The 110,617-nt window shown below is 71.3% G+C and carries 107 protein-coding genes and 1 tRNA gene (1 of these 108 running past the window's edge); 61 read left to right on the top strand and 47 right to left on the bottom strand.

The annotated features are described in order from the left end of the window. From H9Y04_RS29360 to ygfZ, 4 genes are all read left to right on the top strand, one after another. Window positions 1–726, top strand: the 3' portion of a protein-coding gene (locus tag H9Y04_RS29360; RefSeq protein WP_187817067.1) for a hypothetical protein. It extends 156 nt beyond the left edge of the window; 726 of the gene's 882 nt are visible here — the last part of the coding sequence; its start codon lies off the left edge, out of view; its stop codon occupies window positions 724–726. Window positions 727–971: 245 nt separating this feature from the next. Further along, window positions 972–1,544: a heme-binding beta-barrel domain-containing protein gene (locus H9Y04_RS29355; protein WP_187817066.1), complete on the top strand. Its 573-nt coding sequence runs from the start codon at window positions 972–974 to the stop codon at window positions 1,542–1,544. Window positions 1,545–1,622: 78 nt separating this feature from the next. Then, window positions 1,623–2,066 carry a Fur family transcriptional regulator gene (locus tag H9Y04_RS29350; protein ID WP_187817065.1) on the top strand — a complete coding sequence of 148 codons (444 nt, stop codon included), beginning with the start codon at window positions 1,623–1,625 and terminating at the stop codon, window positions 2,064–2,066. 37 nt (window positions 2,067–2,103) lie between these two features. Continuing rightward, entirely contained in the window at window positions 2,104–3,069 is a 966-nt protein-coding gene (ygfZ, locus tag H9Y04_RS29345) for a CAF17-like 4Fe-4S cluster assembly/insertion protein YgfZ (RefSeq protein WP_187817064.1), read from the top strand. Window position 3,070: 1 nt separating this feature from the next. On the opposite strand, the gene dtd is transcribed toward ygfZ, so the two are convergent. Then, window positions 3,071–3,508, bottom strand: coding sequence for a D-aminoacyl-tRNA deacylase (gene dtd, locus H9Y04_RS29340; protein ID WP_187817112.1), 438 nt, complete (start codon window positions 3,506–3,508; stop codon window positions 3,071–3,073). A 238-nt stretch (window positions 3,509–3,746) separates the two neighbouring features. Between dtd and H9Y04_RS29335 the strand changes: the two genes are divergently transcribed. The 4 genes from H9Y04_RS29335 (at window position 3,747) to H9Y04_RS29320 (ending at window position 7,697) form a co-directional block, all read left to right on the top strand. Further along, entirely contained in the window at window positions 3,747–4,370 is a 624-nt protein-coding gene (locus tag H9Y04_RS29335) for an RsiG family protein (RefSeq protein ID WP_187817063.1), read from the top strand. A gap of 46 nt (window positions 4,371–4,416) precedes the next feature. After that, window positions 4,417–5,379, top strand: coding sequence for an asparaginase (locus H9Y04_RS29330; protein ID WP_187817062.1), 963 nt, complete (start codon window positions 4,417–4,419; stop codon window positions 5,377–5,379). Window positions 5,380–5,742: 363 nt separating this feature from the next. After that, a complete protein-coding gene (locus H9Y04_RS29325) occupies window positions 5,743–6,249 on the top strand; it encodes a GtrA domain-containing protein (protein ID WP_187817061.1) in 507 nt (168 codons plus the stop codon). A gap of 206 nt (window positions 6,250–6,455) precedes the next feature. After that, a complete protein-coding gene (locus H9Y04_RS29320) occupies window positions 6,456–7,697 on the top strand; it encodes a GNAT family N-acetyltransferase (RefSeq protein ID WP_187817060.1) in 1,242 nt (413 codons plus the stop codon). 60 nt (window positions 7,698–7,757) lie between these two features. On the opposite strand, the gene H9Y04_RS29315 is transcribed toward H9Y04_RS29320, so the two are convergent. After that, window positions 7,758–7,943 (bottom strand): hypothetical protein, encoded by a 186-nt coding sequence (locus tag H9Y04_RS29315; RefSeq protein ID WP_187817059.1) that lies wholly within the window; start codon window positions 7,941–7,943, stop codon window positions 7,758–7,760. A gap of 292 nt (window positions 7,944–8,235) precedes the next feature. Between H9Y04_RS29315 and H9Y04_RS29310 the strand changes: the two genes are divergently transcribed. Next, window positions 8,236–9,102 (top strand): winged helix-turn-helix domain-containing protein, encoded by an 867-nt coding sequence (locus H9Y04_RS29310; RefSeq protein ID WP_187817111.1) that lies wholly within the window; start codon window positions 8,236–8,238, stop codon window positions 9,100–9,102. Between the two features lie 40 nt (window positions 9,103–9,142). Here H9Y04_RS29310 and H9Y04_RS29305 read toward each other — a convergent pair whose 3' ends face one another. Beyond that, a complete protein-coding gene (locus H9Y04_RS29305; RefSeq protein WP_187817058.1) occupies window positions 9,143–9,331 on the bottom strand; it encodes a hypothetical protein in 189 nt (62 codons plus the stop codon). 154 nt (window positions 9,332–9,485) lie between these two features. Here H9Y04_RS29305 and H9Y04_RS29300 point away from each other — a divergent pair, with 154 nt between their 5' ends. Together H9Y04_RS29300 and H9Y04_RS29295 are read left to right on the top strand one after the other, a co-directional pair. Next, a complete protein-coding gene (locus H9Y04_RS29300) occupies window positions 9,486–10,391 on the top strand; it encodes a GntR family transcriptional regulator (RefSeq protein ID WP_236071628.1) in 906 nt (301 codons plus the stop codon). A 38-nt stretch (window positions 10,392–10,429) separates the two neighbouring features. After that, the gene (locus tag H9Y04_RS29295) at window positions 10,430–11,128 is read left to right on the top strand and encodes an HAD family hydrolase (RefSeq protein ID WP_308801140.1); all 699 of its coding nucleotides are present in this window, start codon (window positions 10,430–10,432) and stop codon (window positions 11,126–11,128) included. On the opposite strand, the gene H9Y04_RS29290 is transcribed toward H9Y04_RS29295, so the two are convergent. Then, entirely contained in the window at window positions 11,119–11,307 is a 189-nt protein-coding gene (locus tag H9Y04_RS29290) for a hypothetical protein (RefSeq protein ID WP_187817056.1), read from the bottom strand. The genes H9Y04_RS29295 and H9Y04_RS29290 overlap by 10 nt on opposite strands. A 163-nt stretch (window positions 11,308–11,470) precedes the next feature. Between H9Y04_RS29290 and H9Y04_RS29285 the strand changes: the two genes are divergently transcribed. Next, on the top strand, window positions 11,471–12,358 hold the full coding sequence (locus tag H9Y04_RS29285) for a GntR family transcriptional regulator (protein ID WP_308801139.1): 888 nt from the start codon (window positions 11,471–11,473) through the stop codon (window positions 12,356–12,358). Here the strand turns inward: H9Y04_RS29285 and H9Y04_RS29280 are convergent. Then, window positions 12,355–14,493, bottom strand: coding sequence for an aminoglycoside phosphotransferase family protein (locus tag H9Y04_RS29280; protein WP_187817109.1), 2,139 nt, complete (start codon window positions 14,491–14,493; stop codon window positions 12,355–12,357). The two genes, H9Y04_RS29285 and H9Y04_RS29280, sit on opposite strands and share 4 nt — an antisense overlap. Window positions 14,494–15,014: 521 nt before the next feature. On the opposite strand from H9Y04_RS29280, the gene H9Y04_RS29275 reads away from it, so the two are divergent. Further along, the gene (locus H9Y04_RS29275; protein ID WP_308801138.1) at window positions 15,015–15,749 is read left to right on the top strand and encodes a hypothetical protein; all 735 of its coding nucleotides are present in this window, start codon (window positions 15,015–15,017) and stop codon (window positions 15,747–15,749) included. A gap of 16 nt (window positions 15,750–15,765) precedes the next feature. On the opposite strand, the gene H9Y04_RS29270 is transcribed toward H9Y04_RS29275, so the two are convergent. After that, entirely contained in the window at window positions 15,766–16,515 is a 750-nt protein-coding gene (locus H9Y04_RS29270) for an ABC transporter permease (RefSeq protein ID WP_187817053.1), read from the bottom strand. Then, on the bottom strand, window positions 16,508–17,593 hold the full coding sequence (locus H9Y04_RS29265) for an ATP-binding cassette domain-containing protein (protein WP_236071590.1): 1,086 nt from the start codon (window positions 17,591–17,593) through the stop codon (window positions 16,508–16,510). Before H9Y04_RS29265 ends, H9Y04_RS29270 begins: the two co-directional genes overlap by 8 nt. Before the next feature lie 168 nt (window positions 17,594–17,761). Here H9Y04_RS29265 and H9Y04_RS29260 point away from each other — a divergent pair, with 168 nt between their 5' ends. Further along, window positions 17,762–18,517 (top strand): TetR/AcrR family transcriptional regulator, encoded by a 756-nt coding sequence (locus H9Y04_RS29260; RefSeq protein WP_187817051.1) that lies wholly within the window; start codon window positions 17,762–17,764, stop codon window positions 18,515–18,517. Window positions 18,518–18,580: 63 nt separating this feature from the next. Here H9Y04_RS29260 and H9Y04_RS29255 read toward each other — a convergent pair whose 3' ends face one another. Both H9Y04_RS29255 and H9Y04_RS29250 read right to left on the bottom strand, forming a co-directional pair. Further along, a complete protein-coding gene (locus tag H9Y04_RS29255; protein WP_187817050.1) occupies window positions 18,581–19,087 on the bottom strand; it encodes a GNAT family N-acetyltransferase in 507 nt (168 codons plus the stop codon). Window positions 19,088–19,161: 74 nt separating this feature from the next. After that, the gene (locus H9Y04_RS29250) at window positions 19,162–19,794 is read right to left on the bottom strand and encodes a TetR family transcriptional regulator (RefSeq protein WP_187817049.1); all 633 of its coding nucleotides are present in this window, start codon (window positions 19,792–19,794) and stop codon (window positions 19,162–19,164) included. A gap of 64 nt (window positions 19,795–19,858) precedes the next feature. Between H9Y04_RS29250 and H9Y04_RS29245 the strand changes: the two genes are divergently transcribed. Together H9Y04_RS29245 and H9Y04_RS29240 are read left to right on the top strand one after the other, a co-directional pair. Beyond that, window positions 19,859–21,910 carry a HelD family protein gene (locus H9Y04_RS29245; RefSeq protein WP_187817048.1) on the top strand — a complete coding sequence of 684 codons (2,052 nt, stop codon included), beginning with the start codon at window positions 19,859–19,861 and terminating at the stop codon, window positions 21,908–21,910. Window positions 21,911–22,012: 102 nt separating this feature from the next. Then, window positions 22,013–22,930 (top strand): RNA polymerase sigma-70 factor, encoded by a 918-nt coding sequence (locus tag H9Y04_RS29240; protein WP_187817108.1) that lies wholly within the window; start codon window positions 22,013–22,015, stop codon window positions 22,928–22,930. A gap of 13 nt (window positions 22,931–22,943) precedes the next feature. Here the strand turns inward: H9Y04_RS29240 and H9Y04_RS29235 are convergent, their stop codons facing one another. Both H9Y04_RS29235 and H9Y04_RS29230 read right to left on the bottom strand, forming a co-directional pair. Next, window positions 22,944–23,945, bottom strand: a complete 1,002-nt coding sequence (locus H9Y04_RS29235; protein ID WP_187817047.1) for an alpha/beta fold hydrolase — start codon at window positions 23,943–23,945, stop codon at window positions 22,944–22,946. A 240-nt stretch (window positions 23,946–24,185) separates the two neighbouring features. After that, window positions 24,186–25,100, bottom strand: coding sequence for an NAD(P)-dependent oxidoreductase (locus tag H9Y04_RS29230; RefSeq protein ID WP_187817046.1), 915 nt, complete (start codon window positions 25,098–25,100; stop codon window positions 24,186–24,188). Window positions 25,101–25,160: 60 nt separating this feature from the next. On the opposite strand from H9Y04_RS29230, the gene H9Y04_RS29225 reads away from it, so the two are divergent. Then, window positions 25,161–25,517 carry a winged helix-turn-helix transcriptional regulator gene (locus tag H9Y04_RS29225; protein WP_187817045.1) on the top strand — a complete coding sequence of 119 codons (357 nt, stop codon included), beginning with the start codon at window positions 25,161–25,163 and terminating at the stop codon, window positions 25,515–25,517. A 215-nt stretch (window positions 25,518–25,732) separates the two neighbouring features. Here the strand turns inward: H9Y04_RS29225 and H9Y04_RS29220 are convergent, their stop codons facing one another. From H9Y04_RS29220 to H9Y04_RS29205, 4 genes are all read right to left on the bottom strand, one after another. Then, the gene (locus H9Y04_RS29220; RefSeq protein WP_236071587.1) at window positions 25,733–26,719 is read right to left on the bottom strand and encodes a hypothetical protein; all 987 of its coding nucleotides are present in this window, start codon (window positions 26,717–26,719) and stop codon (window positions 25,733–25,735) included. A gap of 69 nt (window positions 26,720–26,788) precedes the next feature. Then, window positions 26,789–27,883: a nitronate monooxygenase gene (locus H9Y04_RS29215; RefSeq protein ID WP_187817044.1), complete on the bottom strand. Its 1,095-nt coding sequence runs from the start codon at window positions 27,881–27,883 to the stop codon at window positions 26,789–26,791. Continuing rightward, complete coding sequence (locus H9Y04_RS29210; protein ID WP_308801137.1) at window positions 27,880–28,332, bottom strand: hypothetical protein; 453 nt, start codon at window positions 28,330–28,332, stop codon at window positions 27,880–27,882. The genes H9Y04_RS29215 and H9Y04_RS29210 overlap by 4 nt, the downstream gene beginning before the upstream one ends. A gap of 404 nt (window positions 28,333–28,736) precedes the next feature. Then, the gene (locus tag H9Y04_RS29205) at window positions 28,737–29,318 is read right to left on the bottom strand and encodes an O-methyltransferase (RefSeq protein ID WP_187817043.1); all 582 of its coding nucleotides are present in this window, start codon (window positions 29,316–29,318) and stop codon (window positions 28,737–28,739) included. Between the two features lie 110 nt (window positions 29,319–29,428). Here H9Y04_RS29205 and H9Y04_RS29200 point away from each other — a divergent pair, with 110 nt between their 5' ends. Next, window positions 29,429–29,959: a DUF2199 domain-containing protein gene (locus H9Y04_RS29200; protein WP_187817042.1), complete on the top strand. Its 531-nt coding sequence runs from the start codon at window positions 29,429–29,431 to the stop codon at window positions 29,957–29,959. A 70-nt stretch (window positions 29,960–30,029) separates the two neighbouring features. Here the strand turns inward: H9Y04_RS29200 and H9Y04_RS29195 are convergent, their stop codons facing one another. The 3 genes from H9Y04_RS29195 to H9Y04_RS29185 form a co-directional block, all read right to left on the bottom strand. Further along, window positions 30,030–30,434, bottom strand: a complete 405-nt coding sequence (locus H9Y04_RS29195) for a hypothetical protein (protein WP_187817113.1) — start codon at window positions 30,432–30,434, stop codon at window positions 30,030–30,032. A gap of 111 nt (window positions 30,435–30,545) precedes the next feature. After that, window positions 30,546–31,007 carry a hypothetical protein gene (locus tag H9Y04_RS29190; protein WP_214661749.1) on the bottom strand — a complete coding sequence of 154 codons (462 nt, stop codon included), beginning with the start codon at window positions 31,005–31,007 and terminating at the stop codon, window positions 30,546–30,548. A 246-nt stretch (window positions 31,008–31,253) separates the two neighbouring features. Beyond that, the gene (locus H9Y04_RS29185) at window positions 31,254–32,333 is read right to left on the bottom strand and encodes a MerR family transcriptional regulator (RefSeq protein ID WP_187817041.1); all 1,080 of its coding nucleotides are present in this window, start codon (window positions 32,331–32,333) and stop codon (window positions 31,254–31,256) included. A 164-nt stretch (window positions 32,334–32,497) separates the two neighbouring features. Between H9Y04_RS29185 and H9Y04_RS29180 the strand changes: the two genes are divergently transcribed. From H9Y04_RS29180 to H9Y04_RS29170, 3 genes are all read left to right on the top strand, one after another. After that, window positions 32,498–32,947 carry a helix-turn-helix domain-containing protein gene (locus tag H9Y04_RS29180; RefSeq protein WP_187817040.1) on the top strand — a complete coding sequence of 150 codons (450 nt, stop codon included), beginning with the start codon at window positions 32,498–32,500 and terminating at the stop codon, window positions 32,945–32,947. 37 nt (window positions 32,948–32,984) lie between these two features. Continuing rightward, a complete protein-coding gene (locus H9Y04_RS29175) occupies window positions 32,985–33,578 on the top strand; it encodes a hypothetical protein (RefSeq protein ID WP_187817039.1) in 594 nt (197 codons plus the stop codon). A gap of 226 nt (window positions 33,579–33,804) precedes the next feature. After that, entirely contained in the window at window positions 33,805–34,134 is a 330-nt protein-coding gene (locus H9Y04_RS29170) for a DUF2516 family protein (RefSeq protein WP_214661743.1), read from the top strand. A 257-nt stretch (window positions 34,135–34,391) separates the two neighbouring features. On the opposite strand, the gene H9Y04_RS29165 is transcribed toward H9Y04_RS29170, so the two are convergent. From H9Y04_RS29165 to H9Y04_RS29155, 3 genes are all read right to left on the bottom strand, one after another. Then, on the bottom strand, window positions 34,392–35,774 hold the full coding sequence (locus H9Y04_RS29165) for a PP2C family protein-serine/threonine phosphatase (RefSeq protein WP_187817038.1): 1,383 nt from the start codon (window positions 35,772–35,774) through the stop codon (window positions 34,392–34,394). Window positions 35,775–36,064: 290 nt separating this feature from the next. After that, the gene (locus H9Y04_RS29160) at window positions 36,065–37,153 is read right to left on the bottom strand and encodes a C40 family peptidase (RefSeq protein WP_187817037.1); all 1,089 of its coding nucleotides are present in this window, start codon (window positions 37,151–37,153) and stop codon (window positions 36,065–36,067) included. A 259-nt stretch (window positions 37,154–37,412) separates the two neighbouring features. Then, a complete protein-coding gene (locus H9Y04_RS29155; protein WP_187817036.1) occupies window positions 37,413–38,213 on the bottom strand; it encodes a class I SAM-dependent methyltransferase in 801 nt (266 codons plus the stop codon). 217 nt (window positions 38,214–38,430) lie between these two features. Here H9Y04_RS29155 and mshA point away from each other — a divergent pair, with 217 nt between their 5' ends. Both mshA and H9Y04_RS29145 read left to right on the top strand, forming a co-directional pair. Continuing rightward, window positions 38,431–39,795: a D-inositol-3-phosphate glycosyltransferase gene (gene mshA, locus H9Y04_RS29150; RefSeq protein ID WP_187817035.1), complete on the top strand. Its 1,365-nt coding sequence runs from the start codon at window positions 38,431–38,433 to the stop codon at window positions 39,793–39,795. Further along, on the top strand, window positions 39,788–40,282 hold the full coding sequence (locus H9Y04_RS29145; RefSeq protein WP_187817034.1) for a type III secretion system chaperone family protein: 495 nt from the start codon (window positions 39,788–39,790) through the stop codon (window positions 40,280–40,282). Before mshA ends, H9Y04_RS29145 begins: the two co-directional genes overlap by 8 nt. Here the strand turns inward: H9Y04_RS29145 and H9Y04_RS29140 are convergent. Continuing rightward, window positions 40,279–40,416, bottom strand: a complete 138-nt coding sequence (locus tag H9Y04_RS29140) for a hypothetical protein (protein WP_187817033.1) — start codon at window positions 40,414–40,416, stop codon at window positions 40,279–40,281. The genes H9Y04_RS29145 and H9Y04_RS29140 overlap by 4 nt on opposite strands. A gap of 43 nt (window positions 40,417–40,459) precedes the next feature. Here H9Y04_RS29140 and H9Y04_RS29135 point away from each other — a divergent pair, with 43 nt between their 5' ends. Beyond that, the gene (locus H9Y04_RS29135) at window positions 40,460–42,118 is read left to right on the top strand and encodes a glycosyl hydrolase family 28-related protein (RefSeq protein WP_187817032.1); all 1,659 of its coding nucleotides are present in this window, start codon (window positions 40,460–40,462) and stop codon (window positions 42,116–42,118) included. On the opposite strand, the gene H9Y04_RS29130 is transcribed toward H9Y04_RS29135, so the two are convergent. Next, window positions 42,108–43,409, bottom strand: coding sequence for an MDR family MFS transporter (locus H9Y04_RS29130; RefSeq protein WP_187817031.1), 1,302 nt, complete (start codon window positions 43,407–43,409; stop codon window positions 42,108–42,110). The genes H9Y04_RS29135 and H9Y04_RS29130 overlap by 11 nt on opposite strands. 184 nt (window positions 43,410–43,593) lie before the next feature. On the opposite strand from H9Y04_RS29130, the gene H9Y04_RS29125 reads away from it, so the two are divergent. Further along, on the top strand, window positions 43,594–44,355 hold the full coding sequence (locus H9Y04_RS29125; protein ID WP_187817030.1) for a phosphoglyceromutase: 762 nt from the start codon (window positions 43,594–43,596) through the stop codon (window positions 44,353–44,355). 106 nt (window positions 44,356–44,461) lie between these two features. Here the strand turns inward: H9Y04_RS29125 and H9Y04_RS29120 are convergent, their stop codons facing one another. Next, complete coding sequence (locus H9Y04_RS29120) at window positions 44,462–45,037, bottom strand: Tat pathway signal protein (protein ID WP_187817029.1); 576 nt, start codon at window positions 45,035–45,037, stop codon at window positions 44,462–44,464. A 147-nt stretch (window positions 45,038–45,184) separates the two neighbouring features. Further along, window positions 45,185–45,784, bottom strand: a complete 600-nt coding sequence (locus tag H9Y04_RS29115) for a hypothetical protein (protein ID WP_187817028.1) — start codon at window positions 45,782–45,784, stop codon at window positions 45,185–45,187. 116 nt (window positions 45,785–45,900) lie between these two features. Between H9Y04_RS29115 and H9Y04_RS29110 the strand changes: the two genes are divergently transcribed. Further along, window positions 45,901–46,785 carry a tetratricopeptide repeat protein gene (locus H9Y04_RS29110; RefSeq protein ID WP_187817027.1) on the top strand — a complete coding sequence of 295 codons (885 nt, stop codon included), beginning with the start codon at window positions 45,901–45,903 and terminating at the stop codon, window positions 46,783–46,785. 111 nt (window positions 46,786–46,896) lie between these two features. Here the strand turns inward: H9Y04_RS29110 and H9Y04_RS29105 are convergent, their stop codons facing one another. Next, a complete protein-coding gene (locus tag H9Y04_RS29105) occupies window positions 46,897–47,055 on the bottom strand; it encodes a hypothetical protein (protein ID WP_187817026.1) in 159 nt (52 codons plus the stop codon). Between the two features lie 164 nt (window positions 47,056–47,219). Continuing rightward, a complete protein-coding gene (gene phoU / locus H9Y04_RS29100; protein WP_187817025.1) occupies window positions 47,220–47,915 on the bottom strand; it encodes a phosphate signaling complex protein PhoU in 696 nt (231 codons plus the stop codon). A gap of 336 nt (window positions 47,916–48,251) precedes the next feature. Here phoU and phoR point away from each other — a divergent pair, with 336 nt between their 5' ends. Together phoR and phoP are read left to right on the top strand one after the other, a co-directional pair. Beyond that, complete coding sequence (gene phoR, locus H9Y04_RS29095) at window positions 48,252–49,595, top strand: two-component system sensor histidine kinase PhoR (RefSeq protein ID WP_187817024.1); 1,344 nt, start codon at window positions 48,252–48,254, stop codon at window positions 49,593–49,595. Then, a complete protein-coding gene (gene phoP, locus H9Y04_RS29090) occupies window positions 49,592–50,272 on the top strand; it encodes a two-component system response regulator PhoP (RefSeq protein WP_187817023.1) in 681 nt (226 codons plus the stop codon). The genes phoR and phoP overlap by 4 nt, the downstream gene beginning before the upstream one ends. Window positions 50,273–50,368: 96 nt before the next feature. Here phoP and H9Y04_RS29085 read toward each other — a convergent pair whose 3' ends face one another. Continuing rightward, a complete protein-coding gene (locus tag H9Y04_RS29085) occupies window positions 50,369–51,061 on the bottom strand; it encodes a copper chaperone PCu(A)C domain-containing protein (RefSeq protein WP_187817022.1) in 693 nt (230 codons plus the stop codon). 607 nt (window positions 51,062–51,668) lie between these two features. Here H9Y04_RS29085 and H9Y04_RS29080 point away from each other — a divergent pair. From H9Y04_RS29080 to rlmB, 6 genes are all read left to right on the top strand, one after another. Then, complete coding sequence (locus H9Y04_RS29080) at window positions 51,669–52,151, top strand: CarD family transcriptional regulator (protein WP_003953493.1); 483 nt, start codon at window positions 51,669–51,671, stop codon at window positions 52,149–52,151. 381 nt (window positions 52,152–52,532) lie between these two features. Continuing rightward, on the top strand, window positions 52,533–53,294 hold the full coding sequence (gene ispD / locus H9Y04_RS29075; protein ID WP_187817021.1) for a 2-C-methyl-D-erythritol 4-phosphate cytidylyltransferase: 762 nt from the start codon (window positions 52,533–52,535) through the stop codon (window positions 53,292–53,294). Further along, window positions 53,284–53,796 (top strand): 2-C-methyl-D-erythritol 2,4-cyclodiphosphate synthase, encoded by a 513-nt coding sequence (gene ispF / locus H9Y04_RS29070; protein WP_187817020.1) that lies wholly within the window; start codon window positions 53,284–53,286, stop codon window positions 53,794–53,796. The genes ispD and ispF overlap by 11 nt, the downstream gene beginning before the upstream one ends. Before the next feature lie 377 nt (window positions 53,797–54,173). Beyond that, window positions 54,174–54,578 (top strand): PPOX class F420-dependent oxidoreductase, encoded by a 405-nt coding sequence (locus H9Y04_RS29065; RefSeq protein WP_187817019.1) that lies wholly within the window; start codon window positions 54,174–54,176, stop codon window positions 54,576–54,578. 79 nt (window positions 54,579–54,657) lie between these two features. Next, the gene (gene cysS / locus H9Y04_RS29060; protein WP_187817018.1) at window positions 54,658–56,058 is read left to right on the top strand and encodes a cysteine--tRNA ligase; all 1,401 of its coding nucleotides are present in this window, start codon (window positions 54,658–54,660) and stop codon (window positions 56,056–56,058) included. A gap of 87 nt (window positions 56,059–56,145) precedes the next feature. Continuing rightward, window positions 56,146–57,096 carry a 23S rRNA (guanosine(2251)-2'-O)-methyltransferase RlmB gene (gene rlmB / locus H9Y04_RS29055; RefSeq protein ID WP_187817017.1) on the top strand — a complete coding sequence of 317 codons (951 nt, stop codon included), beginning with the start codon at window positions 56,146–56,148 and terminating at the stop codon, window positions 57,094–57,096. Window positions 57,097–57,134: 38 nt separating this feature from the next. Here the strand turns inward: rlmB and H9Y04_RS29050 are convergent, their stop codons facing one another. Continuing rightward, window positions 57,135–57,395: a hypothetical protein gene (locus tag H9Y04_RS29050; protein ID WP_187817016.1), complete on the bottom strand. Its 261-nt coding sequence runs from the start codon at window positions 57,393–57,395 to the stop codon at window positions 57,135–57,137. 381 nt (window positions 57,396–57,776) lie between these two features. On the opposite strand from H9Y04_RS29050, the gene H9Y04_RS29045 reads away from it, so the two are divergent. The 9 genes from H9Y04_RS29045 (at window position 57,777) to H9Y04_RS29005 (ending at window position 71,610) form a co-directional block, all read left to right on the top strand. Continuing rightward, entirely contained in the window at window positions 57,777–59,408 is a 1,632-nt protein-coding gene (locus tag H9Y04_RS29045; protein ID WP_187817015.1) for an ABC transporter substrate-binding protein, read from the top strand. After that, on the top strand, window positions 59,405–60,403 hold the full coding sequence (locus H9Y04_RS29040) for an ABC transporter permease (protein ID WP_187817014.1): 999 nt from the start codon (window positions 59,405–59,407) through the stop codon (window positions 60,401–60,403). The genes H9Y04_RS29045 and H9Y04_RS29040 overlap by 4 nt, the downstream gene beginning before the upstream one ends. Beyond that, window positions 60,403–62,406, top strand: coding sequence for a dipeptide/oligopeptide/nickel ABC transporter permease/ATP-binding protein (locus tag H9Y04_RS29035; RefSeq protein WP_187817013.1), 2,004 nt, complete (start codon window positions 60,403–60,405; stop codon window positions 62,404–62,406). Before H9Y04_RS29040 ends, H9Y04_RS29035 begins: the two co-directional genes overlap by 1 nt. Further along, window positions 62,403–63,248, top strand: coding sequence for an ABC transporter ATP-binding protein (locus H9Y04_RS29030; RefSeq protein WP_187817012.1), 846 nt, complete (start codon window positions 62,403–62,405; stop codon window positions 63,246–63,248). The genes H9Y04_RS29035 and H9Y04_RS29030 overlap by 4 nt, the downstream gene beginning before the upstream one ends. After that, a complete protein-coding gene (locus tag H9Y04_RS29025) occupies window positions 63,245–66,568 on the top strand; it encodes a serine hydrolase (RefSeq protein ID WP_187817011.1) in 3,324 nt (1,107 codons plus the stop codon). The genes H9Y04_RS29030 and H9Y04_RS29025 overlap by 4 nt, the downstream gene beginning before the upstream one ends. Window positions 66,569–66,575: 7 nt before the next feature. Next, window positions 66,576–67,808, top strand: coding sequence for a M20 family metallopeptidase (locus tag H9Y04_RS29020; RefSeq protein WP_236071617.1), 1,233 nt, complete (start codon window positions 66,576–66,578; stop codon window positions 67,806–67,808). Then, complete coding sequence (locus tag H9Y04_RS29015) at window positions 67,805–68,722, top strand: GNAT family N-acetyltransferase (protein WP_214661700.1); 918 nt, start codon at window positions 67,805–67,807, stop codon at window positions 68,720–68,722. The genes H9Y04_RS29020 and H9Y04_RS29015 overlap by 4 nt, the downstream gene beginning before the upstream one ends. Before the next feature lie 49 nt (window positions 68,723–68,771). Continuing rightward, window positions 68,772–69,878, top strand: coding sequence for an o-succinylbenzoate synthase (menC, locus tag H9Y04_RS29010; RefSeq protein WP_187817010.1), 1,107 nt, complete (start codon window positions 68,772–68,774; stop codon window positions 69,876–69,878). Window positions 69,879–69,960: 82 nt separating this feature from the next. Next, window positions 69,961–71,610 carry a PucR family transcriptional regulator gene (locus H9Y04_RS29005; protein WP_187817009.1) on the top strand — a complete coding sequence of 550 codons (1,650 nt, stop codon included), beginning with the start codon at window positions 69,961–69,963 and terminating at the stop codon, window positions 71,608–71,610. A 33-nt stretch (window positions 71,611–71,643) separates the two neighbouring features. Here H9Y04_RS29005 and H9Y04_RS29000 read toward each other — a convergent pair whose 3' ends face one another. Further along, complete coding sequence (locus H9Y04_RS29000; RefSeq protein ID WP_187817008.1) at window positions 71,644–72,804, bottom strand: serine hydrolase domain-containing protein; 1,161 nt, start codon at window positions 72,802–72,804, stop codon at window positions 71,644–71,646. Between the two features lie 189 nt (window positions 72,805–72,993). Between H9Y04_RS29000 and H9Y04_RS28995 the strand changes: the two genes are divergently transcribed. Further along, on the top strand, window positions 72,994–74,589 hold the full coding sequence (locus H9Y04_RS28995) for a DoxX family protein (protein ID WP_187817007.1): 1,596 nt from the start codon (window positions 72,994–72,996) through the stop codon (window positions 74,587–74,589). Between the two features lie 214 nt (window positions 74,590–74,803). Here H9Y04_RS28995 and H9Y04_RS28990 read toward each other — a convergent pair whose 3' ends face one another. The 6 genes from H9Y04_RS28990 to H9Y04_RS28965 form a co-directional block, all read right to left on the bottom strand. Continuing rightward, window positions 74,804–75,535, bottom strand: a complete 732-nt coding sequence (locus H9Y04_RS28990) for a nucleotidyltransferase family protein (RefSeq protein WP_187817006.1) — start codon at window positions 75,533–75,535, stop codon at window positions 74,804–74,806. A gap of 70 nt (window positions 75,536–75,605) precedes the next feature. After that, window positions 75,606–76,049, bottom strand: coding sequence for a hypothetical protein (locus H9Y04_RS28985; RefSeq protein WP_187817005.1), 444 nt, complete (start codon window positions 76,047–76,049; stop codon window positions 75,606–75,608). Window positions 76,050–76,321: 272 nt separating this feature from the next. Then, window positions 76,322–77,449, bottom strand: coding sequence for an ABC transporter ATP-binding protein (locus tag H9Y04_RS28980; RefSeq protein WP_187817004.1), 1,128 nt, complete (start codon window positions 77,447–77,449; stop codon window positions 76,322–76,324). A gap of 188 nt (window positions 77,450–77,637) precedes the next feature. Further along, the gene (locus tag H9Y04_RS28975) at window positions 77,638–78,303 is read right to left on the bottom strand and encodes a response regulator (RefSeq protein WP_187817003.1); all 666 of its coding nucleotides are present in this window, start codon (window positions 78,301–78,303) and stop codon (window positions 77,638–77,640) included. Next, window positions 78,300–79,991, bottom strand: a complete 1,692-nt coding sequence (locus H9Y04_RS28970; RefSeq protein ID WP_187817002.1) for a sensor histidine kinase — start codon at window positions 79,989–79,991, stop codon at window positions 78,300–78,302. The genes H9Y04_RS28975 and H9Y04_RS28970 overlap by 4 nt, the downstream gene beginning before the upstream one ends. A gap of 174 nt (window positions 79,992–80,165) precedes the next feature. Further along, window positions 80,166–80,242: transfer RNA gene (locus tag H9Y04_RS28965), tRNA-Thr, on the bottom strand. 261 nt (window positions 80,243–80,503) lie between these two features. Between H9Y04_RS28965 and H9Y04_RS28960 the strand changes: the two genes are divergently transcribed. Together H9Y04_RS28960 and H9Y04_RS28955 are read left to right on the top strand one after the other, a co-directional pair. Next, on the top strand, window positions 80,504–81,274 hold the full coding sequence (locus H9Y04_RS28960; RefSeq protein ID WP_187817001.1) for an ABC transporter ATP-binding protein: 771 nt from the start codon (window positions 80,504–80,506) through the stop codon (window positions 81,272–81,274). A 54-nt stretch (window positions 81,275–81,328) separates the two neighbouring features. Then, on the top strand, window positions 81,329–83,896 hold the full coding sequence (locus tag H9Y04_RS28955; RefSeq protein ID WP_187817000.1) for an ABC transporter permease: 2,568 nt from the start codon (window positions 81,329–81,331) through the stop codon (window positions 83,894–83,896). Between the two features lie 527 nt (window positions 83,897–84,423). Here H9Y04_RS28955 and H9Y04_RS28950 read toward each other — a convergent pair. Continuing rightward, window positions 84,424–85,812, bottom strand: coding sequence for an NAD(P)/FAD-dependent oxidoreductase (locus H9Y04_RS28950; protein ID WP_187817102.1), 1,389 nt, complete (start codon window positions 85,810–85,812; stop codon window positions 84,424–84,426). A 191-nt stretch (window positions 85,813–86,003) separates the two neighbouring features. Here H9Y04_RS28950 and H9Y04_RS28945 point away from each other — a divergent pair, with 191 nt between their 5' ends. From H9Y04_RS28945 to H9Y04_RS28935, 3 genes are read left to right on the top strand one after another with little or no spacing between them, the layout of a single operon-like run. Next, the gene (locus tag H9Y04_RS28945; RefSeq protein ID WP_187816999.1) at window positions 86,004–86,741 is read left to right on the top strand and encodes a DsbA family protein; all 738 of its coding nucleotides are present in this window, start codon (window positions 86,004–86,006) and stop codon (window positions 86,739–86,741) included. 51 nt (window positions 86,742–86,792) lie between these two features. Further along, on the top strand, window positions 86,793–87,713 hold the full coding sequence (locus tag H9Y04_RS28940) for an aminoglycoside phosphotransferase family protein (protein WP_187816998.1): 921 nt from the start codon (window positions 86,793–86,795) through the stop codon (window positions 87,711–87,713). After that, the gene (locus tag H9Y04_RS28935) at window positions 87,710–88,183 is read left to right on the top strand and encodes a GNAT family N-acetyltransferase (protein ID WP_187816997.1); all 474 of its coding nucleotides are present in this window, start codon (window positions 87,710–87,712) and stop codon (window positions 88,181–88,183) included. Before H9Y04_RS28940 ends, H9Y04_RS28935 begins: the two co-directional genes overlap by 4 nt. Before the next feature lie 18 nt (window positions 88,184–88,201). On the opposite strand, the gene H9Y04_RS28930 is transcribed toward H9Y04_RS28935, so the two are convergent. After that, entirely contained in the window at window positions 88,202–89,749 is a 1,548-nt protein-coding gene (locus H9Y04_RS28930) for an MFS transporter (RefSeq protein WP_187816996.1), read from the bottom strand. A gap of 120 nt (window positions 89,750–89,869) precedes the next feature. Here H9Y04_RS28930 and H9Y04_RS28925 point away from each other — a divergent pair, with 120 nt between their 5' ends. The 4 genes from H9Y04_RS28925 (at window position 89,870) to H9Y04_RS28910 (ending at window position 93,870) form a co-directional block, all read left to right on the top strand. Next, window positions 89,870–91,045 carry an FAD-dependent oxidoreductase gene (locus H9Y04_RS28925; protein WP_236071580.1) on the top strand — a complete coding sequence of 392 codons (1,176 nt, stop codon included), beginning with the start codon at window positions 89,870–89,872 and terminating at the stop codon, window positions 91,043–91,045. A 141-nt stretch (window positions 91,046–91,186) separates the two neighbouring features. Continuing rightward, a complete protein-coding gene (locus H9Y04_RS28920; protein WP_187816995.1) occupies window positions 91,187–92,194 on the top strand; it encodes a zinc-binding dehydrogenase in 1,008 nt (335 codons plus the stop codon). A gap of 51 nt (window positions 92,195–92,245) precedes the next feature. Further along, complete coding sequence (locus H9Y04_RS28915) at window positions 92,246–92,908, top strand: pentapeptide repeat-containing protein (protein WP_187816994.1); 663 nt, start codon at window positions 92,246–92,248, stop codon at window positions 92,906–92,908. A gap of 56 nt (window positions 92,909–92,964) precedes the next feature. After that, window positions 92,965–93,870, top strand: coding sequence for a hypothetical protein (locus H9Y04_RS28910; protein ID WP_187816993.1), 906 nt, complete (start codon window positions 92,965–92,967; stop codon window positions 93,868–93,870). A 43-nt stretch (window positions 93,871–93,913) separates the two neighbouring features. Here the strand turns inward: H9Y04_RS28910 and H9Y04_RS28905 are convergent, their stop codons facing one another. From H9Y04_RS28905 to H9Y04_RS28895, 3 genes are all read right to left on the bottom strand, one after another. After that, window positions 93,914–94,411 carry a hypothetical protein gene (locus tag H9Y04_RS28905; protein ID WP_187816992.1) on the bottom strand — a complete coding sequence of 166 codons (498 nt, stop codon included), beginning with the start codon at window positions 94,409–94,411 and terminating at the stop codon, window positions 93,914–93,916. Between the two features lie 90 nt (window positions 94,412–94,501). Continuing rightward, a complete protein-coding gene (locus H9Y04_RS28900) occupies window positions 94,502–95,137 on the bottom strand; it encodes a response regulator (RefSeq protein WP_187816991.1) in 636 nt (211 codons plus the stop codon). Window positions 95,138–95,201: 64 nt separating this feature from the next. Continuing rightward, window positions 95,202–96,389 (bottom strand): sensor histidine kinase, encoded by a 1,188-nt coding sequence (locus H9Y04_RS28895; RefSeq protein WP_438818160.1) that lies wholly within the window; start codon window positions 96,387–96,389, stop codon window positions 95,202–95,204. Window positions 96,390–96,584: 195 nt separating this feature from the next. On the opposite strand from H9Y04_RS28895, the gene H9Y04_RS28890 reads away from it, so the two are divergent. Further along, window positions 96,585–97,118 carry a GlcG/HbpS family heme-binding protein gene (locus H9Y04_RS28890; protein WP_187816990.1) on the top strand — a complete coding sequence of 178 codons (534 nt, stop codon included), beginning with the start codon at window positions 96,585–96,587 and terminating at the stop codon, window positions 97,116–97,118. Between the two features lie 122 nt (window positions 97,119–97,240). Beyond that, window positions 97,241–98,650 carry a M1 family metallopeptidase gene (locus tag H9Y04_RS28885; RefSeq protein WP_438818159.1) on the top strand — a complete coding sequence of 470 codons (1,410 nt, stop codon included), beginning with the start codon at window positions 97,241–97,243 and terminating at the stop codon, window positions 98,648–98,650. Between the two features lie 10 nt (window positions 98,651–98,660). Here H9Y04_RS28885 and H9Y04_RS28880 read toward each other — a convergent pair whose 3' ends face one another. Further along, a complete protein-coding gene (locus H9Y04_RS28880; protein WP_187816989.1) occupies window positions 98,661–99,164 on the bottom strand; it encodes a GNAT family N-acetyltransferase in 504 nt (167 codons plus the stop codon). A 97-nt stretch (window positions 99,165–99,261) separates the two neighbouring features. Here H9Y04_RS28880 and H9Y04_RS28875 point away from each other — a divergent pair, with 97 nt between their 5' ends. After that, complete coding sequence (locus H9Y04_RS28875) at window positions 99,262–99,924, top strand: Uma2 family endonuclease (RefSeq protein WP_187816988.1); 663 nt, start codon at window positions 99,262–99,264, stop codon at window positions 99,922–99,924. An 81-nt stretch (window positions 99,925–100,005) separates the two neighbouring features. On the opposite strand, the gene H9Y04_RS28870 is transcribed toward H9Y04_RS28875, so the two are convergent. After that, window positions 100,006–100,581 carry a TerD family protein gene (locus tag H9Y04_RS28870; RefSeq protein ID WP_187816987.1) on the bottom strand — a complete coding sequence of 192 codons (576 nt, stop codon included), beginning with the start codon at window positions 100,579–100,581 and terminating at the stop codon, window positions 100,006–100,008. A 226-nt stretch (window positions 100,582–100,807) separates the two neighbouring features. On the opposite strand from H9Y04_RS28870, the gene H9Y04_RS28865 reads away from it, so the two are divergent. The 4 genes from H9Y04_RS28865 (at window position 100,808) to H9Y04_RS28850 (ending at window position 105,102) form a co-directional block, all read left to right on the top strand. Next, window positions 100,808–101,806: an ROK family protein gene (locus H9Y04_RS28865; RefSeq protein ID WP_187816986.1), complete on the top strand. Its 999-nt coding sequence runs from the start codon at window positions 100,808–100,810 to the stop codon at window positions 101,804–101,806. Next, a complete protein-coding gene (nagA, locus tag H9Y04_RS28860; protein ID WP_187816985.1) occupies window positions 101,806–102,966 on the top strand; it encodes an N-acetylglucosamine-6-phosphate deacetylase in 1,161 nt (386 codons plus the stop codon). The genes H9Y04_RS28865 and nagA overlap by 1 nt, the downstream gene beginning before the upstream one ends. A 181-nt stretch (window positions 102,967–103,147) precedes the next feature. Beyond that, window positions 103,148–104,068 carry a 1-phosphofructokinase family hexose kinase gene (locus H9Y04_RS28855; protein ID WP_187816984.1) on the top strand — a complete coding sequence of 307 codons (921 nt, stop codon included), beginning with the start codon at window positions 103,148–103,150 and terminating at the stop codon, window positions 104,066–104,068. A 182-nt stretch (window positions 104,069–104,250) separates the two neighbouring features. After that, entirely contained in the window at window positions 104,251–105,102 is an 852-nt protein-coding gene (locus tag H9Y04_RS28850; protein WP_187816983.1) for a class II fructose-bisphosphate aldolase, read from the top strand. Window positions 105,103–105,136: 34 nt separating this feature from the next. On the opposite strand, the gene H9Y04_RS28845 is transcribed toward H9Y04_RS28850, so the two are convergent. Together H9Y04_RS28845 and cdgB are read right to left on the bottom strand one after the other, a co-directional pair. Continuing rightward, a complete protein-coding gene (locus tag H9Y04_RS28845) occupies window positions 105,137–106,090 on the bottom strand; it encodes a carbohydrate-binding protein (RefSeq protein ID WP_187816982.1) in 954 nt (317 codons plus the stop codon). Window positions 106,091–106,262: 172 nt separating this feature from the next. Next, window positions 106,263–108,002: a diguanylate cyclase CdgB gene (gene cdgB, locus H9Y04_RS28840; protein ID WP_187816981.1), complete on the bottom strand. Its 1,740-nt coding sequence runs from the start codon at window positions 108,000–108,002 to the stop codon at window positions 106,263–106,265. A 378-nt stretch (window positions 108,003–108,380) separates the two neighbouring features. Between cdgB and H9Y04_RS28835 the strand changes: the two genes are divergently transcribed. Beyond that, window positions 108,381–108,905 (top strand): flavin reductase family protein, encoded by a 525-nt coding sequence (locus tag H9Y04_RS28835; protein ID WP_187817098.1) that lies wholly within the window; start codon window positions 108,381–108,383, stop codon window positions 108,903–108,905. Between the two features lie 141 nt (window positions 108,906–109,046). On the opposite strand, the gene arfB is transcribed toward H9Y04_RS28835, so the two are convergent. Together arfB and H9Y04_RS28825 are read right to left on the bottom strand one after the other, a co-directional pair. Then, entirely contained in the window at window positions 109,047–109,475 is a 429-nt protein-coding gene (arfB, locus tag H9Y04_RS28830; RefSeq protein ID WP_187816980.1) for an alternative ribosome rescue aminoacyl-tRNA hydrolase ArfB, read from the bottom strand. 65 nt (window positions 109,476–109,540) lie between these two features. After that, window positions 109,541–110,434 (bottom strand): SIS domain-containing protein, encoded by an 894-nt coding sequence (locus H9Y04_RS28825; RefSeq protein WP_187816979.1) that lies wholly within the window; start codon window positions 110,432–110,434, stop codon window positions 109,541–109,543. Between the last annotated feature and the right edge of the window lie 183 nt (window positions 110,435–110,617).

Genomic DNA, 110,617 nt, shown 5'->3' with positions numbered 1-110,617 from the left:
CGCGCCGTGGCCCGCTGGACGCTGGCCGTCCTTGTCTGCGGCGGGCTCGGTGCCGGCTCCGCGTACGCCATCACGTCGATGGAGCGCACCGACGTGCCGGGCCTCGCAACCCAGTCGGACGGCCGCTGGGAGTACCCGGAACTGAAGCTCCCCGCGCTGCCCGCCGGCAAGCCGCGGCCCTTCGGCGAGGCCAACCCGGGCGAGATCCACCACGCCGCGCTCACCGACCTGATGCTGCCCGCGCCGGCCGGTGCGAAGGGCGACACGGGTGCGAAGGCGGTCAAGAGCAGCGAGTTCGCCGAGCAGTACGTGAAGGAGGAGCGCACCGACATCGTGAACGGTCTGCGCGACTTCGGTGCGCGCGAGATCGTGGCCCGCTCCTGGACCGCCCCCAACGGCACCGAGAGCCGCATCTACCTGGCGCGCTTCCCCTCGGTCGGCTACAAGGACGCCTTCATGGACACGATCCTGGCGCCGGCCGGCGATGTGGGCGCGAACCTGGAAGGGGTCGTCTCGACCGCAATCGACGAGCGGTGGGAGAACCCGCGCGAGGGCCGGGACACCGAGCACTACGTGTACGAGACCAATGAGGAGGGCGACGGCCGCGTCGCCTATCTCGCCTCCGGCGACATCCTCGGTCTGGTCGTCCAGTCCCACAAGGACGGCGGCGCCGAGCGCGTCCCCTTCCACCAGACGGTGGTCCTCCAGACCCAGCTCCTGAGCTGAGCCGCGGCCCGAAGGGCCCACCTCACAGCGACCCCCGGGCCCCAGCCGACTAAGCTGGGGCCCGGCCCGTACCTGCCCTCACCGCTCACAAGGAGCACACCCGTGCTTGAGGCATTCTTCTCAGCCCTGCTCGTCCTGGTCTGCGTCGGCGTTCTCGCCTTCGCCGGACTGACCGTGAAGAAGCTGTACCAGGGTCAGCGCTGACCGTCCGTACGTCCCCGTACGCCCCGTACTGAGAGCCATTGATGATCGAGATCCCGTCCGACCTGAACCCCTCCCTCGTGCCCCTCGCCTTCCTGCTCGGCAACTGGGCGGGCGCGGGTGTCTCCGACTTCCCCGGCGCCGAGAAGTGCAACTTCGGGCAGGAGGTCAGCTTCAGCCACGACGGTCGTGACTTCATCGAGTACCACTCGCGTACGTGGGTCCTGGACGCCGAGGGCAACAAGGTCAAGCCGCTCGAGACCGAGTCCGGGTTCTGGCGGATCGACGCCGAGCGCAAGGTCGAGGTCGTGATGGTCCGCGACGACGGTGTCGTCGAGGTCTGGTACGGCGAGCTGGCCGACAAGAAGCCGCAGATCGACCTGGCCACGGACGCGGTCGCCCGCACCGCGGCCTCCGGCCCGTACAGCGGCGGCAAGCGTCTGTACGGCTACGTCAAGGGCGACCTGATGTGGGTCGGCGAGAAGCAGACCCCCGAGGTCCCGCTCCGCCCGTACATGTCGGCGCAGCTCAAGAAGGTCGTCACGCCCGAGGAGGTCGCCGAGATGGCGCGCAACCTCCCGGACATGCCGGACGACGGCATCGCGTTCTTCAAGTAGGACTCCGAGCGGGCCTTTGAGCAGGCCCGCTTTCCGCAAGCGGCCCCGCCCACAGGGCCCACCCATAGACTGGGCCCTGTGGTGAGCACCGACTGGAAGACCGACCTGCGGCAGCGCGGCTACCGGCTGACGCCGCAGCGTCAGCTTGTCCTCGAAGCAGTGGACACCCTGGAGCACGCGACCCCTGACGACATCCTCGCGGAGGTCCGTAGGACCGCGTCCGGGGTGAACATCTCGACGGTCTACCGCACGCTCGAACTCCTGGAGGAGCTGGGCCTGGTCAGCCATGCCCACCTCGGCCACGGCGCGCCCACGTACCACCTCGCGGACCGCCACCACCATCTGCATCTGGTCTGCCGCGACTGTACGAACGTGATCGAGGCGGATCTCTCGGTGGCCGCCGACTTCAAGGCGAAGCTGCAGCGGGAGTTCGGCTTCGACACCGATATGAAGCACTTCGCGATCTTCGGCCGGTGCAAGGACTGCACGGCGAAGGCCGCACAAGCCGGTTCCGGGAAATAAATCCGCTGCCCACCCCGTCGTTACGTGAGTGACCACCATGAAGAGCCCCCTGCTGTCCCTGCCCGGCGCCGTCCCCGCCGAGGGCGCCGATGAAGGCGTCGCCGCGCACTACGGCGAGCTGTACGGCGAGCAGCGCGCCCTCGCCGACGGCAGCGGTGTCGTCGACCTCTCGCACCGCGGGGTGCTCACGGTCACCGGTGACGACCGGCTCAGCTGGCTGCACCTGCTGCTCACCCAGCACGTCAGCGACCTGCCGCCCGGCCAGGCCACCGAGGCGCTGATCCTCTCGGCCAACGGGCACATCGAGCACCACCTCTCCCTGGTCGACGACGGCACCACCACCTGGGCGTACTTCGAGGCGGGCACGGGCGAGGCGCTGCTCGCGTACCTGGAGTCGATGAAGTTCTTCTACCGGGTCGAAGTCACCGATCGCACCGAGGAGTTCGCGGTCGTGCACCTGCCGGCCGGCTCCATCGCCGCGGTGCCCGAGGGCGTGGTCGCCCGCGAGACCCCGTACGGGCGCGATCTCTTCCTGCCGCGCGCTTCCCTGGAGCCGTACGTGGCCGAGAACGGCCCGGCGGCCGGCATCCTCGCGTACGAGGCGCTGCGCGTGGAGGCGCACCGGCCGCGGCTCGGCTTCGAGACCGACCACCGCACCATCCCGCACGAGCTGGGCTGGATCGGCTCGGCCGTCCACCTGCAGAAGGGCTGCTACCGCGGCCAGGAGACGGTCGCGCGCGTACAGAACCTGGGCAAGCCCCCGCGCCGCCTGGTCTTCCTGCACCTGGACGGCAGCGAGGTGCATCTGCCCGGGCACGGCACGGAGGTGCGCCTGGCGTCCGACGGTCCCGAGGGCCGCAAGATCGGCTTCATCACGACCTCGGCCCGCCACCACGAGCTGGGCCCGATCGCGCTCGCGCTGGTGAAGCGGAACATTCCGGTGGACGCCCCGCTGCTCGTCGGCACCACGGCCGCGGCCCAGGAAGTCGTCGTCGAGCCCTGACCTACAGGTCCAGGAGCACCGTGAACGGGCCGTCGTTCGTGAGCGACACCTGCATCGACGCCCCGAACCGTCCCGTGCCCACCGTCGCCCCCAACGCCCGCAGCTGAGCGACCACTTCGTCGACCAGGGGCTCGGCGACATCGCCGGGCGCGGCCGCGTTCCAGGTGGGGCGGCGGCCCTTGCGGGCATCGCCGTACAGCGTGAACTGGGAGATCACCAGCAGCGGCGCGTCGATGTCCGAGCAGGACTTCTCGTCGGCGAGCATCCGCAGCGTCCACAGCTTGCGGGCCAGCTGGGCGGCCTTCTCCTTGGTGTCCTCATGGGTCATGCCCACCAGGACGCACAGGCCCTCGCCGCTGAACTCGCCGGTCGTCTCGGGACCGTTCTCACCCTGGACGACGACGCTCGCCCCGTTCGCTCTCTGCACCACCGCACGCATACGGGACATCATGCCGTGCCCCCGAACGCCGCCACCGAACAGCCCTCCCCGGCAGGTGACGGAAAGCGCCAACTGCCGGGTGAAGTACGGGAGAAGTTCCCCCACGCGCCCCATCCGCCGCGTAATGCCATGCACCTATCCGGGGCCGATCGAGTGCACTCCGCCACATATCCCCCACAGTCAGTGGCACGATGCTCACACGCGGTGCACCGCACCGAGCGAGGGGACGGATCAGCGCATGAGCACATCGAGTACCGGACAGCCTTCCGGGCCCGTGCCGACGGCCCGTACGGGGAGTGCCGAGGCCGCCGTGCCGCGTCCGCCGCAGCAGCGCAGCAACAGCCCGTTGCCCGAGATGCCCGACCACGATCTGCGGGCGCTCAGGCTCCCCGAGCTGCGCCGTCTGCGCCGCACCTCGCAGCAGGACGAGGCGGACCTCAGCTATCTGCGCCGGCTGCTCCAGGGCCGGATCGACATCCTGCGCGCCGAGCTCGCCCGCCGGCTGCACGACCGGGCGCCCGAGGCGCCGGCACCGGACCCGGCCGTCGTGGAGCGGCTCTCCGAGATCCTCGCGGACGCGCCCTCCTCGCACCGCTCGTCGGCCCGTCATGTCACGCTCGGCACCCCGCATGGCGAGGAGTACCGGCTGCTCGCCGCCGAGATGCTCGCCGAGGTGGAGCTGAGCGACCTCGACGCCCGTACGGACGAAGAGCTGCACACCGCGATGGGCCGCCTTGTCCGCTATGAACAGCAGGTGTCCCGGCGCCGTCAGGCACTCCAGCGGACCGCCGACGATTGCAGCGCGGAGATCGCCCGCAGGTACCGTGAGGGCGAAGCACAAGTAGACGACCTGCTCTCCTGAACCGCACGGCTCACGGCGGCGGGTCCGCGCCACCGGAAGGCCGACGATGACCTCCACCGCCCCTGCCCCGATACCTCCGGTCCTCGCCGAGGTCGTACGCTCCGGCTTCGTCGAGGGCCATCACCGCGGCGCCCTCGTCGTGCTCGCCGCGGACGGCTCGGTGGAGCATGCGATCGGCGATGTCATGGCGCCCGTCTTCCCGCGCTCGTCCAACAAGCCCATGCAGGCCGCGGGCATCCTGCGCGCGGGCCTCGACCTCAGCGGCGAGCGGCTCGCGCTCACCGCGGCCAGCCACTCCGGCGAACCCTTCCACCTGGACCTCGTCCGCAAGATGCTCGCCGAGCAGGGCCTGACCGAGGACCAGCTGCAGTGCCCGCCCGACCTGCCGCTCGACCCGGTTGAGGCCGAGACGTATCTGGCCGGCGGGAATGACCGTCAGCGCATCACGATGAACTGCTCCGGCAAGCACACCTCGATGCTGGCGGCCTGTGTGAAGGCGGGCTGGCCGACCGAGAGCTACCTGGACCCGGCCCACCCGCTGCAGCAGCTGATCCGCGAGGTCGTCGAGACGGCCGCGGGCGAACCGGTCGCGTCCATCGGCACGGACGGCTGCGGTGCGCCCCTGATGGCGCTCAGCCTGCCCGGTCTCGCCGGCGCGTTCCGCCACTTCGTTCTCGCCGCCGAGGGCACGCCGGAGCGCCGCGTCGCGGACGCGATGCGTGCCCACCCCGAGTACGTCGCGGGCACCCGGCGCCCGGACACCTGGCTGATGCGCGAGGTGCCCGGCACGCTCTCGAAGATGGGCGCGGAGGCGGTCCAGGCGGTGGCGCTGCCGGACGGCCGTGCGCTGGCGTTCAAGATCGACGACGGGGCGACCCGGGCGCTGGGGCCGGTGCTGGCCCGGGCGCTCGACCTGATGGGCGTCGACGCTTCCGTGGTGGCGCGGATCGGTGAGGCGCCGCTGCTCGGTGGCGGGGTTCCGGTGGGGGAGATACGGGCGGCCTTCTGACGCGGCCTTCTTCCCTGGGGCCTCATCCCGGGGCTTCTGCTACGGCGCCCGCCGACAGGTTCCGACCTGTCGGCGGGCGCTTCTTGCTGCGTGCGGCACGAGGTCTGCCTGCTGCCAAGAAATCTATACGCACGTATTGAACAGCCGTATAGGACGGCCGTATGGTTCCCGTAAGGCGTCGCGGTGTCGATGTGGCGCCATCGGTGGCGCACTTGCTGCCATTAATGGCTCGTCATGGCGCCATGACTGTGCCATAGTGGTGCCACCGGTTAGTTCGGGCCTCCGCCACGGTCTTTGTGGGGGAAGGGCCGGGCGCCGGTGTCACAGAGAAGCCTTCGGTGCCGTCAAAGGGGTGTGGGGACAGTGGAGACAGGACACAGCAGCCAGCAGGCGCCGGGCGCCGTCCTGGCCTTCGCGCGCTTCGTGCTCTGCGGCGGCGGGGTCGGGGTCGCCTCCAGCTTCGCCGTGGCCGGCCTCGCCTCCCTGATGCCCTGGATCCTGGCCAACGCGCTGATCACCGTGGCGTCCACGCTGCTCGCCACCGAGCTGCACGCCCGCTTCACCTTCGGTGCCGGCGGCCGGGCGACCTGGCGCCAGCACTGGCAGTCGGCCGGCTCGGCGGCCGCCGCGTACGCGGTCACCAGCATCGCGATGCTGATCCTTCAGCTGCTGGCGTCTTCGCCGGGTGCGGTCGTCGAGCAGGTCGTCTACCTGTCGGCCTCGGGCCTCGCGGGGATCGGGCGGTTCGTCGTCCTGCGGCTCGTGGTCTTCGCGCGGGGTCGGGCCCAGGCGGCGGCGTCCGTCCCGGTCGCTGCTGTGGTCCCGGCCCAGGCGCGGGTCGGCGCCGAGGCGCTCTGCCCGGCTGCGTGAGGTTGCTGCGTGAGGTGGCTGGGGTGGGTGGCGCCTGCGGCGGGCTTTTCTCCCCCACCCCGCCCCTTCCCGAAACCGGGGCTTCGCCCCGGACCCCGGCATCCGAACTTCGTTCGGATCTGCTCAAGCGCCGCAGGGGCTGGATGGCCGAACCGGCTGGAAAACCCAGATGCATCGACCGTCGGGCCCCGCCTACGGTGACTCGTATGGTCGACATCCGTGCACTCGAAGAAGCCGACGTAGCCGACTGGGCCCGCGCCCTGAACACCGGGTTTCTGCGCAGTCCGGTCAGCACCGAGGAGCAACTGGCCGACCGCCGCGCCTCGATCGACCTCTCCCGTACGCTCGGCGCCTTCGACCAGGGCCGCTGTGTGGCCACCTTCCGGTCCTTCGCGCAGAAGCTCACGGCGGTCGGCGGCGCCGAGGTGCCGGCCGACGCGGTCACCAACGTCACGGTCTCGCCCACCCACCGCCGCCGCGGTCTCCTGAGCCGGATGATGACCCAGGACCTCGACGCGGCGAAGGAGCGCGGTGATGTCGTCGCCACGCTGATCGCCGCCGAGTACCCGATCTACGGACGGTTCGGATTCGGTCCCGCCACCTGGACCACCCAGTGGGAGATCGACGTCCCGCGCGCCGGGCTCGACCCGCGCTGGTCGGGGCCCGGCGACGGCGGCCGGATCGATCTGGTCGACGCCGCGGACGTCCGCAAGCTCGGACCCGAGCTGCATGAACGCCTCCGGCGCCGCCAGCCCGGAGCGGTCGACCGCAGCGAGCGCTGGTGGAAGGTGAGCACCGGTGTGCTCGCGGACCCGTTCCACGGCCGCAGCGATCCCCACTACGCCGTCTACCGCTCGGCGGCCGGCGAGGTCGAAGGGCTCGTCTCGTACGAGCCGGTGGCGGACTGGAGCGACAACAAGCTGCCGCAGAACACGGCGAAGGTGCGCGGACTCGACGCCGTCACGCCCGCAGCCGAGCGCGCGCTGTGGCACTACGTGGCCTCGATCGACTGGATCCTCAAGGTCCGCACGAGCCACCGCGCCCCCGACTCGCTGATCCCCCTCTACTTCCCGGACCCCCGTGCCGCCCGGGTGATCACCCAGGCCGACTTCCTCTGGGTGCGCATCCTCGATGTCGTACGGGCCATGGAAGCCCGTACGTACAACGGCGCCGGGTCCCTCGTCCTGCAGATCGAGGACCCGGCGGGCTACACGGGCGGGCGCTACCGCCTGGAGGCCGGCCCGCAGGGTGCGACCTGCGAGCCGACCACGGAGAGTGCGGAACTCTCCATGGACGTACGGGAGTTGGCGACACTCTGGCTCGGTGACGAGTCGGCCGTACGGCTGGCCGACCTCGGCACCGTCACCGAGGAGCGTCCGGGCGCCGCCGCCGCGGCCGACGCCCTGCTGCGCACGTCCAGGCGCCCGTGGTGCCCAGACATGTTCTAGCCGGCGCATCCGCGTGAGCGGCCGACCGGACTCCCCGCTCCCCTCCGGAGGGGAGCCCGGTCAGCCCGACTGGGAGAGCAGCATGACGAGGATGACCGCGCCGATGCTGCTGAACATGGTGTTCTTGGCCTTGATGCCGATGGTCAGCGCGGCGAACGCGATGAGACCCATCGGGCCGTACTTCCACTGGATCGCCTGCTCGAAGGCAAGGGCCAGGCCGGCGATGACGATGGCGATGAGCGGCATGACGGTCCCTCCTTGGGATGGGGGAGGACCTGGCGGCGGGTCGCGCTCCGTCGGGGACCAACCGTCCAGGGGTCTGACCATGTTGCTCTGGGTGCATCCAGCTTGCCGGAGTTGGTAGCCAACTCTCAACGGGTTATCTGCCCTTGAGACCGATCGATAACCAGGTTTCCCGCAACTCCCCGAAGATGGCGGGAAGTTGTACTATTTGGTTGTGAGCCCGAAGCGTGCTCCTCAGGATGAGGTCCACAGCGGTCCCCGCAGCGCGGAAAGCGCCCGCAGGTCGCACCGCGAGGTGGCCGATGAACTGCGCGACCGTATCCGCAGCGGACGGTTGCAACCAGGCCAACGGATGCCCACACAGGCACAGTTGGCAGTCGAGTTCGGTGTGGAGCGCGGTGCCGTACGGCAGGCGCTCGACATCCTCAAGGCCGAGCGGCTGCTCACCAACGTGACCAAGGGGACCCCCGCGACGGTAGCGGCCGACGCCGCGGAGGTGATGCACTCCTTCGCCGGCGCGGAAGCCGCCCCGATGCCGACCACGGTGGCCCTGGGCCCTCGGATCACCTCGGCTTTCGCGGAGCCGCAGGTGGAGATCGACGCGATCTGCCTGACGTCCGTCTCGCTCACCCTCGCGATCGGCGAACCGCTCCGCCAGATCCACGCAGGGGGGCCGAAACCGGCCAGGGTCACGGTCCGTGTGCTGCTGCCGAGCCGCAATATCGATCTGGCCTTCCCTGTGCCGGTCGAGGGCGTATCGGCAGGTCAGGAGGCGAACAACCCCGTGCGCAGACAGTGGCTGGCCCAGCGCAACGCCCAGGGGCAGGTGCTCAAGCACAACCTGCTCGCGCTGCGGGCCACGCACGGGATCGACGTCTCCGTCTCCTTCCGTGCGCTGCCGTTCACGCCGCCCGTGAAGCTGTATCTGCTCAACGGTTCGGAAGCGCTCTTCGCGTACTACACGCTTACGCAGCGGGGCACCGAGATCAATCACGAGCACGTGGAGATGTACGACGCCCAGGGGACGCAGTCGATGCTCTTCGCGTTCCATCAGGGTGCGGGGCTCAGGGACACGACCTTCGTCGAGCAGTCGCATCTGTGGTTCAACGCGCTGTGGGAGACGATCAGTTCACCGTTGGAGCTGGCGCCGCCCGGGGTCTAGCCGCTTCGGTGATGGGGTGGCCCCGCCGGGCCGTGCGGGCTCAGAAGGCGGGGCCGGCGACCATCACGGCGAGCACGACCGCTCCGATGGAGCTGCAGGTGGGATTCTTCGCCTTGATGCCGATGGTCAGGAGCAGCAGCCCGACGATTCCCATGGGCCCGTACTGCCATTGCACGAGCTGCTCGAAACCGATGACGAAGACTGCACCGAGTAGAGCGATGACCGGCATGGTGGTTCCTCCTTCGGGGTGGGAGGAGCTACTTGGCCTAACTTCCGCCAGCTTTTCGGGACTTGGTGGAAGTTGGCTCCTAGTCTCACCAAGTTTCTTCCCTTGGTTCTTAGGTCGAAACAACTGCCGCCAGCTCAAGGGGAGTTGTAACCTGCTGGTCGTGACCCAGGCCCAGGAGAGCGTGACGGTGAACGGCAGAAAGCCCTCGCACCAGGAGATCGCGGAGATACTCCGCAGCCGGATCAGGAACGGCGAACTGCAGCCCGGCAGCCGCCTGCCGACCCAGGGCCGGCTCGCGGAGGAGTTCGGCGTGGAACGGGGCACGGTCCGCCTCGCCCTGAAGATGCTCCAGGACGACGGCCTGCTCAAGAACGTCACCAAGGGCGCACCGCCGCAGATCGCTCCGCAGACGGCTCCGCCCACGCTCACGGGCCCGCAGCCGACGATGGTCGGCCTCGGCCCCCAACTGGTCCGGGCCTTCGGCCAGCGGCACGTCCGCGTCGACGCGCTCAGCCTCACCTCCGAAACGTTGATGATCGCTCTGGGTGAGCCCTTGCGCCGGGTCCACGAGGGCAGCCTGCGCCCGGAGTCCATCGAGGTACGCCTGCTGCTGCCGAGCCGCGACATCGACCTGGCCTTCCCGGTCCCGGTCGAGGGTGACTCGGAAGCGGTCCACAAGCGCTGGCTCGACCAGCGCAACGCCCAGGGCCAGGTCCTCAAGCACAATCTGCTCGCGCTGCGCTCGACGCACGAGATCGACGTACGCGTCACGTTCAAGGCCCTGCCGTTCACGCCGCCCGTGAAGCTGTATCTGCTCAACGGCACGGAGGCGCTGTTCGCGTACTACATGATCATGCGGCGCGAGGACCACGTGGGCAGCGGCTCCGAGATGACGGAACTCTTCGATGTCCTGGGCGCCAGGTCCCTCCTGTTCTCGTTCGAGAAGCCGGCCGCGGGAGAACCGGGCACGGGGGGCAAGGACTGGTCATTTGTGCAGGAGTCGCAGAGGTGGTTCGACGCACTCTGGAACACGATCGCGGGGGACCTGACACTCTCTTAGTGACCTCTGACACGACACAGACCACTCAGGCGGCCCAAGTGATCGAAAGAGTCGGCGATCTGATCACCGGAAAACAGGCGGTCCTCTTCGACTTCGACGGGCCGATCTGCCGGCTCTTCTACGGGCATCCGGCGCGGGACATCGCCGCCCGGCTGATCGAGCGGATCGAGTCCGGGGAGGGCCCCGCCCCTTCGCGGCACGGCTGGGACGCGGCCGACCCGCATTCGATCCTGCGCGCCGTGCACGACGAGCAGCCAGGGGGTGACCTGATCGCGATGCTGGAGGCGCAGGTCACGGAGGAGGAGCTGAAGGCGACGGAGTCGGCCTACCCCACTCCGTACGCGGACCGCCTCATCCAGACGTGGAACGCGACGGGCGTGCGGCTGGCCGTCACGACCAACAACTCGCCGCAGGCGGTGGAGAAGTACCTGGCCCACCGGCGGCTCACGTACTGCTTCCGGGCCATCCACGGCCGGACTGCCCGCGCGGACCACCTCAAGCCCGACCCCGAGTGCCTGCACCGAGCGCTCGACTCTCTCGATACGGATCCCTCATCGGCGTTGATGATCGGGGACACCCCTGCCGATCTGCTTGCCGCGCGTGCGGCGGGAGTGGACTTTCTGGGATACGGCAGGGACGCGCACCGCCAGGAGCGGCTGCACGCTGCGGGAGCCGACCTCGTTGTCGACTCCCTCGGTCCGGTGCTGGACCTCGTCTGGCAGGCGGCTCAGGCCTGAGCCAGGACCACCAGGGCGGCCATGACGGCCGCATAGGCGACGGTCGCGTTGCGGGTCCGTACGGCAGTCACCAGAAGGGCGATGGTGACGAGCACCGGTCCGCCTTCGATGAGGTGCATCCGGTCGAGCAACTGCCAGAGGATGATGAGCAGTTCTACGGTCTCGGGGAACCTCGCCATGACACCTACCCTTCCTCTTTCAGTCCAACTGGACTGGTTGTTGTCTTGAGGTGGTGCCCTGGACTGGTGATCGACACACCAGGGCCTCACCTCGGTTTCGTTCAGGCATCCAATTTGTCTGAAAGCGGTTTGTAGCCGGTTGTGCGGCGGTACGTTGAAGGGCGTGAGCGAGAGTGGGGGCAGGGCGTACCGGAAGGTGGCAGCCGAGCTGCGGTCCCGCCTGACGGACGGCGTCTACCGAGTCGGCCAACAACTGCCGTCGCAAAGGGAGTTGGCCGACGAGCTGGATGTGTCCAGGGACACCGTGGTGAAGGTGCTGCACGAGCTGGCGGCGGAGGGGCTGATCGAGTCCCGCCGCGGCAGCGGTACGCAGGTGCGCGCGCACCCCGAGACGCTCAAGGCGCAGCAGCAGATCCCGTCCGTGACGCGGGACGGGCGGAGCCGGCGGGTGACGCTCGGGCCGCTGATCGGGGCGGCGTTCGAGGCGGCCGAGGTGACGCTCGACGTGTTCACCCTGACGTCGGAGTCGTTGGATGCGCACATCAGGCTGCAGGCCGAGCGCGTACGAGCGGGGGAGATCTCGCCGCAGTCGGTCCAGGTGCGGATGCTGTTGCCGGACGAGTCCGCGTACCTCCCGTATCCGCGGATGAAGGACGACCCTGCGGATCTGCGCCCTCAGCAGCGGCTGCGGGCCATCAGCGACCTGCATTCACGCTCCCTGAGGAGAGTCCTGCGGGAACTCCAGACGGAGGGGCTGGTCGCGCGTGTGTCCGTCGAGATCCGGACCGTACCGCTGGCTCCGGCCTTCAAGGTCTATGTGCTCAACGGGAGCGAGGCGCTGCTGGGTCCCTATGAGGTACTGGAGCGCAGGATCACCTTGCTGGACGACACCCCGGCGGATGTGATCGACGTGCTCGGCCTCGGATCGACTCTGGCGCATCACGCGGCGGACGATGACGAGAAGTCACCAGGCTCGGTGTTCGTCTCCAGTCTGCAGTCCTGGTTCGAATCCCTGTGGCGGCATTTGTCGACGCCCGAGTCCAAGTCCTAGGAGCCCTTGGGCTCCAGCCCGTCGGCCCGGGTGAGGGAGCCTTCGACCATGGGCAGCGAGGCCACGAGGTAAGGGTTGGCGACCGGGCGGGACGGGAGGCCGAGCGCCGCTGTGGCATCGGCCAGTGTCATGGCGTAACGGTCCACGGCACGACGGACGTTGGGCGCGTCGAGGCCGTCGCCTGTCACGAGCCGGTCGAGGTCGATGTACGCGGAGCGGATGAGCTCGATCCACCGGTAGACGCGCCAGTCGGCCTTCCAGCCGCTCGTGTACTCCTTGCCCAGGTATCGGGACCAGCGGGTGAACATGCGGTCCCTGATCGCCGGCCGGACGGGCGTCAGATGCAGATGCCGTACGAGGTCGTAGAGCGGGTCGCCCACCATGGCCATTTCCCAGTCGATGATGGTGAGTTCACCGTTGGCCCGCACCAGATTCCATGGGTTGAGGTCGCCGTGCAGCAAGGCGAAGCGACGCGCGGTGACCCTGTGGCGGCGAAGGAGGTCCTGGAGCCGGGCTCTGTCGGGCAGACCCAGCGCACGGGCCAGTTTCTTGGACTCGGCAGGGAGGGAGTCGACCAGCTGCACCAGCTGCACGGTCAGCCACTCGTAGAAGTCCACGTCCAGCGCCGTCGGGTCGAGTCCCCCCAGTTGCTCGTAGTCGACCTGCGTGAGCGCGCAGAGCTGGTCCACAAGGTTGTCGGCCTCGTGCGGAAGCAGTCCGTGTTCCGGGTGGTTCGGCGCGAAGTTCTCGTCGGCCGGACCCTCGTAGGAATGGATGGCGAAGGCATCTGCGCCGTGGCTCGTTCCCAGCGCGAGGACCCGTGGTGCCCGGACGACCTTGGAGGCTTCGGACTCCTCGATGGCACGCAGGACGGCGTGCTCGCTCAGGAAGATCCGCTCCCGGCGGCCTGCGGCTGCGATCTTGCGGCGGACAACGACGGGACTGACGTGCCCCGGCACGCGCACCACGGTGTTGAGGTGGGCGGTTCCCTTGAACACACGGTCGGCGGGCGCCGCGCCCTCTGCCTCCAGAGCCGCGAGTACGGCCGCGCGGTTGCATTCCGGACGTTCCTCGAGCCGGTCGTCGAAGCTGAAGGAGATACCGGGTGAGAGGGTGCTGCCGCTGCGCCCCAGGCGAGCGGTCTGCCAGCGGATGAGGATCCGTTGGATGTCCTGATCGGCAAGCTCCGCGAGGCCCAGTGGTTCGGCGGCCAGTGTCAGCGCCCGGGCCACCTGCCGGGTGGCGCGGTGCAGGTCCGCCGGGGCCAGCGAGGCGCCGAGCGACGTGGCGGCACGCATCACATCGGGGAACACCGACTGGGCGTATTCGAAGGCGAGATAGTGCTTCAGATCCCGTGACAGGCCGAAGGTCGCCTCGGGCCTGACGCGCTGCATGTCCGTCGCCCAGGCCTCGATGACTTCGGCCTGCTGGTGCTCCGGGTAGTGCATGCGCACCAGATGGTTGGCCAGGTCGTGGAGTGGATCGCCCCAGGAGGAGAGTTCCCAGTCCACGTAGATGAGAGGTGTGCGCCCGCTGTAGGTGACGATGATGTTGTCGCGGTGCAGATCGGTGTGCAGCAGACTGAACGGTCGCGGTGACATGGCAGGCAGACGCAGAGCGAACTGTGTCAATGCGTCGTCGGATACGCCCAGGGCCGCGAATAACCCACCGAACTGTGCCCAGTTGGGTTTGCGGATCTGTTCGTCCGCCAGCCGTGCGAGTGCGCGCAGGAAGCCGCGGCTGTCCCGATTGCTCCGGGGCCACCCGTCCGGAAGGCGAGGCAGGGTCTCCTTGCGTACCTGCGTCATCTCCGCGAGCACACCTGTCAGGGCGCGCACGAGGAGGCTGTCCACGGGCTTGCCGTTCTCGCAGATGCTGGAGAGCGGAACGCCTTCCACATAGCTGTGGATCGCGGTGTTCTCGTGCGTGGCCAGGCAGCGTGGAACCTGCGGCAGCACGTTCCTGACCGCGTCGAGCACCTCGGCCTCGTTCGGCCACGTCCTGATGACCACTCGCAGGGCATCGCTCAACCGGGTCCGCACCATCACGTCGGTGCCCACCGGCTGTCCCAGGAGAGCCGCCATGTCCTCGGTGAGCGGGACGCGGAAGTTGCGGTTGTGGTGACCGCGGGTCATCGCCCCATGGGTTTGCGCGTACTCCACGAAGGCCGCCCGCTGCTCGTACGGAGTGGGCGCCTTGCCTTGTGGAGGAGCGGGACGAGAGGCGGACACTCCGGCCACTTCAGCTCCTGATTGCTCCTGGCTGCCATGCGAGGCGGCAGAGGTGCTACGCACCTTAGTCGCGGACTCTTGAAACATGCGACCGGGTCAAAGGATTCGTGGCCCGATCGGGTGAGGCGCCCCGACGCCTCGTAGGACATACGCCGCCAACCGGGCCCGCGGTTGCCGCCTGCCGTCTTGCTTCCGTCACAGGCATACGGCGACCATGTCCCAACGGCGATGCGGACGCATTGGAGCGTCGCCTGCGCGGCTGGGGCGGGGGAGGGACGCGGGTGGCGCATGGGGGAAGTGGTGGCCCTGAACCGGACATAGGAACCCGGCTGCGGCGTTTCCAGGAGCGTTTCCAGGCCCCCGTGACCCGGACGATCCTGATCGGAATCTTCGTTACGGGCTTGGTGGCACAGTTCGTGAAGCCTGTGGGCGATGCACTGGAGGACCAGGCCTTCCTCGGCGGCGCGCTGCTCAGCCTGGTGGCGTACGTCTTGTACGACGCGATGCACGAACTGGTGACGTCCGCACGGACTCCGGCGCGCACCCTGATCAGTTCACGCGAGCTGAGCAGCCTGGTCGGTGCTGCCTTCAGGTCCAAAACGGTGGACATCTGCTTCGTCGGCTACACCGGCGAGACCCTCTACAACGAGCTCTACCACCGATTGGAGAAGCTGCTCGACGACCCCGGCCCGACGCGCAGTGTGACGGTGAGGATGCTGATCCCCGACTTCGGCAGGGAGATGTCCGTGCCGGCCAGAGTCGGGCCGGACGATCTGCCGCTTGACGACCCGGAGTTCCGCAGAAGGCTCGAGCGCAAGTGCAAGGACTACGACGAGACCCTGTCGGGCCTGGCGCAGCAGGTGTCCGACCTGGGCAGAGTGCACGTGACGTGCCAGTACCGCGTCTACAACGGCGAGCCGGTGGAGAAGATCTGCCTCTTCAACCAGGAACTCGTCCTGCATGGTCTGTACGACGTGTCGGCGCGCATGCGGACGTCGAATCCGGATCGTGTCGTCTACGACCCCAAGGGTTACAACACGGAGCTCTACGTCTGGTCGGGCAAGGACGGAACGGCCACTGACGTGCGGGCCGTGGGCCAGTGGGTGCGGCACTTCGAAGGACGCTGGCGCGTGGCCGCCCAGCCCTCGTGGCGCCCCTGATCACCCCATACGACGATCACCCCGTACGCCGGCGGAACAGCCAAGCCGAAGCCGCCACCGAAGCCCCCAGAATTCCCGCGCACCAAGCCAGTGCGATCCACGGTGTCCAGCCGACCGGCCGGCCCAGGAGGAGGCCGCGGAGGGATTCGATGACCTGGGTGATCGGCTGGTGTTCGGCGAAGCCCCGGAGCCAGGAGGGCATCGAGTCCGTGGGGACGAACGCCGTGCTGGGATACGGCAGGAAGCTCACGAAGAAGGTGAAGCCGCCCGCGGCTTCGGGGGACTTGGCCAGCAGGCCCACGGCCGCGCTGAGCCAGGACAGGGCCAGGATGAAGGCGAGCAGGACGCCCAGGGCCGCCGGCCAGCCGGCCAGGGTGGCCGCGGGCCGGAAGCCGATGGCGAACGCGAGGGCGAACACCAGGGCGGTGGCGACGAGGTTGCGGGCCGCGGAGGCGGCCACGTGGCCGGCCAGGATGGGAGCGCCGCCGATGTCCAGGGAGCGGAAGCGGTCGATGATCCCGGTCTTGAGGTCCTCGACGACCGCGATGGCCGTGTTGGACGAGCCGAAGCCCGCGCACAGGAGCAGGACGCCCGGCACCACGTAGGTGACGTACTGCTGGTTCGTCCCCGTGTCGATCGCCCCGCCGAAGAAGTAGACGAAGATCAGCAGCAGCATCACCGGCAGGGCGAGTGCCGTGATCAGGGCGTCGACGTTGCGGCGGCTCATGCGCAGGGCGCGGCCGCTCATGATGAGGGCGTCAGACATGGCTGGGGTCCTTGGGGGTCGCGGGGGCGGGCTCGGTGGTGGGCGCGATGGCGGGGGGTGTCCGGGCCGCCGGGTCCGGCGCCGGGGGCCGGCCCGTCAGGGTCAGGAAGACGTCGTCGAGCGTGGCCGAGTGCAGGGTGAAGGCCGTGATGGCGGTGCGGGCCGGGTCCAGCTCGTCGAGCAGCGCGCGTACCTCCGCCGCGCTGCCGTCCGTGGGGATGCCGAGGGTCAGGGACGCCGGGTCGCTGTATGTGGCGCGGGGGGAGAGGCGCAGGTAGGCCGCGGAGTCGGCGAGCGTGATGTCCAGGCGGTGGTCTGACACGCGCTGCTTGAGTTCGGCCGCGGTGCCTTCGGCGACGAGCGAGCCCGCGTCGAGGACGGCGATGCGGTCCGCCAATTGGTCTGCTTCCTCCAGGTACTGGGTGGTGAGGAAGACCGTGGTGCCTTCGGCGCGCAACTCCCGTACCACCGCCCAGAGTTCCTGCCGGCTGCGCGGGTCGAGGCCGGTGGTGGGTTCGTCCAGGAAGATGATCTCGGGGGAGCCGACCAGCGAAGTCGCCAGGTCGAGGCGGCGGCGCATCCCGCCCGAGTACGTCTTGACCAGGCGGTCGGCGGCGTCCGTGAGGCCGAAGCGGGCGAGGAGGCCGGCTGCTTTGGCGCGGGCCTCGGCGCGTGACGGGCGCCCGCCCGTGGCCGAGGGGGCCAGGCGGGCCATCATCCGCAGGTTCTCGGCACCCGTCTGCATCTCGTCGACCGCCGCGAACTGGCCGGTCAGGCTGATGGACCGGCGCACCCGCGCCCGCTCGGTGCGGACGTCGAAACCCGCCACGCGTGCCGTGCCGGCGTCGGCCGTGGCGAGCGTGGCCAGGATGCGCACGGCGGTGGTCTTGCCGGCGCCGTTGGGGCCGAGCAGCGCGTACACCGTGCCGCGCGGCACGGTCAGGTCGAGGCCGCGCAGGACCTCGTGGCTGCCGTAGCTCTTGCACAGTCCGGCGGTCTCGATGGCGGCCGCGGCCTGTTCCCGCGGTGCTCGCTGGTCCCGCAGTTCCGCCTGTTCCCGCTGCTCTCGGATGGTCATGGTCGGTCCGTCCCGTCCCCGTCGTCTCCGCTGCGCCGAAGGACCCGGCGCGGCTTCTGCGTATGGCTTACGCATTACTGTGTAAGGGTTACGCAGAAATAGGATGTGCGTCAAGCTCGGGGCGGAAGCTCAGGGAAACCTCGGGGTCCACGCAGGGAGGCGACGCGGATGGCGCAGGCGGACGACGGTACGGGCCTGCCCGCGAGCCTCGCGACGGCCTGGGGCCTGCGCGAGCGCCCGTCCAGGGGGCCGAAACCCACCCTCTCCCTTGACCGGATCGTCGACGAGGCGGTCGCCATCGCCGCGGCCGACGGGGTCGAGGCGGTCTCGATGCCGCGGGTCGCCAAGGCCCTGGGCGTATCGACGATGTCGCTCTACCGGTACGTGGGCGCCAAGGGCGAGCTCCTGATCCTGATGCAGGAGGCCGCCACACCGCCCGCGCCCGTGCTCGATCCGGCGGCGTCCTGGCGGGCGTCCATGGAGCGGTGGGCGCGCGAGCAGCGCAAGATCTTCTACGCGAATCTCTGGCTGCTCAGAATCCCGCTCACGGGGCCGCCGGCGACTCCGCGGCAGGTCGAGTGGATGGAGTGCGGTCTGTCCGCGCTCGCGGACACGGGCCTCGCGGAGGAGGCGAAGCTGAGCGTCCTGATGCTGGTCGGCGGCTATGTGCGCAACGAGGCCGCGGTGATGTCCAGCATCGACGCCGCGATCCGCGAGAGCGGGCGTACGCCCGATGAGCATCTGCGGGAGTACGCCCGCACGCTCTCCGTCCTCACCACGCCCGAGCGGCACCCCGGCGTCACCAGGGTGCTCGACTCCGGGGTGCTGCAGGGGGCCGACGGGGAGGACGACGAGTTCGAGTTCGGGCTCGCGTGCGTGCTCGACGGGGTCGCGGCGCTGATCGAGCGTGGGGGCGGGAGCTGAGCGGGGTGCTCGACTCCTCTGGCTCGCCCCTCTCGCTCAACTCCCCTCGCTCAACCCTCCCGCTCAACTCCCCTCGCTCAGCTCCCCCTTGAGCAGGTCGAGGAGCATCCCGTCCGCCCATTCCTCCCGCGAATGGTCGTACCACTGCTTGCGCAGCACCCCGACGCGGCGGAAGCCGAGACGTTCGTAGCAGGTGATCGCCGCGGAGTTCTCGGCCGCCGGGTCGATGGTCAGGCGGTGGTGGCCGCGGACGTCGAACAGCCAGCTCGCCAGCGTGCGGATGGCGTCCGTGCCCAGGCCCAGACGGTGGTGGTCGGGGTGGACGAAGATGTCGATGGAGGCATAGCGGAAGTCGGGGTCCTCCTCCTCGTACCACTGGATCATGCCGACGGTCTCGCCCTTGACCGTGATCGCCAGATGCCGGTGCTCCGGCTCGGCGAGGTCGCCCTCGGGGTCCGGCCAGTGCCACCAGCGGGCCACCTCGACGGTGGCGAGCGCGGTGCGGAACGTCGGCAGGTCCGCCGCCGTCGCGGGGCGCAGGGTCACGTAGGTGCCGTGCAGGGTGTCCATCCCTCCAGTGTCCCGCGCCGGCCGCGATCCGCCGCGCCCGTACGGGCCTCGGTATGGTCTCGCCGAGAGTGCAACTAGCCCTTTGTGAACGGGAGCTGGGCTAGACCTGAGGCCAGTTGGGCGAAGGCGGTCTCCGCCGCCCCGCGTGCATCCGGGAGCACGTCCGCCGCGCGCTCGCCCGCCGTGATCCGCCGCCGGTTCTCCTCCGCGAGGATCCTCCGTACGGCGATGATCTGGCCCGCCGCCAGACGTGCGCCGATGCCGCCGCCGAGCGCATCGGCGAGGGCCTCCTCGGAGCGGGTGAGGAAGCCGAGCATCCGGGCGACCACCGAGGGCGTCCCGTACGCGAGGCGCTGGAAGGCCAGGACGGCGGGGTGGTCGCACAGGCCCGTGGCCGGGTCCTGGCGGTCGAGTCCGGCCAGGAAGTCGCGGCGCAGTGCGTCCAGCGGGGACTCGTCCGGCGCGCGGCCCGCCACGACCCGTGCGGCCTCGTCCTCGTGGTCCGCGAAGCGGTGCAGGACCAGGTCCTCCTTCGTCGGGAAGTACCGGAACAGGGTCGGCTTGGACACCCCCGCGGCCGCGGCCACCTCCGCGACCGGCACCTGGTCGAAACCGCGCTCCAGGAAGAGGGCGATGGCCGTCTCGGAGAGTGTGTCGAAGGTCTGCTGCTTCTTGCGGGCGCGCAGGCCTGCGGGGTGCTGGGGCATGGGGTCACTTTACGGCAACCGTTACCCGGTAAAAAATGTAACTCGGTTACGTTATTCTCGTTGGATGAGCACCATCACCCAGGAGCTGACCCGCGAACGCACCCACCACGACCGCTGCCGCACCGCACTCACCGCGATGATCGAGGGCGCCCACGAACAGGTCGTCGTCGGCGAGAACGCCTCCGCCTCCGGCGCCGACGCCGAAGTGCTCGGCTATGAACTCCGCAGCCGTGCCAAGGAGATGACGGAACTTCCGCAGGGCCCGCTGTTCTTCGGACGGCTCGACTTCGCGGGCGTACGGGACGGCGCCGTGGCCGGCGACCACCGCGGGCAGAGCTACCACATCGGCCGCCTGCGGATCGGCGAGCACCCGGCGGCGCCGCCCCTGGTGGTCGACTGGCGCGCCCCCGTCTCGCGCGCCTTCTACCGCGCGGGCGCCCATGACCCGCAGGGCGTCGCGGTGCGCCGCCGTTTCGGCTGGGCGCCCGGCAGCCGCGGAGACTCGGCGGATCTGACCGGATTCGAGGACGAACTTCTCGGGCAGGGCGAGGAGTTGAGCGGTCCGAGCGCCTTCCTCGCCGAGGAGATCGAGCGGCCGCGCGTCGGCCCGATGCGCGATATCGCCGCCACGATCCAGCCCGAGCAGGACGAGCTGGTCCGCGGGGACCTCGGCGTCTCCGTCTGTGTGCAGGGCGCGCCCGGCACCGGCAAGACCGCGGTCGGTCTGCACCGGGCCGCGTATCTGCTCTACACCCACCCCCAGCGCATCCAGCGCGGCGGACTGCTGATCCTCGGCCCCAACCGCACCTTCCTCGCATATATCGCGGAGGTCCTGCCCTCGCTGGGCGAGACGGGCGTGCGGCAGTCGACCGTCGACGAGGAGATCGCGCGGCACCCCGTACGAGCGGCCGACTCCCCGGAGGCGGCCGCGGTCAAGCACGACGCCCGCATGGCTGAGGTGCTGCGCCGCGCGCTGTACGCGCGGGTGCGGCTGCCCGCCGACTCCCTTGCGCTGCGCGACGGTTCGTACCGCTGGCGCGTCTCGCTCGGCGAGCTGGAGCGGATCGTGGCGCAGGTGCGCGGGGAGGCGCCGCCGTACGCGACGGGCCGTGAGCGGGTGCAGACACGTGTGCTCGCCCTCGTACGGGATCAGGCCGAGCGCCGCTCGGGTACGCGCACCCATGCGTGGCTGCGGGCGATGGGGCGGCAGGTGCGCGGGTTCCTCGACGAGGTCTGGCCGCGGGTCAAGCCGGAGGAGGTGCTCGCCGAGCTGCTCACGGATCCGTCGGGGGCTGCGGCCGGGGGCCTGCCAGCGGCCGCGGACGGGATTCTGTCGGCGGCCGAGCAGAAGGCGCTGGTCTGGGAGAAGCCGCCGCGTTCCGTGAAGTCGGCCAAGTGGACCGCGGCCGACCTGGTTCTCCTCGACGAGATCGCCGGGCTCATCGAACACCCCGCCGGATACGGGCACATCGTGATCGACGAGGCGCAGGATCTCTCGCCGATGCAGGCGCGGGCGATCGCGCGGCGGGCGCGCTTCGGGTCGCTGACCGTGCTCGGGGACCTGGCCCAGGGGACCACGCCCTGGGCGGCGCGTTCCTGGCCCGCGCTGCTCGGCCACCTCGGGAAGCCCGATGCGCAGATCATCCCGCTGACCACCGGGTTCCGGGTGCCGGAGGCCGTCGTGGAGCTGGCGAACCGGCTGCTCGGGGCCCTGGACGTGGACGTGCCGGCCGCCCGGTCGCTGCGTACGGACGGGGAGTTGAACCTTCTTCCGGTCCCCGTACGGGAGGTGGCGGCCGCGACCGCCGACGCCGTGGCGCGGGCGCTCGCCCGTGAGGGCTCGGTCGGGGTGATCGCGGCGGACGCGCAGGTGCCGGAGCTGCACGAGGCGCTGACCGCGGCGGGACTGCCGGCCGCGGGGCCGCAGGAGCTGGGCGCGCGCCTGACGCTGCTGCCCGCGTCGCTGGCCAAGGGTTTGGAGTACGACCACGTGGTGGCCGTGGAACCGGCTGCGGTGGCACAGGCCGAGGAACGGGGCCTCGAGCGGCTCTACGTGGTCCTCACTCGTGCCGTGTCGCGCCTCGACGTGGTGCACAGCCGCCCACTGCCCTTCTGAGCGGCAGGCGTAGCCTCTGCGGGAGGGCTGCGGGCCGTGTCCGAAGGCCCGTGCGACGGGGAGGAGCTGGGGATGGCAGGCGCAGGCGCGGGGACCCGAGTCATGGACCGGGCCGAGGAGTTCGAGCAGCTGCGACCGCTGCTCTTCTCCATCTCGTACCGCATCCTCGGCAGCGTCGGCGAGGCGGAGGACGCCGTCCAGGAGACCTGGCTGCGCTACGAGACGACCACGACCCGCCCCGACTCGCTCAAGTCCTTCCTGTCCACTGTGGTCACCCGGATCTCCATCGACGTGCTGCGCTCGGCGCGCGTACGGCGTGAGGAGTACGTCGGCGAGTGGCTGCCCGAGCCGCTGCTCACCGATCCCTACGAGGACCCGGCGCGGGCGGCCGAACTGGCCGACTCCGTGTCCATGGCGGCGCTGCTGCTCCTGGAGCGGCTGAGCCCGCTGGAGCGTGCGGTGTTCGTGCTGCGCGAGGTCTTCGGCTTCGGCTATCCCGAGGTCGCCGAGGCCGTCGGCCGTACGGAGGCGGCGTGCCGGCAGCTGTCGGCACGGGCGCGCAAGCACATGGAGGAGGGCCGCACCCGCTTCGACGCGGACCGCAAGGAGCGCGACGAGCTGGCGGCGCGGTTCTTCGCGGCGCTGCGCGAAGGAAGCGTCGAGAGCCTGCAGGAACTCCTCGCCGCCGACGTCCAGTTGGTGGGCGACGGCGGCGGCAAGGCGCCGCAGCTGGCGCGGTTCGTCCGGGGCATCGACAAGGTCGCGCGCCTCATCGCCGGCGCCTTCCCGCCCATCTTCTCGATCGGCACGATCGTGGACGCCCAGGAGATCAACGGCCAGCCGGGCGCCCTCTTCCGCGACCGCGACGGCAAGGTGGCCGTGGCGGTCGTGCTCGACATCGTGGACGGCCGCATCACCGCGATCCGCTCCGTGATCAATCCCGACAAGCTCGGGCACCTGGGGCCGGTGGCCGATGCGTATGCGATGAAGGACGAGTGGAACCGGGCGCGGCGGCCGTGACCCCACGCGCGGCTCAGAGGGTGGCCAGCCACTCCGTGAGGTGACGGTTGACCTCGTCGGGGCGCTCCTGCTGCAGCCAGTGGCCCGCGCCTTCGAGGAGATGGCAGGAGGTCAGACCGGGGAGCGTCTGCGGATACGCGTCGATCGCGGCCGCGAGCCAGGTGGTGGACGCGTCCTCGGTGCCGCCGAGGAAAAGGGACGGCTGGGTGAGCGGGGCGCCCTCGTACGGGGCGAGTTCCTGCCAGTCGCGGTCCATGCAGCGGTAGCGGTTGAGGGCGCCGGTCAGTCCCGTGCGCTCGAACTCCTCCGTATACGCGGCGAGTTCGGCGTCACCGAGCCAGGCGGGCCGCTTCGTGGGGAAGCGGTCGCGCAGAGTCCCGCCCTTGGTGAGGAAGTGCGGATCGGGGGCGCCGGGCGGGGGCATGGTGTCGGCGGACAGGGCCGCGTAGAAGCCGGCGAGCCAGCCGTGCACGTCCGGTTCGATCTCGGCCTCGGCGCGGCCCGGCTCCTGGAAGTACGAGACGTAGAACTCCTTGTCCGGGCCGCCCAGTCGGGAGAAGATCTCGCTCGGCCGTGGGCCGCCCGGCGGGGTGTAGGGGACGCTGAGGAGTCCCACGGCCCGGAAGACCTCGGGGTGCAGCAGCGCCGAGTGCGCGGCGATCGTCGCGCCCCAGTCGTGGCCGACGACCACGGCGGATTCCTCGCCGAGGGCCCGTACGACGGCGACGTTGTCCGCGACCAGGTTCCGCATCCGGTACGCCTCGGGGGCGGCCGGTTTGGCGGAGCGGCCGTAGCCGCGGACATCCACGGCCACGGCGCGGTGGCCGGCGGCGGCGAGGGCCGGGAGCTGGTGGCGCCACGAGTACCAGAACTCGGGGAAACCGTGCACCAGGAGCACCAGCGGTCCGTCGCTCGGGCCCTGCTCGACGAGATGGATCCGGCCGCCGTCCTCGGTCGGGATCGTGCGGTGCTCCGGGGCGTGCTCTCGGGTGGGCGCCGACTTGTGCTCAGCCATCCGTTCCTCCAGCCGTGGTCCCGGCCGGCTGTCCGGCCCGGTGACTCCATCATTCGGAGGGGCGGGCCGGACGGGCCACTTCGGTTGCCGGTTCGGCAAAACCGGTGGGGTGGGCGTTCTGCTGGGCTTGCGGCTTACCGGTGGGGGTGGCGTCCTGGGGGCTCGCGGCGTACCGGTGGGGATGGCGTCCTGGAGGGCTCGCGGCTTACCGGCGGGGATGGCGTCCTGGGGGCTCGCGGCTCAGCGGCGGCCCAGGACCTCGGCGATCCGTACGAACCCGTCCTTGCCGTGCCCGAGACCGATCACCCGCCGGGCGAGACCCTCCGCCGCACGCATCACGCCCGCGTCGATGCCGTGGGACTCCGAGGCGTGGATGATGTGGGCCATCGAGGACGCGGCCGAGGTGATCGGGTTGTCCTCGCCGGAGTAGGTGCCCCGGTCCACCTCGGCCGCGGTCCCCTCGAAGATCGGCGGCAGGATGTCGGCGATCCCCTTGGCGAACGGGACGAGCTCCCCGGCGCCGATCCCCTCCGCCTTCGCCACGGCCAGCGCGTGGGCGTAGCCCGCCATCGCCGTCCAGAAGATGTCGAGCAGCGCGATGTCGTACGCGGCCGCCCGCCCGATGTCCTCGCCGAGGTGGGTGTGCGTGCCGCCGAGGGCGTCCAGCACGGGCTTGTGCTCGGCGTACAGATCGGCGGGCCCCGCGTGCAGGAGGACCGCGTGCGGGGTGCCGATCGTGGTCGTGGGCGTCATGATCGCGCCGTCGAGGTAACGGATCCCGTGCTCCGCCGCCCACTGTGCGCTGTCGCGGGAGCGGTCCGGGGTGTCGGCGGTGAGGTTCAGGAGGGTGCGGCCCTTGAGCGCGGTGGTGACCTCGTCGTTGCGCAGAAGGGAGTCGGAGGCGTCGTAGTTCACCACGCACACCACGACCAACTCGCTTGCCGTGACCGCCTCTTGGACGGTCGACGCCCCCGCGGCTCCCTGTGCGACCAGCTCGCGGTCCCGGCCCGGTGTCCGGTTCCACACAGTGGTCCGCACCCCTGCGGCGAGGAAGGCGCCGGCCAGGGCGCGGCCCATGGGACCGAGACCCAGGACCGTGACGGAAGAACGGGCGGGGGCGGGGTGTTCGGACTGGTGGGACGACTGGACGGACATGATTTCAACTCCCGTACCGGATAACGAAGATGTCTGCGGCAGCAGAGGAAAGGGGCCCCGATGACGCGCGGCCGCGCCCAGGACCTGAACGTGTGCGGAGTGACCGCCGCGATCGCCGTGATCGACGGCAAGTGGAAGACGGGGCTGCTCTGGCTCCTCGAGCAGGGCCCGCAGCGCCCCGGCGCCCTGCGCAGGCAGCTGCCCGGTCTGAGCGAGAAGGTGCTCACCCAGGCGCTGCGCGAAATGGCGGACGACGGTCTGGTCCACAGGGAGGTGCACGATGTGCTGCCCCTGAAGACCGAGTACTCCCTCACTCCCTTCGGTCAGGATCTGGCCGACGCCCTGGCTCCGCTCTCGGACTGGGGGCACCGCCGCCTCGACCGCCTCGGCGGCGATCTGCTGCCGGCGGCCCGCTGACCGCCTGCGATCAGCTTGGTGCATGGGGTGGGGGGTGCCAAGTACGTACAAAAAGGTGGGTACTTCGGGGCGAGGGGGCGGGGGGCGAGGGGGCGTGGGGCGGGAGATGTGGGGCGGGAGATGTGGGGCGGGGGGCGCGGGCGAGGTGCGCGGGCGAGGCGCGCGGGTGAGGTGCGCCGGTGAGGGTGAGCGGCGCGGTACGAGAGGCAGAGCGCTCAGAAGCTTCGCTCGATGAGCCTCTCCCGCATCAGGTCCTCCAGCTCCGCGTCCGTCATCGGCCGTACGGAGCCGAGGAGCCGGCGCAGCCCGCGCTCGTCCAGGGACTGGCTCTCGACGCGGAGCTCCAGCGGACCGTCGTAGCGGATGAGGGTGATGGCGCGCCCGCCGTCCGGGAAGGCGTGGACCATGCGCAGCACGCCCCGCGCGTCCACGTCGCAGGTCACGCCCTCGCCGAGGATCTCGGGGCAGACCGGTGCCGGGGCAGGTGTGGGCGGGCGGCCCACCGTGAGGCCCACGTGGCCTGCGTCGTTCGCGCGGGCCGGATGGTAGGCGACGCTGAAGGAGCCGGGCCCGAGGTGGGCCCGGGAGAGTGTCGTCCCGGCGGGCGTGCTGCCCAGGCGGAGCAGCTCGGACTGTTCCCGGTACTCCGCGATCTCCGCCGCGTGTGCGCGCCGTTCTGCCTGCGCGGGGCCGACGTATCCCCCGTAGACGACGCCGAGCGCGAGCACGGCCGCCGCGCCGACGCGTACCCGTCGGCTCGGCACGAAGAACGCCGCGGCCACGGCGTACGGCACGCCCGCCAGCGCGATCCGCGTCCCGGCGCCGCCCAGATCGACGTCCTCGCCGTACGCGAGCACGCCCGCGGCGGCGCCGGCGCTGCCGGCGGCGAAGACGAGCGCCGCCCAGCCGAAGCGTCCTGCGGTGGACGCGCACAGCGGCACCACGTCCCGTACGGGCGTCCCCATGATGGCCAACAGCCCTACGGTGAGCGGCACTCCGACCGCGAGCGTGAGCAGCGCGGCGCCTTGCCCGCCACCCCATCCGGACATCACGATCCCGAACCCGAGCGCGGGAACGGTGACCGTCATCGAGGCCCAGACGAGCAGCAGGTGCAGAACTGTCAGGGCGGGTCGGCCACTTGGTGTGTCCGGCGCGTCCGGCGCATTCGCTGTGCTGCTCGCGTCGCCTGTGCCGCTTGTCATGACCGGTCCGCTGCTCGTCATGCCCGCAGACTGTCAGCCGTGTGCTGGAGCCGGCATGAGTTCTCCTACTCAGGTGTCCGTGGCTGGGTGGCGCCGGGGCGTGTCCGGGTGGTTGGCGATGGGCGGATGCTCAGGTGTGTCCGGGTGGTTCGTGGCGGGCGGATGCTCAGGTGTGTCCGGGTGACCCCCGCCGGCCGCACGGCCCAGCGCCCGTTCCAGCGTCCGTTCCGCCTGCGCGGCCAGGGCCGGGACGAGGGCGGCGGCGGACGGCAGATCGCCGATCAGGTCCACGCCCTCACCCGCCCACTGCGGCAGCGCGGGGATCCTCCCGCGCGCCACCGCCTCCTCGTACTCCCTGCGTACATCGCCGGCGGCGTCGGCCAGTTCGTCCTCCCGGCCGCGCCATACGTCGAGGAAGGGATGGCCGAGCGTGCGGGCCGCGTATCCGGCGGGCCAGGACGAACCGCGCGCGAGGTCGAGCACCCGGCTGCGCTCGGTGTCCTGCCCGCTCGCCGCGACGAGCGCCGCGGCCGTGTCCGGATCGACCAGGGACTCCGCCGTGGCCTGGAAGCGGGTGCCGAGCAGCGCCCCGGCGGCGCCGAGCGCGAGAGCCGCCGCCACCCCGCGGCCGTCGGCGATGCCGCCCGCCGCCAGTACGGGAGTCGGATCCGCGAGATCCACCACGGCCGGTACGAACGGCAGCGTCGAGCGCCCGCGCACCGCACCGTGCCCACCGGCCTCGGTGCCCTGTGCCACGATCACATCGGCGCCCAGATCGACCGCCCTGCGCGCCTCCTCCAGATCGGTCACCTGGAGCATCAACAACGCGCCCGCATCCCGTACGAGCTGCGCACAGGGGCCCGGATCGCCGAACGACAGCATCACCGCCGAGGGCCCCAACTCCAGTGCCTGCGCGACCCGTTCGCCGGTGACCGCCCAGGTCAGGAACCCGATCCCCCAGGGCCGGCCCGCCCTCGCCTCGTCGAGGAGGGTCACCTCGCGTGCCAGCCACTCGGGGTCCCCGTCCCCGCTGCCCAGCATCCCGAGCCCGCCGCCCCGCGACACCGCCCCGGCCAGTGCCCCGCCTGCCGAACCGCCCATGGGGGCAAGGGCGATGGGGTGCTCCACACCGGACAGCTCCGTGAACGCGGTCGCCAGGCTCATGACCCGATGGTGCCTCGGGTGGCGGGGCGATGGCGACGGTAGTAGGAGTACGCGACGGCCGCGGTGAGCGGGCCCCACAGGATCAGTGGTTGGTAGAGGATGCCGACGACGAGGCTGCCGGCCGGTGTCATGTCGTCGTGCGGATACGTCCACCACCAAGGGACGTTGGCCCACAGGAGGGTGAGCGCCGCGGCGCCGAGCGCGGCGGGCACGACAGCGGCCAGGGGGTGCACCGCCCGCCCGCCGACCAGCGGAATCCACCGCGGCACGACCTCGCCCCACGGCCGTACGAGGCCGATGGTCAGCAACGCCACCAGCTCGCTGAGCACGCTGAGCGTCAGCATCCACACCTTGGCGCCGAAGGTCTCGAACGGCACGAAGCCGGCGTCGGTGTACCCGGCGGGGAAACCGAGCACCATGACGATCCGCCGCAGGCCGCTCGGCAGCACGACGAGCGCGGTCAGGTGTGCGGCCCATGTGGCCCAACGTGGAGGTGGGGTAAGGGTGTTGGCGGGGGAGGGGGTGGCGGGTGCGGGGGTGGTGTGTGGGGCTGCCCCGCGAGGACGACGCTCGGCCGCGGCCCTCCGCCGTGCGGCGGGGGAGGGGGCATCCGAGGAGAGGGCGCCGCGGGAGGCCCGGCCCGGGGCTATCCGAGGAGGGGGCGGCGCGGGCCGGCCCGAGCTCCGCCACCTGTCGGTCGGTGCGCCGCCCCGCCACGCCTTGGCCCGTGGGCCGCCGCGCCACCCGTCGGTCGGTGCGCCGCCCGCCACGCGTCAGTCCGTGGGCCGCCCCGCGACCCGTCGGTCCGTGTGCCGCCCGCGACCCGTCGGTCGGTGCGCCGCCCTGCCCCCCGTCAGCCCGCGCGCCGCACCGCCATCAGCAGCCCGCTCGCCCACGCCATGCGTACGCAGCGGAAGTCCTCGCGTGCGTCCAGCTCGGCCAGCAGCCGGTCGACGGAGACGGCGTGGCCGTCCGGCCAGCCGGGCTGGGGGAGCAGGTCGTCGATCAGGTAGATCCCGCCGGGCGCCACGAGTTCCAGGGCCCGGTCGAGGTGTGTGAACTTGCCCGGCCACGTATCCGCGAAGACGAGGTCGAAGGGCGCGCCGTCGAAGCTCTCGAGCCACAGGCCGCCGTCCCCGCACACGAAGGTGACCCGGGGGTCCGCACCCAGCTGCTCCCGGGCGATGGCCTGCACGTCGGCGTCGAGCTCGACGGTGGTCAGCGCGGAGGCGCGGTCCATCCCGCTGAGCAGCCAGGCGGTCCCTTCCCCGGCCCCCGTACCGAGCTCGAGCACCCGCCCTCCGGGCCGCGCGGCGGCGAGCCCCGCCAGCAGACTGCCCGTACGCCCCTCGCAGGACATGGCAAACCCCGCGTCCCGCGCCCGGGCCTGCAACGCGGTCAAAGCACTCGGAACCCGGCTCGGCACGTCATCCATCCCGGGATGATCCACGACCAACATCCGTACGGGCAAGACGGATTGACCAAGATCCGGGATGCCCGGACTCGGCCGGTCGGGGCCCGGCCCCGAACACTAGTCTCCCGCTCATGACCAGCACCCCCGGTTTCACCTGCACATGCTGCGGCCGGCACCACGCAGAACTGCCGATGAGCTACTCGACCACGGCGCCCCACGCCTGGCACCACAGCTTCGCCGACGCACCGGACTGTCTGCTCTCCTCGGATCAGTGCGTGATCAAAGCGGAGCACTGCTTCGTGAAGGGCCTGATCGAGATACCGGTGGCCGGCACGGGCGAGAAGTTCTCCTGGGCTGTCTGGGTCTCGCTGAGCCGGGACAACTTCGCAAGGGCGGCCGAGCTCTGGGATACGCCGGGTCGTGAGGCCGAGGAGCCGTACTTCGGCTGGCTGTCCACGGATCTCCCTCTGTATGCGCCGACCACCATCAACCTCAAGACCCACGTCCACACCCGCCCCGTAGGCGAGCGCTTCTCCATCGAACTGGAGCCCACGGACCATCCGCTCGCCGTCGAACAACGCACCGGCATCACGCTCGACCGCGTACGTGCCATCGCCGAGACGGTCCTCCACTCCGGCGACGACGCCGACGACGACGCCTGAGACGGACTCGGTGCCCCGCCGAGGAGGCCGCAGGAGAGGGCTCGGCAGCAGGGCGAAGCGGGCTCGGCGGTCAGCCGGCCTCGGCAGATGCTTCGGTCCGGACATCCGGCGTGACCATCTCCCGGATGCAGCGACGCAGCCCGCTGCCGTAGGAGTCGACCGGTTCGATCCACGGCACGCGCTGGAACAGGTCGCCGCACCGGTCGGTACTTGGGTCGGTCAGGAGGGCTCGGAGCTCATCGGGGACGGGATCGTCGACCAGGCACAGCCAGGCGAGGCCGGCGCCGATGCGGATCTCGGACGATCGGCCGGGATCCGACCACAGTCCCCGGGTCCATGCCGAAGCATTGTCATCCTCGTGTTCGCGGGCGAGCTGGGCGATCGCCAGGATCAAGCTCACACGGACCACCGGATCGTCTTCCACCGCCAGCCTGCGGTGCAGGGTTGCGGAGACGCGCTGAAACTCGCTGGTCACCGCCGCCAGGACGAAGGCGGTCGCGGAGCGGACATCGGGATCGGCAGCGGGGAGGAGAGGGAACAGAAGGTGCAGATCATCCGTGATGGCATCGCGAGCAGCCTGAATCGTTCAGTTCACCGGACACATCGTGGTGCCCTCCGCCTCCAACGGATCCTCGGTGACCTGGAGAAGGCCTTCGCGCGTTCCGTCCCCGAAGCGCTGGCATCGCCCGATCTCGGCGACCAGGCGAAGGGTGCTCGCCCGGAGCCCGGGAGGCCCGGTAGCCGCGATCCGGAGCAGGAACGGTACTGCCAGCGCTCCCACCGCGATCGTGCCGCCCTGATGATGGAGATGTTCCCGCAGCTCCCCCAGAGCCCGGTCGGCGGCTTCGGCGTCTCCTGAGGCAAGCAGTCCGAGGCGACGGGGAACTTCCTCCCCCGGTCCAAAGAAGTGCGGGAACCGCTGCCAGGGGATCTCGTCGTACTTGAACCCGTCCTTCACCTCCCGCGGGATCGCGCCCATGACGGTCCGCATGTCGGCGTCCGTGCCCGCCCACGGCTCGGGCCACGTGGCCCAGCGCTCATCGTCCACGGTCTGGCCCTCCGGTTCCCTGACGCCATCCGAGCCCCGGGAGTCTGACGACCGCTGATCAAGAGGGTGTTCATCCTCGGAGCCAGGCCGGCAGGCGTAGTGGGCTGCGTCGCGATGTGCGGCTTGTCGTAGCTCCGGGAGTCGGCCTGGCTTTCCTGATTTGCTGGGAGAGCCGGTATAAGTCGGCCTCGCGGATGAGTTCTTGAGAGCGGATCCGGTGCAACTCGAAGTGCATGCCACTCGCTCCTACTGACGGAGCTCCGTGACGTCGGCGACCACGCAGCTGACGTTGTCGGGGCCGCCGGAGCCGTTGGCGAGGGTGATGAGTTCGCGGACGGCCTGCTCGGGCGTGCTGATCTCGGAGAGCGCTCGGCGGATTTCTTCGGTCGGCACGACGGTCGACAGACCGTCGGAGCAAAGCAGATATCGATCACCCGGCAGGGCATCGTGGAGACGCATGTCGGGGGTGGTGTCGGCGCCTTGGCCCAGGGCACGGACCAGCAGTGACCGCTGGGGGTGGGAGGCGGCTTCTTCCAGGGTGAGCCGTCCTTCATCGACCATCGACTGGACCAGGGTGTGGTCGTGAGTGATCTGGCGCAGGTCTCCGTCGCGCAGCAGGTATACGCGGGAGTCGCCGATGTGCACGAGGCCCAGCTGCGATCCGGTCCAGAGCATCGCGGTGAGTGTCGTGCCGGTGTCTTCGGGCGAAGAGCCACTCCCGGCGACGTCGCGCACAGCCTGTTGGGCCTGTTCGATGACGTCTTCGAGGACGTTGAGGAGATCGCCTGGCGTGATGCTGTCGGTTTCCAGGTGCTTGAGCGCGTCGACGGCGGCTGCGCTGGCCGGGGCTCCTTCGACGCCGCAGCCGTCGGCGACGGCGAGCAGTCGGGGACCGGCGTAGGCGGTGTCCTGGTTGCTCTCGCGGACCAGGCCTGTGTCGGACAGAGCGGCGTACCGGATTCCCAGGGGCTTGGCGGTGGCGGACATGGCAGGGTCCTTCCATGACAGATGGTCGATGAGGAAGGTGGCCAGGTCCCGCCGTGCGGCGGTGGCGGCCTCGACCTGAACCCAGAACGCCCGGACCTCCTGGGCTGCCTCGGCCGCATCCAGCGTGCAGACGTGCTGGATGCGGGCCAGAGGCATGCCCAGGCGGCGGAGCCAGGCGACGAGCCTGGCCTGCTCCAGTTGTTCCGGTGCGTAGTGGCGGTAGCCGGTCACCGGGTCGACGCGAGCGGGGGACAGAAGGCCAAGCTCGTCGTAAAGACGCAGTGCCTTCTGCGACAGCCGGGACGCCTTCGCGAACGCCCCGATGGTCAGCAACCCCATGCGCGTTCCTCCTCATGCCGAGCACGCTGCCCGGCTCAACCGATGCTGTGGCCTCCCCCAAGGTGAAGGTCAACCAAGCATTCTCCTCAGCCGGTTCAGTGGCGTGCACCACTATTGCAAGCATCTGCTTGCAATAGTTAGCAGCGGTGCGGCACCATCGAGGCATGGCATCGCTCAACGTCGGCAATCTCGGTGAGTATCTGCGCGAGCAGCGGCGCAATGCGCAGTTGTCGCTCAGGCAGCTCGCCGATGCCGCCGGGGTGTCCAATCCGTATCTGAGCCAGATCGAGCGCGGCCTTCGCAAGCCGAGCGCGGAGATTCTGCAGCAGCTGGCCAAGGCGCTGCGGATCTCGGCCGAGACGCTGTACGTGCAGGCCGGAATTCTCGACGAGCGCGACCGTGACGAGGTCGAGACGCGGGCCGCGATCCTCGCGGACCCCTCGATCGACGAGCGGCAGAAGCAGGTCCTGCTGCAGATCTACGAGTCGTTCCGCAAGGAGAACGGCACCGCTCCCACGAGCGCGCAGAACGGCAAGGACAGCAAGGGCGCCCCGCACAGCAAGGGCGCCAAGGACACCGCCGATGACCAGGCCCGCACGGCCGACGGCGACTGACGCCAGAACCCTCATACCTATCGGAGGTACGTACGTCATGGCCCTCACCGACGACATCCGCAAGGCCGTCACCGACCCCAAGCCCCTCTACTTCGCCGCCGGCACCGCGGACCTCGTGGTCCAGCAGGCCAAGCGCGTTCCCGAGCTGATCGAGAAGGTGCAGGCCGAGGCCCCGGAGCGCTTCGAGGCCGTACGCAGCACCGACCCGAAGGCCGTACAGGAGAAGGCCGCCGCCCGCGCCAAGGAGGTGGGCGAGGTCGTCCAGGCCAAGGTCTCCGAGGTGCTCGGCAGCATCGAGCCCGATCTGAAGAAGCTCGGCGAGACCGCGCAGGACCTGGCGCTGCGCAGCGTCGGCGTCGCCGCCGAGTACGCGGTCAAGGCCCGCGAGAAGTACGACGAGGTCGCCGAGCGCGGCGAGCAGGCCGTGAAGACCTGGCGCGGCGAGGCGGCCGAGGAGATCGAGGAGCTCGCCATCGCGGTCGAGGGCAAGGAGGCCCCCGAGCCCGCTCCCACCCCGGTGGCCACCGAGCCCGAGCCCGCCGAGGCCAAGGCCCCCGCCAAGAAGCCGGCCGCCAAGAAGGCCCCGGCCCGCAAGACGGCGGCGAAGAAGACCGCGCCGTCCGCGGAGTAAGCAGCACCGTCCGCCGAGCGAGCAGCAACCTCCGCGGAGTAAGCAGCATCGTCCGCTGAGCAAGCAGCAACCTCAGCGGTGTAAGCAGCGCCGTCCGCCGCGTAAGGCAGGTGTACGGCGGAACGGCCCGGGCACGATCGGCGTGCCCGGGCCGTTCTACGGGTACGGTGGCCGCAGAACCCGAATCGACGAGTGGCCCGATACACAGGTGGTGGACGAAGTGCTGATGACAGCGTTCGGCGGCTTCATGTGGCTGCTCTTCACGGCGATGCTGGTGCTCGCGGTGGTGGCCCTGGTGCTCGCCGTCGTGGCCCGCGAGGACGCCTACCGCGCCGCGGACAAGCAGACCAAGAACTTCTGGCTGATCATCCTCGGCATCACGGTCCTGGTGAACCTCGTGGTGCCGATGCTGTTCCTGCAGATCGCCGGTCTCATCGCGACGATCGTCTTCATGGTCGACGTCCGCCCCGCGCTCAAGCAGGTCACCGGAGGCGGCGGCCGCCGCGGCGGCTCCAGCAGCGACGGGCCGTACGGTCCGTACAACGGCGGGCGCTGAGCCCACCGGCTCACCGGTCTTCGGATCGTCGGGCAGTCAGTCGGCGGATCCCTCCAGGGGACGGATCCGCCGCTTTCTTGCGCTCAGGCCCGCGCCCCGTTCAGGCCCACGGCCTCCGCTCAGGTCAGCGGGGGCCGGCCCCACTCAGGCCCCGGCCCCACTCGGGCCCGCGGCCCGCAGCCGACCCGCACTCAGGCCCGCAGCCACACCCCCACGGCCCGCGGCCCGCGGCCCGCGCCCAAGCCCGCAGCCCCCGCTCAAGCCCGCGGCCCCCGCTCCAGCAACACCACCGCCACGTCATCCGTCAGCTCCCCGCCGTTGAGGTCGCGGACCTCGCTGACCGCGGCCTGGAGCAGACCGTCGCCGCTGAGGCCCTCGGAGATCTGGCGGCGGACCATCGCGACCATGCCGTCCTGGCCCAGGCGCCGCTTGCTGCCGGCTTCCACGCGGCCCTCGATCAGGCCGTCCGTGTAGAGCATCAGACTCCACGCGCCCCCGAGCTCCACCTGCTGGCGCGGCCAGCGGGCGCGCGGCAGCAGACCGAGTGCCGGACCGCTGTTCTCGTACGGGAGCAGCTCGGCGAGCCCGCCCGAGCGGGCGATCAGCGGCGAGGGGTGGCCGGCCAGGCACAGGCCCGCGCGGCGGCCGTCGGGGGAGATGTCGACCGTGCAGAGCGTCGCGAAGATCTCGTCGTCCGGGCGCTCGTGCTCAAGGACCTGCTGGAGCGTCGAGAGCAGCTCGTCGCCGCACAGGCCCGCGAAGGTCAAGGCGCGCCAGGCGATCCGGAGTTCGACCCCGAGCGCCGCCTCGTCGGGCCCGTGCCCGCAGACGTCGCCGATCATCGCGTGCACCGTGCCGTCGGGGGTGCGTACGGCGTCGTAGAAGTCGCCGCCGAGCAGCGCGCGCGAGCGGCCGGGCCGGTAGCGCGCGGCGAACCGCAGCGGGGAGCCGTCGAGCAGCGGGGTGGGCAGCAGACCGCGCTCCAGGCGGGCGTTCTCCTGGGCCCGCAGGCGTGACTCGGTGAGCTGGCGCTGGGCGATGTCCGCCCGCTTGCGCTCCACGGCATAGCGGATCGCCCGCGTGAGGACGCGGCTGTCCAGCTCGTCGCGGAAGAGGTAGTCCTGGGCGCCCACCCGTACCGCCTCGGTGGCCCGCTCGATGTCATTGCTCGCGGTGAGCGCGAGCACGGCATGGCGAGGTGCGAGGCGAAGGACGTGCTTGAGCGTCCCCAGCTCGTCCGCGGCGCCGTCCGAAGCGCCCGCGCCGCCCGAGCTTCCCGACGCGCCCGCACCGCCCGACGAGCCCGCACCGCCCGAGGCGACCGTACGGCCGGGGGCGGGCAAGGAGAGGTCGAGCAGGATGCAGTGCACGTCGTCGGTGAGGAGACGTTCCGCCTCGGTGAGGTTGCGTGCCGTACGCACCTTGATCGGCTTGCCCGCGGCGTCGAGCAGTGCGGGCACGCTCAGCGTCTGGGCCGGGTCGTCCTCGATCACGAGCAGCGTCATCCCGAGGGAGGCACTGCTGTGCTCGGCGCCGGCGGTGCGCGCCTGTGAGGGCTCCACGCCGGGGTCCGGCGCGGTCTGGGCCTGACCACCTTCCACGGCCGGGACTGCTCTCTGCCGCGGTATGGGTACGGGCATCCTTCTGGTTCCTTCCCTCCCCCCGAGGGCGCGGCGGCACGACACCAGTCGAAACGACGTTCCGCCGACGGGGACCTTAGCGGTAGCCGACACCGTTTTGGAACGGCGATCTGCAAAGAGCCGGTGTCATATGCCGCGTCCCGCCCCGTAATTGGGCACGCGGCGGTACGCGGTGAGTCCAACCGGGATGACGAACATCACGCCACGGAGGTTGCCTGGGTGGCACAGGTCACGTGAGCCCGGTCACTCGGGACCGTCCGGCCGGGCTCACCCACCGCGCCGCGGAAGGCCTACTTGTCCGGCCGCACGACCCCGAGTATCGGCATCGAGCCGGCGCCTGCGACCGTGACATCGCGACCCGGACGCGGGGCGTGCACGATCGCGCCGTTGCCGATGTACATCCCGACATGGCTGGCGTCGGCCTGATAGATGATCAAGTCGCCCGGCCGCATGTCGCGCACCGCGATGCGCGGCAGCTGCCGCCACTGCTCCTGCGAGGTGCGCGGTATGCCGCGCCCGGCCGCCGCCCAGGCCTTGGAGGTCAGGCCCGAGCAGTCGTACGAGGACGGGCCCTCGGCGCCCCATACGTAGGGCTTGCCGATCTGCTTGGTCGCGAACGCCACGGCCTTCTTGCCCTGCGCCGAGGCATTGCTCTTGATGTCCTTGAGGATGCCGGTGTCCAGCCAGGCGGTCTGGGCCTGGATCTCCGCGTCCTGCTCCATCTGGAGGAGCCGCTCGCGCTCCTCCTTCTCGAGCTCCTTCTCCAGCTTCTCGGCGGCCTTGATCTTCGCTTCGATCTTCTTCTTGCGCTTGGCCTGGTCCTTGGTGTGCTGGTCCAGCTCCAGCCAGTACTGGCCCGCGTCCTTCGCGTAGAGCTGCAAGTCCTCCTGGGTGGTGCCCAGTTCACCTATCAAATTGGTGGTCGCGTGCTGGCTCTGGCGCACGCGCTGGGCGCCGTCGAGGAACTCCTCCGGATTGTCGCTGAGCACCAGCTGCGCCTGCGGGGGCACCCCGCCGCTGCGGTACTGCGCGCGGGCCGCCGCGCCCGCCCGGTCCTTGAGGGCGTCGCGCTTCTCCTGCAGATCCTGGATCTTGTTGGCCAGCTTCACGATCTGATCGGACTGCTTCTTGGCCTCTTCCTCCGCCGCGTTGTACGCATCCGTCGCGACCGCGGCCTCGTGGTAGAGGTCGTCGAGCTCCTCGCGGACTTCCGAAAGGTCGCGCTTGCCGGGCTTCGGGTCGTCGGGCCGGTCGTGCGGCGCCGCGAGCGGGCCTGCCGGAGGTGCGGCCATCGCGCTGCCGGGTGCGCTGAGCAGGCTCAGGGCGCAGACCAGCGCCACGGCCGCAATGGTCGAGGTTCGCCTGCAGGTCACGCCCATGCCCCCAGATCTGATGGCCCGTCAGTAACTCCGTACGACTTCGGGATGGTGCCACGCCTGCGCGGAATACGACAGGGTCACGCAGAACAGGAGTCGACCACACGGCAGCGCACACGTCACCGCAAAACCAACTCCGCTTCCCCACCCGTCACTTCTGACGAATGACTACCGCGTTGCGTTCCCTCGCAAGACCCCGGAAATCAAGCGTCACTCATGTGGTGGTCCGCAACGTATGTGCGAATACGACCACTTCGGGGTGTTATGCGGCAGCGGTACGGGGAGCAAGCGCGCCCCACGCCACCGTCACCTCTCCCTGCCGCCACCGCGAACTCCCGTCCACCACGGGCCAGTCCGCGCTCAGCGCCCGCACCGTACGGATCCACCGCTGCCGTGCCCCGTACGAGGCGAAAGGCGCCGCGGCCGCCCAGGCCCGGTCGAAATCCCGCAGGAAGGCGTGCACCGGCTCGCCCGGCACATTGCGGTGGATCAGCGCCTTCGGCAGCCGCTCGGCCAGATCGGAGGGCTGGTCCAGGGAGCCGAGCCGCGTGGCGAACGTCACGGTCCGGGGGCCCTCGGGGCCCAGTGCCACCCATACGTGGCGCCGCCCGATCTCGTCGCAGGTGCCCTCGACCAGCAGCCCCTCGGGCGCCAGCCGTGCGCACAGCCGGCGCCAGACCTCGGCGACCTGGTCCTCGTCGTACTGGCGCAGCACGTTCGCCGCGCGGATCAGGTGCGGGGCGTCGGCCGTGGGCACCTCGAAGCCGCCGAGCCGGAAGGTCAGACCCTCCTCCTCGTACGGCTTCGCGCCCGCGACCCGCGCCGGCTCGATCTCGATGCCGACCACCCGTACGCCCGGCGCGGCCGTGCGCAGCCGGTGCAGGAGCTCGACGGCGGTCCAGGGCGCGGCTCCGTAGCCGAGATCCACGGCGAGCGGTGCGCCGGCGGACCGCAGCGTGCGCCCGTGGCGCTCGGCGATCCAGCGGTCCATACGGCGAAGCCGGTTGGGGTTGGTGGTCCCGCGCGTCACGGTCCCGACGGGACGTGTGGGGGTGCGGGCCATGGGTCCAGTATCGGCCACCGGCGGGGGCGTCCCGGCCGTGCGGTCCGGCCCACCCAGGGGGAAGCTGGAAGGTGCATACGGAGGAAGCCGGGAGGTGCAGACGGAGGAAGCCGGGAGGTGCAGACGGAATAGGAAGGGGTACCTCCGGTGTTCCGGAGGTTCGGAGGGCGGCCCACGCCCTTCGCCACAGTCATGTCGTGAGAAGGAGGCCGCGCGCGTGAGCCAGTACGTGAGCAGGCTCGGCGGACGGCTCGCCTCGACGCCCGCGCGGCTGTCCGGGCCGCCGCGCCTGAGGTTCCCCGGCGGCGCCCGCCGGCCGCGCCGGATCGCGATGCTCAGCGTGCACACCTCGCCGCTGCACCAGCCAGGCACCGGCGACGCGGGCGGCATGAACGTCTACATCGTCGAGCTCGCCAAGCGCCTCGCCGCGATCAACATCGAGGTCGAGATCTTCACGCGGGCCACGACCGGCCAGCTCCCGCCCAAGGTCGAGCTGGCGCCCGGCGTCCTCGTACGGCATGTGGACGCAGGTCCGTACGAAGGTCTCGCGAAGGAAGAACTGCCCGCCCAGCTCTGCGCGTTCACGCACGGCGTGATGCGCGCCTGGGCCGGTCACCGCCCCGGCTACTACGACCTGGTGCACTCGCACTACTGGCTGAGCGGCCACGTCGGCTGGCTCGCCGCCGAACGCTGGGGCGTCCCGCTCGTGCACGCCATGCACACCATGGCCAAGGTCAAGAACGCGGCGCTCGCCGAGGGCGACACCCCCGAGCCCGCCGCCCGCGTGATCGGCGAGACCCAGATCGTCGAGGCCGCCGACCGGCTGATCGCCAACACCGACGAAGAGGCCGACGAGCTCGTACGGCACTACGCAGCCGATCCCGCCAAGGTCGCCGTGGTCCACCCCGGCGTGAACCTCGACCGCTTCCGCCCGGCCGACGGGCGGGCCGCCGCACGTCAGCGCCTGGGTCTGCCGCAGGACGCCCTGATACCCCTGTTCGCCGGCCGCATCCAGCCCCTCAAGGCCCCCGACGTGCTCCTGCGCGCCGTCCACATCCTGCTCGACCGCCGCCCCGAGCTGCGCTCCCGCCTGGTCGTCCCAGTGGTCGGCGGGCCCTCGGGCAGCGGTCTCGCGAAGCCCGAGCAGCTGCAGAAGCTGGCCGCGAAGCTGGGGATCGCCGATGTCGTACGGTTCCGGCCGCCGGTCGGCCAGGAACAGCTCGCGGACTGGTTCCGGGCCGCGTCCGTGCTGGTCATGCCCTCGTACAGCGAGTCCTTCGGGCTCGTCGCCATCGAGGCCGAAGCCGCCGGCACCCCGGTGATCGCGGCCAGCGTCGGCGGACTGCCCGTGGCCGTGCGCGACGGCGTCAGCGGCTTCCTCGTCCAGGGCCACGACCCGGCCGCGTACGCGCGGAAGCTGGAGCTCTTCGCGGACAAGCCGCACCTGGTGGACAAGATGGGCGCGGCCGCCGCCCGGCACGCCCGCTCCTTCGGCTGGGACACGGCCGCGTCCGCCACCGCGGACGTCTACACCGCCGCCATGGCCGAGCTGCACCGTCGCGTACGCTCGCACCATGGCTGAAGACGTCCGGCTCGTACTCGAAGAGGCCCTCAAGGACGCCGAGCTCGCCTGGGAGTCCCCCGAGCCCGGCGTGTACGTCGTGCAGCTCCCCGGCACCCGCAAGCTCTCGACGACCCTCTCGCTGCGCCTGGGCCGTCACGCTCTCTCGCTCAACGCCTTCGTGATCCGCCACCCCGACGAGAACGCCGAGGGTGTGCACCGCTGGCTCCTGGAGCGCAATCTGCGTCTGTACGGGGTGAGTTACGCGGTCGACAAGCTCGGCGACGTCTACCTCGCGGGCAAGCTCCCGCTGGCGGCGGTCACCCCGCCGGAGATCGACCGCCTGCTCGGCGTCGTACTCGAAGAGGCCGACGGCTCCTTCAACACCCTTCTGGAGCTGGGCTTCGCGTCCGCCATCCGCCGTGAGTACGCATGGCGGGTATCGCGCGGGGAGTCGACGCGGAACTTGGACGCGTTCGCCCATCTGACCAAGCCCCGGGACAACTAGCGCTCGCTCCCTGTCTGTTCGCCGCCTGTCGGCTGCTGCAGGGCCCCTTGCCCTGTTCCCTGCTGCACGACCTCTTCCGCACCCGCGGGTGCCGTGGCATGCTCACCGCCGACGCAGATGTGAATGCTGTTCACGTATATGAAAGGTACGTGGAAGCGATACGGGAAGGCGGTGCTCATGGACCGGCTCAGCAGACGTGGGCTGCTCGGCGGCGCGACAGCCGTGGCGGCGGCGGTGATAGCAGGTGGGACGCCGGCCGCGGCCGCACCCCGGCGCGAAGTGGCCGAGCTGTGGCGGGAGTTCGTCCGCGATCCCTACAGCCACCCGCAGATCCCCTACATAGGCCGCGCCGGCTACGCCCGCGGCAGCCGCACCCGCCCGCGCCCGCGTGTGCGCGCCGACGTCCTCGCGTACGGCGCGAAGAGCGACGGCTCCGCGGACGCCGCGCCCGCGATCAACCGTGCCATCGCCGCGGCCGGCCGGGCCGGCGGCGGCACGGTGCTCATCCCGCCCGGCACGTACCGCATCGACGGCATCATCCGGATCGGCCACAGCGGTGTCGTGCTGCGCGGCGCGGGCAGCGGCCGCACCAGGCTCGTGGCCACCAAGCACCTGACCGAGCTGATCGGCAGGTACGGCAGCCGCTACGGCGGGACGAAGTCCGGCTGGTCCTGGGCCGGCGGTCTCATCTGGCTGGCCCCCGAGGCCCGTTGGGACTCCCTGATCGCCGCGATCAAGGCCCAGGACTGGCCCTTCGAGGGCTGGACCGGCAACAAGCGAGACGAGTGGGAGACCCTGACGACCGTCGAGCCCGCCGCGCGCGGCGACTGGTCGGTCACGGTCGCCGACACCGCACGGCTGCGGCGCGGCCAACTGGTCCTGCTGCGCCTCGCGGACGACGCGGACCACACGCTCCTGGAGCACATGGCGGGCGACTCTCCCGGCGCGCGGGCCTACACCTGGGACGACAAGACCAAGCTCACCTCGTACGTGCCCTACGAGTGGCCGGTCCGTATCACCTCGGTCGAGGGCCGCCGGGTCACCTTCGAGCGTCCGCTCCCACTGGACGTGCGCCCCGAGTGGGATCCGCGCCTGACCACCCTGGCGGCGCCGCTCACCGGCTCCGGTGTCGAGGGCCTGACCCTGGAGGCCGTCGAGACCCCGCAGGCCCAGCATCTGCTCGACCTCGGCTACAACGGGCTCGCGTTCCAGTGCGCGTACGACTGCTGGGCCGAGGACGTCGTCGTACGGCACGTGGACAACGGCTTCGGGTTCATCGCGGCCTCCGCGTGCACGCTGCGGCGGACGCGCGTCGGCGGCCGGGGCTCGCACCACCCGTACTACTGCCGCGAGGGCTCGCACGACAACCTTGTCGAGGACTTCACGATCGAGGAGCGGACCGTTCCCGCACCCGCGGGCACCCAGCTGCACGGGGTCAACGTCGAGGGTCTGTCCTCGTACAACGTGTGGTCGCGCGGAGACATGCGGATGGGCACCTTCGACACCCACCGCGGCATGCCCTTCGCCAATGTCCGCACGGACGTGACCCTGGACAACACCGGTACGCACGGCGGCGACGCGAGCGCGGGCCCGCTGTACGGAGCCCGCTTCACGCACTGGAACGTCACAGTGGCCAACGGCCGCGCGGGCTGCGTACGGATCGACGGGATCGCCCCGTACAGCGCGACCGTGGCCATCAGCGAGGTCACCGAGTTCGGGCAGACCGACGTGCCGGACTTCACCGGCGAGCTGCACACCCGCGCCGAGGCCTATGGCAGGCCCGGCGGGGTGTGGCCGCGGAATCTGTACGAGGCCCAGCGGGCGCTCAGGCCGTGATCTGAGCGTCGGCGGCCTTTGCATCGGTGGTCACGGGGAGCTCGACCGGCTCCGTGACCGCCGGGCGCCGCTGCTCCTCCTGGGGCAGGTTGCGCATCAGGAGCCAGTAGCCGGCCGCCGCCACCGTGCCGAGCACCGCGGTCGCCCCCCACAGCCAGTCGGCGCCGTAGTGGTCGATCACGAAGCCGGCCATCAGCGGGGCCGCGAGCGCCGCCACCGACCAGGACATCGAGTACATGCCCTGGTAGCGGCCGCGGGCGTGCACCGGCGAGAGGCGGACGACCAGGCTCATCTGGGTGGGCGAGTTGATGATCTCGGCCAGGGTCCAGACCACGACCGTCAGGGCGTACGCGCCGATCGATCCGGCGAAGGCCGTCAGACCGAAGCCGTAGCCCGCGAGCAGCGCCGAGACGACGAGCAGCTTCTGCGGGTCGCGGTGCTCGATGAAGCGGGTGACCGGGATCTGCAGGGCCACGATCAGCACACCGTTGACCGCGATCACCATGCCGAAGTCCGAGGGCGAGAAGTCCGCCGCACCCATGGCGACGGGCAGACCCACGTAACTCTGCGTGAAGATCAGCGAGATGAGGAAGCTGAGCCCGACGACGCCCATGAAGCGGCCGTCCTTGATCACCGTCCCCATCGAGGCCGGGCGGGCATCGGGATCGGCCGGCTTGCCCGCGACCACGGTCTTCTCCGGCCGCGACTCCGGCAGCTTCAGGAAGACCAGGACCGCGCAGGCCATGGTCAGCGTGGCCTCGCCGAGGAAGCCGGCGAGATAGCTGTACTGGGCGACGATGCCGGCGGCCATCGAGGAGAAGGCGAAGCCGAGGTTGATCGCCCAGTAGTTGAGCGCGAAGGCCCGCACGCGGTCCTCGGGGCGCACGATGTCGGCCATCATCGCCTGCACGGCGGGCCGCGAGGCGTTGGAGGCCACACCGACCACACCGGCCACGACCGCGATGGCGACCGGATGCTCCATGAAGCCGAGCACCGCGACGCTGATGGCCGTGGCGCCTTGCGCGAGGAACATGGTGGGCCGCCGCCCGAGCCGGTCCGTGAGCACCCCGGCGCCCAGGGTGCCGAGCACGCCGCCGAGCCCGTGGAGGGCTGCCACAAGTCCCGCGTAGGAGGCCGAATAGCCCCGGTCGAGCGTGAGATAGAGGGCCATAAATGTGGCGACGAAGGCCCCGAGCCGGTTGATCAGGGTGCTCGTCCAGAGCCACCAGAACTCCCGTGGGAGGCCCGCTACGCTCTCGCGAGCTGCTTGCTTGATGCTCGCAATCGACATGTGAATCCCCCCGGAAACGGCTGGTCGCGTGGTGTCTGTAAGAGGCGCTTGGCGTGCTCACACGTTACGAGCGGGAGGGGGCGGCGGGCCACTCGATTAACAGGAACCGTCAATCGTCGCGGAGCTTGTCCACAGCGCGGGCTGCGCGCGCGAGGGGCCCAGGGGTTCGATTAGGCTCGGAGCCATGGCCGACGCACCGTACAAGCTGATCCTCCTCCGCCACGGCGAGAGCGAGTGGAACGCCAAGAACCTGTTCACCGGCTGGGTGGACGTCAATCTGAACGAGAAGGGCGAGAAGGAGGCGGTCCGCGGCGGTGAGCTGCTCAAGGACGCCGGCCTGCTCCCCGATGTCGTGCACACCTCGCTCCAGAAGCGCGCGATCCGCACCGCGCAGCTGGCGCTGGAGTCCGCCGACCGCCACTGGATCCCGGTCCACCGTTCGTGGCGCCTGAACGAGCGTCACTACGGCGCCCTGCAGGGCAAGGACAAGGCCCAGACGCTCGCCGAATTCGGCGAGGAGCAGTTCATGCTGTGGCGCCGCTCGTACGACACTCCGCCGCCGGAGCTCGAGGACGGCACCGAGTTCTCCCAGTCCGAGGACCCGCGCTACGCGTCCATCCCGCCGGAGCTCCGCCCGCGCACGGAGTGCCTCAAGGACGTCGTGCACCGCATGCTGCCGTACTGGTACGACGGCATCGTCCCTGACCTCCTGGCCGGCCGCACCGTCCTCGTCGCCGCCCACGGCAACTCGCTGCGCGCCCTGGTCAAGCACCTGGACGGCATCTCGGACGCGGACATCGCGGGCCTCAACATCCCCACGGGCATCCCGCTCGCGTACGACCTGGACGCGTCCTTCAAGCCCCTGAACCCGGGCGGCACGTACCTGGACCCGGAGGCTGCCGCGGCGGCCATCGAGGCGGTCAAGAACCAGGGCAAGAAGAAGTAGGTTCCGTGATCACGCCCCTGAGCTGCGCATACGGCGCGGCTCAGGGGCGTTTTCGTGTGCGGTGACCGGCGTGGGGGCGGCCGTGGTTTTCCGCGCGTGGACGGTGTCAGCCGCAGGAGAGGTAGTCGTAGCCGGCCTGCCGCCAATCGCCCTGGCGGTCCTTGAAGACGTACTTGCCTTCCGTGTTACGGATGACGTCGAAGCTGTGGAGCTTGCCGACGTAGGTGAGCTCCAGCCGCTCTCCGCGGTCCTGGCTGCCGCTCGAGTAGACGAGGTGGTTGTCGGCCCGGCCGAAGGTCCCGCCGCCCACCAGGCCATCGGCGCTCAGGCTCCAGCGGCGCTGGAGATCCTGCGTGGCGTAGTGGACGTTGGTGTCCCAAGTGCCGTCGATCATGCTGGACTTGAAGGGCACATATCCGTCCGCGCTGTGCCACTTCCCGCCTTCGGCCCACAAGATCTTCTGCCACAGGCAGGTGGCGTTGCTCCTCGGGTGGTACTGCGGCAGGCTCCCCAAGGTGCCTTCGTCGCCCCAGTCCCCGGACACCCGGTCGTACCCGCGTACCCAGCCATCGGATGCGCTCGCCGAAGCGGGTGAGGTACCCAGCCCCAGCGACGCGAGCGTCGCGGCGGCCAGGGCGGCGACCGTGACGATTCCCCTGCGTGGTGTTCCTGCGAGACCCATGCGCGAACCCTTCTGAGTGACCTCGGATGGTTCACCGCTGGTCCGGGTGGCCGACGTGCGGAGGCCGGTGCGGACCACGTGCGGAGAACGGGTCTCAGAGTGCACTGCCGAGCTTGAGGAAACCTTGCACGATCACGTCATGGATGCTCAGGGGCGGGCCCGTCCTGCCCCAGCTCCCTTACGCAGTCCGTCCGTTGCGAGCCGCGGCGGCGCACCGCCCAAGTCCAGGAGCACCCCGTGGTAATGGTCCGCGAAGTCGATGCGGGTGAGGTCCGTGTAGCGGAGCTTGGTGGGTTTGCGGCGCCACTCGGCCGTGCTGTCGATCTCCTGGAGGCGCAGGGACTTCTTGCCGAGCGAAGCCACCTTGCCGATCAGCGCGAAGTCCGGGTCCAACTCCTCCTGGAACACGGCCACCAGGGGATACGCGCCCGCCGCCTGCTCCAGGAGTTCACGCGTCCCCGCCAGGGACAGCCGCGGAGCCGGCGGCGGCCACGTGCCGTGGCGCTTCTGCCAGCGGCGGTCCACGTCGCGCTTGCCGCGCGTGCGGACCGAGGTCACGTCCCGGGTGCGCAGCAGTACGTACCCGTCGAGCATCGAGTCGGTGACCAGCAGGAGCAGCGTCCAGGCGCGGTCCGTGTCGATGACGAAGCCGATGAGCGGCTCGTCGGGCACGAGCCCGTCGCGCTCCACCCGTACGACCAGCCGCTCGTCCACGGCCCGCCGCAGCAGCCGCCGTTCCTTGTTCATGGGATCACCCTGGGGCAGGGGCGAGCCTCCCGCAAACCGATTTCGCCGCCGCCCGCCGTACCCCCGCCGTGCCCCATGTGACACTTCTCCGCAGGTCAAGGGGAGGGTCACAGCACGTGGAACAAGCAGAGGCCGGGAAGCTGGTCGGCCGGGCGCAGGAGGCCTGGGACCGGGAGGAGTGGCTCGAGGCGGCCCAGCTGTACGAGCGGGTGCTCGCGCACTATCCGGACGAGGAGCCCAGCGCCGCGTGGTGGTACGACGCCGCGCTCGCGTACAAGTTCCTGCGGAACTGGGCCAAGGCCCACGAGCTGGGCCGCGAGGCGGCCGCCCGCGCACCGCGGGGCGCCGGCGACCCCGCGTACTGGAATCTCGGCATCGCGGCCACCGTCCGGCGCGACTGGGCCACCGCACGCGACGCCTGGCAGGGCTTCGGGATCCGACTGCCCGACGGCGAGGGCGAGATCACCGCGGACTTCGGCGTCGCCTGCGTGCGCCTGGACACGGGCGGCGAGCAGGAGGTCGTCTGGGTGCGGCGGCTCTGCCCGACCCGCGGCCGGGTCCTGAACGTGCCCGCGACCAAGGGCCGCCGCTTCGGCGAGATCGTCGTCCACGACGGAGTGCCCAACGGCGAGCGGACGTACGGCAAGAGCACCGTCGCCGTCTTCGACGAGCTGCTGCTCCTGGAGCCCTCCGAGCTGCCGACCCTGCACGTCACCGTGCACGCACCGCAGGCCGCCGACCTCGACGCCCTCGTCGAGGCCTTCTCCGTACGGGAGTTGGGGGCCGAGCCGGCCGGCTCCTTCCATGCGCTCTGCAGTTGCTGCAGCACGGGCACCGTCGACTGCGACGAGCAGGCCGCCCCCACCCGGGCCGGCACCCAGAAGGTCTGGCTCGCCGCCCCCGAGGCCGAGGCCCGTGAGCTGCTCGACGACTGGGCGGCCCAGGACGAGGGCGGACGCTCCTGGAGCGGGCTGCAGTCCGCCGAGGGCCACGAGGCCTGAGAGCAGGACGAGTTGAGCGCACGACGAAGGGGCCCGCTCCCCACGGAGCGAGCCCCTTCCTCTCGTACGAGCCTCATACGGGACCCGGACGCGTCCCGGACGAGAACGGCGTCAGCCGCCGCACTGGCAGGGCGCCCCCTGCTGGCAGCCGCAGCCGCAACCCGAACCGCAGCCGCAGGCACCGAGAAGCGGCAGAGCCACGACTTCGACCGGCACCGCGGTGTCGGCGGACTGTTGCGTCTCGGGCACGGGCGTGGGGGAGTCAGCCATTGCGAACCTCCTCAAGGCACTGTTGCCTACGCCCAGTTGATGCCCACAGGGCCCGGCGCATCAACGGCGCACAGAGGTTCAATTCCGGCCGACGCCCTGCGCGCCCGCGGGCCGGGGCCGCACGCCCCGTGGGCCCGGGCCGCACGCCCCGCGGACCGAGGGCGCTACGCCCCCTCGACCGGCGCGCTCTGCGCCCCGCCCGCGTTCTGCTGCAGCTCGTCGGCGTGCTCACCCGTCACCAGGTACACCACACGCTTCGCGACCGACACTGCGTGGTCCGCGAACCGCTCGTAGTAGCGGCCGAGCAGCGTCACGTCGACGGCCGTCTCGATGCCGTGCTTCCAGCGGTCGTCGATCAGGTGCTGGAAGAGCGTGCGGTGCAGGAGGTCCATCTCGTCGTCGTCCTGCTCCAGCTGGAGCGCGAGGTCGACGTCCTTGGTGATGATGACCTCGGCGGCCTTCGCCATCAGACGCTGCGCGAGCTGCCCCATCTCCAGGATCGTGGCGTGCAGGTCGTGCGGCACGGCACGCTCCGGGAAGCGCAGCCGGGCCAGCTTGGCCACGTGCTGGGCGAGGTCGCCGGAGCGCTCCAGGTCGGCGCTCATCCGCAGCGAGGTGACGACGATACGCAGATCCGTCGCGACCGGCTGCTGACGGGCGAGCAGGGCTATCGCGCGCGCCTCGAGCTCGTGCTGGAGATCGTCGACCTTCTGGTCGGCGGCGATGACGCTCTCGGCCAGCTTCAGATCGGCGTCCAGCATGGCCGTCGTCGCGCGCCCGATCGCCGATCCGACGAGACGGGCCATCTCGACGAGGCCTTCGCCGATCGAATCGAGTTCCTCGTGGTACGCGTCCCGCATTGATCAGTCCCTCTCTGAATACGTGCCGGGGCTGGGCTCTCGCCCCGGTCCGTGGGCCGAAGCCACCAGGCTCCTTACCCCACGCTCCCACGGTCCCGGTGAAACGCGACCGGGACCGGCATGCGATATGAAGCGACCCTGACCTCAAGGTGAACTCTGGGTGCCGCTTCCCCCGCCGCTCGCGGCCCCCTATATCACCCCTTACCGGGTGCATCGCCGCAGATCGGTCACCCAAATGAACCAGCGGCCTACCGTCGGTGAACTCTCGGCGACGAGTGTTCGAGCAGACACTCCGACGGCTGTGGCGGGCCCTGAACCCGTGCCTAACCTGGAGGCATGGACGTGAACGCGGCGGTCGCCGCAGCGGCTGCGATCGCCGGAGTGTGCACCGGTGTCATCGCCATGCTGGCGTTCCGCTGGAGCGAACGCGACCAGAAACGCCCCACTCGCACTTCCCTGCACACCGACCCGGTCCTGCCGCCCGGCGTGGACACGGTCCTGTCCGTGCTCCGCTCGTCCGCGGTCGTCCTCGACGAGGGCGACGCCGTCGTCAAAGCGAGCTCGGCCGCGTACGCGCTCGGCCTCGTCCGCGGCGGAAAGCTGGCCGTGGAGCCCATGCTCCAGATGGCCCGCGACACCCGGCGCGACGGCGAGATACGCCAGGTGGAACTGGACCTGCCCCGCCGCGGCACCGGCCGCGGCGACGCCCTCGCGGTCTCGGCCCGCGTCGCTCCGCTGGGCTCGCGCCTGGTGCTGCTGCTCGTCGAGGACCTGACCGAGGCCCGCCGTATCGAAGCCGTACGACGCGACTTCGTCGCCAACGTGAGCCATGAGCTCAAGACCCCGGTCGGCGCCCTGAGCCTGCTCTCCGAAGCGGTCATGGACGCCTCCGACGACCCCGAGGCCGTGGAGCGCTTCGCCGGCCGGATGCAGATAGAGGCCACCCGCCTCACCAACCTGGTCCAGGAGCTCATCGACCTCTCCCGCGTACAGAACGACGACCCGCTCGAGGACGCGGAGCCCGTACGCGTGGACGAACTGGTCGCCGAGGCCATCGACCGCTGCCGCCACCAGGCCGGCACCAAGCAGATCACCATGGCCGCGGGCGGCACCGCCGACCTGTACGTCTGGGGCAACCGCGGCCAGCTCGCCGCCGCCCTCGGCAACCTCGTCGAGAACGCCGTGAACTACAGCCCCGCCCGTACGCGGGTGGGGATAGCCGGCCGCAAGGTGAACGCACCCGGCGGCGACCTCATCGAGGTCGCGGTCACCGACCAGGGCATCGGCATCTCCGACAAGGACAAGGACCGCATCTTCGAGCGCTTCTACCGCGTCGACCCGGCCCGCTCGCGGGCGACCGGAGGCACCGGCCTCGGGCTCGCCATCGTCAAGCATGTTGCCGCCTCGCACGGCGGGGAAGTGACCGTATGGAGCTCCGAGGGCCAGGGCTCCACCTTCACGCTCCGGCTCCCGGAGGCGGGCGCCGTCCGCGAACGGAAGCCGTACATCGCCAAGGGTGCGGACTTCGACCAGCTCGAAGCGGCCGGCCCCGACGACTTCCCTGACGACGACGTCTCCCCGCACGACGACGTCTCCCCGCACCACCACGACCGCTCTGCGAACCACCCAGACGCTCGCGCGACCCGCGAGCCCCTGCCTGCCCCGGAGGTCCTTCCGTGACCCGAGTGCTCGTCGTCGAGGATGAGGAATCCTTCAGCGACGCCCTGTCCTACATGCTCCGCAAGGAAGGCTTCGAGGTCGCGATCGCGACCACGGGCCCCGACGGGCTCGACGAGTTCGAGCGCAACGGCGCCGACCTCGTCCTCCTCGACCTGATGCTCCCGGGCCTGCCCGGCACGGAGGTCTGCCGCCAGCTGCGCGGCCGCTCCAACGTCCCGGTGATCATGGTGACCGCCAAGGACAGCGAGATCGACAAGGTGGTCGGCCTGGAAATAGGAGCCGACGACTACGTCACCAAGCCCTTTTCCTCGCGTGAGCTCGTGGCCCGCATCCGTGCGGTCCTGCGCCGCCGCGGAGAGCCGGAGGAGGTCACTCCGGCGGCCCTGGAGGCGGGACCGGTCCGCATGGACGTGGACCGCCACGTGGTGACGGTCGGCGGCGACAAGGTCGACCTGCCGCTCAAGGAGTTCGACCTCCTGGAGATGCTCCTGCGCAACGCGGGCCGCGTGCTGACCCGTATGCAGCTCATCGACCGGGTCTGGGGCGCGGACTACGTCGGCGACACGAAAACCCTCGACGTCCACGTCAAGCGCCTGCGCGCCAAGATCGAGCCGGACCCGGGCGCACCGCGCTACCTGGTGACGGTCCGCGGCCTGGGCTACAAGTTCGAGCCGTAAACCGCGGTCGTACGGCGCCGTTGACCGCAGCCGTACGTACGTGAAAGGGGGCGCCCGCCGGCACGGCGGGCGCCCCCTTTCGCTGCTGTACGCGGGTCAGTGACCGGAGCCCGTCGCGGCGCTCTCGGACGCGCCGTCCGTCGGCTCGCCGGCCGCACCGTGGCCGCCCGCGCTCTCGGACGCACCGTCGGTGGGCTCCTCGGTGGAGCCCACGGTCGCCGAGCCCGTCGGCGAGGCCGACTCGGAGGCGCCGGCCGCTGGGGCCTCGGGGACCTCTTCCGGACCCCACTCGCTGAAGTAGCTCGTGGCGGGCACGACGAAGGTCTTCATCGTGATGTCACCGGTCTCGCTGAGGGTGAAGGTCACCTTCTGCGCGTTGCCGTCCTGCACGGCCTCACGGCTGCTCGGGAGCATCGCCGTGGCGTTGTCCTTGCCGCCGATGATCAGCGAACCGCCCGCCGGGATCGTCAGCGAGCCGCCCTTGGCCGGCTTGAGCTCGGCCTCCTTGGCGGTGCCGTCGATCTTGATGGACTCGAGCGTCTGGTCCGACGTGCCGTTGTTGAAGATCGTGGCCGAGATCGCGGCGGGGCCGGTCGACTCCAGGTCGGGCTGGGTGATCACCAGCGCGTTCTGGATCTTGACCTTGCCGTTGTCGACGGAGGTCGCGGCGTTGTCGGGGCGAACGCCGAGGGTCTGGGCGTCGTTGCCGGCACCGCACGCGGCGAGCGTGGCGATCGCGAACGCGAGGGTGGTGGCGGCGATGGCGCCGCGTCGAAGGCTGCGGCTCACGGCGGGCGCAACTCCTTGAAGCGTGGGGCGGACTCGGGCGGTACGGGACGGTGGTAAAGCCGTCCTAAAACTCTGTCAGCGCGCTTAGGTTACCGACCTGCTGTCGGGCGGCCGCACCCGACCCGCCCCTTGTCCGCGCGGGTCCGGGCGGGGAGCTCGGCGGCCGCGATCTCGTCCGGCTTTCACATATTCCCCACGAGTGCGGTGGCGTGAATTCTCGGGTAACGAAAAGCGGCCCTCCGACGGAAGCGGAAGGAATTGATCAAGGGGCGGCAAAGATCAATTCCGGATTGCCGTCACATCAACCGCCACATCACTCTCGTACGTCTCTCGACTCACCGAACGGAGTAGCGGAACCCCGCTGTCCGGACGTGCTCAAACCGGGACGTTCGGCCTCTCGGGTGGGGTGCGGGGGCTCTGTAACGTACGCGTTTCCGCTTCCCCGAACAGCCGCTCCGACCTGCGAATACCTGCCTCCGCAAAGGCTCCGCAGCACGTTCCTGTTGCTGTTGTCAAGCCCCGAGATATGCCCTGACCTGCGAAAACGCCATTCAGAACCCGCCGTTTCCGTGTTACCCTGGATAGCCACGGAAGGGGTACCTGTCACATGACGTTCAAGGTTGGCGACACCGTGGTCTATCCCCATCACGGGGCCGCGCTGATCGAGGCCATCGAAACTCGCCAGATCAAAGGCGTGGACAAGACCTACTTGGTGCTGAAGGTCGCCCAGGGCGACTTGACTGTTCGTGTGCCAGCGGACAATGCGGAGTTCGTCGGCGTGCGCGACGTTGTCGGTCAGGACGGACTCGACCGGGTCTTCGAGGTGCTTCGTGCACCGTATGCCGAAGAGCCCACCAACTGGTCCCGGCGTTACAAGGCGAATCTCGAGAAGCTCGCTTCGGGCGATGTCATCAAGGTCGCCGAGGTAGTGCGTGACCTGTGGCGTCGTGAGCGCGAGCGCGGCCTTTCGGCCGGCGAGAAGCGCATGCTCGCCAAGGCGCGCCAGATTCTGGTCAGCGAGCTCGCGCTCGCGGAGAACACCAACGAGGACAAGGCCGAGGCCCTGCTCGACGAGGTCCTCGCGTCCTGACGCAAAGAGTCGGGGGGATCAATGATCCGGATCGCTGATCGCCCCTACAGGTCGTAAGACTGCTGCGACCTGCACAATGATGCCGCGGTGCCCGCTGGCCGGTCCCAGACCGTGCCGCCGGGCACTGCGGCATGCTTGTCGGCGTTTGCGAAAACGTGCGCACGACACTGCGCGTACGCCGACGGATGCTCCCCGCTCCGGCTGCAGTATCCCGGGGGACAACCCCCGGACCCCCGGCCGGACATACAAGTGCCGGGCCCGGGCACTGGCGCCCAGGTACTCGACCGCGTGTCACGGAAGGGGTCGCGGTCAAGGCGTCGTGCCCGGCACGGTGTGGCCATACCCATGTCCCCCGAGGACACAAACCTGAACGCGGACCTGATGTCAGACGAAACGACTCAAGCTCCCCCGAGTGCGCCCGGCGCCGCCCGTACCGCCGCGGTCATCCCTGCGGCAGGCCGCGGAGTGCGCCTCGGTCCCGGTGCCCCGAAGGCGCTGCGCACGCTCGGCGGTACGCCGATGCTCATCCACGCCGTACGCGCGATGGCGAACTCACGGGCCGTCTCCCTGGTCGTGGTGGTCGCGCCCGCGGACGGCACCGCCGAGGTCAAGTCGCTGCTCGACGCGCACACGCTGCCCGAGCGCACGGACTTCCTGGTCGTGCCCGGCGGTGAGAACCGCCAGGACTCCGTGCGGGCCGGTATCGACGCGCTGCCGCCCGGCTACGACACCGTGCTCGTGCACGATGCCGCCCGGCCGCTGGTGCCGGTGGACACGGTCGACGCGGTGATCGAGGCGGTACGGGACGGGGCGGTCGCCGTCGTTCCCGCGCTGCCGCTCGCCGACACGGTCAAGGAGGTCGAGCCCTCCGCGGACGGCGGACCCGAGCCGGTCCTCGCCACTCCCGCCCGTGCGCGGCTGCGTGCGGTGCAGACCCCGCAGGGCTTCGACCGGGCGACCCTCGTACGGGCGCACGCGACGGTGACGGAGAACGTCACGGATGACGCCTCGATGGTCGAGCAGCTGGGGCTGCCGGTGGTCGTGGTGCCCGGGCACGAGGAGGCGTTCAAGGTGACGCGTCCGCTGGATCTGGTGCTCGCCGAGGCCGTGCTTGCGCGCAGGAGGAAGAACGATGGGTTCTGAGACGTCGGGAGCTGCCGGGATGCGGCTGCCGCAGGTGGGGATCGGTACGGACATCCATGCCTTCTCGGCCGACGAGGACCGGGAGCTGTGGGTCGGCGGGCTGCTGTGGGAGGGCTCCGGGCCGGGGCTCGAAGGGCACTCGGACGCGGATGTCGTGGCGCATGCGGCGTGCAATGCGCTGTTCTCGGCGGCGGGGCTCGGGGATCTGGGGCAGCACTTCGGTACGGGGCGGCCCGAGTGGTCGGGGGCCTCGGGGGTCACGCTCCTGACGGAGGCTTCACGGATCGTGCGCGATGCGGGCTTCTCGATCGGGAACGTGGCGGTTCAGGTCGTCGGCCTGCGTCCGAAGATCGGCAAGAGGCGGGCGGAGTCGGAGAAGGTGCTGTCGGCGGCGGTCGGGGCTCCGGTCTCGGTGTCCGCGGCCACGTCGGACGGTCTGGGCTTCACCGGGCGCGGTGAGGGTCTGGCCGCGATCGCGACGGCGCTGGTGGTTCGGGGCTGACTTTTTCCCCTACCCGCCCCTTCCCGAAACCGGGGCTTCGCCCCGGACCCCGGCATCCGAGCTTCGCTCGGATCTGCTCAAGCGCCGCAGGGGCTGGATATGGCGAAGCCCCCAGTTTCGGGAAGGGGCGGGGTGGGGGAAGAGGCCCGCCGCAGGCAGCAGCGAACCCGCACCCGGGCCGAGGCGGGGGCTCCGCCCCCTGCACCCCCGCACCCGGGCGAGGCGGGGGCTCGCCGCCCTGCCCCCGCACCCGGGGCCAAAGCGGGGGCTCCGCCCCCTGCCCCCCGTAGGGCGGCGCGGGGCCTTGGATGGCAAGGGGCGGTTCGGGTAGTCGTTGCGGAGTCAACGAGTGAACCGAACCACCCTGGAGGCAACCCATGTCCGCCGAACTCTCCGAAGACCTCAAGCGCCTGCTCGACACCCCCGTCTTCATCACCGTGGCCACCATCCAGCCCGACGGCAGCCCCCAGCTGTCGCCGGTGTGGGTGAAGCGGGACGGAGACGACATTCTGTTCTCGACCACGCGGGGGCGGCAGAAGGAGAAGAACCTCGACCGCGACCCGCGGCTCAGCATCGTCGTGCAGCCCTTCGACGCCCCGTACACCTACGCCGAGATCCGCGGCACCGCCGCGATGACGGAAGAGGGCGGTCAGGAGCTGATCGACGAGCTGGCGATGAAGTACGTCGGCAAGAAGTACGCCGACTTCAACCCGGCCTCCGCCCAGGATGCCCCTCGCGTGGTCGTGCGGGTCACGCCGGTCAAGGTCGTCGGGCGGATCTGAGCCGGCCAGTATCACAAACTTGTCCCGCGGCCCCCGAACGGTCGCGGGGCACTGCCCTGCGCCCACTACCCTTGATGTCGTGACTATTCGCCTGTACGACACCAGCGCCCGGCAGATCCGTGACTTCATCCCGCTCACGCCGGGCTGCGTCTCGATCTACCTGTGTGGCGCGACCGTGCAGGCCGCCCCGCACATCGGGCACATCAGGTCGGGGCTGAACTTCGACATCCTGCGCCGCTGGTTCACGTACCGCGGCTACGACGTGACGTTCATCCGCAATGTCACGGACATCGACGACAAGATCATCACCAAGGCCGCCGAGCAGGGCCGGCCCTGGTGGTCGATCGGGTACGAGAACGAGCGCGCGTTCAACGACGGCTACCAGGCGCTCGGCTGCCTGCCGCCCACGTACGAGCCGCGCGCCACCGGCCACATCACCGAGATGGTCGAGATGATGCGCGGGCTCATCGAGCGCGGGCACGCGTACGAGTCCGAGGGCAACGTCTACTTCGACGTGCGGTCCTTCCCCGGCTACCTGGAGCTCTCCAACCAGGAGCTGGACAACCTGCTGCAGCCGTCCGCCGACGGGGAGACCGGCAAGCGGGACTCGCGGGACTTCGCCATGTGGAAGGCGGCGAAGCCCGGGGAGCCCAGCTGGGAGACCCCCTGGGGCCGCGGCCGTCCCGGCTGGCACCTGGAGTGCTCCGCGATGGCCCACAAGTACCTGGGCAGCGCGTTCGACATCCACGGCGGCGGGCTCGACCTGATCTTCCCGCACCACGAGAACGAGATCGCCCAGGCCAAGGCGTACGGCGACGAGTTCGCCAAGTACTGGCTGCACAACGCCTGGGTGACCATGGCGAACGAGAAGATGTCGAAGTCGCTCGGCAACTCGGTCCTCGTGAGCGAGATGGTGCAGCGCTGGCGTCCGATCGTGCTGCGCTACTACCTCGGCACCCCGCACTACCGCTCGATGATCGAGTACAGCGAGGAGGCCCTGCGCGAGGCCGAGTCCGCGTTCGCCCGGATCGAGGGCTTCGTGCAGCGCGTGGTCGAGAAGGCCGGGGGCCCGGTCGAGCCCGCGGCCGAGGTGCCGCTCGCGTTCGCCGAGGCCATGGACGACGACCTCGGGGTGCCGCAGGCGCTCGCCGTCGTGCACACCACGGTCCGCCAGGGCAACAGCGCCCTCGCCGCCGACGACAAGGAAGCGGCCATCGCGCGGCTCGCCGAAGTGCGCGCCATGCTCGGCGTCCTCGGTCTGGACCCGCTCGACCCGCACTGGGCCGGCGAGAGCGACCGGGGCGAGGACCTGCACGGAGTGGTCGACACCCTCGTACGCCTGGTCCTCCAGCAGCGGGAGTCGGCGCGGGCCCGTAAGGACTGGCCCGCGGCGGACGCCATCCGCGATCAGCTCAACCAGTCGGGACTCGTCATCGAGGACGGCCCCGACGGTCCGCGCTGGACCCTCGGTCCTCGCTGATCAAGCGCTAGATGTGCCGCCCGGTCGACCGGGCGGCACACTGCATATACGAACTTCATGCTTCGCAGACGTAGAAACAGGTAGGTCATGGCCGGGAACAGCCAGCGCAGGAACCGTCGCACCAGCAACAAGAAGGGTGCGACGGTCGGCAGCGGTGGCAAGCGGCGCCGCGGCCTGGAGGGCAGGGGTCCGACGCCGCCCGCGGAGATGCGCAAGAAGCACAAGAAGAACCGCATCGCCAACGCCAAGGCCAAGCAGGCCGCCCGCAAGCCCATCGCACGGCGCGGCGGCAAGGGGCAGTCGGAGCTGGTCGTGGGGCGCAACTCCGTGTACGAGGCGCTGCGCGACGGCGTGCCGGCGACGACGCTGTACGTGCAGCAGTTCATCGACAACGACGAGCGCGTACGCGACGCCCTGAGCCTCGCGCAGGAGCGCGGCGGCATCCACCTGATGGAGGCGCCGCGGCCCGAGCTCGACCGGATGACCAACGGGCTCAACCACCAGGGCATGGTGCTCCAGGTCCCGGCGTACGAGTACGCGCACCCCGAGGACCTGGCCGCCGCGGCCTTCGACGTGGGCGACGACCCGCTGATCGTCGCGCTCGACGGCGTCACCGACCCGCGCAACCTCGGCGCGGTCGTCCGCTCCGTCTCCGCCTTCGGCGGTCACGGTGTGGTCGTGCCCGAGCGCCGCGCCGCCGGTATGACGGCCGGCGCCTGGAAGACCTCGGCCGGTGCCGCGGCCCGTACGCCCGTGGCCCGTGCCACCAACCTGACGCGCGCGCTCGAGGCGTACCAGAAGGCGGGCCTGACGATCGTCGGTCTCGCGGCCGACGGCGAGCACAAGGTCGGTGACCTGGAGGCGCTCGGCGGCCCGGTCGTGATCGTGGTCGGCAGCGAGGGCAAGGGCCTGTCCCGCCTGGTCGGCGAGACCTGCGACTACCTCGTGCGCATCCCGATGCCCGGTGGTGCCGAGTCCCTGAACGCCGGTGTGGCGGCGGGCGTCGTCCTGTACGAGGCGGCCCGGCGCAGGAGCTGAGCCCGCCCCCCTCTTGCGGAGTCTTACGGAATCCTCTTTTACGGAGTCCTCGTGGTCGCCTCGGTGACCGCGAGGACGTCCACCATCCGGTGCAGCCTGCGGCGCGCCCTGGGTGCGTCGGCCGGTGCGAGGACGATTTCGGCGGTGGCGCGGGTGTCCTCGGACACTCGGTAGGTCAGCTCGCTCACCGGCACCGAGCGCAGGGTCGACACGATCCGGCCCAGGCCTTCGCGGGTGTCGCGGAGGGTCACGGTGAGCCGGGAGGCCGGGTTCTCCGGCAGCGGTTCTACTGACGTCATGGCGGGCGCTTCCTCGTATCGGGCGGATCGGGCCGGAAAACAAAAAGACCCCTCGCGGATGCGAGAGGTCTGCGTGCGGGCGGTGGGCGGTCGTCGGAGGCGTGGCCTCCTGATCACCTCGGTGCCGGCACGCTGCAGCCAATAATGAGCTGACGCGGCATGGCGCGGATGCTGGCACGGATCCCGGTCCGCGGCAACGCCATCTCACGCTGCGGACAGCGGACTTGAGGGCACGGCTCTCGCCCCCCTCGCCTGGCGCGGCATTCGTCGCAGGCGACGAACACCCCCGCCTCTCCTTGGTGCGGCCGACGAAGAGCCGGCCGCGCGTTCTGCCCTACCTTCCCGGCATCACGGTTGGCAGCCTCGGAGGTGGGGATCCGCATGAACACGTGGTCCAGCAGGAGATACGCGGGGCACGGCCTGCCGCTGATGGCGGTGGGCGCGCTCGTCCTGAGCGGGTGCGGCGGCTCGGGCGGCGGCGCCGGGGGCGGGCAGGAGGGCGAGCTGGCGGACGGCCGCACGTTCACCCTCGCGTACGGCTCCGACCCGGGCACCCTCGACCCGGCGCAGACGGTGATGTCGATCGCGATCGGCGTCAACCGCTTCCTGTACGACCCGCTGATCCACCTCGACGAGCGGGGTGAGCCGGTGGCGGGGATCGCGCGGAAGTGGGAGGCGACGACCACCACCGCCTCCTTCACGCTGCGCCCCGGTGTCACCTGCTCCGACGGCTCGCCGCTGACCGCGAGCGATGTCGCCGCGAACATCGACTACATCGGCGACCCGAAGAACAAGTCCCCGCTCGCGGGGCTCTACATCCAGCCCGGTACGAAGGCGAAGGCCGACGACCAGGCGGGCACGGTCAGCCTGACCAGCGGCGCACCCGACGCCTTCCTGCTGCGCAACGCGGGCTCGGTGCCCATCGCCTGCGGGAAGGGCCTGCAGGACCGCGGGGTCCTGACCAAGGGCGGCAAGGACAGCGGCACCGGCATGTTCACGCTGACCGAGGCCGTCCCGGGCGACCACTACACGCTGACGCGGCGCAAGGACTACGCCTGGGGGCCGGGCGAGTTCGACGCGAAGGCGAAGGGGCTGCCGGACAAGGTGACGGTCCGGGTGATCCCTAACGAGTCCACGGCCGCGAACCTGCTGCTCTCGGGCGAGCTGAACGCGGCGACGGTGATCGGGCCCGAGCAGAAGCGGCTCGGCGCGCAGAAGCTCTTCCACGCCGACGTACAGGCGCCGGTGGGCGAGCTGTTCTTCAACCAGAACGGCGGCAGGCCCGGCGCGGACGAGAAGGTGCGCCGCGCCCTGGTGCAGGCGCTGAACCTGTCCGACATCGGCAAGGTGATCACCAACGGCACCGGGAGGCCCGCACAGGGCATGGTCACCATCGAACCCCGGGCCTGCACGGGCGACTCGGTCGGCGGCAATCTACCGCAGTACGACCTGGCGGCGGCCAAGTCCGCGCTGGACGCGGCGGGTTGGAAGGCCGGCGCCGGCGGCGTACGGACGAAGGACGGCAAGAAGCTCAAGCTCTCGCTCCTGTACGGCACCCAGCTGGGGCCGACGATGGCCGCGGGCGCCGAGCTCGTGCAGAAGGAGTGGCAGAGCCTCGGCGCCGAGGTGACCCTGAAGCCGGTGGACAGCCCGGCGCTCAACAACGCGCTGTTCGGCTCCGGTGACTGGGATGTCTCGATGGGCCCGGTCGCCGTCTCCTCGCCCACGCAGCTCGTGCCGTTCATGGCAGGGCCGAAGCCGCCCGAGGGCGTCAACTTCGCCGGGGTCGAGAACGCCGAGTACCAGGCGGCGGTGCAGAAGGCAGGGGGCGAAGTCGGCACAGCGGGCTGCGACTTGTGGATGAAGGCCGAGCAGGAGCTGATCAAGCAGGTCGACACGGTGCCGTTCTACAACTCCGTCGCACCGGTCTTCGGCAAGAACGCCCGCTTCGGGCTCACCCAGGGCGCGATCGTGCCGTCCTCGATCCGGATGTACGCCGGGGCAGGGCAATGACAACGGCCGTTCTGCCCAAGAGAGTTGAAGCGGCCTACAGGTGGTGGGACAACCGGTGGGCGGTGTTCGCCGCCCGCCGCGCGGCCCGGCTGCTCGTCTCGCTGTGGGTGCTCCTCTCGGCCGCGTTCCTGATGATCCACCTGATCCCCGGCGACCCGGTGCGCGCGGCGCTCGGGATGACGGCCTCGCCGCAGCTGGTGGCGGCGCGGCGGGCGGAACTCGGGCTCGACGATCCGCTCCTGGAGCAGTATCTGCGCTTCCTGGGCGGGGTGTTCACCGGTGACTTCGGCAGCTCCACCGTCAGCGGCCTTCCGGTGGCGCAGACCATCGGGGAGCGGCTGCCGGCGACCCTGGAGCTGGCGGGGTTCGCCTTCCTGGTCGCGTTCGCGGTGGCTGTTCCCCTCGGCACGGTGATGGCCGCCCTGACCCGGGGCGGCCGGCGACGGGGCGCCGAGCTCGCGTTCACCTCGACGAGCGTGGTGCTCGCCGTCGTACCGGAGTTCCTGCTCGCCGTGGTGCTCGCGTATGTCTTCGGGGTGCGGCTCGGCTGGCTGCCGGTCGCGGGCCGCGGGGAGCCCTCCTCGTATGTCCTGCCGGTCCTTGCCCTCGCGATCGGGCCCGCCTCGGTCCTGGCGCGGATCGGCCGCGTGGAGATGCTGGCGGTGCTCGCCGACGACCACATCCGTACGGCACGGGCGAAGCGGCTGCGGCCCCGGCTCGTCTACCTCCGCCACGCGCTGCCCAACGCCCTCACGTCGACGCTGACCCTCGGCGGGCTGCTCCTGTCGTCCCTGGTGGCGGGGACGGTCCTGGTGGAGAACGTGTTCGCCTGGCCTGGGCTCGGCTCGACCGTCGTGCAGTCGATTCTGCAGAAGGACTATCCGGTGGTGCAGGGGATCGTGCTGGTCTACGGAGCCGGGGTGCTCCTGGTGAACCTCCTGGTCGACGTGGTGCTCGCCCTGCTCGACCCCCGGTCCGCGATCAGGGAGGGCTGATGGGGACCGATCAGGGCGGCCGGACGGGGACCGACCAGGGCGGCCGGACGGGGAAGACCTCCGCTCGGCGTTCGCGGTGGTGGGCGGTGGCCCGTACACCCGTGGGGGCCTGCGCCGGCGGGCTGCTGCTCGCGATCACGGTGCTCGCCGTCCTCGCGCCCCTCCTGTGGGGCGATCAGGCGGCCGTCGTCGACACGTCCGCGATTCAGCAAGGCCCGTCCGAAGCCCACCCGTTGGGCACCGACAGCCTGGGCCGCGACCTCCTGTACCGCGTGCTCGTCGCCACCCGGCTCAGCCTGCTGCTCGCCCTCGCCGCCACGCTGCTCGGCGTGAGCCTGGGCATCCTCCTGGGCGCGGCCCCCTCGGTGCTGCCGCGCCGCACGGGCCGGCTGGTCACCGCGGTGGTCAATATCGCCGTCGCGTTCCCCGCCCTGCTGCTCGCCCTCTTCTTCGCGGTCGTCTTCGGAGTGGGCGCCAAGGGGGCGGTGCTCGCGATCGGACTGGCCACGGCGCCCGCTTTCGCGCGCCTGACCCAGACCCTGTCCGCCTCGGTCGCGGGCAAGGACTTCGTGGCCGCGGCCCGGGTCGCGGGCGTCGGCAGGTTCCGGCTTCTGGTCCGCCATGTGCTGCCGAACATCGCCGAACCGCTGGCCGTCAACGCCACCATCGGCGCGGGCTCGGCGCTGCTCGCCTTCGCCGGACTCTCCTTCCTGGGTCTGGGAGTTCAGGCGCCCGACTACGACTGGGGCCGGCTGCTCGGCGAGGGCCTGAACCGGATCTACCTCACACCCGCGCCGGCCCTCGCGCCCTGCGTGGCGGTGGTCGTCACCGGTCTGGCGTTCAACCTGTTCGGCGAGGCCGCGGCCGCCGCGCTCGGGGTGCGCACGCTGTCGCGCCGTACGGCCCCGGCTCCGGCGCCTGTCGCCGCGCCCGCTGCCGCGCCGGACTCCCTGGAGGCAGGGGAGGCGGTGCTCGCCGTGGAGGATCTGCGGGTCTCCTTCCCCGGTACGAACGGGCCCATCACCCCCGTCCGAGGCGTGAGTTTCCTCGTACGGAGCGGGGAAGCGGTCGGGGTGGTCGGCGAGTCCGGGTCCGGCAAGAGCCTGACCGCGATGGCCGTGTCCGGTCTGGTCGAGCCGCCGGGTCAAGTGAGCGCGGGCCGCCTGGAGTTCCTGGGCACGCCGCTGCTCGACACCCCGCAGCGCGCACTGCGGCCCCTGCTCGGCACCTCGCTCGCGCTGGTCTTCCAGGACCCGATGACCTCCTTCAATCCCGTACGGGGCATCGGCAGGCAACTCGCCGAAGTGGCCGAGGAACACCAGCAGTTGGGCCGCAAGGCGGCGCACGAGCGTGCCGTGGACCGGCTGAGGGCCGTGCGCATTCCCGCACCGGAGCGGCGGGCGCGGCAGTACCCGTACGAGTTCTCCGGCGGGATGCGGCAGCGCGCGATGATCGGCATGGGCCTCATGGGGGACCCGCGCCTGATCATCGCGGACGAGCCGACCACCGCGCTCGACGTCACCGTGCAGCGGCAGGTGCTGCGGCTGCTCGGCGAGGTGCGGGCCGCGCGGGACACCGCGATCCTGCTGATCAGCCATGACGTGACGGTGGTCGCACAGACCTGTGACCGGGTGCTCGTCATGTACGCCGGACGGATCGTCGAGGATCTGCCGGCGGCCGATCTGTACGAAAGGGCCCGACACCCCTATACGCGGGCCCTGTTGGCGGCGGTCCCGGACCTCGGCACCGACCGGGACCGCCCGCTGGCCGTCATCGAGGGGCGCCCGCCGGAGCCGGACCGGATGCCGCAGGGGTGTGCGTTCGCCCCGCGCTGTCCCCGTGCGGACAGCCGCTGCCTGGCCGAGAGCCCGGAGCCGGAGCCGGTCGCGCGGCGGGAGGACCGGAGGGAAAGCCACAAGGAAACCCACCGGGTCGCTTGTTGGCATCCCGTCGAGGAGGCCGGGGAGCCGGCCGCGAAGACCGTGGCAGGAGGGACGGCATGAGCGGGCTCGTCTTCGATCGGGTGGGCGTGCGCTACGGCACCGGCCGCCGGGGATTCACCGCGGTGGACGGAGTGAGCCTCACCGTGCCGCCCGGCCAAGTGGTGGGCCTGGTGGGCGAGTCGGGCTCCGGGAAGTCCACGCTGGCCCGGGCCGCGGTCGGCCTCGCGCCCGTCGGCTCCGGGCGGATCCTGCTCGACGGCACCGACGTACAGCGGCTGCCGCGGGGAAGGCGGCCGGTGCAGATGGTGTTCCAGGACCCGTACTCCTCGCTCGACCCCCGGATGACCGTCGGGGACTCCATCGCCGAGGCCATGCCCCGCGGCCGGGACAGGGCGGCGCGCAGGGCGGCGGTGGCACGGCTACTGGAGCAGGTCGGCCTGGACCCCGACCGGGCAGGAACGCTGCCCGGCCGGCTCTCCGGCGGTCAGCGCCAACGCGTCGCGCTGGCACGGGCATTGGCGGGAGAGCCCGATGTCGTCATCGCCGACGAGATCACCTCGGCGCTCGATGTCTCCGTGCAGGGCGCCGTGCTCAATCTCGTACGGGACCTGCAGCGGCGGCTCGGTCTGTCGATGCTGTTCATCTCGCACAACCTCGCCGTGGTGCGCTACGTCAGCGACCACATCGCGGTGATGCACCAGGGCCGGATCGTGGAGTCCGGCCCGGCCGGGGAGGTCCTGGCCGATCCGTCCCATCCGTACACCCGAGAGCTGCTGTCGGCGGTGCCCACGCGTGGCTCCGTACGGGAGACGGCCCTGCGCGACCCCCTATGCCCCGCGGACCACGAAAAGCCCGCCCCCTCGCCGTATCCGCATCGCACCCAAGGAGACCGCACACCGTGACACGACGCCCGGGTATCGACGACCTGTACGCCCTCGCGCTGCCGGAGCAGCCCGCGCTCTCTCCTGACGGCACCCGAGTCGTGTACGTCCTGCGCACGGCGGACCGCGAACACGACCGGGACCACCGGGAGTTGTGGACCGTGCCGGCCGGGGGAGGGCCGGCACGCCGGCTCACCCGGGAGCCGGCGGACACCGCGCCCGCCTGGTCGCCGGACGGCCGGACGCTCGCGTTCGTGCGCGGCGGCGGGGACGGGCCGCCGCAGCTGTGGCTGCTGCCCGCGGACGGCGGCGAGCCGGAGCCGGTGACCGAGTTGCCGCTGGGCGCGGGGGCGCCGGTGTGGAGTCCGGACGGGAAGACCCTGGCGTTCACCGCAGCGGCGGGCCCTTCGGACGACGGGAAGGCCCCCGTGGCCACGGACCGGCTCGGCTACAAGGCGGACGGGCAGGGCCTGTTCGGGCCCGTCCGCGCCCAGCTGCACGTCCTCGACCTGGCCACGCGCACCGTGCGCCGGCTCACCCACGGCGACCGGCACGTGGGCGCCCCCGCCTGGTCGCCGGACGGGCGGCGGCTCGCCTTCGCCTCGGCGTGCGGGGACGACGCCGATCTGACGCTGCGCAGCGCCGCGTACGTGGTGGACGCCCATGACCCCGGTGCCGCGCCGCGCCTCGTCGGCGGCGACGAAGGCCTCGCGTACACCGTCACCTGGACCGCCGACGGGGCCGCACTGCTCGTCACCGGCCGCACCGACGTGCGGGCAGCGCACACGGGACTGCTGCGGGTGCCGCTCGACGGCGGCCCCACGGACGACCTCACCGTCGCACTCGACCGCAACCTGATGCCCGGCGGTCCGGGCTACCCGGGTGCGCTGCCCCAACTCGCCGACGAGAACGTCCTGTTCTGCATACGGGACCGCGGCTGCACCCACCTGTACGAGCTCGACGCACGCGGGGAGAGCCGGCCGCTGGTCGCCGGGGACGGGCAGGTGGTCTCCGGGCTGTCCGTCGCCGTGAGCGCTGCCGACACGAACACCGCCGCCGGAAACACCGCCGTCGTCGTGCTCGCGACGCCCTCCTCGTACGGGGAGATCGTCGCCGTCGACCTGTCCACCGGCCGGACCCGCACCCTCACCACCCACGGCGCGAACCTCGCCGACGTCGAGCCCTTCGCCCCGCAGGAGCGGGAGTTCACCGTCTCCGACGGCACCACCGTGCACGGCTGGCTGCTGCGCGACCCGGAGCACACCGGCCCCGGGCCGCTGCTGCTCGACATCCACGGCGGTCCGCACAACGCGTGGAACGGCGCGGCCGATTCCGTGCACCTGTACCACCAGGAGCTCGTCGCCCGCGGCTGGTCGGTCCTGCTGCTCAACCCCCGTGGCAGCGACGGCTACGGCGAGGCGTTCTTCACCGGCGCCATCGGCGCCTGGGGCGCGGCCGACGCACGGGACTTCCTCGAACCCCTCGACGCCCTGGTCGAGGAGGGGATCGCCGACCCGGACCGACTGGCCGTCGCCGGCTACAGCTACGGCGGGTTCATGACCTGCTGGCTCACCAGCCGCGACGACCGGTTCGCCGCCGCCGTCGCGGGCGGTGCGGTCAGCGATCTGACCAGCATGTGCGGCACCAGCGACGAGGCCCGTGCGCTGGGGATCGCCGAGCTGGGCGGACCGCCGTGGCGGCACCGTACGGAATACGCCGCGCTCTCCCCGTACAGCCGCGTGGAACACGTCCGCACCCCCACGCTCGTCGTGCACGGAGCCGCCGACGAGCGCTGTCCCGCCGGGCAGGCCGAGCAGTGGTTCACGGCGCTGCGCGAACGGGGCGTGCCCGCGCGGCTCGTGCTGTACCCCGGCAGCTCGCACCTGTTCCTGCTCGACGGGCCGCCCTCGCACCGCACCGACCTGGGCCGCCGCATCGTGGCCTGGGTGGAGGAGCACGCCGGCGGGCGCAAGGCGCCGCTGGACACCGCGTACTGGCAGCGCAGGCTCACCGAACTCGCCGAACGCCACCGGGTGCCGGGCGCGGTCCTGGGCATCGCGCACGGCGACCGGCTCGCGGTCGCCGCGCACGGGGTGCTCAACAAGGACACGGGCGTCGGGACCACCGAGGACTCGCTGTTCCAGATCGGATCCATCACCAAGGTGTGGACGGCGACCCTGGTCATGCAGCTCGCGGACGAAGGGCTCATCGACCTCGACGCGCCCCTCGTCGAGGTCCTGCCGGAGCTGCGGCTGTCGGATCCGCAGGTCGCCCAGAAGGTGACGATGCGGCAGCTGCTCACGCACACCAGCGGGATCGACGGCGACATCTTCACGGACACCGGGCGCGGGGACGACTGCCTGGAGCGGTACGTGGACCGGCTGGACGAGGCCGCGCAGAACCATCCGCTCGGCGCGACCTTCTCGTACTGCAACTCGGGATACGTCCTCGCGGGACGCGTCGTCGAGAAGCTCACCGGCATGACCTGGGACCAGGCCCTGCGCGAGCGGCTGTGCGCCCCGCTGGGTCTGCAGCGGACCGTGACGCTGCCCGAGGAGGCGCTGCGCTTCCGGGCCGCGATGGGTCATGACGCGGGCGGCGACGAGGAGCCGCGCACGGTGCCGGCCTGGGGGCTCGCCCGGTCCGCGGGGCCCGCCGGGCTGATCACCGCCACCGCGGCCGACGTGCTCGCCTTCGCGCGGATGCATCTGGCGGGCGGCGCCGCGCCCGACGGCACCCGGGTCCTGTCCGAGGGCGCCGCGCACGCGATGACGCAGGAGCAGGTGAAACTGCCGGACGAGCACACGCTCGGCGACTCCTGGGGGCTCGGCTGGATCCGCTTCGGCTGGGACGGACAGCGCCTGATCGGCCACGACGGCAATACGCTCGGCCAGTCGGCGTTCCTGCGGCTGCTGCCGGACCAGGACCTCGCGGTCACGCTGCTCACCAACGGCGGGGGCGCGCACGACCTGTATCTCGACCTGTACCGGGAGATCTTCGCGGAGCTCGCCGGGGTCGAGATGCCGCGTCCCCTGGAGCCCGCGCCCGCCCCGCCCGAAGCCGATCTGGGCCCGCACCTCGGCTGCTACGAGCGGGCCGGGGCGCGGATCGAGGTGTTCGACGACGAGGAGGGGCCCCGGCTGCGGATGACCGTGACCGGGCCGCTGGCCGCGCTCGTGCCCGATCCGGTCGAGGTGTATCCGCTGGTGCCGGTCGCGGACGACGTCTTCCTGCTGCGCCGGCCGGGCTCGGCCGCGTGGACGCCGGTGACCTTCTACGGCCTGCCGACCGGGGAGCGCTATCTGCACTTCGGCGTCCGTGCCACTCCGAAGGTGTCCTGACGTGGGTCTGCCGTACGACAACCAAGCGCGGCTCGACCGCTTCCGGGCGGAACTGCCGGCCCTGCTCGCCGACATCGAGCGCCTGGTGACCTGCGAATCGCCCTCGTCCGACCTGGCGGCGGTGGCGCGCTCCGCCGAGGTGGTGGCCGCCGTCGGCGCCGATCGCCTCGGCGCGGCACCCGAACGGATCGTCCTCGACGGCCGCACGCATCTGCGCTGGCGCCTCGGCTCCGGGCCGCGCCGGGTGCTGCTGCTCGGGCACCACGACACGGTGTGGCCCCAAGGCACCCTGGAACGGCTGCCGTTCGGGATACGGGACGGAGTCCTGCGCGGCCCCGGCTGCTTCGACATGAAGGCAGGCCTGGCCATGGCCTTTCACGTCCTTGCCGCACTCGGCGCCCCGGACGGCGTGACCCTGCTCGTGACCGGCGACGAGGAGCTCGGCTCGCCCTCGTCCCGCGAGCTGATCGAGTCCGAGGCGGCGGGCTGCGCGGCCGCCCTGGTGCTCGAAGCGTCCGCGGACGGCGGGGCGTTGAAGACCGAACGCAAAGGCGTCTCGCGGTACGAGGTGCTGGTACGGGGACGGGCGGCGCACGCCGGTCTCGAACCGGAGCGCGGTGTGAACGCCGCCGTGGAGAGCGCGCACCAGATCCTCGCGGTCGCCGCGCTCGGCGACCCCGCCACCGGCACCACCGTGACCCCGACCCTGCTCTCCGCGGGCACCAGCACCAACACCGTGGCCGCGCAAGGACAGTTCGCGGTCGACGTCCGCGTACGGGACGCGGCCGAGCAGACGCGGGTCGACCTGGCGCTCAAGGCGCTCGTGCCCCGGATCGCGGGCGCGGAGGTCGAGGTGACGGGAGGGCCCAACCGGCCGCCCCTGGCCGCGGCCGCATCGGCCGCGCTGTACGGGCGGGCGGTGGAGCTCGCCCGGCGGCTGGGCATCGCCGTCCCCGGATCGGCCGCGGTGGGCGGCGCCTCCGACGGCAACTTCACCGCGGGCATCGGCATCCCGACGCTCGACGGGCTCGGCGCGGTGGGCGGGGGTGCGCACGCGGACGACGAGCACGTGATCGTGGGTGAACTCCCTACACGTACAGCGCTGTTGGCGTCCTTGGTGGACGACCTGCTGACCTCTGCCGGGCCCCCGGCGCCCGAGGCCACCGCGACCGGCCCCGCCGTCCCCGACCCCACCCCGCACCACCGGCAGCCGACGGAGTTCGGCGGGAGCACCCGATGAACGACATCCCCGCACCCCTGGTCTCTCCCGCACGGGAGACCGCCCCGGTGCCCGGCGTACCGGCCGGCACCCTGGCCGACGCGCTGACCGCCGCCGATGCCGCCGCCCGCGCGGCCGGCTGCGGCGTACGGCCGATCACCGCACTGCCCGAACTCGAGGCCGCCTGCGCCCTCTTCGAGGGCATCTGGAAACCCGGCGGCGAGAACAGCCTCGCCACCCCCGAGCTCCTGCGCGCCATGGACAAGGCCGGCAGCTATGTCGCCGGCGCCTTCGAGGGCGAGCAGCTGGTCGGCGCCTGCATCGGCTTCTTCGGGCCGCCGCCCGACGGCGCACTGCACAGCCATATCGCGGGCGTCGCGGCCCGGATGCGCGGCCGCAGCGTCGGCTTCGCACTCAAGGCCCACCAGCGCGCCTGGGCGCTGCAGCGCGGGGTGACCCAGGTGTCGTGGACGTTCGACCCGCTGGTGCGCCGCAACGCCTACTTCAACATCGGAAAGCTCGCGGCCCGCCCCGCGCAGTACCTGCCCAACTTCTACGGACGGATGGACGACGGCATCAACGGCGCCGACGACACCGACCGCCTCCTCGTCGACTGGCCGCTCACCGCCCCCGAGGTCGCCGACGCCTGCCACGGCCGCCACCGCACCACGGACGCGGCGGCCGAAGGCGCCGCCGTCGCCCTCGGTGCCTCGGCCACCGGACACCCCGTCGCCCGCACCGTCACCGCACCGCGGGTCCTGGTCGCCGTGCCCGAGGACGTCGAACGGCTGCGCCGCTCGGATCCGGCCTGCGCCGCGTCCTGGCGTACGGCCGTACGCGACACCCTCGGCGGACTGCTCGCCGAAGGCTGGCGGGTCACGGGGTTCGACCGGGCCGGCTGGTACCTCCTCGTACGAAAGGACGTCGAACAGTGATGCCCACCAGGAAGAACGCCGGGAAGAACACGGGGAAGGGCCTCGCACCGTGAAGCTCACCGGGGTCGAACTCCGCGAGATCCGGCTGCCGTTGGTGGCCCCCTTCCGCACCTCCTTCGGCACGCTCACCGAGCGCTCGGCCCTGCTCCTGCGGGCCGTCGGCACCGAGGCCGAGGGCTGGGGCGAATGCGTGGCGATGGCCGGGCCCCTCTACTCGTCCGAGTACGTGGCGGGCTGCGCCGACGTCCTGCGCCGCTTCCTGATCCCCGCGCTCGCCGGCCGCGACCACCTCGACGCGGCGGCCGTCGCCCCCGCGCTCGCCCCGTTCCTCGGCCACCGGATGGCCAAGGCCGCCCTGGAGATGGCGGTCCTGGATGCCGAGCTGCGCACCCAAGGGGTCCCCCTGGCAGGGGAGTTGGGCGCCGTGCGAGACCGGGTGCCCTGCGGGGTGTCCGTCGGCATCATGGACTCCGTACCGCAGCTGCTCGAAGCGGTGGCCGGCTACCTCGACGCCGGATACGCCCGGATCAAGCTGAAGATCGAGCCCGGCTGGGACATCGAACCCGTACGGGCCGTACGCGAGCGCTTCGGCGAGGACCTGCTGCTCCAGGCCGACGCCAACACCGCCTACACCCTCGCCGACGCCCGCCATCTGGCCCGCCTCGACCCGTACGGACTCCTGCTCATCGAGCAGCCCCTGGACGAGGAGGACCTCCTCGGACATGCCGCGCTCGCGAAGGCGATCACGACCCCCGTCTGCCTGGACGAGTCCATCACCTCGGCCCGCGCCGCCGCCGCGGCCATCACCCTCGGCGCCTGCTCGGTCGTGAACATCAAGCCCGGACGGGTCGGCGGCTACCTCGAAGCGCGCCGTATCCACGATGTGTGCCGCGCGCACGGCGTGCCGGTCTGGGCCGGCGGAATGCTGGAGACCGGGCTCGGACGCGCGGCCAACGTGGCGCTCGCCGCGCTGCCCGGCTTCACGCTGCCGGGCGACACCTCGGCCTCCGACCGCTACTACCGCACCGACATCACCGACCCGTTCGTCCTGGAGGACGGTCATCTGCCGGTGCCCACCGGGCCCGGGCTCGGGGTCGTCCCCGTACCCGCGGCCTTGGAGGAAGCGACGGTGAGCACCGAGTGGATCTCCCTGTGACCGCCTCTTGTCGCGGCCGAGGCACCCGGCCCACAATCCGCACCATGCGGACCCCACGTGGCCACCACCCCCGCCTGTGGCCGTGACCGGACGGCCACGGGCCGGCCTCGGACGCGTCCTGGAGGACCTCGGCACCACCCTCCTCGACCTCGTCTGCGGCGACCCGGACAGCGCCGGGGCGATCGGCGGCGTGGTCATCCACGACCCGCTGGACGAACCGGTCCTTCCCCGGCGCGCGCTGGTCCTCGGCATCGGGGTGCACACGGCCGACGAGACCGTACGGCTGCTCGGCGAGCTCGGCGCGGCGGACGCGGCGGCCCTGGTCGTACGGGCCCCGGCCCCCGCGGACCCGGCCGTGACCGCGGCCGCCGAAGCGGCGGGCGTGGCGCTGCTCGCGCTCACGCGGGGCGCGTCCTGGGCCCAACTGGCCGCCATGCTGCGGTCGTTGCTGGCCGAGGACGACGTGGGGGAAGGGGAGCCCGGGACCCTGGGCGGCATCCCGTCAGGGGACCTGTTCGCCGTGGCCAACGCGGTGGCCGCGCTGCTCGACGCCCCCATCACCATCGAGGACCGCAGCTCGCGCGTCCTGGCGTTCTCCGGGCGCCAGGACGAGGCCGACCCCTCGCGGGTGGAGACCGTGCTCGGACGCCAGGTGCCCGAGCGCTTCACCCGGTTCCTGGAGGACCAGGGCGTCTTCCGCGCGCTGTACCGCGGCGACCAGCCGGTGCAGGTCGCGCCCCCGGCCACCGAGGAGTTCCACATCCCGCGCGTGGCCATCGCCGTACGGGCCGGGGACGAACTCCTCGGCTCCATCTGGGCCGCCGTCCGCACCCCGCTCAACGCCCAGCGCACCCAGGCCCTGCACGACGCGGCCAAACTGGTCGCCCTGCATCTGCTGCGGCAGCGCGCCGGCGCCGACGTGGAGCGGCGGCTGCGCGCCGACCTGGTCGCCACCGTGCTCGAAGGCGGGCCGCGCGCCACCGAGGCGCTGGCCCGGCTCGGCCTCGCCGACCACGGCGGCGTGGTGCTCGCCCTGACCGCGCCCGACCCGCCGGAGGCCGCGGTGTCCACCGCGGTGCACGCACGGCACGCGGCCGAACGCCAGCGCCTGGCCGACGCGTTCGCGATGCACCTCAGCGCGGTTCATCCGCGGTCCGCCTCCGGGCTCATCGGCGATGTCGCGTACGGCATCCTGCCCGTCGCGGCCCACACCTGCGACGGCGAGGAACGGGCCGTGCGCGTCGGGACCGACTTCCTCAGCCGGATCGGCGACCGGCTGCACCTCCTGATCGGCATCGGCCCCCGCGCCGCGGACGGCGGCGGGCTCGCGCGCTCGCGCGAGGGCGCCGACCGGGCGCTGCGCGTCCTGCGCACGGGCGGCGGACCACGCCGGCTCGCCCGGATCGCGGATGTGCACATCGAGGCGCTGCTGCTCGAACTCGCCGACCTCACCGCCGAACGCGGCGACCCGGCCGACGGCCCGCTCGCCCGCCTCCTCGCCTACGACCGCGCCCACGACGCCCACCTGGTCGGCACCCTGCGGGCCTGGCTGAACGCCTTCGGCGACGTACCGGCGGCGGCCGCGTCGATGTACGTCCACCAGAACACCTTCCGCTACCGCCTGCGCCGCGTCGCCGAGGTGGCGCAGGCGGACCTGGCGGACCCCGAGGCCCGGTTCGCGCTGATGCTCCAACTCCGGCTGCTGCAGGGGCCGGACGCCGCGGCCGGGTGAGACCGCGGCGCCCGCATCCGCTCTCCGGATTCCTTACGGGCAGTACTCGGCCTCGATCACGGCCTGCCCGTTCCCCGCCCAGTCCCCGTTGAAGTTGACGGCGAGCGCGTGGCCGCCGTCCGCCGTGGCCACGGCCTGGGTCGCCGAGCCCTGGATGTTCCCCGCGTGGCCCCACACCGAAGTCCCGCAGGACAGCTCGAACTTCATCAGCCCGAGGCCGTACGCCTGGAAGGGCAGCCCGGCGGGAACCGGCACCGTGGTCCGCATCTCCTTGAGCTGCGCCGCCGGGAGCAGCCGCCCGCCGAACAGGGCCGCGTAGAAGCGGTTGAGATCGCCCGAGTCGGAGATCATCGCCCCGGCGGCGCCCGCGGCCGACGGGTTGAGCTCGGTGACGTCATGGACCGGACTGTCCGGCCGCGGCCGCAGGGAGAGCTTCGAGTACGCCCGCGAACTCGGGAGCGGCAGCGCGGCGGACGTACGCGGCACCGACGTGGCGTACAGACCGAGCGGCTGGACGATGCGGCGCCGGATCTCGTCCTCGTACGGGCGGCCCGTGGCCTTCTGGATGATCAGCCCGGCCAGGGTGTAGTTGGTGTTGGAGTAGCTCCAGGCGCTGCCCGGCGCGAAGACCGGCGGATGCCGCAGCGCCATCTCCAGCAACTGCTGCGGTGTGTACGTGTCGTAGCGGTGCTCCAGGAACTTCTCGGTGAACCCCCGCTCCAGGAACTCGGGGTCGCCGGTGTAGCTGAAGATCCCGCTCGTGTGGTTCAGAAGCTGCCGTACGGTGATCCGCCGGCCGTCGTAGCCGTTGCCCTGGAGTACTCCCGGCAGCCAGGTCTCGACCGAGTCGTCCAGAGCGAGCTTCCCCTCCGCCGCCAGCTGCAGCAGTACGGTCGCCACGAAGGTCTTCGTCGTACTGCCGATCCGGTAGCGGTCGAAGGCCGAACGCGGGGCCTTCGTCTGCAGGTTCCCGATACCCGAGGTGCCGGGCCACACCCCGTACGCGTCCTTGACCTGCGCGGCGGCCCCGGGCACCCCGGCCTGTACGGCCGCGTCCAGCGCCGCCTGGGTGCGGGCATGTCCCGTGCCGGAGTGCGCTGTTGTCGCCGCCGCCGGTGAGATGAGCGCGGCGGCCACGAGGGCCACCGCCGTCGCCAGGCCCGCCACAGCGGTCCGTTTCCTGTGCACTGCCATCTGCCGTCCCTTCGGTTGCCGTGATGCCGGGACGGTAGGGCCCTGGCCGGGGCGGGAGCTTCGTCGCGGCGTACAACCCGGACGGCGGTGCTCATCGGGGGCGACGAACCGGGCAGGGAAAGATCTTGACCGGTCACGGACAGATCTCCGGGGTCAAGGCAGTGTCCTAAGGTGACGTCACTCGGTTAGATGAGTGTGGACACCAGAACACCCGGTACGGGATTCGACGACGCTCCCGCGCTGAGCATGGTGAAGGTCCCGTGCGACCCGGCGCAGGTCATCGTCAATCACGCGAGCTTCCGTGTGCAGCTCCCTGCCGCGAAACTGCCCCGATCCCCGCGCATCACCGCCGTCGGCGCCTCCGCGGCCGGCCTCATCCCGGCGGCCGCCGGCGCCTCCGTCGTACGGCGCCGGGCGCCCGTCGTGTGGAGCGGCAAGAGCGCGCCCGGCGACCTCGCGGCCACCGGCCTCCTCCAGGCGGCGCGGCAGGCCGAAGTGGCCCAGGGAGCCGAGGACTTCGGCGACGGAGCGGCCACGCAGGTCATCCCGCGGATCACGGTCGACGCGCTGATCGACGGCGAGGCGACGGTCGAGACGCCCCAGGTGGTGGGGCCGCGCGCGCCCGAGGGCGACGAGACCCGGCTCATCCCGACGGTCTCCGCGTACGACAGCGCCTACGACGGGTACTTCCGGCCGGACGGCGCGGGGACCGGCGAACCGCACTTCCCGGACGGGGAGGAGGAGTTCGACGAGGAGGCGCAGGCGCGGCGCGGGGACCCCGTGCGGCACGCGTACTACCCGGGCCGCCGGCTCAACCTCGGCGTGGTCCTGCTTCCGCTGCGTATCTTCCTCGGCTTCATCTCCATCTACGCGGGCATGGGCAAGCTCTGCGACCCCGTCTACTTCGACGGCGGCGAGCGCGGGTCCATGGTCAAGTGGCTGACCTCCCTGCACCCTTGGCCGCTGGCCGAGCCGCTGCGGGACTTCGCGCTGCAGCACCCGGTGGGTGCCGGCCTGGTCATCGCCTTCCTGCAGGTGATCGTCGGCGTCCTGACCGTGCTCGGTCTGTGGCAGCGGGCCGCGGCCGTGATCGGTGCGCTGCTCTCCGCCGCGCTGCTCGTCACCGTCAGCTGGAAGACCGTCCCCGCCTACGACGCGCCGGACATCATCTACCTGGCCGCCTGGTCGCCGCTGATCATCGCGGGCGCCCCGTTCTACTCGGTGGACGCGCGGCTCGCGAGCGAGGCCTGGCGCACGCTCGGGCCGCGCTCCGAACTCTGGGAGCTGCGCCGCCGGGTGCTGCGGCGCGGGCTGCTCATCGGCACGTTCGTCGTCGGTGCCACGCTGCTGATCGGTGCGGTGCTCGGCGGCGCGGTGCGCAGCTCGCACACCGTCACGGTGCCGGGTCCCGGGCAGCCGCCGCGCAATGAGCTGCCGGGGTCGCCGCTGCCGAGTCAGTCGCGCGAGGGACGGGATGCCTCGAAGAGCCCGTCGTCCTCCAAGTCCCCGACGGAGGGTGCGACTTCGGCTCCGCCGTCGGACTCGGCGTCCACGCCCGAGTCGGTGCAGGAGCCCGGGTCGGTGGGGGCGGAGCAGCCCAGTGAGACCGCGGGGTCGGGGCAGGCGCCGCCGCAGCAGTCGGCTCCGCCGCCGGCCGCGAGCAGCGGGCCCACGTCCGGTGGGTCGGACGGGTCGGGTGGGTCTTCCGGTGAGCCCGGGGACGGGTCCGGTGGTGGGTCCGGTGGTGGCGAGGAGCCCGGGCTGATCGGCGGGATCCTCGGCTGAGGACCCTTTCGGTATACGGCCAAGGGCCCGGCACACGGTGGTGTGTGCCGGGCCCTTTGGTGTGCGGGGCTGTGCGGGTTCGTTGCCCGGTGCGGGTGGGTGGCGCCTGCGGCGGGCGGTTCTCCCCTACCCGCCCCTTCCCGAAACCGGGGCTCTGCCCCGGACCTCGCATCCGCACTTCGTGCGGATCTCCTCAAGCGCCGGAGGGGCTGGTTCAGCGGCCCAGCGCCGCCAGTTCCTTCGCCGCCTCCGTGAGGTCCTTCGCCGTGTCGATGGCGCGCCAGTACGCGCCCTGCGGGATGGGGTAGCCGGCGAGGCGGCGGGCGCGGGCGAGCTGGGGGAACGTGGTGCGTTCGTGGTCGCCGACCGAGGGGAGGAGTTCCGCGAACTCGGGGGCGAAGACATAGACGCCCGCGTTGATCTCGTACGACGTGGGCGGGGACTCGATGAAGTCCGTGATGTGGCCGAAGGAGTCGGTCTCCACGGCACCCCAGGGGATACGGGGGCGCGCGAGCGCGAGCGTCGCGGTCGCGGCACGCTCCGTGTGGAACTCGGCCATGGCCCGCAGCGAGAAGCGGGTCCAGATGTCGCCGTTGGTGGCGTACCAGGCCTGGTCGGGGTGCGGCAGATGCGCGGCGGCGAACTTGAGGCCACCGCCGCGCCCGAGCGGTTCCTTCTCGACGACAGTGGTGACCTTCAGCGGCAGATCGGCCGTCGCCAGCCAGTCCTGGAGGACCTCGGCGAGATGCCCGCAGGAGACGACGGCGTCCGTGACGCCTTCCTCGGCGAGCCAGGTCAGCTGATGGCCGATGATCGGGGTCCCCGTGCCGGGGATCTCGACCATCGGCTTGGGCCGGTCGTCGGTGTACGGGCGAAGGCGCGAGCCCTGGCCGCCGGCGAGGACGACGGCCTGGGTCGGGGTCGCGCTGGGTGCGGTCGTGGTCATGGCCGCACCTTATGTCGCGGGCGGTGCGCGGTGCTATCCGGCCATGCCCGCGTTCACAAGCGGAGCCGGCTCAGGCGGTCTCCGCCACACCCGCGGCGAACGCCGTGTCGCAGACCGGGCGCGAGAAGGACTGCGCACGGGCGGGACCGTAGTGGTGGACCGCGGCGCGGCCGAGGGCGCGGGCGATGGAGACACAGTGCTTGGCGAGGGAGGGCCGCCGGTCGACCTCCTGCTGGAGATGCGTCAGGGCGATGCCCGGGTCCTTCTCCTGCAGTTCGGCGAGGAGCGCGTCCCGTAGAACATCCTGCGGGGCACGGGACTTGGCGGGCTTGGAGATGTCCTCGGAGGCCGTGGTCAGCGTCGAGGGCGTGGTGCCCGACCAGTTGACGCTCGCCACCGCGAGGGTGCCGGAGAGCACCAGGACCACGGGGAGGACCAGGGCGAGGGTGCGGCCGATGCGGCGGGCGGGGCCCTGCCGGTGCCGCCGGGGCGTGTGGGAGTAGGTGTGCGTCACGCGTGTGAGAGTAGCGGTGGGTGATGATTTGGCGACATTTGGTCACCGTAATGAGGGATGGTTCGAGGGCGGCTTTCGAATCCCGTGTTGACGCCACGGGGTGAAATGCCCGGGTTTTACGGGGAATTGTCGACTTGAGCGACTTCTCTCATACGTGCGGGATCAGTCCCCTCGTACGGACGGAAGATCTTTCCGTACGTACGGGAAAGGCCCCGCACTGTGGAGTGCGGGGCCTTTTCCGTGAGTTGGTGACTCAGGAGCCGGTCGGAACGTCAGTCGCTGAGGCGCTCGCCGGTCGAGGTCGAGAACACGTGGGTCTCGCCCGGACGCGGGACCACGTGCAGGACGGTGCCCTTCTCGGGGACGGCGCGGCCGCTGACGCGGACCACGAGGTCCTGCTGCTCGCCGCCGACCTCGGCGGTGCCGTAGACGTAACCGTCGGCGCCGAGCTCCTCGACCACGTTGACGGTGACGGCGAGGCCGGCCGGGGCGTCCTCGGTCTCCTTGGTGAGGGCCTTGGCGGCGGCGCCGTTCTGCTCGACGACGTCGAAGTGCTCCGGGCGGACACCGACCGTGACGGTCTTGTCGGAGGTCTGGCTCAGCGCGTCACGCGAGACCGGGACGACCGAGTTGCCGAACTTCACGCCGCCGTCGGTGATCGGGACCTCGACCAGGTTCATGGCCGGGGAGCCGATGAAGCCGGCGACGAAGAGGTTGGCCGGGCGGTCGTACATGTTGCGCGGCGAGTCGACCTGCTGGAGCAGACCGTCCTTGAGGACCGCGACGCGGTCGCCCATGGTCATGGCCTCGACCTGGTCGTGGGTGACGTAGACCGTCGTGATGCCCAGACGGCGCTGGAGCGAGGCGATCTGCGTACGGGTGGAGACACGGAGCTTGGCGTCGAGGTTCGACAGCGGCTCGTCCATGAGGAAGACCTGCGGCTCACGGACGATCGCGCGGCCCATCGCCACACGCTGGCGCTGACCACCGGAGAGGGCCTTGGGCTTGCGGCCCAGGTACTCGGTGAGGTCCAGGATCTTGGCCGCGTCCTCGACCTTCTGGCGGATCTCCGACTTCGGGACACCGGCGATCTTGAGCGCGAAGCCCATGTTGTCGGCGACCGTCATGTGCGGGTAGAGCGCGTAGTTCTGGAACACCATGGCGATGTCCCGGTCCTTCGGCGGCAGGTGCGTGACATCGCGGTCGCCGATGTGGATCGAGCCGGCGTTGACGTCCTCGAGACCCGCGAGCATGCGCAGGGAGGTGGACTTGCCGCAGCCGGACGGGCCGACGAGGACGAGGAACTCGCCGTCCGCGACGTCGAGTTCGAGCTGGTCGACGGCGGGCTTGTCGCCACCCGGGTAGATGCGGGTCGCCTTGTTGAACGAGACAGTGGCCATGGGTATGGGCCCCCTTCACCGGCAGGAACGTGCCGGACGATCCGAGTAAAGGTTGCACCTTCGCGGCCCCTGTGACGGGGCCGTGGTGGTGTAGTCCATTTGGTGGACTGGGGCCGACCGTACCTGGTGGGCGGTCCGCGCGGTAGGGGTTGTTGTCGGTTTGTGTTCGGGTACGCGTGCCGGGGGTCTCAGCCGGCCAGACCCGCCTGATGCGCAAGCAGCGCCGCCTGCACCCTGCTCGTCGAGCCCGTCTTTTCCAGGATCGCGCCCACGTGGGTCTTCACCGTGCCCACACCGATGCCGAGCGAGCGGGCGATGTCCGCGTTGGAGGCGCCCTGGCCGAGCATCGACAGGACCTGGCGTTCGCGGTCCGTGAGGGACGAGAGACGGGGGTCGGCGGAGGACGGGGCCGAGCCGCCCGTGAGCATGCGGCGGATGACCGAGCCCGTCACGCCGGGGGAGAGGACCGCGTCGCCGGCTGCCGCCGCGCGGACCGCGCTGATCAGTTCCTGCGGGCCCTCGTCCTTGAGCAGGAAGCCGGTGGCGCCGTCGCGCAGGGCTCGTACGACGTTCTGGTCGTCGCCGAACGTGGTGAGCATGACGACCTGCGGGGCCGGGTCCAGGGCGACCAGGCGGGAGACGGCCGCGAGGCCGTCGAGCACCGGCATGCGGATGTCCACGAGGGCGACGTCCGGGCGGTGTTCGGCGGCGAGCTGCACGGCCTGCTCGCCGTTCACCGCCTCCGCGACCACCTCGATGCCCTCCGCGTGGCTGAGGATCAGCTGGACGCCGCGGCGGATCATCTCCTCGTCGTCGGCGAGCAGGACGCGTACGGGAGTCGCCGGAGTCGTCATGAGGTCCCCCTGGTCGGGTCGGGTGAGGGAGTGGCCGAGGGTTCGACCACCGTCGGCACCGTGAACGTGTCGATCTTGATGAGGGTGCTGTGCGCGTCGAAGCAGTAGCGCGCGATCCCGAAGCGGCCCCGTGCCTCGTACTTCTCCTCGTCGTCGGCGTAGGAGTACAGACAGCCGGTCGCGTCCGCCGGGCGGGCCGGCTCGCGGCCCGCGGCGGCCGCGCGCACCGCGTCGTTGTCGTACGTCAGCTGCTCCACGCGTTCCTTGGACATCCCCACGTGGATCGCCTCGGGCTTGCCGTACACGGGCTGCGGCCGGGCCTGCTCGACCAGGACCACGCCGAGCATCATCGTGACCGCCACGCCCGCGAGCCCGAGCAGGGCGGTGATGACGCTGCCCATCCGGTGCTGGAATCCGGAGAGCGCCGTCGCGCCGCTGTCCGTCCCCGTGTCGGGCGAGGAGCGGGGGCCCGCGGGTCCTGGCACGGCGGGCATCACCGCGTACACCTGGTAGCCGCCGCCGGGCCGCGCGCCCGCGTCGAGCCGCCCGCCGAGCAGCTCCACGCGCTCGCGCAGGCCGGTCAGGCCGCGGCCGGTGCCGGAGGCCGGTTCGGTGACGGGGAGTTCGGGGGGCTCGTTGCGTACGCGGACGGCCACCTCGTCGTCGGTGTGCGTGACGGTGACGGTGACGGCCGCGCCGGTGGCGTACTTGTGGACGTTGGTCAGCGACTCGCGGACGATCCGGTGCACCGCGCGGCGCACCTGCGCCTCACGGCCGTCGAGGTCGGGACCCTGCCAGTCCAGGTCGACGGGCAGGCCCGCGCCGCGCGTCTCGGCCGCGAGCGCCTCGATGTCGGCGCGGGTGCCGGTCGCGTCCGTGAGCGCCTCGGTGCCGGTGTCACGGCTGAACGGGCCGAGTACGCCGAGGACTTGGCGCAGTTCGTACATGGCGTCGCGGGTGGCCTGGCGCACCTGGGCCGCGCTCTCCTTGAGCCGCGGGTCCTGATCGCGCAGCGCCATCTCCAGACCGCCGGTGTGCAGCGAGATCAGGCTCAGGCGGTGGCCCACGAGGTCGTGCATCTCGGCGGCGATCCGGGTGCGCTCCTCGCTGCGCGAGGCGTCCTCGGCGTTGCGCCGGGCCTCCTCGGCGGCCGAGGTGCGCTCCCTGAGCGCGGTGACCAGGCGGTCCTGCTGGCCGGCCGAGATCCCCACCAGGCCGGGCACCACGATCGTGGTGGCGGCGAGCACCAGGCCGAGCGCGGCCCCGTAGCCGGTGCCGTAGCCGCCGGGCAGCGTGGCGGGGGTGACGGCGGCCGAGACGGCGACGGTCAGCGCGCTCGAGCCGAGCAGCAGCAGGGTGCGGCGCCGCGGGTCGGTCAGGCTTCGGGCCACGGTGTACGAGGTGACGGCGGCGATCAGGCCGTAGTACGGGATCGCGCCGAGCAGGAAGGCGAGGCCGGTCAGGGCCGTCACGGGGAAGCGGCGGCGGACCACCAGGAGCGCGAGGGCGACGAGCGTGACGGGGATCAGATAGCGGTCCGGCAGGCTGTGGCCCAGGCCCTGCATCGCGGCGAAGGCGAGCAGGGCGAGGATGCCGCCGCCGGTCGCCTCGGCGGCCGCACGCCACAGATGGCGGCCCGGTTCGCCGGGGCGGGCGAACAGGGTGTTCGCGGTGAGGGAGGGCGGCATGGTGTCCAGTATCGGGCGGTACCCGTCCCGATTCCGTGCGCCCTGCGGGCGATCCTGACCGCGCCTTCCTCTGCCCAAAGGAAGAGGGCGCAGGAGGGGCCAAGGGGGGCCGGGCGGAGTGTCGGGAACGCCGAAGGCCCCGCTTCCCTTGCGGGAGCGGGGCCTTCGCCTCGATGGAGCCCCCTGTCGGAATCGAACCGACGACCTGCTGTTTACAAGACAGCCGCTCTGGCCAACTGAGCTAAGGGGGCGTCGCGCCCGGCGGTCCACCGCGTGCGCAAGACCCCCTCACTGTACACAGCGGGCCTGCCTGCGGGCCATGGAGTTGCCAGGCGCCGCGGTCCTCCCGGAGGACTACCGAGGGGCCCGTCCCCGACCTTCGGCAGAGCCGCGAAGCACGCCCTCAGGGCGACGATCGGGGCAGGTCAGCGGGCCGACGATGGACGGAAGTTGCCCGCCCATGTCCACCGCGCCGGTTCATGCCGGCCGCGCCCGCGCCCCAGGAGTTCCCGATGCCGTACGCAGCCGTCCATGCCCCCGCCGCCACCGCGGCCGCCCGTGCCGCGGGCCTGACCAAGGTGTACGGGTCAGGGGAGACCCGGGTCGTCGCGCTCGACGCGGTGGATGTGGAGTTCGGGCGCGGCCGCTTCACGGCGATCATGGGCCCGTCCGGCTCCGGCAAGTCCACGCTGATGCACTGCATGGCCGGTCTCGACGCGATCACCTCGGGCTCCGCGAAGATCGGCGAGGTGGAGCTGACCTCGCTCGGGGACCGCGAGCTGACCCGGCTGCGCAGGGACAAGGTGGGCTTCGTCTTCCAGGCCTTCAACCTGCTGCCCACGCTCACCGCGTACGAGAACATCACGCTGCCGATGGCGATCGCGGGCCGCACCCCGGAGAAGGCCTGGGTGGACCGGGTCGTGACGACGGTTGGGCTCGCCGACCGGCTCGGGCACCGGCCCGCGCAGCTGTCCGGCGGGCAGCAGCAGCGGGTGGCGGTGGCGCGGGCCCTGGCCTCGCGGCCGGAGATCATCTTCGCGGACGAGCCGACCGGCAACCTCGACTCGCGTGCGGGCGGCGAGATCCTCGGCTTCCTGCGGGAGTCGGTGCGCAGCCTGGAGCAGACCGTCGTGATGGTCACGCACGACCCGGTGGCCGCGTCCTACGCGGACCGGGTGGTCTTCCTCGGCGACGGGCGGATCGTCGACGAGCTGCACGAGCCGAGCGCGGACGCGGTGCTCGACCGGATGCGGCAGTTCGAGGGGCGGGTGCGGACGAGCTGAGCCGTTTTCTTCAGCCGCCGCCCACCTTCGTATCCGACTAGGACCTCCTCTTCCATGCTGCGAACAGCCCTGCGCAATCTCCTCGCGCACAAAGCCCGCCTGGTGATGACCGCGCTCGCCGTGATGCTCGGCGTCGCCTTCGTCTCCGGCACGCTCGTCTTCGGTGACACCGTCGCGAGCGCCTACCGCTCCGCGTACAGCAAGAGCCTCGACGGCGTGGACGTCGCCGTGAACGCCGAAGGGCGGCCCGGCGACGGGATCCCGGAGGCCGGCAAGAACAAGACCGCGCTCGACTCCGCGCTGGTGTCGCGGATCAAGGATGTGCCGGGGGTCGCGTCCGTACGGCCCACCGTGAACGGCCGTGCGACCCTCGCCACCAAGGGCGGCGACCCGCTCGGCGCGGACACGAACTGGCAGAACCTGGCGGTGAATTACGCGCCCGGGCCGGATGGCAAGGACCTGCAGTACCCGCTCGTGCAGGGCCGGGGACCGGCCGCGTCGGACGAGATCGCGCTCGCCGCGTCCACCGCGAAGAAGGCCGGCTACCGGGTCGGCGACACCGTGCGCTTCGCGACGGACGGGCCCGCCCTGACCAAGAAGCTGGTCGGCCTGGTGGACACGGACGACCCGCGGGTCGACGCCGGTTCGCTCGCGCTGTTCGACACGGCGACCGCGCAGAAGCTGTTCGTCGCACCCGGCCACTACGACGAGATCGCGGTGAAGGCGAAGCCCGGTACGGATCAGCAGCAGCTGACCGCAGCGGTGCAGAAGGCGCTGCCCGAGGAGGGCGCCTCCGCCACGAGCGGGGCTGCGCTCGCCTCGCAGCAGTCCCGGATGCTCGACGACATGACCGGCTCGCTGACCAAGGCGCTGCTCGTCTTCGCCGGGATCGCGCTCTTCGTCGGCGCGTTCATCATCGCCAACACCTTCACCATGCTGATCGCCCAGCGCACCCGCGAGATCGCCCTCCTGCGGGCCGTGGGTGCCTCGCGCAAGCAGGTCGTACGGTCGGTGCTCGCCGAGGCCGCGCTGCTCGGGCTCCTGGCGTCGGCGGCCGGGTTCGTGCTCGGCCTCGGGATCGCCTCCGTGATGACGCCGCTGCTCAACTCGACGGACGCCGCGCTGCCCGAGGGGCCGCTCGTCATCGGCGTCCAGCCGCTGATCGCCTCGCTCGCGGTGGGGGTCGCGGTCACCGTGGTCGCCGCGTGGCTGCCCGCGCGCAAGGCGGCGCGGGTCGCGCCCGTCGAGGCGATGAGCACGGTGGACGCGGCGCCGGCGCAGCGCAGCCTGGTGGTGCGCAATGTGCTCGGCGGGGTGCTCGCCGGTGCCGGTCTGCTCGTGATGGGTTACGTATCGACGATCGAGAAGCCCGATGAACTGGCCCTGCTCACCGGCATGTTCGGGGCCGGCCTCTTCCTCATGGCGCTGATCGTGCTCGCGCCGCTCCTGTCCCGTCCCGTGGTCGGGCTCGCGGGGCGGCTGACCGAGCGGCTCTTCGGCGTGAGCGGGAAGCTCGCCAAGGAGAACGCGCTGCGCAATCCGCGGCGTACGGCGGCGACCGCTTCGGCGCTGATGGTCGGCCTGTGCATGATCACCGGTCTGACGGTGGCCGCGCAGTCGGCGCAGCAGGCCGTGGCGGCGGACGTCACACGGGGGCTCGCGGCCGACTACAAGATCAGCAACGCCGCCTGGAACGGGATCGAGCCCGCGGCCGCGGAGCGGATCGCTCACGTGCCCGGTGTCGCGGCGGCCGCGCCGCTGGCCACGGCGTCGTGGGATGCGTCGGGGCAGATGGCGACGGTGACCGGGACCGAGCCCGGTGCCCTCGCGAAGGTCAGCGATCTTCATTTCACGAGCGGTGCGCTCAGTGAGGTGGGACCGGGACGGATCGCTGTGGCGGACGCGTTCGCCAAGGAGAGCGGGCTCGCGGTCGGGGACACAGTGCAGGCGCGGATCGGCGCCTCGTACGACGGGAAGGGCGGCGCCGAGAAGTCGCTGCGGGTCGTCGGGGTGTACGAGAAGAACGACACCGTGACCGATGTGCTCGGCTCGCTCGGCGATGTGCTGCCGCAGGCTAAGGGGCTCGACTCGGTCCTGGTGAAGGCCGCGCCCGGTTCCGGCGGTGTGGAGTCCGCGCTGCGCGACGCGCTGGGCAACAGCCCGCTGCTCAAGGTCCAGGACCGCGATCAGATCGTGGCGCAGCAGGTCGGCGGCGTGAACACCGTCCTGAACATGATGTACGGGCTGCTCGGCATGGCCGTCCTCATCGCGGTGCTCGGCGTGATCAACACGCTGGCCATGTCGGTGTTCGAGCGGACGCGGGAGATCGGGATGCTGCGGGCGATCGGGCTCGACCGGGCGGGGATCCGGTCCATGGTGCGCCTTGAGTCGGTGGTGATCTGCCTGTTCGGAGCGGCGCTCGGGATCGGCTCGGGCATCTTCCTCGCCTGGCTCAACAGCGGCCTCGCGGGCGGGGGCCTGCCCTCGTACGAGACCGTGCTGCCGTGGGTGCGGCTGCTGGTGTTCGTGCTGCTTGCGGTGGTGGTCGGTGTGCTGGCGGCGATCTGGCCGGCGCGGCGGGCTGCGCGGCTGGATGTTCTGGGGGCGGTCAACGCGCAGTAGGTGGGCGTGGGTTGGGGTGCGGTCCTCGTTGCGGGGTGCGCTTGGGGTGGGGCCGTCGGGGTGCTGGCCGGGTGTGCTGCCGGGGTGCGGGATCGCCCACTCCCTGGGGTATGGGGTCGTGGCTCGGCCGGGGGGTTCGGGTTCGTGGCTCGACCCCGGGGTGCAGGGGGCGGAGCCCCCGCCCTCGGCGGTGCGGGTGCGTTGCTGTCCGCGGGCCGGTTGCGCCTGCGGCGGGCCCTTCTCCCCGCCCCGCCCCTTCCCGAAACCGGGGCTGCGCCCCGGGCCCCCTGCATCCGAACTGCGTTCGGATCTGCTCAAGCGCCGCAGGGGCTGGGGGTGGGGCTGCGCCCCGGAACCCGTTGACGGAGCCCCAGGGTGGGTGGGCCCGCGGGGGCTTCGCCCCCTGCACCCCCCCTGTTGGGGCTTCGCCCCTTGCCCCCACTGGGGGCTCTGCCCCCAGGCCCCCTCTGGGGGCTGCGCCCCCAGACCCCGCCGCCGCAGGGGCCGGGATTGCCGGACCGGCTGGATTACCGTCCGCTCAACTTGTCCGCGTACCGGGCCATCCAGTCCGACGTCGCCGCGTTCGACGACGCCTCGCGGCGGTCCGCTGCCCGGTACGCCGCGTACAGACCCTGCACTCCGATCCAGCGGAACGGCTCCGGTTCCCACTTGCGGACCCTGTGGTCGACCCAGGGGAGGTCCGTGAGGGGCGTCGGGCCCGCCTGGCCCGAGTCCTGTTGGACCAAGTCGCGCAGGGTGCGGCCCGCCAAGTTGGCCGTGGCGACGCCCGAGCCGACGTAGCCGCCCGCCCAGCCCAGGCCCGTGGAGCGGTCGAGCGTGACCGTCGCGCACCAGTCGCGGGGCACGCCGAGGACGCCCGACCAGGCGTGGTCCACGCGCACACCGGCCAGGGAGGGGAAGAAGCGGATGAGGATCTCGCGGAGTGCGGCGATCGTGGACGGCTGTGTACGGCCGTCGTTGTCCGTGCGCGAGCCGTAGCGGTACGGGACCCCGCGGCCGCCGAGCGCGATCCGGCCGTCCGCCGTGCGCTGGGCGTACATGTACGCGTGCGCCATGTCGCCGAGCGTCTCGCGGCCCTCCCAGCCGATCCGCGACCACTGCTCCTCGGAGAGCGGCTCCGTCGCGATCATCGAGGAGTTCATGGGGAGCCAGGTGCGCTTCTCGCCCTTGAGCGCCGCCGTGAACCCCTCCGTGCAGCGCAGGACGTACGGCGCACGCACCGTGCCGTACGGCGTGACCGCGTGCTTCGGGCGGATCTCGGTCACCGGGGTCGATTCGTGGATCACCACCCCGAGTTCCTCGACCACGCGGGCGAGCCCGGTGACCAGCTTCACCGGGTGGATGCGCGCCCCGTGAGGGGTCCACGAGGAGCCGACCGCGCCCGCGATCCGTATCCGCTCGGCCGTCTCGCGCGCGCCGAGCAGGAGGCGGTCCTTCTCGCCGTACGAGAGCTCGGCGTCGTGGAAGGACTTCAGGCGCGCCAACTGGGCGGGCGTGTACGCCACTTCGAGGACACCGCCGTGGTGGACGTCCGCGTCCACCCCTTCCTCCGCCGCGACCCGGATCACTTCGTCGACCGTCGCGTTCATCGCCTCCTGGAGGCGGACCGCGGCCTCCTTGCCGTGCCGTGCCGCGTACCGGTCGCGTCCCGCGATGCCGTTGTAGAGCCAGCCGCCGTTGCGGCCGGACGCGCCGTACCCGCAGAACTTCTGCTCCAGGACCGTGATCCGCAGGAAGGGCGCGGCCTTCTTCAGGTAGTACGCCGTCCACAGGCCGGTGTATCCGCCGCCCACGATGCACACGTCGGCGCTCGCGTCGCCGGCCAGCGGTTCGCGCGGCGCCCCCGCGCTCTGGTCCGCGTACCAGAAGGAGATGCCGCCGTTCACCGTGTCCATCGTCCTCGCCCTGCCTTCTGACGCGCTCATGGCGGGAAGGTAGCGGACGGAGGGCCGGCGACGGCAGGGAGGGGGCCGTGGTGGTGACAGGACGGGGACCGATGGCCGCAGGGCAGGGGACCTTCGCCCCGTAACGAGGTGCGGCCCGCGGCCGTCTTCTCTCCGGAACCCACGTCCCGGAGGTCTGGATCATGCCCGTACGCAGCAACGGAAGCGCCGCGCCCGCCCGCAGGCGTACCCGTGCGATCGTCACGCTCGCCGCCGTCGCCGCGCTCGGCGCGTCCGCGGCCGCCTGCTCGTCGGCCGGGAACGGCGCCGCGGACACCGCCCTCGCGGCCAAGCCCGCCGCCGACGCCGAGCTCTTCACGGGGCTGCCCGCCAAGCTCGCCGACGACGGCACCACCGTCGTCGTGGGCAAGGCGGACGCCCCGCACACGGTGAAGGTGTACCTCGACCCGCAGTGCCCGTTCTGCGCGAAGTTCGAGACGGGCGGCGGCGAGGGTCTCGCCAAGGCGGTCAGGGACGGCAAGGCGAAGGCCGAGTACACGGTCGCCTCCTTCCTCGACCAGGGCACCGAAGGCGCCTCGACCCGCGCCGCCAACGCGCTGCGCGCCGCCCTCGACGCGGGCAAGTTCGCCGAGTACCACGCGGCGCTCTACGCGAGCCAGCCGCAGGAGGGCAGCGCGGGCGCCTACAGCACCGAGCACCTGCTGAAGATCGCCGACCAGGTGAAGGGGCTGCGCGGCGCCGCCTTCGACAAGGCCGTCGAGAACATGACGTACAAGGACTGGGTGAAGAAGTCCGAGCAGGCCTTCGAGGCGAGCGGCGAGCGCGGCACCCCGGCGATCCTGATCGACGGCAAGAAGGTCGAGACCCAGGAGGGGCTCTTCACGGCCGACGGGTTCACCAAGGCGCTGCAGTCCGCATAGGGACGGGTATATCCGCGCGACTACGCGGCCTCCTCTTCGTACGATCGAACAGTGATCCACTCCGACATCGAAGTCCCCGAAGAGCTGGCCACCACCCAGATCAAGTACAACGGCGAGGCGGGCCGTGCCTTCATCGCCGCGCTGCCGCGGCGGGCCGCCGACTTCCTGGAGCGCTGGGAGCTGAAACGCACCGGTCCTTCGATGTACGGCATGGCCTCGCTCGTGCTTCCGGTCGAGCGCGCGGACGGCACCCCGGCCGCCCTGAAGCTGCAGCTCCTCGACGAGGAGAGCGAGGGCGAGCCCGTCGGGCTGCGGGCCTGGGACGGGCACGGCGCCGTACGGCTCCTCGACCACGACGCGGCCACCAACACCATGCTGCTCGAACGCCTCGACGAGACACGGCACTTGTCGTCCCTCGACGACCCCCGCGAGGCCACCCGTATCCTCGCCGGACTCCTCGCCCGGCTCACCGCCGTGCCCGCGCCGCCCGGGCTGCGCACGCTGGAGGCGAGCGCGCGGAAGATGCTCGACGCGACGCCCGATGCCGTACGCGAACTGGGCGAGGACGACCGGCAGTTGGTGCTCGCCTGCGCCTCCCAGGTGCGCGAGGTCGTCGACGAGCCCGGCGACCGGCTCCTCCACTGGGACCTGCACTTCGACAACATCCTCGCCGCCGAGCGCGAACCGTGGCTCGCCATCGACCCCAAGCCGCTGGCCGGCGACCCCGGCTTCGACCTGATGCCGGCGCTCGACAATCTCTACGATCCGGCCGAAGTCCTGTGGCGTTTCGACCTGTTGACCGAGACCCTCGGCCTCGACCGGCAGCGGGCCGCGGCCTGGACCCTCGGCCGGGTGCTGCAGAACTCGCTGTGGGCGCTGGAGGACGAGGAGTTCCACGACAGCGAGTTCCAGTCTCAGCAGCTGGAAATCGGACGGCTGATCCTGGAGCGGCGGGTTAGCGTGCGCGCATGATTCGCACAGCCACCCCTGCCGACATCCCCGTCATCCACCGGTTCGTCCGCGAGCTCGCCGAGTACGAGAAGGCGCCCGAGGAGGCCAACGCCACCGAGGAGCAGCTGCACACCGCGCTCTTCGGCGACCAGCCCGCCGCGTACAGCCTGATCGCCGAGGACGACGCCTCGGGCGAGCCCGTCGGCTTCTGCGTGTACTTCCTCAACTTCTCGACCTGGCGCGGCGTGCACGGCATCTACCTGGAGGACCTTTACGTGAGCCCCGCGGCCCGCGGCGGCGGCCACGGCAAGGCGCTCTTGACCGAGCTGGCCCGTATCTGCGTCGAGCGCGGCTACGGCCGCCTGGAGTGGTCGGTCCTCGACTGGAACGCCCCGTCGATCGCCTTCTACGAGTCCCTCGGCGCGCGTCCGCAGGACGAGTGGACGGTGTACCGGCTGACGGACGAGGCGCTCAAGCAACTAGGCAGCTAGATCACGACAGTTGGGCGTCTAGAGAACCACCCCGGTGTTCGCCTCCGCCTCCGCGTGGTCCTCTGGCGGTACGTCGTGGCGCGGGGCGCGGGCCGTGACCATCAGGCCCGCGACCACCGCGCCGAGCAGCATGATGCCCGCGGCCCACCAGATCGCGACCGTGTAGCCGTGCACGATGCCCTCCGCGCCGATGAGCTGCTTCATCTGCTCGGTCGGCGGCTGACCGCTCTCGCGGGCCGAGTCGGCCAGGTGCGAGGTGATGTACGTGGCGGAGGTGGAGGTCGCGATGGTGTTCAGGAGCGCCGTACCGATCGAACCGCCCACCTGCTGCGAGGTGTTGACGGTCGCCGAGGTCACGCCGGAGTCCTGGGGTGCGACACCCTGCGTGGCCGTCGCCATCACCGGCATGAACACCAGGCCCATGCCGAGACCGAGCAGCAGCATCGCCGGCAGGACATGGGTGGCGTACTCGGCGTGCACGGTCAGGCCGGTGAGGATGATCAGGCCGCCCGTGGCGAGGAGCATGCCGGGCACCATCAGGATCCGCGGCGCGACATGGTGCATCAGACGGGCCGCGATCTGCGTGGAGCCGACGATGATCGCGGCGGTCATCGGCAGGAAGGCCAGGCCCGTCTTGACGGGCGAGTAGCCGAGGATGACCTGCAGGTAGTAGGTCATGAACAGGAACAGGCCGAACATACCGATCGTCGCCAGGCCCATGGTGAGGAAGCAGCCGGCCCGGTTGCGCTCCTTGATGATGTGCAGCGGAAGCAGGGGCTTGGCGGCCTTGGTCTGCCACCACACGAACACCGCGAGCAGCGCCACACCGCCGAACAGCAGGGTGAGCACCAGGGCGTCCGACCAGCCGCGCGGCTGCGCCTCGCTGAAGCCGTAGACGATCGCGACCAGACCGCCGCAGCCGAGCAGCACACCGGGGACGTCCAGCTTCGCCTCGTGATGGCCCTCGCGGTCGTGCAGGAACATGAAGGCGCCGATCACCGCGACGACCGCGATGGGCACGTTCACGAGCAGACACCAGCGCCAGTTCAGGTACTCGGTGAGCAGACCGCCCGCGATCAGACCGATCGCGCTGCCGCCGCCCGCGATGGCGCCGTAGATGCCGAAGGCCTTGCCGCGTTCCTTGGGGTCCGTGAACGTCGTGGTCAGGAGCGACAGCGCGGAGGGCGCGAGCACCGCGGCGAACACACCCTGCAGGGCGCGGGCCGCGAACAGCATCCCGGAACCGGTCGCCGCACCGCCGAGCGCGGAGGCGAGCGCGAAGCCGACCAGTCCGATCACGAAGGTGCGCTTGCGGCCGATGAGGTCCGCGATCCGGCCGCCGAGCAGCAGCAGACCGCCGAAGGCCAGCGTGTAGGCGGTGATCACCCACTGCCGGTTGGCGTCGGACATCCCGAGATCCGCCTGGGCGGAGGGCAGGGCGATGTTCACGATCGTGGCGTCGAGCACCACCATCAGCTGCGCGAGCGCGATCACCACCAGGCCCCACCAGCGGGTGGGGTCGGGGCACGTCCGGTCCGCGGTGCTCTGGTCCGTGGTCTTGCTCATAACCTCCAGAACAACACAAATGGGCTAATGCCGCGTCTCGTGCGGCGGCGATGTCACATTCCGGCGGGCCCCGTCCGTCGGTACGGAGGACAGCAGTCGCTAGCGAGGAGAGTGCAGGTCATGGCCATGGGGCAGGACATCACCATCATCGGCGGCGGGTTCGCCGGACTGACCGCCGCGATCACGGCGGCCGAGTCGGGTGCGCGGGTCGTCGTCCACGAGGCGCACCACACACTCGGCGGCCGCGCCCGTACGACGGTGACCGGGCAGTACCGCACCAACGAGGGCCCGCACGCGCTCTACAACGGCGGCCCGCACTGGGCCTGGCTCAAGCAGCGCGGCCTGCTCGGGCGGATGGCGGCGGTGCCGCCGCTCGAAGGCGCGCGTTTCCGCTTCCGCCATGACGGAGCCCTGCGCCGTACGCCACCGCTCGCGATGCTCAAGCTGCTGCGCCGAAGCGTCGAACAGGCCCCGGTGGAACGGGACTTCCTGACCTGGGCCACCGAAGAGGCCGGCGACGAGGGCGCCCGCGCCGCCGCCCACTACGCGGCGGTCGCGCTCTTCCACCACGACCCCGGCGCGCTCTCCGCCCGCTTCGTGCACGAGCGGCTGCGGCGCGCGACCAAGCTGCCCCCGGAGGCGCACTACCCGGTCGGCGGCTGGTCCTCGGTCATCGACCGGATGGCCGCGCACGCCTGGGACCTGGGCGTCCGTATCGAAACGGCCTCACGGCTCACCGAGCTCCCCGAGGACGGGCCGGTGATCGTGGCCACCTCCCTCGATGCGGCTCGCCGGCTCCTCGACGACGACTCGCTGCGCTGGGAGAGCGGCCGCACGGCCCTCATCGACCTCGGTCTGCGCAGCCGCCGCGGTGACGCCTTCATCGTCTCGGACCTCGACACCCCGGGCTGGATCGAGCGCTTCACCGCCCAGGACCGCTCGCTCGCCCCGCGCGGCGAGTCCCTGATCCAGGGCCAGATCCCGCTCGCCCCCGACGAGCCCCGCGCCACGGCGCTCGCCCGCGCCGAGCAGCTGCTCGACCTGGGCTTCCCGGGCTGGCGCGACCGCGTCACCTGGCGCCGCGAGGCCCTGGCGGCCGGCCGCACGGGAGCGGTCGACCTGCCGGGCACGACCTGGCGCGACCGGCCCTCGGTGGACCGGGGCGACGGGGTGTATCTGGCGGGGGACCAGGTGGCGGCGCCGGGGGTCCTGTCGGAGGTGTCGTTCAACAGTGCGGTGGAGGCGGCGGGGCAGGCGGTGGAGCGGCTGGGGATGCGGCGGCTGCGGGCGGCTTGAGCCCCGGGTTCCCGAGCCCCTGCCCCCACCTGCCCGGCCCCCCGTCCGCCCCGCCTCCCACCCCCTTGACCTCAACCGAACTCGAGGTTGAACAGTGGGCACCACGCCGGCCACACCGACCACGAACCCGGGGAGCCCACCATGCACGCCATCCGCCTCCACGCCTTCGGCCCCGCCGAGAACCTCACGTACGAGAAGACGGACGACCCGGAGCCGGGCCCGGGCCAGGTACGGATCAGCGTCCGCGCCGCCGGCGTGCACCTCCTGGACACCGCCCTGCGCGAGGGCATCAAGGCCGGCCCGGCCCCCGCACCGGTCGAGCTCCCGACCATCCCCGGCCGCGAGGTCGCGGGCGTGGTCGAGTCGCTGGGCGAGGGGACCTCGCAGGACTGGCTCGGCAAGCGCGTCGTCACCCACCTGGGCTTCGCCCCCGGTGGCTACGCCGAGCTCGCCGTCGTGGACGCCACCCGCCTCCAGGAGATCCCCGCCGGCCTCGACGAGGCCGAGGCCGTCGCCCTCATCGGTACCGGACGCACCGCGATGGGCATCGTCCAGTTCGCCGACTTGGACGAGGACTCGGTGGTCGTGATCCCCGCGGCGGCGGGCGGCCTCGGCACCTTCCTCGTCCAGTACGCGGTCGCCAAGGGCGCCACGGTGATCGGCCTCGCGGGCGGTGAGCGCAAGACCGCTCTCGTACGGGAGAACGGCGCGGACCTGGCCGTCGACTATCTCGACCCCGAATGGCCTTCTGTCGTACGGGCGTTCCTGGGCGCGGACCGCCACGCGACCGTCGTCTTCGACGGGGTGGGCGGCGAGACCGGCCGTACGGCGGTCGGGCTGCTCGGCAGGGGCGGCAGGCATGTCGTCTTCGGCTGGACCGAGACGGGGCTCGGCGGCGGTCCGGTCGAGTTCGCGGAGGGGGAACTGGCCGCGCGGGGCGTGGAGTCGGTGGTCTCGCTCGGCCCGGCGATGATGGAGAAGGCGGGCGGCGACAACCCGGTCCGCACCCTGGAGAACCGCGCCCTCGCCCTCGCCGCCGAGGGCGTCCTGCGCCCCACGGTCACCCGCTTCCCGCTGGCCGAGGCGGCCGCCGCCCACCGCGCGCTGCAGGAGCGGGGGACGGTCGGCAAGGTGGTCCTGGAGCCGTGAGCCGCCGGGCCGCCGCGGCCCGTTGTCAGTGGTGTGCGCCAGCATGGAGCCATGGCGCGCAAACCGACCACGACCGGGGCCCGGCGGCCCGAGTTCCGACTGCCCGAACTGGCCGAGTTCCAGGGCGGTCTCGAACCCGACGGGGATTACGACGGAGTCGCCCTGCGCGGACAGGACTTCGCCGGGCAGGACGCGCCGGGCGCCCGGTTCATGGACTGCCTCGTCGAGGACTGCGCGCTCGACGAGGTGGGGCTCAAGCACGCGCGGCTGATCGATACGCGGCTCTCGGGAGTACGGGGCGTCGGCACCGACCTCGCGGACGCGTCGCTGCGGGATGTCGAGATGCTCGACGCGCGCATGGGCGGGGTGCAGCTGCACGGGGCGGTCCTCGAGAGGGTGGTCGTGCGGGGCGGAAAGATCGACTACCTGAATCTGCGCAAGGCGCGGCTGCGGGACGTGGTCTTCGAAGGGGTCGTGCTCGCCGAGCCGGACTTCGGCGGGTCCTCGCTCGAACGCGTCGAGTTCATCGACTGCGCCCTGAAGTCCGCCGACTTCACCGGCGCCCGGATGAAGGACGTCGATCTGCGGCGCTGCGGTCAGCTGGACATCGCACGGGGCGTGGACCGGCTCTCGGGGGCGACGATCTCGCCCGCCCAACTGCTGGATCTGGCACCGGTGTTCGCGGCGGCGATCGGGGTGCGGGTCGAGGGCTAGGACCCGCAGTCCGCCCCGACTTGCCCGCCCCACCCACCCGAAGGGAACGAACGGTCATGCATTCCGTGGTGCTCGTCTGTCTGCCACCGGACACCCGGCCCGAGGACATCGAGAGCGCGGTGGCGGCCGCCCTCATGCCGTACTGCCTGTACACGGAGGTCGACCCGTGGCGTGACTACGAGACGGGGCAGCCGCACGAGCACTGGACCGTCCGGGACCAGAAGCTGCCCGCGACCACCACCTGGGCCCAGATCGCCGAGTCGTACAACCGCGCCTACCCCGGCGAGTCCCCGATGCTGCTCGACGAGGACGGGCGCGCCTACCGCGTGGTGACCTACAGCCCGCAGGCCGAGTTCGACTGGTACCAGATCGGGGGCCGCTGGTGCGGCTACTTCCTGCACCGGCCGGAGGCCGACGGCGACCCGCGCCTGGTGACGGGCGAGCGGTCCTGGGCCAACGAGGGAGAGCCCGCCGAACCCCTGGCCTGCGACGGCGGACCGGTGGGCCTGCTCGACCTCGACGCCGCACGTGCGAGGCGGGGCGAGGAGGCGGCCGCCCTGTACGACCTGTGGGAGGCGACGGTACGGGGCCTGCCCGAGGCGCGCCCGTTCCGGCACTTCCTGACCCGGCACGAGGTCGACCCCGAGGGGTACGGCATGGAGGACGCCCGGCGCGACTACCGGGCGCAGCCCGCCGTGGCGGCCGCGGCCGCGGTGCCCGAGCTGCCGCCGGGTGACCTGACGGCCCGCTTCGCCGCCGGGCGCACGGCCTATGTGCGCGAGGCGCGCGACGAGGCGGTGGCCGGTGCCGCGCTGCTCACCCTGGAGGGCGAGTGGATCGAGCGGCCGTGGGGCGATGAGGCGACCGACGGGACGGAGGCCGCATACGCGGAGCGCGTCAGCGCCTACCTCGACGGGCTCGACCCCGACGCGTACGTGGTGTGCGTGGACTGCCACTCCTGACCGGAGCGCAAGAACTCCCAACGGCCCGTACCGCCAAGGGAGTTCAAACCCGGGGATAGCGCGACAGCAGATCCCAGATGACCGGGTTCTCACCCAGGTCGTCGTGCAGATCCACCAGATCCGCCACCACGTCCTGCAGAAAGTCGCGGGCCTCGCGGCGCAGCACCGAGTGCGAGAAGGTCAGCGGCGGGGTGTCGGCCGGGAGCCACTCCGCCTCGATCTCAACCCAGCCGAAGCGGCGCTCGAAGAGCAGCCGGTCGGAGGACTCGGTGAAGTCGAGCTCGGCGTACTGGGGGCGGGCGGCGCGGCTGCCCATCGGGTCCTCGTCGAGCCGCTCGACGATGTCGCACAGCGCCCACGCGAAGTCGAGCACCGGCACCCATCCCCAGACTGTGGACAGTTCCTCGTCCTTGTCCGTGTCCGCGAGATAGACGTCCCCGCAGAACAGGTCGTGCCGCAGCGTGCGTACGTCCGCGCGGCGGTAGTCCAGCTGTGGAGGGTCCGGGAAACGGGTGGAGAGGGCGTAGCCGATGTCGAGCACGTACGCGATCGTCCCACGCCCGGGACCACCGGACTCACCCTCGGGCCCTCACCCGCAGGCCCTCACCCGCAGGCCCTCACCCGCAGGCCCTCACCCGAGCAGCCGCTGCTCCTTCGCCACCGACACCGCGCCCGCGCGGGTGTCCACGCCGAGCTTGTCGTAGATGCGGCCCAGGTGGGTCTTGACCGTGGCCTCGCTGATGAACAGGGCGCGGGCGATGTCCCGGTTGCCGAGGCCCTGCGCGAGCTGGCCGAGGATCTCCAGCTCGCGCTCGGTCAGCGTCGGCTGCGGGCTGCGCATCCGCGCCATCACGCGGCTGGCCACCGGGGGCGACAGCGTGGTGCGGCCCTCGGCCGCCGCGTGGATCGCGGCGAAGAGCTCCTCGGGGCGCTCGGCCTTCAGCAGATAGCCCGTAGCGCCCGCGCCGATCGCCCGCGTGATGTCCGCGTCCGTGTCGTACGTGGTGAGGACCAGGACGTGCACGCCGGTGGGCGCGATCTGCCGGGTGGCCTCGACGCCGTCGATGCCCGCGCCCAGCTGGAGGTCCATCAGGACCACATCGGGCCGCAGCTTCTCCGCGAGCGCCACCGCCTCCTCGCCGCTGCCGGCCTCCCCGACGACCTCGATCCCGGGCGCGCTGTCGAGCAGCGCGAGCAGGCCGGCGCGCACGACGACATGGTCGTCGCAGAGCAGCACACGGATGGACGGGTTCTCGGTCTCGGTCATGGGCGGTGCTCCAAGGCGGTCTGTGCGGTGTCCAAGGCGGTCACGGTGTCAACAGGAACAGCATTCACGATCCATGCTCCAACGGAATCGCCGCCGACAGGACGGTCCCTTCCCCCGGCGCGGACTCGACGGTGAGGCTGCCTCCCAGCTGCCCCGCCCGTGCCCGGATCGCCGGCAGGCCGTGCCCGCGTACGCCGCTCGGGGTGATTCCCGCCGGATCGAAGCCGCGGCCGTTGTCCGCGATGTCGAGGACGACCTGGTCGTCGAGGAACGTGAGGGTGAGCGCGGCGGCCGAGGCCCCGGAGTGCTCGGTGATGTTGGCGAGCGCGCCCTGCGCGATCCGCAGGAGCGCCGACTCCACGCGGTCGGGCAGCGGCCGCACGGGCCCCTCGACCCGGCAGCGCACGGCGAGCGTCTCGGTCGTGGACCGCTCGGCCAGCGCGGTGAGGGCCGCGGCGAGACCGCCGCCCTCGGCCAGCTCGGCGGGGGCGAGGTCGTGCACGAAGCGGCGGGCCTCGGCGAGGTTGCGTTCGGCGAAGGAGGCCGCCGTACGGACATGGGTGCGGGCCTTGTCCGGATCCGTCTCCCAGACGCGGTCCGCGGCCTGGAGCAGCATCCGCTGCGAGGACAGGCCCTGCGCGAGGGTGTCGTGGATCTCCATGGCGAGCCGCTGCCGCTCCGCGAACGTGCCCTCGCGGCGCTGGATCGCGGCGATCCGCTCGGACTGGCGCCGCATATGGACGAACACGGCGACCGCGAGCGCCGCGACCGCGGGCGGCGCGACCAGGAGATTCGGGTCGAAGTCCTCGGCCAGACGCATCTGCGCGACCACCACGAACCCGGTGAGCAGGACGACGAGGCTGAGCGCCGGCCGTACGGGAAGGGTGCGCAGCCCTGTGTAGAAGAGCGGCACCGCGCACCACGTGAAGCTGGGCGCGAGCAGCACCAGGACCACCCAGACCCCGACCACGGCCCCGAGCCAGAGCAGCCAGCGCGGGGTGGGCCGGGCGCCGAGCGCGGGCCCGAGGACGTAGAGCAGCGCGAGCAGGACGCTGAACGCGATGATCCACGGCGTCCGGGACTCGCCGGGATGCCGTAGGAGAAAGCGCACCAGGGAGGCGCCGAGCAGCGCGAAAAAGGTGATGTGCATGATCCGGGCCAGCCAGCCGGCGTCCGGGTCGTGGTCCGCGCCGCGGTCGGCCCGCCCGTCAGAGGCACGGTCCGTCACGCCGCTGACCTGCTCTTTTCGCACCGGGCACTCCTTTCGACCCTTCCATCGTGACCCCAAAGGTCCCGCCCTGCGTCAACCGATCGGTTGACGGGGGCGTACGCCGTCCCGCGGTCCGACAGGAGCCGGTACGTCGACCGTCCGGCCCCGGTTCCGGGCCCAGGATTGATCTCAGAGCGAGCCACCGAGGCACCTCACCCCGACTCTCAGGAGCTCACCATGAAGAAGCTTTCGCTGCGCACCCGCGTTCTGACCGGTACCGCTGTCGCCGCCACCCTGGCCGCCGGCACCTTCGGCGCCGTGTCCGCCTCCGCCGCCGACAAGCCGGCCGAGGCCGCCAACAAGAACGTCATGCAGACGAACCACCTCACCATCGAGGCCGCCGCGAAGGCCGCGGACGCCGCCCTGGACGAGGCCAAGAAGCAGAACCAGCGCGTCTCGATCGCCGTCGTCGACCGCAACGGCAACACCATCCTCACCATGCGTGGCGACGGTGCGGGCCCGCAGTCCTACGAGGCCGCCGAGAAGAAGGCGTTCACCGCCGTCTCCTGGAACGCCCCGACGTCCGAGCTGGTCAAGCGCCTCGAGACCGCGCCCACCCTGAAGGACATCCCCGGCACCCTCTTCCTCGGTGGCGGCGCCCCCGTCGCCGCCAAGGGCGGCCCGATCGCCGGCATCGGTGTGGCCGGCGCCCCCTCCGGCGACATCGACGAGAAGATCGCCCAGGCCGGCGTCGCCGCGCTGAGCAAGTAAGCAGTACCGGTCGGGGTGTTGAGGAGTGCCGCTCCGCAACGGCGGCACTCCTCACCCACCCTGGGACCACCTCGATGCCACCCGGCGCCCAAAACCGCGCATAACCCTCATATGATCGCCGCGTGCCCCACCACCCGGCTGTTCCCTTCGCCCCCACGGCCCGCCAGGCCGTGGGCGCCGTCGTCTCCGGACTGCTGCTCGTGTCCTGTGCCGGCTCCGGAGTGCAGGGCACCCCGGGCACACCCGGTCTGCGCGACCCGTACTTCCGGCTGCTCGGCAACGGCGGCTACGACGCCACGCACTACGCGATCGACCTGGCGTACGACCCGGACGAGAGCGAGCTGAGCGGCGAAGCCGTGATCACGGCGAAGGCCGGCAAGAGCCTCAGCGCCTTCAACCTCGACCTGCACGGCCTCGACGTCGAGTCCGTCACGGTCGACGACAAGCCGGCCCGCTTCAACCGCGCCGCCGACGAGCTCACCGTCCGCCCCGACGACGAAATCCCCAAGGGCAGTACGTTCACCACCCGCGTCGTCTACTCCGGCGAGCCCGAGACCATCACCGACGACGACGGCTCCGAAGAGGGCTGGCTGTACACGGACGACGGTGCGCTCGCGCTCGGTGAGCCCGCCGGGTCCAAGGCCTGGTTCCCCGGCAACCACCACCCCAGCGACAAGGCCGCGTACGACATCGCGATCACCGTCCCCGACGGTCTCGAGGCCGTCTCCAACGGCGAGTTGAGGTCCGAGAAGCCCGCCGGATCCGGCCGTACGACCTTCGCCTGGCACTCCGCCGAACCGATGGCGAGCTATGTCGCGACCGTCGCGATCGGCCCGTACGAGACGAAGACCTCGACGACGGACGACGGCCTGCCCGTGTTCACGGCCGTCGCCCCCGCCGAGGCCGAGGAGAGCGCGGAGGTCCTCGCGCGCATCCCCGAGATCATGAAGTGGTCCGAAGGCCGCTTCGGCCCCTACCCCTTCTCCTCCACGGGCGCGATCATCGACCGCGAGGGCGCCGCGGGCTATGCCCTGGAGACCCAGACCAAGCCAGTCTTCCCCGGCGCCCCCGACCTGGAGACCCTGGTCCACGAGCTCGCCCACCAGTGGTACGGCAACTCCGTGACGCCGAAGACCTGGCAGGACATGTGGCTGAACGAGGGCTTCGCCACGTACGCGGAGTGGCTCTGGGCGGAGGACCACGACGGCGACACCGCCCAGGAGACCTTCGACGCGCTCTACGAGAGCGACGACCCCGAGCTCTGGGCCTTCCCGCCGGCCGAGCCGACGGACGCCTCCGTCATCTCGGACACCCCGGTGTACGAGCGCGGCGCGATGGTCCTGCACAAGGTCCGCGAGGCGATGGGCGACGAGCCCTTCTTCTCGCTGATGAAGGACTGGGCCGCCGACCACCGCCACGGCAACGCGGATACGGACGACTTCACGGCATACGCGGAGAAGGCGGCCGGCAAGAACCTGGACGCGGTGTGGGGGCCTTGGCTGTACGGCGACGGGAAGCCCAAGTCACCCTGAACTCCAGGGCTTACAGCTCCTTGCGCAGCACCGCGCACGGCCGGTTGCGCTCGCGGTCCTCGCGGTGGCCGATGACGAGATAGCCGAGCGCGGACCAGAAGGCCATCGCCCGGGGGTTGTTCTGCAGCACGGCCAGCTTCACGGCCGGCCGGCCCGCCGCACGGAACCGCTCTTCGACGAGCTGCGCCAACTGACGCCCGTATCCCTGCCGTTGGGGCGCGACCATGAGCAGCCCGATCCACGGGTCGGGGTCGGCCGGGTCGGGGTGGTGCGCGAGCGTGATCGCGATCCCGACGAGCCGCCCTTCGCTGCGGGCAAGCAGTACCTCGGTGTCCGGGTGCTTGAGCTCCCGCGCGAGCTCGACGGCGACCTGGTCGATGCGGATGTCGTCCGGATCGGGGAAGTCGCCGCTGAGAGCGAAGAAGTGCCGGTTGGCGACGTAGAGCTCGGTGATCTCGGTGAGCAGGGCGCCGGGGAGCGCGCCGTCCACGGGCGTGAGCTGGTCGAGGATCATGCGGCCAGCCTACGGAGTGACAGCTCGCCCGATACCCCGATGGACCTCGGCCCCTCGGCTACCTTGAACTTGGCGCAGCACGAACCGTGGAGGCCACATGTCATCGAGCGGACCCGAAGCTTTCGGGAAGGACCTGCCCGAGACCATGACCTGGGAGGAACTGGATCAGCTTCCTGGCGACGTCGCGAAGGACGTCGAGTTGTGGGAGGGCAGGGTCGTGTGGAACAGGCGTCCTCTGATGGGGCACCAGCGAGCGGCCAGGCGTGTGTGCAACGCCCTCGAAGTCAACGCGCGACGCGCGATGCGGGCGGGCACTGACGGTGAGCGGCGGCAATGCTGGGAGGTCGAGGTAGAGACCAACATCTTCTTCAAGGCCGACAAGTCCAGCTTCCTCACCCCCGACTTCTTCGTCCGCCGCTGCCTGCCCCGAGAGGCCGACACCTTCACCGACGACACCGTGCTGGTGGGCGAGGTGCTCTCCAACTCGGACACTGACACTCGCCGGGAGTGGAAGATGGAGCGGTATGCCGAGGCTGGAATCCCCTGGTACTGGGAGATCAGGCTGGACATCGGCGGGACCTGGGATGTGGCGTCGGTGAAGGCGTACGACCTGTACACCGTCGACCAGTCCGGGCATACGGTCCAGCCGCTCCGTCCCGTCGTGTACATGCCCGTCGGTGAATGGGAGCCGACCGGTCCGTCCATCGACTTCCCCGAACCTTTCGCCATGAGCATCAGCTGGGAAGACCTGGCCTACTGACCCGCTGCCACCGGTCCACGAAAGCGAACCGCCCGGCCCGCAACAGCGGACCGGGCGATCAGGTCAGGACCTGAGCAGGCCTCAGAGGTTGACCCCGAAGTCCTGCGCGATGCCCGCGAGGCCCGAGGCGTAGCCCTGGCCCACGGCGCGGAACTTCCACTCCGCACCATTGCGGTACAGCTCGCCGAAGACCATCGCGGTCTCGGTGGCCGCGTCCTCGGAGAGGTCGTAGCGCGCGATCTCGGTGCCGCCCGCCTGGTTGATGATGCGGATGTACGCGTTGCGCACCTGGCCGAAGTTCTGCGAGCGGGACTCCGCGTCGTAGATCGAGACCGGGAAGACGATCTTGTCGATCTCGGCCGGCAGACCGGCGAGGTTGACGTTGATCGCCTCGTCGTCGCCGGCGCCCTCGCCGGTGCGGTTGTCACCGGTGTGGACGATGGTCTGGTCGGCCGTCGCCTTGTTGTTGAAGAAGACGAAGTGGCCGTCCGAGAAGACCTTGCCGTCAGCCTTGACCGCGATCGCCGAGGCGTCGAGGTCGAAGTCCGTGCCGGTGGTGGTGCGGACGTCCCAGCCGAGGCCCACGGTGACAGCGGTCAGACCCGGTGCCTCCTTGGTCAGCGAGACATTGCCGCCCTTGGACAGGCTTACAGCCATGGAGGTCCCTTTCCCCTAAATGTGTATGCGGGTGCTGCGAGTCGTCCCCGAAGCTACCCTCACCCCCTCCAACGCATCCGTCCCGGGCATGGTTCCAGCCCGGCCGTCCGCTTTCGGTCGCACTCCCGTACGAAGCGCCCGTACGGGACATCCGTACGGGACACGCGTGCGAGCGCGGACGTAAGTGGACTAGACCTTTCTTGGGGAGACGCGCCACACTGTCCCCGTGAGACATGTCATCGCCCTCGACGTGGGCGGCACCGGAATGAAGGCCGCCCTGGTCGGGGCGGACGGCGCACTGCTGCACGAGGCCCGCCGCCGCACCGGGCGCGAACGCGGCGCCGACGCGGTGATCGAGTCCATCCTCGACTTCGCGGCCGAGCTGTGCGCGTACGGGGAAGAGAAATACGGGCAGCGGGCCGAGGCCGCGGGTGTGGCGATCCCCGGGATCGTCGACACCGAGCGCGGTATCGCGCTCTTCGCCGCCAACCTGGGCTGGGAGAACGTACCGCTCAGGGATCTGCTGCACGAGCGGCTCGGCATCCCCGTGGCGCTCGGCCACGACGTGCGCACCGGAGGGCTCGCGGAGGGGCGGATCGGGGCCGGCAAGGGCGCCGACCGGTTCCTCTTCCTGCCGCTCGGCACCGGGATCGCCGGCGCGATCGGCATCAACGGCGTGATCGAGCCGGGCGCGCACGGCAGCGCGGGCGAGATCGGGCACATCGTCGTACGCCCCGGCGGCATCTCCTGCGGCTGCCGGCAGAGCGGCTGCCTCGAGCGCTACGCCAGCGCCTCCGCCGTGACGCAGGCCTGGGCCGAGGCCAGCGGCGACCCGGAAGCGGACGCCGCCGACTGCGCCAAGGCCGTCGAATCGGGTGATCCGCGCGCGGCCGAGGTGTGGCAGCACGCGATCGACGCACTCGCCGACGGTCTGGTCACTGCCGTCACCCTCCTCGACCCCCGCACGCTGATCATCGGTGGCGGTCTCGCCGAAGCCGGGGAAACCTTGTTCACACCGCTGCGGGCGGCCGTCGAGAAGCGGATCACGTTCCAGTCGCTGCCGGCGATCGTCCCCGCGGCCCTCGGGGACACCGCGGGCCGCCTGGGCGCGGGGCTCCTCGCCTGGGATCTGCTCGAAGCCGGTGACCGCGTACCCGCACAGTCCGCACCTCAGTCCGCACCCGAGTCCGCACCCCACGACTCCACCCCGGAGGTAACCACCTGATGGCCGTACGCAAGGTACTCACCGGCGCCCGGGTGGTGCTGCCCACCGGAACCGTCACCGACGGCCGGGTCATCGTCGACGACGCGGGCCGGATCGCGGGCGCCGCGGAGCCGGACGCCCCGGCCGTCGACCTGTCCGGCCACTGGGTCGTGCCCGGTTTCGTGGACATCCACAACCACGGCGGCGGTGGAGCCTCCTTCACGTCCGGCACGGTGGACGAGGTGCTCAAGGGCGTGCGGACGCACCGCGAGCACGGCACGACCACGCTCGTGGCCTCGACCGTCACCGGTGACATGGACTTCCTCGCGCAGCGCGCCGGCATGCTCTCCGAGCTGGCCGAGCAGGGCGAGATCGCAGGCATCCACTTCGAGGGCCCGTTCATCTCGCCCTGCCGCAAGGGCGCCCACGACGAGTCCCTCCTGCGCGACCCCGACCCGGCGGCCGTGCGCAAGCTGATGGACGCCGCCCGAGGCCAGGCCCGGATGTTCACGCTGGCCACGGAGATGCCCGGCGGCATCGACTCCGTACGGCTGCTCGCCGAGCACGGCGTGATCGCGGCGGTCGGCCACACCGACGCCACGTACGAGCAGACCGTCGAGGCCATCGAGGCGGGCGCCACCGTGGCCACCCACCTCTACAACGCGATGCCCGCGATCGGCCACCGCCTGCCCGGCCCGATCGTCGCGCTCCTGGAGGACGAGCGCGTCACGGTCGAGCTCATCAACGACGGCACCCACCTGCACCCCGCCGCCCTGGAGCTCGCCTTCCACCGGGCGGGCGCCTCCCGCGTCGCCTTCATCACGGACGCGATGGACGCGGCGGGCTTCGGCGACGGCGAGTACATGCTCGGCCCGCTCGCCGTCGAGGTGAAGGACTCGGTCGCGCGCCTGGTCACCGAGGACGGCTCCGAGGGCTCGATCGCCGGCTCCACGCTGACCCTCGACCGCGCCTTCAAGCGCGCGGTGACCATCGACCGGCTCCCCATCGAGGACGTCGTACGGGCCATCTCGGCCAACCCGGCCAAGCTGATCGGCGCGTACGACGAGGTCGGCTCGCTGGAGCCCGGCAAGTACGCGGACCTCGTGGTGCTCGACGGCGGCTACTCGGTCGTCGGCGTGATGCGCCGGGGCGAATGGGTGGTGGATCCCCAACTGGGGTGATTTGACCCCTCGTTGAATCCCGCTCTCCTAGGAGGCGGTTGGCTCTGACCTCTGGGCTGACCGCCTCCTTTTTGGCATGATCAGGCCCGGGTCCGCCGCTCGTTTCACGCAAGCGAGTGACAGAAGGTGTCGCGAGCGGACCCCGAACACGCACGATCACGCACTCCGGGGGGTGGCACCCGTGATCCTCACGGTCACGCTGAACACGGCCCTGGACCTGACGTACCGCGTCGACCGTCTCGTGCCGCACTCCTCGCACCGGGTCGCCACCGTCACCGAACGCCCCGGCGGCAAGGGCCTCAACGTCGCCCGCGTGCTCGCGGCCCTCGGCCACGACGTCACGGTCACGGGCTTCGTGGGCGGCGCGACGGGCGAGGCGCTGCGCGCGGGGCTCACGGGCGTTTGCGACGCGCTCTTCCCGGTCGCCGGCGCCACCCGCCGTACGGTCGCCGTCGTCGATGCCGCGTCCGGTGACACGACGCAGCTCAACGAGCCGGGACCGCTGATCGCGCCCTCCGAGTGGTCCGCCTTCCTCTCCTCGTACGAGGAGCTCCTGACGTCCGCGTCGGCGGTGGCCCTGTGCGGCTCCTTGCCGCCGGGTGTGCCGGTCGGCTCGTACGCCCATCTCATACGGGGAGCACGCGGCGCGGGCGTCCCCGTCCTGCTCGACACCAGCGGGGAACCGCTGCGCCGCGGGATCGCCGCGCGCCCCGACATCGTCAAGCCGAACGCGGACGAGCTGGCCGAACTCACGGGCTCCTGGGATCCGTTGCCCGCCACGCGGGCCGCCCGCCGCCGCGGCGCCCACGCGGTGGTCGCCTCCCTCGGCCCCTCGGGCCTCCTGGCCGCGACGCCCGAAGGCATGTGGCAGGCCAAGCCTCCCGCGCGCGTTTCGGGGAACCCGACGGGAGCGGGTGACTCGGCCGTGGCGGCCCTGCTGTCGGGTCTCGTCTCGGGTGAGCCATGGCCCCGTCGGTTGGCCTCGGCGGTCGCGCTGTCGGCGGCGACCGTACTCGCCCCGGCGGCGGGGGAGTTCGACGCGACGGCCTACGAGTCGTTCGTGGCCGGGGTGCAGGTGGTGGAGCGCGCTGATGCGGCGTGATTCCCCTCCAGCCCCTGCGGCGATTGAGCAGATCCGAGCGGAGCTCGGATGCGGGGGTCCGGGGCAGGGCCCCGGTTTCGGGAAGGGGCGGGTAGGGGGAATCAGCCCGCCGCAGGCGCCCACCCACTCAGCCGCACCCGACAACGCACCCGCACCCGCACCCGCACACACCAGGGGGACCCATGCCGCTCGCCACCACCGGTGAACTCATCGCCGCCGCACGGCAGAACAACCGAGCCGTCGCCGCCTTCAACGTCATCACACTGGAGCACGCCGAAGCGATAGCCACCGGCGCCGAGCAGGCCGGCGCCGACGCCATCCTGCAGATCTCCGAGAACGCCGTGAAGTTCCACGGCGGGAGCCTCACCGCCATAGCCGCCGCGGCAAAGGCGGTTGCCGGCACCAGCCGCGCCCGGCTCTCCCTGCACCTCGACCACGTCGTCAGCGAGGACCTTCTCAAGCGCGCCCACGCCGAGGGCTTCAGCTCCGTCATGTTCGACGCCTCGAAGATGACGTACGCGGAGAACGTCAAAGCGACGGCGGAAGCGGTGCGTTGGGGCCACGAGCGCGGCATCTGGGTCGAGGCCGAGCTCGGCAAGGTCGGCGGCAAGGAGGGCGAGCCGCCGCTCGACGCGCACGCCCCCGGCGTACGGACGGACCCGGACGAGGCGCGGGCCTACGTGGAGGCCACCGGCGTGGACGCCCTCGCCGTCGCCGTCGGCTCCTCGCACGCGATGACCGAGCGCACGGCCGCGCTCGACCACGAGTTGATCGCCGCACTGCAGCGGGCCGTCCCTGTCCCCCTCGTCCTGCACGGCTCAAGCGGCGTACCGGACGCGGAGATCCGCGAGGCCGTGCGCTCCGGCATGCTGAAGATCAACGTGGGCACGGCCCTCAACACCGCCTTCACCGGCGCCGTCCGCGCCTTCCTGGAGGCCCACCCCTCGGCCGTCGACCCCCGGAAATACCTCGTCCCGGCCCGCGAGGCGATGGCCGGGACGGTGGCACACTTCCTGCGCCAGCTGGAGGGGTGAGCGAGGGGGCAGGGCCTGCCCGTGTGGATCGGCCCTAGCCCTTGGTGCCCTCGACCAGCCACATCTGGTCGATGTTCGCGTTGCACTTGTCGCTCTGCTCGCACGACAGCGTGATGACGTTCGTGCCCTTCTTGAGCTGGACCACCGCATAGGTGGTGAACCAGCCCTTCTCCCAATCGCCGGCCGGGGCACCGTAGTTCTTCATCATCAGCGGCCGTGTCTGCCGGTCGCCGTTGACGGTGAGTGTGCCGGTCGTGTCCTCGCCGGGCACGCCGTACCGCACGCGCAGGCTGTACGAGCCGGCCTTCTCGAAGCTGTCGATCTGCCAGGTCAGCGCCGCACCCACCTGGTTGAACCCGGCCACGTACGCCCCGGCCTTCGAGCCCTTGACGTCGGAGGCCACCGCCGCCGGCGGGGTGAGCTGGAGGACCTTCGCATCGGTCTTCGGCAGCTCGAGCGGCTCGTCGTCCTTCTTGTCGTCGGCGGACGCGGACGGCTTTGAACTCTGGCCGGTCGTGGCCCCGGTGTCACCGCCCGACCCGGCCTGCGGGTCCTTGTCGCCGTCGTCCCCGCCGAGGATCGCTATGCCGATACCGACCACCACGGCCGCGACCACGGCGACCGCGCCGATCATCAGGCCCTTGGAGTTCGGGCCGCGCCCGCGTCCGCCGCCGTGCGAGGAGCCCTGCGACGGGATCGCCCGGGTGGCGTCGGCGGGCTGGTAGGTCTCCGGCGCCGAGTAGTGCGCCTGGCCGTAGCTCTGCTGGGCCTGGGGCTGCCCGTAACCCTGCGGAGCCTGGGCCTGCTGCCCGTACTGCCGCTCGCCGACCGGGCGGACCTGGTGGTACGAGGAGGTGCGGCCGGGGTAGCCGTAGCCACCGCCGCCGGGCGGCGGGGTGGCGCCGGCGGCCTGCCCGTCGGCGTAGAGATAGCCGAACGGGTCCTCTTCCTCGGGCGTGCGCGCGCCGTTGTCGCCGGGCGTGGTCATCCCCAGGTCACTCCTCAGGCAGGTCGATCGAACGGGCCTACGTAACGATGCAGGCCGGGCCTACGCAGCGATGCGTACAGGCAGGAACTCAGCGATACGTATCCGGCCGAGCGTACCCGGTTCGAGTGACCCCCTCGGGGGCTGTTGCCGAGGAAACACAGCTGACCTGGGATTACCCGGCTCGCCTGTGCTGTTTGGCACGTGACCTTTTCTCGATGTACATCCTCTGGTCCGCCGACTGCAGCACTTCGTCCGCAGACATCCCGCAATGTGCCCAGCCGATGCCGAAGCTCGCCCCGACCCGCACCGCGCGGCCGTCCACCCGGATCGGCGGAATGATCGCGTTGCGCAGCCGTACCGCCAGATCCGCGGCATCCGCGCGGCCCAGACCGTCGGCGAGCACCACGAACTCGTCACCGCCGAGCCGCGCCACCGTGTCCCCGTCGCGCACCCCGCTGGTCAGCCGCCGTGCCACCTCGATGAGCACGGCGTCGCCCGTGTGGTGCCCGAACCGGTCGTTGATCGACTTGAACCCGTCGAGATCGCAGAACAGCACCGCGAGCCCCTTGGTCCCGTCGTCGTGGTCGCTCTGCGGAGCGACCACATGGACGTGGTGGTCGTAGACGCCATAGCCACTGCCGGTCAGTGCGGAGTCGGCGGCCGCACGCCCGAAGTCGAAGCCATGGCCGTTGGAGTCGTACGACGGCGAGGCGTGGGAGTCGTAGGGGGAGGCGTTGGCGTCATAGGCCATGCCGCCGTCGTACGCGGCGGGCGGTGCGCCGTAGGCCGCGTCGAGCGACTCGATGGGGCTCTGCGGCACGGACTGCGGCCGCCCGCACAGCCGGGAGCCGAGCCGCGAACGCAGCTCGGCGCTGTTGGGCAGACCCGTCAGGGCGTCGTGCGAGGCGCGGTGCGCGAGATGCAGCTCGCGTCGCTTGCGCTCCTCGATGTCCTCGACGTGCGTGAGCAGAAACCGGGGGCCGTCCGTGGCATCGGCCACGACGGAGTTGCGCAGCGAGACCCACAGGAACGTGCCGTCGCGCCGCCCGAGGCGCAGCTCGGCCCGGCCGCCTTCGGCGGAGGTCCGCAGGAGCGTGCCGATGTCCTCGGGGTGGACCAGGTCGGAGAAGGAGTAGCGGCGCATCGCGGCGGCGGGGCGGCCGAGCAGCCGGCACAGCGCGTCGTTGGTGCGCAGGATCCGGCCGTGCTGGTCACCGCCCATCTCGGCGATGGCCATGCCGCTCGGCGCGTACTCGAAGGCCTGCCGGAAGGACTCCTCGCTGGCCCGCAGCGCCTGCTGCTCGCGTTCGAGTCTGACCAGTGCCCGCTGCATGTTTGCTCGAAGTCGCGCATTACTGATTGCAATCGCGGCCTGGAATGCGTACATCTGGAGCGCTTCCTGGCCCCAGGCGCCCGGCTTGCGGCCGTTGCGCGGCCGGTCCACGGACAGGACGCCGATCAGCTCGCCGCTGGAGGATCCGGTGGCGTACATCGGCGCATAGAGGCGGTCGCTGGGGTGCCACTCGTCCTCGAAGCGGGGCTCGGGGCCGTCCGTGTGCCACTGCGGCACATCGTCCTCGACGAGTACCCAGCCCTCGGTGTGCGGGATGAAGCGCAGCGAGCCCCAGGCCTCGCCCATGGCGAGCCGGCGCTCCCAGGAGGCGCGCGATCCCACGCGTCCGGTGATGAGGGCCTCGGCGGCGGGATTGCCCGCGAAAGCGGCGACCACCAGGTCGCCGTCGGGCCGTACGAGATTCACGCAGCCGAGCTCATATCCGAGCCCGGTCACGACGCCGTCCGCGACGGCCTGCAGGGTGTCGGCAAGGCTGCGCGCGGTGTTCAGCTCGGCGACCACCTGGTGCAGCTGCCGCAGGGTCGCAAGACGGACGTAGGGCTCCGACTCGGTCTCCATGCTCGCTCTCCCCGAGACCTCGACAGCAACTCCAGGATTAGCAGCTTCCTCGGCTTCCCGATGTTCCTCGACAGGCAGGTGATCCCATCATGTCCTCCTGCCTCAGCCACTGAATCACAGCGAGCTGCCCACTCGGTACACAGGGTCAACAAAATATGGACCCTGTGACTCAAGTCACAGCAGGTGATGAAGGGTTGGAGGGGTTCGCGGGGGGTTCCGCATCCGTTTCCTGAACGCAAACCTCGGACCCGGGACCTAGGCCCGGCCTGGTCCCAGCGCCCGATGCGGCGGCGCGGACGGCGGGTCTACGTTCGATCCGTGTCGCACGCATTGAAGACTCCTGCCCCGAACGCCCCTGCCGCAGCGCCCCCGGGGGCCATGCATCCTGTGGGGGTGAGCAACGACGAGTTCCGTGCCGCGATGTCCCGCCTTGCCGCCGGGGTCGTCCTGGTGACGGCCCAGGAGGAGCCGCTCGGTGAGGGCGGCCCGGTCAGCGAGGACGTCGGCATGACGGCCACCGCCTTCCTGTCCGTCTCCCTCGACCCGCCCCTGGTGCTCGTCTCGCTGCGCGAGGGCTCCCGTATGGACGACCTCCTGGCGGATCAGCCGCGCTGGGGCGTCTCGGTCCTGTCCGAGTCGCAGCGCCACATCGCGGGCCGCTTCGCGATGAAGGGCCGCATCAGCGACCGGCTGCTTTTCGAGGACATCCCTTACGTACGAGGGGAGTTGTCCGGTGCGCCCCTGGTGGGCGGCGCGCTGGCGACGCTGGAATGCGAAACGGAATCCCGCACGGAGGCAGGCGACCACACCTTGGTCGTGGGCCGCGTCCTGTCGGCCTCACTGCCGAGCGCGGAGGGCGGCCCGCTGATGTACTTCAGGGGCCGCTATCGACAGTTGGGGTGACTGTCCAGCCCCTGCGGCGCTTGAGCAGATCCGCACGAAGTGCGGATGCGGGGTCCGGGGCGGAGCCCAGGTTGCGGGAAGGGGCGGGGCGGGGAGAAAAGCCCGCCGCAGGCACACCCGACCCGCACCGACGACGAGACCTCAGCCCCAATCCCGCCCGGACCGCCCCCGCTTGGTCTCCGAGCGGGCCTTCTTCTGGCGCAGACGCCGCTCGTTGATCCCCCGCGGAATCCGCGTAGGACGCCGAGGCCGCGGAGGAGGAGCCGTCGCCTCCGCGAGCAGCGCGGCCAGCCGGGTCGCCGCCATCTCCCGGTTGCGCCACTGCGACCGGTGCTCGGAGGCCCGTACGGAGACCACGCCGTCGACCAGCCGCGACGCGAGCCGTTCGAGGGCCCGCTCCTTCCACACCGGCGGCAGCGCGGTGGTGTTCGCCAGATCGAAGCGCACCTCCGCCGCCGAGTCCGAGGTGTTCACATGCTGACCACCGGGCCCCGACGAACGCGAGAAGCGCCAAAGGAGCTCGGCCTCCGGCAGGGAGACCGAACCGCGGATGACATAGGGCCCGGACATGACAGCCATGATGACTGCCGTCCCGGGCCCGCGTCACGCCAATAATCCGGCCGCCTCCGCCGGTGTCAGGCGAGGATCACGCTTCGCGTGAGGTTGCGCGGCCGGTCCGGGTCGTAGCCCTTGGACTCGGCGAGCGCCACCGCGAGGCGCTGCGCACGGATCAAGTCGGCCATGGGGTCGGCCTCCTGGCGCGCGACGAGGTGTCCGCCGACCCGCGCCACATCGCCCGCGAGCCCTTCGGGCAGCGCTCCGAACATCCACGCCACCCGGCCGGGACCGGTGATCGAGATCGGTCCGTGGCGGTACTCCATCGCGGGGTACGCCTCGGTCCACGCGCCGGCCGCCTCGCGCATCTTGAGGCCGGCCTCGAGCGCGAGCCCGTACGTCCAGCCGCGGCCGAGGAACGTCCACTGCTCGGCGGAGAGCACCGCGTCGGGCAGGGGTTCGGTGACGGCGAGTTCGGCGTCGACGGCCGCATCGGCCACGGACTTCACGCCCTCCAGCTCACCGAGGCCCGCACGCAGGAAGGCAAGGGCAGTGGTCGCGAAGCGGGTCTGCACCACCGACTCCTCGTCGGCGAAGTCGAGCACGGCCACCGCGTCGGCCGCGTCCATGACGGGCGTCTTCGGGTCGCCGGTGATCGCCGTGGTGGGGGTCGTTCCCCTTACCTGCGCGAGGAGTTCGAGCACCTCGGTCGTCGTGCCGGAGCGCGTGATCGCCACGATCCGGTCGTACGGGCGGCCCACCGGGAACTCCGAGGACGCGAAGGCGTCCGTCTCGCCCTGACCGGCGGCCTCGCGCAGGGCGGCGTACGCGAGCGCCATGAACCACGACGTGCCGCAGCCCGTGACGGCGACCCGCTCGCCGGGCCTGGGCAGTCCGTCGAAGTCGGCGGCGGCTTCGGCGGCCCGGCGCCAGCAGCTCGGCTGGGTGGCTATTTCTGCGGCGGTACGTGACATAAGGGGCGACTCCTCGACCGGGATGTGCACGGGGTGTTCGGAAGGTGCTCGATCCTGCTCGTTACCGTGCTCTATGAGCGGTTGAGAGCATCGTCCAGCCTGTTGTGCTTAGCAGCCGAGGTGCGGGCGAAGCAATGGATTCCGGTGCGCGGGGCCATGGATTCGCGCATGCGGGGCGACGGA

The organism is Streptomyces polyasparticus, from assembly GCF_014493765.1.
Classification (GTDB): domain Bacteria; phylum Actinomycetota; class Actinomycetes; order Streptomycetales; family Streptomycetaceae; genus Streptomyces; species Streptomyces polyasparticus.
This window is presented reverse-complemented; position numbering and strand designations above follow the sequence as displayed.

What these genes read in the sequence shown, in the direction of transcription:
- H9Y04_RS29355 (WP_187817066.1), top strand. Translation starts at nt 972, where the DNA reads ATGATCGAGATCCCGTCCGACCTGAACCCCTCCCTCGTGCCCCTCGCC.
- ygfZ (WP_187817064.1), top strand. Translation starts at nt 2,104, where the DNA reads ATGAAGAGCCCCCTGCTGTCCCTGCCCGGCGCCGTCCCCGCCGAGGGC.
- dtd (WP_187817112.1), bottom strand. Translation starts at nt 3,508, where the DNA reads ATGCGTGCGGTGGTGCAGAGAGCGAACGGGGCGAGCGTCGTCGTCCAG.
- H9Y04_RS29335 (WP_187817063.1), top strand. Translation starts at nt 3,747, where the DNA reads ATGAGCACATCGAGTACCGGACAGCCTTCCGGGCCCGTGCCGACGGCC.
- H9Y04_RS29330 (WP_187817062.1), top strand. Translation starts at nt 4,417, where the DNA reads ATGACCTCCACCGCCCCTGCCCCGATACCTCCGGTCCTCGCCGAGGTC.
- H9Y04_RS29320 (WP_187817060.1), top strand. Translation starts at nt 6,456, where the DNA reads ATGGTCGACATCCGTGCACTCGAAGAAGCCGACGTAGCCGACTGGGCC.
- H9Y04_RS29315 (WP_187817059.1), bottom strand. Translation starts at nt 7,943, where the DNA reads ATGCCGCTCATCGCCATCGTCATCGCCGGCCTGGCCCTTGCCTTCGAG.
- H9Y04_RS29305 (WP_187817058.1), bottom strand. Translation starts at nt 9,331, where the DNA reads ATGCCGGTCATCGCTCTACTCGGTGCAGTCTTCGTCATCGGTTTCGAG.
- H9Y04_RS29290 (WP_187817056.1), bottom strand. Translation starts at nt 11,307, where the DNA reads ATGGCGAGGTTCCCCGAGACCGTAGAACTGCTCATCATCCTCTGGCAG.
- H9Y04_RS29280 (WP_187817109.1), bottom strand. Translation starts at nt 14,493, where the DNA reads ATGACCCGCGGTCACCACAACCGCAACTTCCGCGTCCCGCTCACCGAG.
- H9Y04_RS29270 (WP_187817053.1), bottom strand. Translation starts at nt 16,515, where the DNA reads ATGTCTGACGCCCTCATCATGAGCGGCCGCGCCCTGCGCATGAGCCGC.
- H9Y04_RS29265 (WP_236071590.1), bottom strand. Translation starts at nt 17,593, where the DNA reads ATGACCATCCGAGAGCAGCGGGAACAGGCGGAACTGCGGGACCAGCGA.
- H9Y04_RS29260 (WP_187817051.1), top strand. Translation starts at nt 17,762, where the DNA reads ATGGCGCAGGCGGACGACGGTACGGGCCTGCCCGCGAGCCTCGCGACG.
- H9Y04_RS29255 (WP_187817050.1), bottom strand. Translation starts at nt 19,087, where the DNA reads ATGGACACCCTGCACGGCACCTACGTGACCCTGCGCCCCGCGACGGCG.
- H9Y04_RS29250 (WP_187817049.1), bottom strand. Translation starts at nt 19,794, where the DNA reads ATGCCCCAGCACCCCGCAGGCCTGCGCGCCCGCAAGAAGCAGCAGACC.
- H9Y04_RS29245 (WP_187817048.1), top strand. Translation starts at nt 19,859, where the DNA reads ATGAGCACCATCACCCAGGAGCTGACCCGCGAACGCACCCACCACGAC.
- H9Y04_RS29240 (WP_187817108.1), top strand. Translation starts at nt 22,013, where the DNA reads ATGGACCGGGCCGAGGAGTTCGAGCAGCTGCGACCGCTGCTCTTCTCC.
- H9Y04_RS29235 (WP_187817047.1), bottom strand. Translation starts at nt 23,945, where the DNA reads ATGGCTGAGCACAAGTCGGCGCCCACCCGAGAGCACGCCCCGGAGCAC.
- H9Y04_RS29230 (WP_187817046.1), bottom strand. Translation starts at nt 25,100, where the DNA reads ATGTCCGTCCAGTCGTCCCACCAGTCCGAACACCCCGCCCCCGCCCGT.
- H9Y04_RS29225 (WP_187817045.1), top strand. Translation starts at nt 25,161, where the DNA reads ATGACGCGCGGCCGCGCCCAGGACCTGAACGTGTGCGGAGTGACCGCC.
- H9Y04_RS29220 (WP_236071587.1), bottom strand. Translation starts at nt 26,719, where the DNA reads ATGACAAGCGGCACAGGCGACGCGAGCAGCACAGCGAATGCGCCGGAC.
- H9Y04_RS29215 (WP_187817044.1), bottom strand. Translation starts at nt 27,883, where the DNA reads ATGAGCCTGGCGACCGCGTTCACGGAGCTGTCCGGTGTGGAGCACCCC.
- H9Y04_RS29205 (WP_187817043.1), bottom strand. Translation starts at nt 29,318, where the DNA reads ATGGATGACGTGCCGAGCCGGGTTCCGAGTGCTTTGACCGCGTTGCAG.
- H9Y04_RS29200 (WP_187817042.1), top strand. Translation starts at nt 29,429, where the DNA reads ATGACCAGCACCCCCGGTTTCACCTGCACATGCTGCGGCCGGCACCAC.
- H9Y04_RS29185 (WP_187817041.1), bottom strand. Translation starts at nt 32,333, where the DNA reads ATGGGGTTGCTGACCATCGGGGCGTTCGCGAAGGCGTCCCGGCTGTCG.
- H9Y04_RS29180 (WP_187817040.1), top strand. Translation starts at nt 32,498, where the DNA reads ATGGCATCGCTCAACGTCGGCAATCTCGGTGAGTATCTGCGCGAGCAG.
- H9Y04_RS29175 (WP_187817039.1), top strand. Translation starts at nt 32,985, where the DNA reads ATGGCCCTCACCGACGACATCCGCAAGGCCGTCACCGACCCCAAGCCC.
- H9Y04_RS29170 (WP_214661743.1), top strand. Translation starts at nt 33,805, where the DNA reads ATGACAGCGTTCGGCGGCTTCATGTGGCTGCTCTTCACGGCGATGCTG.
- H9Y04_RS29165 (WP_187817038.1), bottom strand. Translation starts at nt 35,774, where the DNA reads ATGCCCGTACCCATACCGCGGCAGAGAGCAGTCCCGGCCGTGGAAGGT.
- H9Y04_RS29160 (WP_187817037.1), bottom strand. Translation starts at nt 37,153, where the DNA reads ATGGGCGTGACCTGCAGGCGAACCTCGACCATTGCGGCCGTGGCGCTG.
- H9Y04_RS29155 (WP_187817036.1), bottom strand. Translation starts at nt 38,213, where the DNA reads ATGGCCCGCACCCCCACACGTCCCGTCGGGACCGTGACGCGCGGGACC.
- H9Y04_RS29145 (WP_187817034.1), top strand. Translation starts at nt 39,788, where the DNA reads ATGGCTGAAGACGTCCGGCTCGTACTCGAAGAGGCCCTCAAGGACGCC.
- H9Y04_RS29135 (WP_187817032.1), top strand. Translation starts at nt 40,460, where the DNA reads ATGGACCGGCTCAGCAGACGTGGGCTGCTCGGCGGCGCGACAGCCGTG.
- H9Y04_RS29130 (WP_187817031.1), bottom strand. Translation starts at nt 43,409, where the DNA reads ATGTCGATTGCGAGCATCAAGCAAGCAGCTCGCGAGAGCGTAGCGGGC.
- H9Y04_RS29125 (WP_187817030.1), top strand. Translation starts at nt 43,594, where the DNA reads ATGGCCGACGCACCGTACAAGCTGATCCTCCTCCGCCACGGCGAGAGC.
- H9Y04_RS29120 (WP_187817029.1), bottom strand. Translation starts at nt 45,037, where the DNA reads ATGGGTCTCGCAGGAACACCACGCAGGGGAATCGTCACGGTCGCCGCC.
- H9Y04_RS29115 (WP_187817028.1), bottom strand. Translation starts at nt 45,784, where the DNA reads ATGAACAAGGAACGGCGGCTGCTGCGGCGGGCCGTGGACGAGCGGCTG.
- H9Y04_RS29105 (WP_187817026.1), bottom strand. Translation starts at nt 47,055, where the DNA reads ATGGCTGACTCCCCCACGCCCGTGCCCGAGACGCAACAGTCCGCCGAC.
- phoU (WP_187817025.1), bottom strand. Translation starts at nt 47,915, where the DNA reads ATGCGGGACGCGTACCACGAGGAACTCGATTCGATCGGCGAAGGCCTC.
- phoR (WP_187817024.1), top strand. Translation starts at nt 48,252, where the DNA reads ATGGACGTGAACGCGGCGGTCGCCGCAGCGGCTGCGATCGCCGGAGTG.
- H9Y04_RS29080 (WP_003953493.1), top strand. Translation starts at nt 51,669, where the DNA reads ATGACGTTCAAGGTTGGCGACACCGTGGTCTATCCCCATCACGGGGCC.
- ispD (WP_187817021.1), top strand. Translation starts at nt 52,533, where the DNA reads ATGTCAGACGAAACGACTCAAGCTCCCCCGAGTGCGCCCGGCGCCGCC.
- ispF (WP_187817020.1), top strand. Translation starts at nt 53,284, where the DNA reads ATGGGTTCTGAGACGTCGGGAGCTGCCGGGATGCGGCTGCCGCAGGTG.
- H9Y04_RS29065 (WP_187817019.1), top strand. Translation starts at nt 54,174, where the DNA reads ATGTCCGCCGAACTCTCCGAAGACCTCAAGCGCCTGCTCGACACCCCC.
- rlmB (WP_187817017.1), top strand. Translation starts at nt 56,146, where the DNA reads ATGGCCGGGAACAGCCAGCGCAGGAACCGTCGCACCAGCAACAAGAAG.
- H9Y04_RS29050 (WP_187817016.1), bottom strand. Translation starts at nt 57,395, where the DNA reads ATGACGTCAGTAGAACCGCTGCCGGAGAACCCGGCCTCCCGGCTCACC.
- H9Y04_RS29045 (WP_187817015.1), top strand. Translation starts at nt 57,777, where the DNA reads ATGAACACGTGGTCCAGCAGGAGATACGCGGGGCACGGCCTGCCGCTG.
- H9Y04_RS29040 (WP_187817014.1), top strand. Translation starts at nt 59,405, where the DNA reads ATGACAACGGCCGTTCTGCCCAAGAGAGTTGAAGCGGCCTACAGGTGG.
- H9Y04_RS29035 (WP_187817013.1), top strand. Translation starts at nt 60,403, where the DNA reads ATGGGGACCGATCAGGGCGGCCGGACGGGGACCGACCAGGGCGGCCGG.
- H9Y04_RS29030 (WP_187817012.1), top strand. Translation starts at nt 62,403, where the DNA reads ATGAGCGGGCTCGTCTTCGATCGGGTGGGCGTGCGCTACGGCACCGGC.
- H9Y04_RS29015 (WP_214661700.1), top strand. Translation starts at nt 67,805, where the DNA reads ATGAACGACATCCCCGCACCCCTGGTCTCTCCCGCACGGGAGACCGCC.
- H9Y04_RS29000 (WP_187817008.1), bottom strand. Translation starts at nt 72,804, where the DNA reads ATGGCAGTGCACAGGAAACGGACCGCTGTGGCGGGCCTGGCGACGGCG.
- H9Y04_RS28995 (WP_187817007.1), top strand. Translation starts at nt 72,994, where the DNA reads ATGAGTGTGGACACCAGAACACCCGGTACGGGATTCGACGACGCTCCC.
- H9Y04_RS28990 (WP_187817006.1), bottom strand. Translation starts at nt 75,535, where the DNA reads ATGACCACGACCGCACCCAGCGCGACCCCGACCCAGGCCGTCGTCCTC.
- H9Y04_RS28980 (WP_187817004.1), bottom strand. Translation starts at nt 77,449, where the DNA reads ATGGCCACTGTCTCGTTCAACAAGGCGACCCGCATCTACCCGGGTGGC.
- H9Y04_RS28975 (WP_187817003.1), bottom strand. Translation starts at nt 78,303, where the DNA reads ATGACGACTCCGGCGACTCCCGTACGCGTCCTGCTCGCCGACGACGAG.
- H9Y04_RS28970 (WP_187817002.1), bottom strand. Translation starts at nt 79,991, where the DNA reads ATGCCGCCCTCCCTCACCGCGAACACCCTGTTCGCCCGCCCCGGCGAA.
- H9Y04_RS28960 (WP_187817001.1), top strand. Translation starts at nt 80,504, where the DNA reads ATGCCGTACGCAGCCGTCCATGCCCCCGCCGCCACCGCGGCCGCCCGT.
- H9Y04_RS28955 (WP_187817000.1), top strand. Translation starts at nt 81,329, where the DNA reads ATGCTGCGAACAGCCCTGCGCAATCTCCTCGCGCACAAAGCCCGCCTG.
- H9Y04_RS28950 (WP_187817102.1), bottom strand. Translation starts at nt 85,812, where the DNA reads ATGGACACGGTGAACGGCGGCATCTCCTTCTGGTACGCGGACCAGAGC.
- H9Y04_RS28945 (WP_187816999.1), top strand. Translation starts at nt 86,004, where the DNA reads ATGCCCGTACGCAGCAACGGAAGCGCCGCGCCCGCCCGCAGGCGTACC.
- H9Y04_RS28935 (WP_187816997.1), top strand. Translation starts at nt 87,710, where the DNA reads ATGATTCGCACAGCCACCCCTGCCGACATCCCCGTCATCCACCGGTTC.
- H9Y04_RS28930 (WP_187816996.1), bottom strand. Translation starts at nt 89,749, where the DNA reads ATGAGCAAGACCACGGACCAGAGCACCGCGGACCGGACGTGCCCCGAC.
- H9Y04_RS28925 (WP_236071580.1), top strand. Translation starts at nt 89,870, where the DNA reads ATGGCCATGGGGCAGGACATCACCATCATCGGCGGCGGGTTCGCCGGA.
- H9Y04_RS28920 (WP_187816995.1), top strand. Translation starts at nt 91,187, where the DNA reads ATGCACGCCATCCGCCTCCACGCCTTCGGCCCCGCCGAGAACCTCACG.
- H9Y04_RS28915 (WP_187816994.1), top strand. Translation starts at nt 92,246, where the DNA reads ATGGCGCGCAAACCGACCACGACCGGGGCCCGGCGGCCCGAGTTCCGA.
- H9Y04_RS28910 (WP_187816993.1), top strand. Translation starts at nt 92,965, where the DNA reads ATGCATTCCGTGGTGCTCGTCTGTCTGCCACCGGACACCCGGCCCGAG.
- H9Y04_RS28900 (WP_187816991.1), bottom strand. Translation starts at nt 95,137, where the DNA reads ATGACCGAGACCGAGAACCCGTCCATCCGTGTGCTGCTCTGCGACGAC.
- H9Y04_RS28890 (WP_187816990.1), top strand. Translation starts at nt 96,585, where the DNA reads ATGAAGAAGCTTTCGCTGCGCACCCGCGTTCTGACCGGTACCGCTGTC.
- H9Y04_RS28880 (WP_187816989.1), bottom strand. Translation starts at nt 99,164, where the DNA reads ATGATCCTCGACCAGCTCACGCCCGTGGACGGCGCGCTCCCCGGCGCC.
- H9Y04_RS28875 (WP_187816988.1), top strand. Translation starts at nt 99,262, where the DNA reads ATGTCATCGAGCGGACCCGAAGCTTTCGGGAAGGACCTGCCCGAGACC.
- H9Y04_RS28870 (WP_187816987.1), bottom strand. Translation starts at nt 100,581, where the DNA reads ATGGCTGTAAGCCTGTCCAAGGGCGGCAATGTCTCGCTGACCAAGGAG.
- nagA (WP_187816985.1), top strand. Translation starts at nt 101,806, where the DNA reads ATGGCCGTACGCAAGGTACTCACCGGCGCCCGGGTGGTGCTGCCCACC.
- H9Y04_RS28850 (WP_187816983.1), top strand. Translation starts at nt 104,251, where the DNA reads ATGCCGCTCGCCACCACCGGTGAACTCATCGCCGCCGCACGGCAGAAC.
- H9Y04_RS28845 (WP_187816982.1), bottom strand. Translation starts at nt 106,090, where the DNA reads ATGACCACGCCCGGCGACAACGGCGCGCGCACGCCCGAGGAAGAGGAC.
- cdgB (WP_187816981.1), bottom strand. Translation starts at nt 108,002, where the DNA reads ATGGAGACCGAGTCGGAGCCCTACGTCCGTCTTGCGACCCTGCGGCAG.
- H9Y04_RS28835 (WP_187817098.1), top strand. Translation starts at nt 108,381, where the DNA reads ATGCATCCTGTGGGGGTGAGCAACGACGAGTTCCGTGCCGCGATGTCC.
- arfB (WP_187816980.1), bottom strand. Translation starts at nt 109,475, where the DNA reads ATGTCCGGGCCCTATGTCATCCGCGGTTCGGTCTCCCTGCCGGAGGCC.
- H9Y04_RS28825 (WP_187816979.1), bottom strand. Translation starts at nt 110,434, where the DNA reads ATGTCACGTACCGCCGCAGAAATAGCCACCCAGCCGAGCTGCTGGCGC.